Source organism: Oceanisphaera marina (assembly GCF_014643915.1).
GTDB classification, from domain to species: Bacteria; Pseudomonadota; Gammaproteobacteria; order Enterobacterales; family Aeromonadaceae; genus Oceanimonas; species Oceanimonas marina.
The window spans coordinates 1-113,247 of record NZ_BMKE01000007.1; the positions used below are offsets into that span (position 1 = coordinate 1).

Consider the following 113,247-nt stretch of genomic DNA (forward strand, 5'->3'; position numbering starts at 1 on the left):
TTCAATCTGAGCCATGATCAAACTCTTCAATTAAAGACTTGATGCTCAATGAATATCTGATGTACTGCTATTTCTAGTTGCACTTCACATGACATTGAAAAACAAAAACTATTTGTTCTCAACGACCTGCGAGTGCCCACACAGTTTGCTTGATACTAATTTTTAAAGAGCTACGCTCTACAGCTCAGGGCTGTTTAAAGAGCGGACCTTGTTCCAGGTCAGGGATGCGTATTCTACGCATTCCGCATTGTTCGTCAAGCGTTGATTCAAACTTTGTTTCGTTCGTTTCAAACCCTTGTGACCGTTGGCGTGTTGCCCCGTGTCAGTGGATGCGCATTATAGGGAGCGAGAGATTTAGCGCAAGGGCTTTTCTGATAAAAACACGCATTTGGTGACCGACTGCTTAAACACCCAGCAAACCCACAATTTACACACAGAGTTACCCACAAAAAACGCTTTGCGTCATGAGAATGTGGTCAAGGGAAGAACATGGAGTTGGGATCTTGCTGCGCAACAACATTGCAAAGCTGAAGCATTGTCTACAGTCGCGGCTCCGGGACATGATGTTAGGTCAACGTCAATATCCACATATTGCAGCAAAGCTATTGCTTTGCGTTAGTCACGCGTTTTAACCGCGACAGCTATAAAGAGATGTTTTTTTGAAATAAGTATGAGGGTGTGGCGCAAATGTTTTTTTGCAACCTATAGCGTACGGTTTAAAGCGAGGATGATCGGGGCACACTGAATTGCAGACAAGAAAAAGCCGGGCAAGCCCGGCTTTTGATTCTTACTCTTCAGAAGCTACTGCTTCTGTTGCTTCGATATCACGACCTACCAGCTCAATATAAGCCATAGGTGCGTTATCGCCAGCACGGAAACCACACTTCAGGATGCGGGTGTAACCACCCGGACGCTCCTGGTAGCGAGGTCCCAAATCGTTGAACAAAATGCCAACTACTTCGCTGTCGCGAGTACGGGCAAATGCCAAACGACGGTTAGCGACTGTGTCGACTTTTGCCAATGTGATCAAAGGCTCAACCACTCGACGCAGCTCTTTTGCCTTGGGCAGAGTCGTCTTAATAACTGCATGACGAACCAAGGAGCTAGCCATGTTGCGGAACATTGCCTGACGGTGGCTGCTGTTCCGGTTAAGTTGACGACCACTCTTACGATGGCGCATGACCTAATCCTTCCTAACTAAATCTGTAAAACCCGTGACCCGGCTTATTCATCAGCGATGCTGGCTGGCGGCCAGTTCTCAAGGCGCATGCCCAGAGACAAACCACGAGACGCCAACACGTCTTTAATCTCAGTAAGAGATTTCTTACCCAGGTTAGGAGTCTTCAACAACTCCACCTCGGTACGCTGTACCAGATCACCAATGTAGTGGATCGCTTCAGCCTTCAGACAGTTCGCAGAACGAACTGTCAGTTCCAGATCGTCGACAGGGCGCAGCAGAATAGGATCGAACTCAGGCTTGTCTTCTTTCTCTTCTGGTTCGCTAACGTCACGCAGGTCGACGAAGGCTTCCAACTGTTCAGCCATGATAGTGGCTGCACGGCGGATGGCTTCTTCGGGATCCAAAGTGCCGTTGGTTTCCATGTCGATAACCAGCTTATCCAAATCGGTACGCTGTTCAACACGGGCCGCCTCAACATTGTAGGCGATACGAACCACGGGGCTGTAAGCCGCATCCAGCAATAAACGACCAATAGGACGCTCATCGTCTTCAGTGTGAGCTCGGGCTGAGGCTGGAATATAGCCACGGCCGCGCTGCACTCTTAAACGCATGCTGATTTCGGCATCATTCCCTGTCAGATGACAGATAACGTGCTCTGGGTTAACAATCTCAACGTCATCACCATGGGTGATGTCGCCTGCTGTTACGGGACCTGCACCAGTTTTGGTCAGAGACAGGGTGACTTCGTCCTTGCCTTCCAGCTTCACAGCAATTTCTTTAAGATTAAGCAAGATTTCCAGGATATCTTCCTGAACACCTTCCTTGCTGCTGTACTCGTGCAAAACGCCGTCGACTTCGACTTCGGTAATAGCACAACCCGGCATGGAAGAAAGCAGAATACGACGTAGCGTATTACCCAATGTATGACCAAAGCCACGCTCCAGCGGCTCGAGAGTCACTTTGGCATGAGTCGGGCTGATCTGTTCGATATCAACCAGACGCGGCTTAAGAAAATCTGTTACAGAACCCTGCATTGTGTCCTCTCTATAGAAGCCAGCTTTACTTGGAGTAAAGCTCGACGATCAGCTGTTCGTTGATTTCGGCAGACAGGTCGCTACGCTCAGGCAGACGCTTGTAAACGCCTTGCATGTTGGTAGCGTCAACTTCTACCCAAGTCGGCTTTTCACGTTGACCGGAAACCTCAAGTGCGGCTTTGATCCGGGCTTGTTTCTTTGCCTTCTCGCGAATGCTGATAACATCCTCGGGAGAAACTTGGAAGGAAGGAATGTTCACAACCTTACCGTTTACCAGGATAGCCTTGTGGCTGATCAACTGGCGAGATTCGGCACGAGTAGAGCCAAAACCAATGCGGTAAACAACGTTGTCTAAACGACCTTCCAGCAGCTGCAACAGGTTTGCACCGGTATTGCCTTTCAAGCGAGCAGCTTCTTTATAGTAGTTGCGGAATTGCTTTTCCAGTACGCCATACATACGACGAACTTTCTGCTTTTCACGCAGCTGTACACCGTAATCGGACAGACGGGCTTTACGAGCGCCGTGCTGACCTGGTGCAGTATCAATTTTACATTTTGAATCTATCGCGCGGACGCCTGACTTCAAAAATAAGTCAGTTCCCTCACGACGGCTCAGTTTGAGCTTGGGACCCAGATATCTTGCCATGTTCTTTCTCCAACTATCCTACAAGAAGTGTTATACGCGACGCTTCTTGGGAGGACGACAACCGTTGTGCGGGATAGGAGTCACATCGGTGATGTTGGTGATGCGGAAACCCGCAGCATTCAACGCACGAATGGATGACTCACGGCCCGGACCCGGACCTTTCACCATTACTTCCAGGTTTTTAACACCGTATTCTTTCGCAACTTCACCAGCACGTTCTGCAGCTACCTGAGCGGCGAACGGAGTGGACTTGCGCGAACCACGGAAACCTGAACCACCAGCGGTTGCCCAAGAAAGAGCATTACCCTGACGATCAGTAATAGTTACTATGGTGTTGTTGAAAGATGCATGAACGTGGGCAATCCCATCGCTCACCTGCTTTTTAACGCGCTTACGCGTACTACGAGCCGGAGTTTTAGCCATGATCTACCTTCCCGTTATCTCTTGATCGGTTTACGAGGACCCTTGCGCGTACGCGCATTGGTCTTAGTGCGCTGACCACGGAGGGGTAGGCTGCGGCGATGACGCAGACCTCGGTAACAACCCAGGTCCATCAGACGCTTGATGTTCATGGAAATCTCGCGACGCAAATCACCTTCAACGGTGAATTTTGCCACTTGCTCACGCAGAGTTTCTACCTGAGCTTCATCCAATTCTTTAATCTTCACATTCTCAGCGATACCGGCTGCAGCACAAATGGCTTGAGAGCGGGTACGACCTACGCCATAAATCGCAGTTAAAGCAATAACTGCATGTTTATGGTCAGGAATGTTAATGCCAGCGATACGGGCCACTATGCACTCCTACAAATTAACAAATATAAAGCCATTACAAAGCCCGTCTAGGATACGTAATGACACAGACACCCAACAAAGGTGGCTGGCTACTTTAGCCAGCTCGCCTTTAATTTACAAGTTAAACCGTAACTTTTTTAGCCTTGACGCTGTTTATGTCTTGGCTCAGTGCAAAGAACGCGAACCACACCGTGGCGCTTAACGATTTTGCAGTTACGGCAAATTGCCTTAACGGAAGCACGAACTTTCATTGCTTAACTCCGTAAATAACCGAACCTTAACGGTTATAACCTTTCAGGTTCGCTTTTTTCAGGACATCGCCATACTGATGAGACATCATGTGGGTTTGCACCTGAGCCATGAAGTCCATGATGACGACCACAATAATCAACAGCGAGGTACCACCAAAATAGAACTGGACGTTCCAAGCTGTCATCAGAAACTGTGGCACCAAACAGATAAAGGTAATATACAGAGCACCGACCAGGGTCAGGCGAGTCATTACTTTATCGATATAGCGCGCTGTTTGCTCACCCGGGCGTATGCCTGGGATGAAAGCACCACTCTTCTTCAGGTTATCTGCTGTCTCGCGCGGGTTAAACACCAGGGCGGTATAGAAGAAACAGAAAAAGATAATGGCAGCAGCATACAACATCACATATAGCGGCTGACCAGGTTGCAGGGCAAGAGAAACCTCTTGCAGTGCATTGGCAAACCACCCTTCCCCCTGTCCGAACCAAGAGGCTACGGTACCAGGGAACAGAATAATGCTGGATGCAAAAATTGCCGGAATAACCCCCGCCATGTTCACTTTCAAGGGCAGGTGTGTACTTTGTGCCGCAAATACCTGGCGACCTTGTTGACGCTTGGCGTAGTTCACCACAATGCGGCGTTGCCCACGTTCAACAAATACCACGAAGTAAGTTACCGCAAACACAATCACGGCCAGCAGCAACAGCAACAATATGTGCAATTCCCCCTGACGCGCCTGCTCTGCCGTGGCACCAATGGCCGATGGCAGACCAGCAACAATACCCACGAAGATTATCAACGAGATACCATTGCCAATGCCTCGTTCGGTTACTTGCTCACCTAACCACATCAAAAACATGGTGCCGGTGACCAAACTCACTACCGCTGTAAAATAGAAACCGAGACCCACGTTTACCACGAGTCCTGGCATCATATTTGGCAAGCCGGTAGCAATGCCGATGGCCTGGATGGTGCCGAGAACGAGTGTGCCATACCGGGTATACTGACTGATCTTTCGACGGCCAGATTCACCTTCCTTCTTGAGCTCAGCCAAGGCGGGGTGAACCACAGTCAGCAACTGGATAATAATGGACGCAGAAATATACGGCATTATCCCCAGCGCCAGTATGGACGCTCGTTCCAGCGCACCACCACTGAACATGTTAAACATTTCAATGATGGTGCCCTGCTGTTGTTTGAACAACTCGGCAAGTACGGCGGCGTCAATTCCAGGAATAGGCACATAGGAGCCGGCGCGAAATACAACGATCGCGATAAGAACGAAAAGTAAACGACTCTTCAGTTCACCCAGCCCACCCTGTGCGCTTTTAGCATCTAATCCTGGTTTCTTGGCCATAGTACTTATTATTCCTCGATTTTACCGCCGGCAGCTTCGATGGCTGCGCGTGCACCTTTGGTGACGCCCAGACCAACCACAGTCACTTCACGGTCAATGGTGCCAGACAGAACAACTTTGGCAAACAGGATGTTCTTGGTAACCAAGCCAGCCTGCTTCAGAGTGTTCAAATCAACCACATTGCCTTCAACTTTAGCCAGCTCGCTCAAGCGGATTTCAGCTGTAACCATACCTTTGCGAGAAGTAAAACCAAACTTCGGCAAACGCTGTTTCAAAGGCATCTGACCGCCTTCAAAACCGTTACGAACCTTACCGCCAGAACGTGATTTCTGACCTTTGTGGCCGCGGCCACCGGTTTTACCCAGACCTGAACCGATACCACGACCAACGCGCTTGGCGCTAGGCTTGGAGCCGGCAGCTGGAGATAGAGTATTCAAACGCATGCGATTACTCCTCAACCTTTACCATGTAGTAAACCTGGTTGATCATACCGCGTACACAAGCTGTATCTTCCAGCTCGACGGTGTGACCAATGCGACGCAGACCCAGGCCACGCAACGTTGCCTTATGCTTAGGCAAACGGCCGATGGCGCTGCGAGTCTGTGTTACTTTTACAGTCTTGTTAGCCATTGGACATTACCCCAGTATTTGGTCAACGCGCAGACCACGCTTGGCAGCGACTTGCTCAGGTGACTTCATATGAGTCAGAGCGTCGATGGTAGCGCGAACTACGTTGTTTGGGTTGGTGGAACCGTACGTCTTGGCCAGTACGTTATGAACACCAGCAACTTCCAGTACGGCGCGCATTGCACCGCCGGCAATAATACCGGTACCGTCAGAAGCAGGCTTCATGAATACGTTGGAACCAGAGTGACGACCTTTTACCGGATGGAATAAGGTGCCGCTGTTCAGGCCAATAGTACGCATGTTACGACGAGCCTGTTCCATTGCCTTTTGAATGGCAGCAGGAACTTCACGGGCTTTACCGTAACCAAAACCAATACGACCGTTACCGTCGCCTACTACCGTCAGAGCGGTGAAGGAGAAAATACGACCACCTTTTACAACTTTTGAAACACGGTTAACTGCAATGAGCTTCTCTTGCAGATCGCCGGTTTGAGCTTCGATTTTTGCCATTTTCGACTCCACCTTTAGAACTGAAGACCAGCTTCACGTGCAGCTGTAGCCAAAGCGGCTACGCGACCGTGATATTGGAAACCGGAACGGTCAAAAGCGACAACTTTAACGCCTTTTTCAAGAGCGCGTTCAGCGATGGCTTTACCGACTGCTGTCGCGGCATCTGTGTTACCAGTGTATTTCACCAGTTCACGTACTGACTTTTCTACGGTTGACGCAGAAGCCAGAACGGCTGAACTACCTGGTGCAATAATCTGTGCATAGATGTGGCGTGGAGTACGGTGAACCACCAGGCGAGTCGCACCCAGTTCCAGCATCTTTGCGCGTGCTTTAGTAGCACGGCGGATACGAGCTGATTTTTTGAGCATAGTGTTACCTTACTTCTTCTTAGCCTCTTTACTGCGCACCTGTTCGCCGAAATAGCGAACACCTTTGCCTTTATAAGGCTCTGGCTTGCGGTACGCACGAATATTGGCAGCGACCTGACCGATCTGCTGTTTGTCCGCAGACTTGAGAACAATCTCGGTCTGGGTAGGACATTCAGCTGACACGCCTTCAGGAAGCGCATGCTCAACCGGGTGAGAGAAGCCCAGAGACAGTGCAATTGCATTGCCTTTAATCTGGGCACGATAGCCAACACCAACCAGCTGCAGCTTGCGCTCAAAGCCTTCGGTAACACCGACAACCATGTTATTGACCAGGGAACGGGCAGTACCGGCCTGGGCATTTGCGTTTGCTACGTTTTCACGTGGTGCAAACGTCAGCACGTTATCATTCTGGCTGATTTCAACGGCAGCGTTGATAGTACGGTTTAACGTACCCTTGCCACCCTTGATGGTAATTTCCTGACCGTTCAACGTCACTTCTACGCCGGCAGGAATTTCGATAGGTGCCTTAGCAATGCGAGACATATCTACTCCTTATGCAACGTAGCAGATGATCTCACCGCCCATACCGGCTTTACGCGCGGCACGGTCGGTCATCACACCTTGGGACGTGGAAATGATAGCTACACCCATGCCTGCCATTACTTTTGGCAGTTCGTCGCGCTTCTTATAGATGCGCAGACCTGGGCGGCTAACGCGTTGGATCAATTCAACCACAGCTTCGCCTTCGAAGTACTTTAAAGTAACTTCCAGCTCAGGCTTGGTGTCTCCAATCACGTTAAAGTCAGCAATATAGCCTTCTTCTTTAAGGACTTTGGCAATCGCCGTTTTGACCTTAGAAGAAGGCATGGTAACAGCCACTTTATTGGCTGCCTGACCGTTGCGGATGCGGGTCAGCATATCCGCTATCGGATCTTGCATGCTCATTGTGTATTACTCCCGTGTTCGCTTACCAAGAAGCCTTCTTCAGGCCTGGAATTTCACCCTTCATCATCAGTTCACGCACTTTAATGCGGCTCAGACCAAATTTACGCAGGAAACCATGCGGACGGCCTGTGATGTTACAGCGGTTACGCTGACGAGAGGGACTTGCGTCACGGGGCAATTGCTGCAGTTTCAGCACTGCATCCCAACGCTCTTCTTCAGAAGTATGAACGCTAGAGATGATTTCTTTCAGTGCCTGACGCTTGGCTGAGAATTTCTCAACAAGCTTTGCGCGCTTGACTTCGCGAGCTTTCATTGATTGTTTTGCCATAACCCTACACCTTACTTACGGAATGGGAAGTTAAAGGCTGCCAACAGAGCATGACCTTCTTCGTCAGACTGAGCAGAAGTTGTAATGGTAATATCCATACCACGTACGCGATCTACTTTGTCATAATCGATTTCCGGAAAGATGATTTGCTCTTTCACACCCATCGAGTAGTTACCACGGCCATCGAACGACTTAGCGTTCAGACCACGGAAGTCACGAATCCGAGGGATAGAAATAGAAATCAAACGCTCCAGAAACTCCCACATACGCTCGCCGCGCAGAGTCACTTTACAACCAATGGGGTAGCCTTCACGGATTTTGAAGCCAGCAACGGATTTACGAGCAAGTGTAATCAGTGGCTTTTGACCAGAAATGGCGGCCATATCGGCAGCAGCATTATCCAGGATCTTTTTATCAGCCAAAGCTTCACCAACACCCATGTTCAGGGTGATTTTCTCAATCCGAGGGACTTGCATGATAGACTTATACCCGAACTGACTCATCAGCTCTTTTACTACAGTTTCGTTGTAGTAACCATGCAGTTTCGCCATCGTATAAACTCCAATTACTTCACAAGTTCGCCGGTAGACTTGAAGAAGCGAACTTTTTTGTCGTCTTCAAACCGGAAACCAACGCGATCAGCTTTGCCAGTGGCAGAGTTGAACAACGCTACATTTGATACGTCGAGAGGCGCTTCCTGTTCAATAATACCGCCAGCCTGGCCCAGTTGTGGAACCGGCTTCTGGTGTTTCTTGTTCAGGTTAAGACCTGCGACTACTACTTTACCTGCTTCAACCAGGACTTTGGTGACTTTGCCACGCTTGCCCTTGTCTTTGCCGGTAAGAATGATGACTTCGTCATCGCGACGGATTTTAGCTGCCATCGTTTGACTCCTTACAGTACTTCAGGTGCCAGTGAAACAATCTTCATGAACTTTTCATTACGAAGTTCACGCGTCACAGGACCAAAAATACGAGTTCCGATCGGCTGTTGATTGCTATTTAAAATCACGGCCGCATTGCGGTCGAAACGGATGACAGAGCCGTCCGGACGACGAACGCCTTTCCGAGTGCGTACGACCACCGCGTTCATTACATCACCTTTTTTTACTTTACCGCGAGGAATTGCTTCCTTAACAGTAACTTTGATGATGTCGCCGATTCCGGCGTAGCGGCGGTGCGAGCCACCCAGGACCTTAATACACATTACGCTACGCGCACCGGAATTGTCGGCCACGTCCAGCATACTTTGCATTTGGATCATGTTAGTGCTCCGCTAAAGTGATTACTTTATTAAAACCCCTTTCGGGATATTGGCTGCCATTGAAGGCGCGGCATTATAGCACTGCCAAATCTTAAAAAGGAAGGATAAAAAACAAACGGCCCCAACATAGGGCCGTTTGACCAGGCAAATTATATCAGAGAACCTTAGGCTTTAACCGGGCGCTCGATAATTTTTACCAGAGTCCAAGACTTGGTCTTGGACAGCGGACGACATTCGCGAATAGTCACGACGTCACCGGTAGAACATTCATTGTTTTCGTCATGCACGTGCAGCTTAGTAGTGCGCTTCATGTACTTCCCGTAAATCGGGTGCTTCACGAAACGGCTGATAGCTACAACAATGGACTTGTCCATTTTGTCGCTTACTACACTGCCCTGCAGAGTACGAACGTTAGTATCGCTCATCTTACGCCCCTGCCTTTTGGTTCAAAACAGTTTTCACACGTGCGATATCGCGACGTACATTTTTAATGTTGTGAGTCTGTTCCAGTTGACCGGTGCTTGCTTGAATGCGCATGTTAAATTGCTCACGCAGCAGGCCCAGCAGTTCCTGGTTCAGTTCTTCAACACTCTTTTCACGCAGATCTTGTGCTTTCATCACATCACCGTCCGAGTTACGAAAGTGGTCCTAACTGGCAACTTAGCAGCCGCCAGTGCAAAGGCTTCACGAGCCAGAGCCTCAGGTACACCGTCCATCTCATACAGAACACGACCTGGCTGGATCTGGGCTACCCAATATTCCACGTTACCCTTACCTTTACCCATACGAACTTCCAGGGGCTTCTCGGTAATTGGCTTGTCTGGGAATATACGGATCCAGATTTTACCTTGACGCTTGACGTGACGAGTCATAGCACGACGAGCTGCTTCGATCTGACGAGCAGTGATACGTCCGCGCGTAGTCGCCTTCAAACCAAAGGTACCGAAAGAAATCAGGTTACCTGAGGTTGCCACGCCGCGGTTGCGGCCTTTGTGGACTTTACGGAATTTCGTACGTTTTGGTTGCAACATATCCGAGTCTCCTTACTTACCGCGGCCTTTGCGCTTTGGCTTGGATGGAGCCGGTTCTTGAGCTACGGCTTGCAGGCCGCCCAGAACTTCACCTTTAAATATCCAAACCTTCACGCCGATGATGCCGTAAGTGGTAGATGCTTCAGAAGTTGCATAGTCGATATCGGCGCGCAGGGTGTGCAAAGGCACACGACCTTCACGGTACCATTCGGTACGCGCGATTTCAGCGCCGCCTAGACGACCGCTAACTTCCACCTTAATGCCTTTGGAACCGATACGCATTGCGTTCTGTACCGCACGCTTCATAGCACGACGGAACATGACGCGGCGCTCGAGCTGGGAGGCGATAGAATCGGCTACCAGCTGACCATCCAGCTCAGGTTTACGCACTTCGGAAATATTGATCTGAGCAGGTACGCCAGCCAATTTGGCTACGTGCTTGCGCAGTTTTTCCACGTCTTCGCCTTTCTTGCCGATCACGACGCCTGGACGAGCAGTGTGAATAGTCACACGGATGCTCTTGGCAGGACGCTCGATCACGATACGAGAAAGAGAAGCGTTTTTCAGTTCCTCTTTGAGGTACTGACGTACTTGAAAATCGCTGTGCAAGTTATCAGCGAAGTCCTTGGTATTCGCAAACCAGGTCGAATTAAAAGGCTTGGTGATCCCTAAGCGAATACCATTCGGGTGTACTTTCTGGCCCATTGCTTATCTCCTAGCCTCTTAGCGGTCGGACACAACCACAGTAATGTGGCTGGTACGCTTCATGATACGGTCCGCGCGGCCTTTGGCTCGAGGACGAATACGCTTCATGGTTGGACCTTCGTCAACGAAGATCTTCGCCACTGTCAGCTCATCGATATCCGCACCTTCATTGTGCTCGGCATTAGCAATGGCAGATTCAAGTACTTTCTTAACCAGAACGGCAGCCTTTTTAGGGCTGAAAGCCAGGACATTCAGAGCCTTGTCTACGGATAGACCACGGACTTGATCGGCTACCAGGCGCGCCTTCTGGGCAGAAGTACGAGCAAAGCGGTGTTTAGCTATAGCTTCCATCTTTTACCCCTTAACGCTTCTTGGCCTTCTTATCAGCGACATGGCCGCGATAAGTACGAGTCGGTGCAAATTCGCCCAGCTTATGACCGATCATTTCCTCGGAAACGAATACAGGCACGTGCTGACGACCATTATGGACAGCGATGGTCAAACCGATCATGTTCGGAATGATCATTGAACGACGGGACCAAGTCTTAATTGGTTTCTTTTCCCCGCTTTCCACCGCTTTCTCTACCTTCTTCAGCAAGTGCAGGTCGATAAACGGACCTTTCTTGAGAGAACGTGGCATGGTGATACCTCTAAAAAACGATTACTTGTTACGATGACGTACCACGAACTGGTCGGTACGCTTATTTTTACGGGTCTTGGCACCCTTGGTAGGTTTACCCCAAGGAGTAACCGGGTGACGACCGCCAGAGCTGCGACCTTCACCACCACCGTGCGGGTGATCTACCGGGTTCATCGCCACACCGCGAACGGTAGGACGAATACCACGCCAGCGCGTTGCACCGGCTTTACCCAGTTGACGCAGCATGTGCTCGGCATTACCCACTTCACCCAGAGTTGCGCGGCATTCGGCCAGTACTTTACGTACTTCACCTGAACGCAGACGCAGGGTAACGTAGGTGCCTTCACGCGCCAGAATCTGGGCGGAAGTACCAGCAGAACGTGCAATCTGCGCGCCCTTGCCTGGCTTCATCTCGATGGCGTGCACTGTGCTACCAACTGGGATGTTGCGCATTGGCAAGCAGTTACCTGCTTTAATCGGGGCTGCATCACCAGACAGGATCTGATCGCCAGCATGAACACCTTTAGGTGCCAGGATGTAGCGACGCTCACCATCTGCAAACAACAGCAGGGCAATGTTAGCAGAACGGTTAGGATCATACTCTAAACGCTCAACTTTAGCCGGAATACCGTCTTTGTTGCGTTTGAAGTCAACCACACGATAGTGCTGCTTGTGACCACCGCCAATGTGACGAGTGGTAATACGGCCACCGTTGTTACGACCACCAGACTTGGATTTTTTCTCCAACAGGGCGGCGAACGGCTTGCCTTTGTACAGTTCCGGGTTGCTGATCTGAACTACATGACGGCGACCCGGAGAAGTAGGCTTACACTTAATAACTGCCATTTTAACTTACTCCTTTCTTACTCGGCGCCGCCGATGAAGTCGATGTCTTGACCTTCTTTCAGGGTCACGTAGGCTTTCTTCCAATCGGAACGACGGCCTGTGCGGTTACCGGTGCGCTTGGTTTTACCCTTCACCAGCAACGTGCGAACATCTTTAACTTCAACTTCGAACAGCTTCTCGACCGCAGCTTTTACTTCTGCCTTGGTAGCGTCCGTGGCGACCTTGAACACGATAGTGTTAGTTTGTTCGGCAACCATGGTGCTTTTTTCAGAGACATGCGGCGCCTTCAGAACTTTTAAAATACGCTCTTCACGGATCATGCCAGCATCTCCTCGATTTGCTTAACTGCGTCGGCAGTTACCAATACCTTGTCGAACGCGATCAAAGAAACCGGGTCGATACCAGCCACGTCACGCACGTCTACCTTGTACAGGTTACGGGCGGCGAGGAACAAGTTCTCGTCCACTTCAGCGGTGACGATCAGAACATCAGTCAGATCCCACTGCTTCAGTTTGGCCAGCAGTTCTTTAGTTTTGGGTGCTTCCACGCCAAACTTCTCAACCACGATCAAACGCTCTTGACGTACCAGCTCAGACAGAATGCTTCTGATAGCGCCACGGTACATCTTCTTATTGACTTTCTGGCTGTGATCTTGCGGCTTAGCTGCAAAAGTCACACCACCACCGCGCCAAATAGGAGAGCGGATGGTACCGGCACGGGCCCGGCCAGTGCCCTTTTGGCGCCACGGCTTCTTGCCGCCGCCAGACACTTCGGAACGGGTCTTCTGAGCACGAGTACCTTGACGAGCACCTGCTGCATAGGCTACTACAACCTGATGCACCAGAGCTTCGTTGAACTCACGCCCGAAGGTAGTTTCGGAAACTTCAAGAGCGGCTTGCGCGTCTTTCATTACCAATTCCATTACTATCTCCTCAGACGTTACGCTTTAACGGCAGGTTTAACGATGACGTTGCCATTAGTCGCACCAGGTACTGCACCTTTAATGAGCAGCAGGTTACGATCAACATCAACGCGAACCACTTCCAGGTTCTGCGTGGTTACACGCGCAGCACCCATGTGACCGGCCATTTTCTTGCCTTTGAACACTTTACCTGGGGATTGGTTTTGACCAATTGAACCCGGGGCGCGGTGTGACAAGGAGTTACCATGAGTCATGTCCTGGGTACGGAAGTTCCAACGCTTAACAGCGCCAGCGAAACCCTTACCTTTAGAAGTACCGGTAACGTCTACTTTCTTGACATCGTTGAAGATGTCTACTTTCAGCTCGGAACCGACTTCGATACCTTCGCCTTCACCTGAACCCAGGCGGAATTCCCACAGACCGCGGCCCGCTTCCACGCCAGCTTTAGCGAATATACCCGCTTGTGGCTTGGTGATACGAATCGCTTTCTTGACACCAGTTGTCACCTGAACGGCTTGGTAGCCATCCAATTCCAGAGTTTTCACCTGGGTAACACGGTTGGCATCTACTTCGATAACGGTGACTGGGATAGACACCCCGTCTTCGGTGAAGACACGGGTCATACCCAGCTTACGACCTATTAGACCGATTGCCATTGATAAAACCTCCGTTATTAGCCCAGGCTGATCTGGACGTCGACGCCAGCAGCCAGATCCAGACGCATCAGAGCGTCAACTGTTTTATCAGTTGGCTCAACGATGTCTACCAGACGCTTGTGAGTACGAATTTCATACTGATCACGTGCATCTTTATTCACGTGTGGAGATGTCAGTACGGTATAGCGCTCTTTGCGAGTAGGCAGTGGGATTGGACCACGAACCTGGGCGCCAGTGCGCTTGGCAGTTTCTACGATCTCCGCAGTAGACTGATCGATCAGACGGTGATCGAACGCCTTCAGGCGGATACGAATTCTTTGGTTCTGCATTACCAGAGCTCCAATTGGATAAAGAACATAAATAAGCACCGCCTGCTCTTTTATATAAAAGAGGGGGTCTTATTTAACAACGATGCCCACCATATCGGGGGCTTGTGTGGTCAGGAGCTACCTGACAGAGCCAAAAGGCTCACTTGGTTACGTACTAAATAAATAGTTATGTACTAAGCGAGCGCTATTATACTTATCTGAAGCCTGTGTGCAAGTCAGTCGTGTTATTTTTCACCAGTTTCTTTTGATGGAAGGAAAGTGAAGGGCAAAGAGTGAAGAGTAAAGGGAACGACATGAAAGGATAAGCCCAAAAGCAGAGCATTTTTGCTGCGAGAATCACGGCAGAGCATGGACTAGGGCCATAAAACCGCAAAGGGTGAACGGTGCGGAGGAAACCCCCAAGCCTTCAAATGCTACGCATTCGCTGTGGCTTGAATGTTGTCTAGTCCTCTTTACCCTTCACCCTTTTCTATTCACCTTACACTGCCTGCTGTTCTTTAACGTTCAGCGTACGGCGTTAAACGTAAGGCTGTTACTTCCGTAAGCTGGCTTTGTCTTTCAACACGATTTCCAGCGCCACTTCATCACAGGCGTGTTGGCGTGGGCACAAGTCACAGTCTTTCATCACTTTCTCTGGCAGCAGAGCCTTGCTGGTCATAGTGAACCCCTGCTTCATGAAGAATTCCGGTACCCGGGTTAACACTATGACTTTATCGATAGACAGCGCTTCGGCTTTTTGCAGTATCTTATCAACCAGCGCACTGCCCTGCCCCTGGTTTTGGAAGCCAGGCTCTACACCCAGCGAGCGTACTTCCGCCAGGCCGGTGTCATACACATATAAAGACGCACAACCGCTGATTTGCCCCTGCACTTCGGTAACGGCAAACTCCCCAACCGCTTTGACCAGATCTTTACGGTCACGAGGCAGATTTTCACCGATATTGGCCCAGTAGTTCACCATACGCTCGATGGCATCCAGATCGGTCAAACGCGCACTGCGTACATGAATACCCGAGCTATCACGCTGGGTAAGGCGACGCTCGGCACTGGTCAGGGCAAATTCCACCTGATCCGGTGCCACACCACCCAAAGCACAACGGCTGGCCAGGCTGGATTCCAGAGACAGCTTATCAAACACATCAGCTTCGATGAGCGGGCTGAACTGCTTGAAGTCTTCCATCGGCAGCTCTTCCATCGGCAACTTCTTCGCAATCGCGTGTACCACTATGGCGCCCACAATGTGGTGTGCTTCACGGAACGGAATGCCTTTGCTCACCAGATAATCGGCCATTTCGGTCGCGTTGGAATAGCCGCCCTGGGCTGCTTCCCGGGTTTTGTCTTCGTTCAGCTTGATGTCGTGTAACACCATTTCGGCCATTTCCAGGCAGTCATGCCAGGTATCGAGGGCATCGAACAGGCCTTCCTTGTCTTCCTGCATGTCTTTGTTATAGGCCAGTGGCAGGGCTTTCAAGGTCATCATCATGCCCGCATAGGCACCAAACACCCGACCGGTCTTGCCACGGATCAGCTCCAGTGCATCGGGATTTTTCTTTTGCGGCATCAAAGATGAGCCAGAAGTCACCCGGTCAGACAGCTCGAGGAAACCCGACTCGCCGGAGTTATAGAAGATCAAATCTTCGGCGAAGCGTGACAGGTGCATCATGGAATTGGTGGCACAGTTCATCAGCTCCAGCACATGGTCACGGTCTGAAACCGAATCCAGGCTGTTGCGGGTCGGCGACGAGAAGCCCAACGAGTGAGCCAGTTCGTGACGGTCAATCGGAAAGCCGGTGCCGGCCAGGGCACCACTGCCCAGCGGGCAGGTATCCATGCGTTTTTGTGCATCTTGCAAACGAGTAAAGTCCCGCTCCAGCATCTCGACGTATGCCAGACACCAATGAGCAAAGGTCACCGGCTGGGCACGCTGCAGGTGGGTATAACCGGGCAATACCGTGCCCTGTTGCTGACGGGCCACGGCCACCAGTTTCTTTTGCAGTTCATCCAGCTTTTGCAGCAAAGGCGGTACCTGCTGCTTGCACCACAACTTGAGATCGGTCGCTACCTGATCGTTACGGCTACGACCGGTATGCAGCTTTTTGCCCAGATCGCCCACCACACTGATCAGGTGCCCTTCTACCCAGGAATGAATATCTTCGGCATCGGACTGTAAAATCTGGCTCGGATCTTCCATCACTTTCAATTTAAGATCGTTCAGTGCCCGTTCAATTTGTTGCTGTTCGTCAGTCGTTAACACGCCGGCTTTGCACAAGGCATTAGACCAGGCGATGGAGCCGACAATGTCTTGCTCCGCCAAGCGGTAATCGAAACGAAGAGAATCGTTGAACTGCTGAAACTTGGCATCTGCCGCCTGACTGAAACGCCCACCCCAAAGTGCCATAACCGCTGTACTCCCTAACGACATTACTGAAATATTATGGTTTACCTGGCCTCGACCGGCCCGGCTCATTGTTATTCGATATTATACGGAAAACAAAGCTGGAAGCGGTAAGCTTTAAGCTATCAGTAGACAGTTAAGCGCAAAGTGTGAAGAGTGAAAGGGGTTAAACGCCTAACGATTCACGCCTTACACCTCACTTTTTCTACGTAACGCTTACGGCTTCAAGCTTTTAGCTTAAACAACACAGGGGGCATAAGCCCCCTGCAATTAAATGTTACCTAACGGGTCACACTTATTTTTTCAGGCTGTTCAGCGCCTTGATGCGGCTGGCCAACGAGTACAGACGGATAAAGCCTTCTGCATGGCTTTGGTCGTATACTTCATCTTCGCCAAAGGTCGCAAACTCTTCCGAGTACAGGCTGTTAGGCGAGGACTTCTGAATTGCCGTCACCTGGCCTTTGTACATCTTCAGTACCACTTCACCGGATACGTCTTCGGCAATGGCATCGGCAGAAGCCAGCAGCGCCTTGCATAACGGCGTAAACCAGCGACCGTCGTAAACCAGGTGCGAGAACTCGGCACCTACTTTTTCGCGCCAGGCGCGAGTAGGCTTGTCCAGCACCAGCTCTTCCACCGCACGCAGCGCCGCCATCATGACGGTGCCGCCCGGCGTTTCGTAGCAACCACGAGACTTCATGCCAACCAGACGGTTTTCTACGATATCTACGCGACCCACGCCGTGCTTGGCGGCGCGATCATTCAGCGTCACCAGAATCTGGTACGGGCTCATCTGCTCGCCGTCTACGGCAACAATGCGGCCTTTTTCGATAGTCAGCGACAGGGTTTCGGCCTGGTCAGGTGCCTGCTCGGGTGACACTGTCCAGGTCCAGGCCTGCTCTGACGGCTCGTTCCAGGTGCTTTCCAGTTCGCCACCTTCGGTGGAGATATGCCAGGCGTTGGCATCGCGAGAATAGATCTTGGTGGCACTGGCAGTGGTCTTGATGTTGCGCTCGGCCAGGTAGTTCAGCAAGTCTTCACGGCTGCGCATGTCCCAGATACGCCACGGGGCGATAATGGCCAGCTGTGGAGCCAGTGCCGCCACTGCGCCTTCGAAACGAACCTGGTCGTTACCCTTGCCGGTACAACCGTGGGCAATGGCTTCTGCGCCTTCGGCCAGTGCTGCTTCTGCCATGGCTTTGGCAATGATTGGCCGCGCCATGGACGTACCCAGCAGGTAAGTGCCTTCGTAAATGGCGCCGGTTTTCAGGGTCGGATACACATAGTCGTTAACGAACTCGTCTTTCAAGTCGGCAACGATGCACTTTACTGCACCCGAGGCGAGGGCTTTGGCTTCTATGCCTTCCAGCTCTTCGTCACCCTGGCCTACATCACCGACAAAGGCGATGATTTCACAGCCTTCGTAGTTTTCTTTCAACCATGGAATGATGGCAGACGTGTCCAGGCCACCGGAGTAGGCCAGCAGAATTTTTTTGAATTGGCTCATTAATGCATATCCCTGTTAATCAATGTCAGCAGCACGGCATTTTGCACATGCATGCGATTTTCAGCTTGGTCGAGAATAAAGGAGGCAGGACCGTCCATTACCTCTGAAGTTATTTCCAGTTCCCGATGGGCAGGCTGGCAATGCAACACCTGTTTGGCACCGGTTTTGTCGAGCATGGCCTGATTGATCTGATACGGCATGAAGACTTCGGCCACCTGTTCCAACGGTGTTTCATCACCCATAGAAACCCAAGTATCCGTGTATAGCACATCGATGTCGCTCACATCATCCAGGCTGTCGGTTACCTGTACCTTACCGCCGCTCATGGCCGCCAGAGCTTCGGCTTCTTTCAGTACCTGAGCATCCACGTTACGGCCACGAGGACAAACCGAAGTCACGGTGGCGCCAAGAATAGCACCCGCCAGCAACAAGGAATTGGTCACGTTATTACCGTCACCCACGTAAACCAGATGCACCTTGCTCAAATCATCATGATGTTCGGCAATGGTCATATAGTCCGCCAATGCCTGGCAGGGATGATACAGGTTACACAACGAGTTGATCACCGGAACCGTGGCATATTTTGTCATTTCGACCAGAGTTTGGTGATCAAATACCCGGGCCACTATGGCATGAGACCAGCGCGACAGATTGGCGGCAAAATCCTGTACCGCTTCCCGGCTGCCCATGGCGCCATTCTGGCTGTCGAGATACACCGCATGACCGCCCAGACGGTTAATACCGATATCCAGGGTCACACGGGTACGCAACGAGGGTTTTTCGAACAGCGTGATCACGCTCTTGCCTTTCAGCTCATCGGCATATTTGGCTGGATTGGCTTTCAAGTCTTTCGCCAATGCCAGAATCTGCTCTATTTGCTGCTTGCTGTAATCTTTCAGGCTCAATAAATGCTGCATATTCTCTCCTTAGTGTGAAATCCGGGTGCCAAACTCGGACTCACCAGCCAGCAGCGATAATAATTGTTCAGGGTTACGCCAGCTGCCCACGGCAACCGGTTTACCCAGTGTCTTGGTCGCCTTTAGCGCCGCCTTCACTTTAACAGCCATACCATCGGTAATTACACCTTGCTGCATCAGCTCAAGGGCGCGGACTTCGGTCAGCTCGTTAATCAGCTGACGATCGCCATCAAGAATGCCGCTCACATCCGACAGCATGACCAGGTCGGCATCCAGTACCTCGGCAATGGCGGTTCCCGCCTGATCGGCGTTGACGTTCATCAGCTGCCCATCAAAGGTGATGCCGATGGAGCTGACCACCGGCAAAAAACCACCGGCTAACAGGGTGCTGACCAGGGTGGCATCGCCACCTTCAATCTTGCCCACCGCACCCAGCTCGGGATCCAGCTGGCTGACGCGACATAAACCACCATCGCCCAGGCACAGTCCCACGGCACTGATATTGTGCGCAATCGCCTGTGCCAGCAACAATTTGTTGGCTGTACCCGCCAGGGCGCCGGTGATCACCCCGATATGCTCAACCGGCGTGACCCGCAGGCCGTCTTTTTTGGTCGAGGTCAGGCCCATGGCGTTCAGCTGGTTATCTACCAACACGCCACCGCCATGCACCAGTACCAAAGGGCGTCTTACCTGATCAACAAAAGTTTTCAGGGTGGTGAATAACGCCGCCAGGGCGTCATTACTTTCCAGCAGGGTTCCGCCCAGCTTAATCACCAGCGGTGTTTGTTGAGTCGTCATCCTGATTTACTCCTGCACCAGGCCCGCCAGTGGCGAGAATCCCTGATGAATATTGATACATTGAATAGCCTGGCTGGCCGCCCCTTTCAGCAGGTTGTCGATGGCCGACACCACGATTAACTGGTTGCCGTCCCGTGCCCAGTGCAGATCACAGAAGGGGGTGCCCGCTACATCATTGATTTGTGGCCACTGGCCGGTCAGGCGCACAATTTTCTGGCCGTCGTAGGCGGTGTGGTAAGCGGCGGCAATTTGCTCGTCGCTCACATCGTCATTCAGCTGTACATAAATGGTGGCCAGAATACCGCGGATAAAATTACCCAGATGCGGCTGAAACACCACCTGATTATCGAGATGATGACTGATTTCCGGCTGGTGGCGATGATTGAGCACACCATAAGGTTTGAAGCTGACTTCGCAGAAGCTGTTCGCCATGCTTGCCTTGCGGCCGGCACCACTGACGCCGGACACGGCGCTGATTATGGGCTTGCTGCCTTCGGCAATCAGCCCGGCGGCCTGCAACGGCTTGAGCGCACTTAATGAGGCCGTGGGGTAACAGCCCGGAACGGCAACCAGTTTGGCCGCTTTAATCGCCTCCTGATTCCATTCCGCCAACCCATAGGCTGCCTGGCTCAGCCAGTCGCCGTGCTGGTGGGTAAAGCCGTAAAAACGCTCGTAAAAGTCTGCACCAGGTACCCGAAAGGCACCGGACAAATCAAATACCGGCAAGCCTTTGGCAACAAAGCCCGGCGCCAGATCGTGGCTCACTTCATGAGCCGTGGCCAGCAGCACCAGATCGGCATCCACATGAATGCGGCTCAGCGCCTCGTCATCCAGGGGCAGCAAGGGCTGGTCGATAACGCCGCGCCAGCGGGGATGCAAACTGGTAAAAGGTTTATGAGCATCTTGACTACCCTCTGATACATAGAGGCCAGCTAAGGAAAGGTGTGGGTGGGCGTGGACTAAACCGGCCAGTTCGGCTCCGGTATAACCGCTGGCACCAATAATTGCAGCTTTTAACATGGGCGTATCCGTCAAGTTGAAGTTGGCTTAGGTCTAGATGCAGGCGTCAGCCTAGCGTGTTTCAAGGGCTTATGTCACCCTAAGGCAATGGCTTAGGCGAGCTGTCGTCGTCGCCGCAATAGAGAAAGGAAATACATGGCCATTTGCTACGCTAGTTACCCAGATAAGAATAGGCAGTCAGACTAGCAATAGTTAAATACTTATGCAACATTGATGAATATAAATTGATGGTTTTTTATGGAGATCCTATGACATCACTCAAACTGCTCGATATGTATCGCGACCTTATCGCCCTGCCCTCTATCAGCAGCACCGAAAGCAGCTGGGATCAAAGTAACGAGCAGGTCATTCGCCTGCTGGCTGACTGGTTCAGCCAACTCGGCTTTGCCGTTGAAGTAACAGAGCTGCCCAACCTGCCCGGTAAGTTCAACCTGGTGGCCACCAGGGGCGAAGGCGACGGCGGCCTGCTGCTGGCCGGTCATACCGATACGGTGCCTTATGATGAAGGTCGCTGGACCAAAGACCCCTTTAAGCTCACCGAAGAAGGCGACCGCCTCTACGGGTTGGGCGTCATCGACATGAAAGGCTTCTTTGCCTTTATTGTTGAAGCCCTGAAAGACATGGACTTGAGCAAACTCACCAAGCCGATTCGTATTCTGGCCACCGCCGATGAAGAAACCACCATGGCCGGGGCGCGCGCCATCGCCAGTGCCATGGCCATCAAACCCGATTATGCGGTGATTGGTGAGCCCACCGGTTTGGTGCCGGTGATGATGCACAAGGGGCATATGTCGGAAGCCATTCGCATTACCGGTAAAAGCGGTCACAGTTCCGATCCGGCCAATGGCGTTAATGCGCTGGAAATCATGCATAAAGTGATGGGTCGCTTGTTGGACTTACAGCGCCAGCTCAAGGAAAATTACGGCAATCATCATTTCAAGGTACCGCAGCCCACGCTGAACCTGGGTCACATCAACGGCGGCGACAGTCCTAATCGTATTTGTGCCTGCTGCGAGCTGAACTTCGATATGCGTCCCATCCCCGGCGTAGGCCCGGATGAATTAATGGGACTGCTACATCACGCGCTTGAGCCCATTAAAGAGCAATACCCCAATGCACTGGAATTGTTCCATCTGCACGAGCCCATTCCCCCCTACGGCACCGATCCCGAGGGTGAACTGGTGAAGGCAGCCGCCGAGATATCAGGCAATGCGGCCGAAGCCGTCAACTACTGTACCGAAGCGCCCTTTATCAACCAGCTGGGTTGCCAGACCATAGTACTGGGTCCTGGCCATATTGCTCAGGCTCACCAGCCGGATGAGTATCTGGACTTATCCTTTGTTAAGCCCACCATCGATATTATTCAACGCTTGGTCAGTCGCTTTTGTTTAGCCGAACAAAAGTAAAGCGTCCGGTGAAGAGAAGAGCAAACACTTGATTGTCATACCAAGATACCGGGCTGGCCCCGGTATTTTTTTGCCTGCACCGGCACAAGAAAACAGAGCCCAACTCGAGACTCGCCCACGTTCGACCTTATCCGTCACCAGGCGCTTTGCTTGCCACGCGCACCCGGTTTCACCCCTCATTATTGGCCCTTCGACCGCCATTTTTAGCGAACCAGCTCCCAAAAATACAGCCTCATCTTCAGCAGGATTGACCGCTATGGCGAAAGCTGGCTAGATAACGTTCAACGGAAACAAAAAATGATAACAACTAGATAATAGATGAGGCAGATATGGATAATCATGCGGCACTCAGGGCCAATGTGGGTCTGCTGGGGCAATTGCTGGGCGATACCATCAAGGATCACCATGGCATCAGCTTTCTCGACAAGATAGAAACCATTCGCCAGCTGGCCAAGTCGGCCCGCCAGGGTAATGACGACGATCAGCAGCAACTACTCGATACGCTCAAGCATTTGAGTGACGACGAGTTATTGCCCGTGGCCCGCGCCTTCAGCCAATTTCTTAACCTGGCCAACGTGGCCGAACAGTTTCATACCATTTCTCGACAGACCCAGCACGATAAAGGCGCCGGTCCGCTCAGTCAGGTATTCGAGCGCTTGAAGCACGCCGATATCAACGACGACAACATCAAGGCCGCCGTGGCCGAGCTGGATATAGAGCTGGTGCTTACCGCTCACCCCACGGAAGTGACCCGACGTACCTTTATTCACAAACATGTGCAGCTGAACGATTGTCTGGCGGCATTGGAGCTGGATTTGCCCGAGCCGGAAAAAGCGGCATTACTGGCCCGTATCGAGCAGCTCATTACTCAGGCCTGGCACAGCAATGAAATACGTTCCCAGCGCCCCACCCCGGTCGACGAAGCCCGTTGGGGATTTGCCGTTATCGAGAACAGCCTCTGGCCGGCGCTGCCCAACTTTATGCGCCAGCTCGATAATCAATTGCAATCCCAACTGGGTATACGCCTGCCGCTGGACGCCGCGCCAGTGCGCTTTGCTTCCTGGATGGGCGGCGACCGGGATGGTAACCCCTTCGTGACCGCCAAGGTCACCCGGGAAGTGCTTTTGCTAGGTCGCTGGATGGCCAGCTCGCTGTTTCTCAACGATATTCAGGAACTGGTGTCCGAACTGTCGATGTCGCAAGCCAATGATGAACTGTACCAGCAGACCGATCAAAGCGACGAACCCTACCGCGCCATATTGCGCCAGCTTCGCGAAGATCTGCGCGAAACTCTGCTGTATCTTAACGCCAAGGTCCAGGGCCAGAGCACAGATGCGCGAGACCTGATTAACACCACAGAACAACTGCGCCAGCCCCTGGAACTGTGCTACCGCTCGCTGCAAGACTGCGGCCTGGGCAAAATTGCCGATGGCCTGCTGCTGGACGTGATCCGCAAGGTCGCCTGCTTTGGCATTCACCTGCTCAAGCTGGATGTTCGCCAGGATGGCGAGCGCCACACTCAGGCGCTGGCCGAAATCAGCCGCTATTTAGGGCTGGGGGATTATGCCGACTGGAGCGAAGCCGACAAGCAGGCCTTCTTGCTCAACGAGCTGAATTCCCGTCGCCCCTTGTTACCGCGTCAGTGGCAGCCCAGTGCAGACACCCAGGAAGTGCTGGATACCTGCAAGGTCATTGCCGAGCATCCGCAAGACGCCTTCGGTATCTATATTATCTCCATGGCCGGCGCGCCCTCCGATGTGCTGGCCGTACAGCTGTTACTGAAAGAGTGCGGCGTCAATTTCCCTTTGCCGGTCGCGCCTTTGTTTGAAACCCTGGATGATCTCAATAACGGCGCCGAGGTGATAGAGCAACTCTATAAACTGCCTTGGTATCGTGGTTATCTGCAAGGTCGACAATACGTGATGATTGGCTATTCCGACTCGGCCAAAGACGCGGGCATGATGGCCGCAGGCTGGGCGCAATACAGCGCCATGGAAAAACTGGTCGCCGTTAGCGATAACGAGCAGATAAAGCTGACCCTGTTTCACGGCCGTGGCGGCAGCCTGGGCCGTGGGGGTGGTCCCGCTCGCCAGGCAATTCTGGCGCAGCCTCCCGGCTCCACACTGGGCGGGCTGCGGGTCACCGAACAGGGCGAGATGATCCGCTTTAAATTTGGTCTGCCCAAGGTAGCCATCGACAGCCTGGCCCTCTATGCCAGTGCGGTACTGGAAGCCAACCTGTTACCTCCACCTGAGCCAGAGCCTCAGTGGCGCGAGCTGATGGACACCATGGCCGAAGTGTCTTGTGCTCACTATCGTTCGCTGATCCGCGACGAGCCGGATTTTGTACCCTATTTTCGCGCCGCCACGCCGGAGCTGGAGCTGGGCAAGTTACCGCTGGGCTCTCGCCCGGCCAAGCGCAAGCCCAACGGCGGTGTAGAAAGCCTGCGCGCCATTCCCTGGATTTTTGCCTGGACGCAAAATCGCTTGATGCTGCCCGCCTGGCTGGGTGCGCACAAGGGGCTGGAAGTCGTGATTGCGGCGGGTCATGAAAATACCCTGATGGCGATGAACAAACGCTGGCCGTTCTTCCGTGCCCGGCTCGACATGCTGGAAATGGTGTTTCTCAAAGCCGACTCGAACCTGGCCGCCTACTACGACAGCCTGCTGGTGCCCACCGAGCTCAAGCCCTTGGGCAAGCGTTTGCGAGATGAGTTGCAGGCCAGCATGAAGCTGATTCTGCAGTTGAAAGAAGAAGCCGAGCTGTTATCCGATGAACCCTGGATCAAGGAGTCGATCAAGTTACGTAATCCGTACACAGATCCGCTCAACGTGTTGCAGGCCGAGCTGCTGAAACGCTCTCGCCAGCATGAAGGGGAGATTCACCCGGTATTGGACCAGGCGCTGATGGTGACCATAGCCGGCATCGCCGCCGGCATGCGAAATACCGGATAAATCAGCGGTAAGCTGTAAGAAAAAATACAGTGCAAAAGAGGCAACAGGATTGCCTCCGTCAACTCGCTTAACCCGCATCCATGCGGCGCTCGGCAAATGCCATCCCTGGCATTTGACGGTTGACTACAACAATTCCTGCAGCCTCTTCCAGCTGTGCGGAGTAGTCTGTAAATAATAAGAAAAAAGCCCCGGAGTCTATCGGCACTGGGGCTTTTTGCTGCATAATCACATCCGTATCCTTTATCCATTTCGGACTCTGTCATGACCCCCGCCATCCTGTTTCTGGAAAAACAAAACGCCTCTTTTACCCTGCATCAGTATGAATGTACTGCTCAGGACGACTTTGGTGCCCATGCGGCCGAGCAGTTGCAGGTGCCACTGGAGCAGGTGTTCAAGACGCTGCTGACCGAGGGCGAACAAGGGGCCGTGGTGGCGCTGGTGCCCTCTTCCGGCAAGGTGAATCTGAAGCGACTGGCCAAGGCCGCCGGGGTAAAGAAGCTCGATATGATGCCGCCGGCCAAGGCCGAGCGCCTCACCGGTTACAAGGTCGGGGGGATCAGTCCATTTGCGCAGAAGAAATGCCTGACCACCGTTGTAGACAATTCGGCACGCCTGCATGACCGTATTCTGGTGTCCGGTGGCAAGCGCGGTTTGTCACTGGGAGTCACCGCCGAGCTGCTGGCCAGCCTGCTTGGCGCCGTGATCGCCGATATTGCCGAATAAGCCCAAAAAGCGATACGCCTGGCGTTGTACGCCATACGTTAAAGGCAAATACCGTCTTGCTTTGACTTACAGCGTACGGCTGAACGCGGGAGTTTGCCGCTACCTTTCATCCCTCATCACCCGTATCTCTGACACATCACTTTATTGACCCATCCAATTATTTCTTGCGACCGTTTGGTTATAGACGCTACTATTCCGACTCGATAATACAAACGATTCTCACACGCATAGTCATAAGGATGCCCGAATGCCTTACCCTAAACTCGTGCTCGCCGCCACGGTAGGCGCCCTGCTGAGCGGTTGCGCCCAAACTCATACTCCTGCAGTTAGCCAGCAGCAAGTGGTCGAACATTATGCCGACATCGCCCATGCGGTATACGCCGACTCCTTGACGGCTGCCGAGCAACTGGATGTGGCCATCAAGCAACTGCTGGCCAGCCCAAGCGAGCGCACTCTGGAGCAGGCTCGTACCGCCTGGATTGCGGCGCGGGTGCCTTACCAGCAGTCTGAAACCTTCCGCTTCGCCAACCCGGTAGTAGACGATTGGGAAGGCCAGCTGAATGCCTGGCCACTGGATGAAGGCCTGATCGACTATGTAGCACCGGGTTATCAGCACGAATTGGGTAACCAGGGAGCCACCGCCAACATTATCGCCAATAAAGTACTGCAGGTCGGCGGCGAGCATCTGGATGTCACGCACATCACGCCCGAGTTATTGGCGGGCCTCAATGAAGTCGCCGGTTCAGAAGCCAACGTGGCCTCCGGTTATCACGCCATCGAGTTCCTGCTGTGGGGTCAGGATTTGAACGGTACCAACGCCGGTGCCGGTGAGCGTGCCTATACCGATTATGTACTGGGCGCGGATTGCACCAACGGCAACTGTGATCGTCGCCGTGATTATCTGCAGGCCGCCAGCGAATTGCTGATCAGCGATCTGGGCTGGATGAGCAGCCAGTGGCAGGCAGGCAATGCAGAGAACTATCGTGCCGAACTCACCGCGCTGCCCGCCGAAGAAGGCCTGCGCCGCATGCTGTTTGGCATGGGTTCCTTGTCTCTGGGCGAGCTGGCCGGCGAGCGTATGAAGGTGGCGCTGGTGGCCAACTCGGTAGAAGACGAGCACGATTGTTTTTCCGATAACACCCATAACGCCCATTACTACGACGAGAAAGGTATCGTTAACCTGATGTTTGGCGAATATCAGCGCATCGATGGCAGCACCATTCAGGGCCCGTCTTTGCTGCAACTGGTGGCTCAGCAAGACAGCAGCGCCGCCAAGAAGATTGACGCACAAATGCGCAGCAGCGAACAAGCGGTTTACCAGCTGGTGCAGTCGGCCGAAGTGAACAAGGTGCATTTCGACCAGTTAATCAGTGCCGATAACCCGGCCGGCAATCAGCTGGTACAAGATGCCATCGATGCCCTGGTTGAACAGACCCGCGCCATTGAGCTGGCGGCCAATACCATCGGCATCAATAACCTGAGCCCAGACACGGCCGACCACGAGTTTTAGGCGCATCTTGTAAAGGGTGAAGGGTAAAAAGTGAAGGGGACGAAAATCACACCCAGGCCACAGAAAATGCACCGTATCTAAAGACGGTGTACTTTCCTCTTCACTCATCTCTCTTCGCTCTTCACCGTTTTTTATTCTGGATTCAATATGTTGTTTCGACTTTCAGGCGCACTGCTGTGCGCCGCGCTGGCCCTGAATGCCCAGGCCAACCCCGCCAAACCAGGCGGTGACACCACCACCGACAAAACCGGCGGCAATGCCTTTTCTATGCCGGCGGTCAATTTAAGCTTTGACAAGCGCCTCGACTTTTCGGTCGGCAACAGCTTTTTTCGCAATCCCTGGGTCACGGCACCGGCGACCACAGATGCACGGGATGGCCTGGGTCCTCTGTTTAACACCAACGCCTGCCAGAGCTGCCATATCAAAGACGGTCGCGGCCATCCGCCCCATGACAACAGTGATAATGCGGTGTCCATGCTGGTACGGTTGTCTATTCCTGCCGATGGTAGCCCGGAACAGCAAGCCTGGCTAACAACACACGGCGTGATTAACGAGCCGACCTATGGCGGTCAGCTGCAAGACATGGCCATCCCCGGTGCCAGGCCCGAAGGCAAGGTCAACATCCGCTACCAGACCCATGTTGTTCGCCTGAACGATGGCACTCGGGTGGAGTTACGCGATCCTGTTCTTACCGTGAGCGATTGGGGCTATGGCAAGCCGCACCCAGAAACCATGTTCTCGTCACGCATAGCGCCGCCCATGATTGGCCTTGGTCTGCTGGAGGCCATTGATGAGACCGATCTGCTGGCCCGTGAACAGCCCGATGGCGATGGCATCAGTGGTCGCGCCAACCGGGTGTGGGATAACCAGGCACAGGCAACCGTGCTGGGACGCTTTGGCTGGAAAGCCGGCCAGCCCAGCCTGCGTCAGCAAAATGCCAGCGCCTTTGCCGGTGATATGGGCATTACCTCGTCGCTGTTTTTAGCCGATGACTGTAGCCCAGCCCAGGAATGCGATCGCTTTGCCAATGGCGGCAAACGGGAAGTCAGCGAAGACATTCTGGATGCGGTGACCTTCTACAGTCAGCACCTGGCGGTACCGGCCCGTCGTCAGCTGGATAACCCGGAGGTGCAGGCCGGTGAACAGCTGTTTCTCGCCCTGGGTTGCAGCGGCTGCCACACCCCCTCTTACACCACAGGCCAACACCACAGCCCCGCGCTCAGTCGGCAGCAAATTTATCCCTATACCGATTTGCTGCTGCACGACATGGGCGAAGGACTGGCGGATAACCGCCCCGAGTTTTTGGCCAGTGGCCGCGAATGGCGTACTCCTCCGCTATGGGGGTTGGGCTATGCCGCCGAAGTGGCCGGAGTTGAAGACAGCTTTTACCTGCATGATGGCCGTGCCCGCACCCTGCTGGAAGCCCTTCTCTGGCACGGTGGTGAAGCCGAACCGGCCAAGCGCAGTGTTATCGCCATGAGCAGCACCGAGCGCGCGCAACTTATCGCTTTTCTGGAGTCGTTATGAAGAAATCCCTGTTACTGCTGGCCACCCTGGGCACGCTGAGCGCTTGCCAGAGTCAGCCAGCCGCCGACGCCGCATTGCACACCCTGGCCAATGACCATCTGGTCTTTATGCGCCAGCAAGCCGATCTACTGGCCAACCAATTAACGCTGTTGCAGCAGGCAAGTAGCCACTACTGCCAGCAAACCGATCAGCAAACCAAGCCTTCACTTGACGTCGTTAAGCAAGAATGGCGCAACAGTTTTGCCGCCTGGAGTACTCATCAGGGACAAAGCGGCGGCCCGCTGGACGCTGAAGGTTTGAGCTTTGCCTTTCAATTCTGGCCAGACAAAAAAGACACGGTCGGCAAGCAGGTACAGCGTGAGCTGGCCGCCGTGGCCAAGGGAGGACAGGTGCCGGACCGAGGTGTGGTCACTACCTTGAGTGCGGTCGAGTATCTGCTGGAAAACGATTTGAGTACGCCACAGCGCTGCCTTCTGCTACCCGGCATCACGGCGCAACTGGCCAGCAATGGCAGCCAACTGCAAGCCGCCTGGCATGATGCCGACGGCTACCAGCAACAACTGGCACAAATGCAGCGACAAGGCGGGTCCACCGCCCTGCTGACCCAGATATTAGGCCAGCTGTCTCACCGCTATGATCGCATCGAAAAGAAATTCGAGCTGCCGCTGAATACCGTGCAGCATCCACGCCCGCTGTTTGCCGAAGCCTGGCGCAGCGAGCAGTCGTTGCACTTTTTACGCACCAGCCTCACCTCCCTTGAGCAGGAATACCGCCAGGGCGGTATGCGCACCTACCTGATGCAGGCTGGCACCGAACATCAGGCGACCGTCGAGGCGTTGGATAAAGCCTTTGCCGACACGCAAGCTCACCTGCCCGCCGGCGACAGCCTGGCTCACTGGCTGCAAGGAGATAACTATGCCGACTTGCTGCGCTTCAAACTGTCTTTCGATCAACTGGGCTATCAGCTGAAACAACGGCTGCCCAGTGATCTGGGCTTGAGCCTGGGCTTCAACTCAACGGACGGTGACTGATGGAACGGCGGCAATTTTTAAAGGTAGCCTCTCTACAAGTGCTAAGCGCCGCCGGCGTGCTGAGCAGCCTGGGCCTGGTCGGCTGCGCCCTGCCCAATACCGCCCCCGACCGTCAGTCTTATCTGATTGGCGGAGGGCGACGTGAGCAAGAACAGTATGTGGTGCAGTCACTGAATCTGGATGGCAGCTTGCGTTACGAGCTGCCCTTGCCGGCACGCGGACACGGCATGGCGGTGCATCCCGGGTTACCGCTGGCGGTGTGCCATGCGCGACGCCCCGGCCAGTTTTTATGTCTGTTCAATCATCACAGTGGTGAAACCCTTCAGGTACGTCAGGCCGATACGGGTCGCCATTATTACGGCCATGGCGTATTCAGTGCCGACGGACAGACCCTGTATACCACCGAAGGCGTGAGCGACAGCAGTCAGGGCATCATCGGCGTTTATACGCTTGATAACCATCGTCTGGAAAAAGTCGGCGAATATAGCAATTTTGGTATCGGCCCCCACGAAATTCGGCTAATGCCCAACGGTAATCTGGTGGTCGGCGTGGGCGGTGTGCATACCTATGGCCGCGAGCCCTTGAACCTGGACACCATGGCGCCCAGCCTCAGCTATCTGGATGCCAAAGATGGCCGCCTGTTAGCACAAGCCACGCTGGCAGATAAGCATCTGTCAATTCGCCACCTCGCAGTCACCGCCGACGGCGAAGTCTTTAGTGGCCAGCAATACCGAGGCGAGCCGGACGATTATCCGCCACTGATCGTGCGTCACAAGCCCGGCCAGGCACTGCAGCCATTAGGCGGTACACCGCTGGACTGGGCACGCTTCAATCACTACATTGCCAGCATCGCCGTCACCGACACCCTGATTGCCGCCACCTCGCCTCCGGGTAATTGCTATGGTCTGTGGCACAGACACAGCGGCGAGCTGATCCGCATCGCTCCCCTGCCCGATGCGTCCGGCGCCTCGGCCAAAAATGGCCAAATCTGGCTCGGTAGTGGCCAGGGCGGCATCAGTCAGCTCGACAACCGCGGTCGCGAACAACGCTTTTATTCAGCTTATCAATGGGATAATCACTGGGCCCTCATTGACGCCTAGCGATATAACGGCAAAACTAACAGCCGCAACACTGTGAAGCGTAAAGGGTGAAGAGTGAAGGGGAAAATCCACATTCAGATGCAATGCACTTTCTGTAGTCTTAATGTTATCTCGTTCTCTTCACCCTTTACGCTTCCCCCTTAACAACACCCTTTTCAACAGGAGTGATTACATGGGTATTTTAAGCTGGATTATCTTTGGACTGATCGCCGGTATTATCGCCAAGTGGCTGATGCCCGGCCGGGACGGCGGCGGCTTTATCATGACCATTTTGCTGGGTGTGGCCGGTGCCTTCGTAGGTGGCTGGATCGGCACTCGCCTGGGGTTTGGCGTGGTCACCGGCTTCAACCTCGGCAGCTTTTTCACCGCCATCATAGGCGCCCTTGTGCTGCTGTTCGTCTATCGCCTGTTGAAGAAGTGACATCTGCGCGAGCGTCTGGTGCCCCGCCCCGAGCTGCGCTAAGGTAAGAGCCTATTTTATTCTCAGGAGCATAGATGGCGTCTTTACCTCAGAGCATACCAACCCCCAAGGTAGGCGTGATTGCCATTGTTTGGCAGCAGCAGCAGGTGTTGCTGGTGAAGCGGAAATATCCGCCCCACGCGGGTCATTGGGGCTTTCCCGGTGGCAAACTGGAATGGGGCGAAACCATGAGCGAAGGGGCGGCACGCGAACTGCTCGAAGAAACAGGCATTCATGCCGAAATGCAGGCGCCCTTTGCCTGTTATGACGTGCTGGCCAATGACGAACAGGGCGAACTGGCCCATCATTACGTGATGGTCGCCGTCAGCGGGCATTATCAAGGTGGTCAGGCGCACGCCGCCGACGATGCCGAGGCCGTAGGCTGGTTTTCGCCCGAGGCACTGCCCTCGCCGCTGTGCCCGGATTTAAAAAACATTCTTGACGCCTCTCGATAACTGTCCATGCCTGGCGCACCATACAAAAAAGGCTCCCGGTCGGGAGCCTTTTTTATCAGTTCAAGGGGCATGAATATGGCTACTTGAAGCTGGCCAGCAGGTTCCATAAATCTGCCTGCATGGCACCTGCCGTAACTTCGCGGCCGGCACCGGGGCCCTGAATGACCAGCGGGTTCTGCCGGTAATGACAGGTTTCAATGGCATAAACGTTATCGCCCGGACGCAGGTGGGCAAAAGCATGATCCTGCGGTACCACTTCCAGCCCCACACTGGCTTCACCGCTTATCGCATCAAACCGTGCGATATGGCGTAACACCCCTTTGTTTTCCCGGGCCGCCGCCAGCGCATCTGCCAACGGTTGGTCGAGCTCCGGCAAACGGTCGAAAAAGGTGTCTTTATCCAGTTCACTCAGCACCCCGGGCACCAGGTTCTGTACTTTTACCTGAGCGGGGTCGAGATCAAAACCGGCCTCGCGCGCCAGTATTACCAGCTTGCGTTTCACATCCTGACCGTTGAGGTCCTGACGGGGATCCGGCTCGGTCAGCCCCTGCTGCCAAGCTTGCAATACCAGTTCGGAGAACGGCTGGCGACCATCGTAGTGCTGAAACAGCCAGCTGAGAGTACCGGAAAAAATACCGCTGATGGCCCGGATCTGTTCGCCCGAACGCTGCAACTGCTTGATGCTGCTTTGCACTGGCAAGCCGGCACCCACGGTGGCGCTGCTTAAAAACTGCACCCTGTGCTCGGCCAGGCTCTGCTTCAGACGCAGATAGAAATCCTGTTCAGCGGCACCGGCCAGTTTGTTGGCGGCCACAATATGAATATGCTGCTCCACCAGATCCGGATAATACTGCACCAGATTGTCGGAAGCGGTAAAGTCGAGCGCCACCAGCTGATCAAAACCATGCTCTTCCAGATTTTCCAGCCAGTTGGGCCAGACCATGGAATTCGGCTGAAAATCACTGAGTACCCGATCCACTTCAAGCCCCTGACTGGCCAGCATGCCACCTTTGGAGTCAAATACGCCATACAGGGTCAGCTGCACATTCAGTTGCTGCTCCAGCCGGGATTTTTGCTGCCGGTACAATTTCAGCCAGGCTTGGCCAATATTGCCGCGGCCAAACAAAATAAGGCCGATGCGCTTGGGCCGGCTGAACAGGCTCTGATGCAACCGCAACAGCAAAGGCTCAAGGGTGATTTTACGAACAATGGCGACCAGACTCAGGCCATTTCTGGCGGGCTGAATAAACTCCAGCGGTTGCTCGTTCAAGGCATGATAAAAGTGCAAACACTGCTCGGGCTGGGCAGTAACGCCCTTGCCAACCAATGCCACCAGCGAGAAACCTTCACGCTCTTGCAGCCCTTCAAAGCCCCCTGCCGGCTGATGATCTCGCAGCAAAGAAAAAGCCTGTTCGGCCTGCTCGCGGGTGTAGGCAATCTGCCACAGTTTGCGCTCGGGGCGTCGCTTGCAAGCCAGCGGCGCCAGTTCACGCCGGGTCAGCCAGTCGGTCAGGGCGTTCACCCTGTCCTGGTAGCGATCCGAAATAGTCATTTCTATCAGTACCGCATCGTCAACCGAGGTGACGATGCGTGCGCCCGGCTCACGTTGATGCTGGCGCAAAATCCGGGTGTGACCGTCATCGGGGTGATAACTGCTGCGCAAGATAAGCTGTTGCCGGCTGCTGGCCACCGGCCCCAAAGTACGGCTGTGCAGGATGGACGATCCCAGCCGGGCCAGCTCGGCGGCTTCGGATAAAGACAGGCGAGATAACAGCTGAGCTTCCTGAACGCGGCGCGGATCGGCACTGAATACCCCCGGCACATCGCTCCAGATGGTGGTGTGACTGCTCTCGGCCAGATCGGCCAACAAAGTGGCGCTAAAGTCAGAACCGTTACGGCCCAACAATCGCGTTCGGTTATCGGCATCGGCGGCAATAAAACCGGTGACCACCACCACCTGATCGGCATGCTCCGCCAGAATCTGTTGCAACTGCTGGCGCGAAAAGGCGTCATCTATCTGTACCGGCGATCCAGACACACGTAAAAACCGGCGCGCATCCAGGTTGGTGGCCGCCATGCCTTGATGATTTAACTGGCTGGCCAATAACCGTGCAGACCACACCTCACCAAACGACTGAATAAAATTGCGCTGATAATCGTCCAGTCGCTGGCTTTCCAGCACCGCGGCAATACGGTTGATGTCATCATCCAGCATGATCAGCAAGGGAGCGGCCTGCGCCTCTCCCAGGGTGGTGATAATCAACTGCTGTTGAAAACTGTAGAGCCCTTCCAGCGTGGTCGCCGCGGCACTGTCGCCACTGACAAACAGATTAAGCAGCTCAATCAGGCGATTGGTGGTTTTACCCGATGCCGACACCACTATCAGTGCATCGGCCTGCTTCTGGCTGTGGATAATATCGGCAACCCGGTGAAAACAGGCGGCATCGGCCAGGCTGCTGCCACCAAATTTATGGACCGGACGCCGTTGCGAGCCGGCATCAACTTGGTACTGAGTCATTACTTGCTTAATACCTTAAAAGCTTGGTCAAAATCGGCGATCAAGTCACGAACATCTTCGATGCCTACGGAAACGCGCAGCAATTGATCGTTGATGCCGGCAATAATACGATCGGCCTCGGGCATGGCGGCGTGAGTCATGGTCGCTGGATGGGCAATCAGGCTTTCTACCCCACCCAGCGACTCCGCCAGGCAGAACAGCTTGAGTTCGGCCAGAAAAGCGCGCATACCGGCTTCATCTGCATTGAGCTCGAAGCTGAGCATGGCACCAAAACCCGATTGCTGGCGCGCTGCCACCTCATGGCCCGGACTGTCTGGCAGGCTGGGGTGATACACCGCTTTTACCTCGGGGCGCCCTTGCAGATAGGCAAGCAAAGCTTCGGCATTTTCACAATGCTGACGCATACGCACACCCAAGGTGCGCAGGCCACGCAGGGTCTGGTAATTATCAAAGGCAGAGCCGGTCAACCCTAAGCAGTTGGCCCACCAACGCAGCTCTTCGGCCAGTTCGGCACTGGCGGCCACCACGGCACCGCCCAAGGCATCGGAATGGCCGTTGATATATTTGGTCGTCGAATGCACCACCAGATCGGCACCCAGAGTCAGCGGCTGTTGCAGCACAGGCGACAAGAAAGTGTTATCCACTACACTTAACGCCCCCACCTCTTTGGCCGCAGCACACAGCGCGGCAATATCCACCACCCGCAGCAACGGGTTGGACGGCGTTTCAATCCACAGCATTTTCGGCTTTTTCGCCATCGCCGCGGCCACGGCCGCCGCATCGGTCTGGTCGACGTATTCCACCTTGAAATGCCCTTTTTTGGCAAAGGCATTAAAAATGCGGTGGCTGCCACCGTAGCAGTCGTGGGGAGCGATCAGCAGATCATCGCTTTGCAGCTGAGAAGTCACGATTAAATTGATGGTGCCAATACCGTTAGAGGTCACGGCCGCACCGCCACCCTGTTCCAGTTTGGTCAGAGCATCAATCAGGGTCTGACGGGTCGGGTTGCCCGAGCGGGCATAGTCGAAACGGCGCTGTTCATTAAAGTCGGCAAACGAATAAGTACTGCTCAGATAAATAGGCGGTACCACAGCTCCATGCTGAGTATCGGTATCGATGCCGGTACGAACCGCATGTGTTTGAGTCTGATAATCTGGCATATCCTCTCCTTTGCCCACGGGCAGCCTGCTAGCTAATAATACGGTATTTCCATGCGCGCACAGTACCCCAGCCGGAACAGGCCGTCAAGCCTTCTGGACGTCTAAGCCTCTTTGCTGTTGGATTGCCAATATAAAGTCTAAGGGTTACAATCCTGCTCGGATTTTTAACCTTGATGCGGGTGGATAATGAAAACAGAATGGAACGGCGACTATATCAGCCCTTACGCCGAACACGGCAAGAAAAATGAACAAGTAAAAAAGATTACCGTGTCCATACCACTCAAGGTATTGAAGATACTAACCGATGAGCGCACTCGTCGGCAGGTAAACAACCTGCGCCACGCCACCAACAGCGAGCTGCTGTGCGAAGCCTTCCTGCATGCCTACACCGGTCAGCCTTTGCCGCAAGACGAAGACTTGCGCAAAGATGTGCCGGATCAGATACCGGCTCATGCCCGCAGCATTATGGCCGAGCTGGGTATTGAAATAGAAGACTTCGAAGTCGACGACCAAGAATAAAAGCCCCCGTGCCGACCCAATGCCGGCGCGGGTGGTGATATTTAATGCTGGTCGCCCGCGCCTGCCGGGTTAATCAGTATCTTGGGCCAGGGCAGGCCCGGGTCACCCATGGTCATGAAATTGGGATTAATCAGGGTGTCGCGACGGTTATAGCTTAGCGGCTCCAGATACAAATCCAGAATGCGCCCGCCCGCTTCTTCCACAATGCATTGCGTGGCACCCGTGTCCCATTCTCCGGTGGGGCCAATACGCATATAAATATCCGCTCCACCTTCTGCTACCAGACACGACTTCAGCGAACTCGAGCCCAGCGGCACCAGTTGATAGTCCAGATCCGTGGTCAGGCGAGCGCGTACCCAATCTACATTCTGCCGACGGCTAATGGTGATCCTGAGCTGGGTCAGCGGCTTGTCTGGGTCGTAATGGCTGGCTGAAATGGCTCTGGTTTCGCCGTTGACTTGCTTGAATGCGCCCTGACCGGACACCGCATAATACAGCAGATCATTCACCGGACCGTACACCACGCCCAGCACCGGCTTACCGTATTCAATCAAGGCTATCATGGTCGAAAAGTCGCCACTGCCGGCAATAAACTCTTGAGTGCCATCCAGGGGATCGACCAACCAGTAGCGAGGCCAGCTGCTGCGTTCGGCCAGCGAGACTTCACAACCCTCTTCCGACAGCACGGGAATATCGGCTATGGCTCGCAAAGCCAGTTTAAGGTAATCATGAGCCGCAAAATCGGCACTGGTAACCGGGCTATTGTCGTCTTTGTGTTCGGCTTGATATTGACCACTGTTATATAGCGATAGAATAAGGCCGCCAGATTCTCGGGCGGCCGCTATCACACCGGGCAACAAGGCAGAGATATCCATGCTTACTCCTTTTTATTGAGCCAGTCTTGCAGCAGAAACAAACCACAGATGCTGCGCGCTTCACTGAAGTCGGGCCGGGCCATCAACTGGTCTATTTGATCCAGTGGCCAGGGCACCACATCAAGTGGTTCCGGCTCATCCCCCTCTCTTTGTTCAGGATACAGATCTTGTGCCAATAAGATATCCATTCGGCTACCAAAATAGCCGGGTGCCAGGCTGACTTGTTTCAAAGGTGTGAGCTGTTTCGCCCCATAGCCTATTTCTTCCATCAGTTCCCTGTTACCCGCCTCCATGGCATTTTCTCCGGGATCTATCAGTCCTTTGGGAAAGCCCAGTTCATAACTGTGTGTGCCGGCGGAATACTCGCGGATCAACAATATTGTGTGGTCATCCAGCATGGGCACCAGCATAACGGCACCACGGCCACTGTTGCGCATGCGTTCGTAAACACGCTCTACGCCATTGCTGAACTTAAGATGTAGCGACTCCACCTTGAATAAGCGACTCTCTGCCACCAATTCTGTATGCAATATCTGAGGTTTTTGCTTGTTGTCCGCCATGCTCCACTTCCGTCTTTTGGCTAAGCTTACCCAGAGATTATCGTAACTGGCGATAAACGTCTGCCTACAAGTGCTTTGCAGCGACCAATTTAAGCCGCAATAATCGGCATCTGGTATGATTAACTTTTAAAATATTGATGAGAGCGAATGATATGAACGGATCCATTCCCAGCATCCGCCTCGACAAATGGCTGTGGGCCGCGCGCTTTTACAAGACACGCAGCCTGGCTCGCACCATGATTGATGGCGGCAAGGTGCATTATAATGGCCAGCGCAGCAAACCCAGCAAGCTGGTAGAAGCCGGAGCCCATATTCGCTTGCGTCAGGGTAATGATGAAAAGGAAGTCGTGGTACTGGCGCTGTCGGAACACAGAGGCAAGGCCGAGCAGGCCCAGACCTTGTACCAGGAGACGCCAGACAGCATTAAAAAGCGTGAACAGAATGCCGAGGCGCGAAAACTCAACAGCCAGTTTGCACCCAGCCCGCAACGCAAGCCGGATAAAAAAGAGCGCCGTTCTCTACTTAAAATCAAGCTGGGCCAGGAATAGGCACAAACTAAGCCGTACGTTAAACGCCTTACGCGGTACGCAACCCGTTCTTTACGTAAAGCGTACAGCGTGGGACGTACAACGTTAATACTAAGAGACAGGATTTTTATGACCCACATAGACACACTTCACCGTTATCTGTTCGACAACTATCAGGTAAGAGGCGAGCTAGTGCAGCTGCAGCAAAGCTATCAGCAAATACTGGCATCTCAGGCCTATCCTGCTCCGGTGCAACGGCTGCTGGGCGAACTGCTTACCGCCACCAGCCTGCTGACGGCCACCCTCAAATTTGAAGGCCACATCACAGTACAGCTGCAGGGTAATGGCCCCGTCTCGTTAGCCGTGATCAACGGCGATCACCAACAACAGATGCGCGGCGTGGCGCGCTGGGAAGGCGATATTCCAGACACCACCAAACTCTCGGACCTCGTCGGCGAAGGCTACCTCGCCATTACCATTACCCCGGATGACGGCGAACGCTATCAGGGTATTGTTGAACTGGGCGAGCATTCGTTGAGCGAAAGTCTGGAAAGCTACTTTGCCCAATCGGAACAGTTAACCACCCGCATCTGGCTGTTTACCGACATAGAGCAAAGCCAGCCTCGTTGTGCCGGTATGTTGCTGCAGGCGCTGCCCGATGGTCAAAACGGCGACTTTACCCATCTGGAAGCGCTGACCCACACCATTAAAGCCGACGAACTGCTGAATCTGGATGCTCATGAAGTACTTTACCGCCTCTATCATCAGGAAGCGGTGCGGGTGTTCGATCCGCAGCCGGTATGCTTCAAGTGCACCTGCTCTCGTGAGAAGTGCGAACAGGCGCTGCTGCAATTAGGCCAGCAAGAAGCCCAAGAGGTTGTAAAAGAAGAAGGTAAAATAGAAATGCACTGTGACTATTGTGGTCAGCACTATCACTTTAATGGCGCAGATATACAAAATCTCTTTAATGATGCACCGACAATACATTAACATTGCTTACAATATTAAGGGGGTTTTGTGCCCCTTTTTTGTTAATTTTCCATGCAATACTCTAAATTTTGACACCGATCCCCTAAATACTACTAAATTCCTGCTAATCTTCCGTCATAAATCATAGTGATAGCTATGCTTAACCAACCCCTCTGTACCAGGAGATAATATGACGTCCAAGGCGCAGCAATTAGGCCTTTCCGATTACGGCATTCACAATGCTAGCGAAATCCTTCATAACCCTTCTTACGAGCTGCTGTTTGCCGAAGAAACCCGAGCCGATTTGACCGGTTATGAAAAAGGGATCGAAACCCGCCTTGGCGCCGTTGCCGTGGACACCGGCATTTTTACCGGCCGCTCTCCAAAAGATAAATACATAGTGCGTGATGACATCACCCGCGACACCGTCTGGTGGGCAGATCAGGGTAAAAACGATAACAAGCCCATGAGCCAGCAAACCTGGACAGAGCTCAAGAGCCTGGTGACCGAGCAGCTATCCGGCAAACGTTTGTTTGTTATCGATACTTTCTGTGGTGCCAATCCCGACACTCGCCTGGCAGTGCGCTTTGTCACCGAAGTGGCCTGGCAGGCACACTTTGTAAAAAACATGTTCATTCGCCCCACCGACGCCGAGCTGACTGATTTTGTACCCGATTTTGTGGTCATGAACGGCGCCAAGTGCACCAACCCCAACTGGAAAGAGCAGGGTCTGAACAGCGAAAACTTCGTGGCCTTCAACCTGACCGAACGGGTACAGCTGATCGGCGGTACCTGGTATGGCGGCGAAATGAAAAAAGGCATGTTCTCCATGATGAACTACCTGTTGCCGTTAAAAGGCATTGCCTCCATGCACTGCTCTGCCAACGTGGGCAAAGAGGGTGATGTGGCGATTTTCTTTGGCCTGAGCGGCACCGGCAAGACTACTTTGTCCACCGATCCGGATCGCGCACTGATTGGTGATGACGAGCACGGCTGGGACGATGACGGCGTGTTCAACTTTGAAGGGGGCTGCTACGCCAAAACCATCAAGTTGAGCAAAGAGAACGAACCGGAGATCTACGCCGCCATTCGTCGCGATGCGCTGCTGGAAAACGTGACCGTACGGTCAGATGGCACCATCGACTTTGATGATGGATCCAAGACCGAGAACACTCGTGTCTCCTACCCCATCTACCACATCGACAACATCGTCAAACCGGTATCAAAAGCCGGTCATGCCAAGAAAGTCATTTTCTTGACCGCCGATGCCTTTGGCGTATTGCCACCGGTGAGCAAGCTGTCTCGCGAGCAGGCCCAGTACCACTTTTTATCGGGCTTTACCGCCAAGCTGGCCGGTACCGAGCGCGGTATTACCGAACCGACGCCCACCTTCTCCAGCTGTTTTGGCGCGGCCTTCCTGAGCCTGCACCCCACCCAGTATGCCGAAGTGCTGGCCAAGCGGATGGATGCCGTAGGCGCCGAAGCCTACCTGGTGAATACCGGCTGGAATGGCACCGGCAAGCGTATCTCCATCAAGGCGACCCGTGCCATTATCAACGCCATTCTCGACGGTTCGATTGAAGATGCCGAGTTTGTAGACTTGCCTTATTTCAATCTGGCGATTCCGACCGACTTGCATGGCGTGGAAGACACCGCCATTCTGGATCCTCGCAACACCTACGCCGACCCGGCAGAGTGGGACGGCAAGGCACAGGATCTGGCCAAACGCTTCGTGGACAATTTCGACAAGTTTACCGATACCGAGCAAGGTAAAGCCCTGGTGGCGGCCGGACCGCAGCTGTAAGCAGACGGTTTAGGACCACCTTAGCAAGGCCATAATAAAACAGCCCCTGTTCCGGGGCTGTTTTACATTAACTGATCTATATTCCACTGCTGCAACCAGCCACCAATCTGCCCTGCGGGTAACGGCTGAGAAATGCCATAGCCCTGCACATATTGGCAGCCAAGCTGCTGCAATCGAGTGCCCTGCTCGACCTGCTCGACCCCTTCTGCCGTCACCCCGATTTTTAATGCCGCCGCCAGCTGAATCACGCTTTCCACCATGCTGACGTCATGGGCATTCGACAACAAATTGCAGATAAAGCTGCGATCTATTTTCAGGGTATCTACCGGTAGCTGATTAAGATGGCTGAGCGACGAATAGCCGGTGCCAAAATTGTCCAATGACACGCATATTCCCAGGCTGCGACATCGTTCCAGCACGGCCACGGTAGAATTGATATCCGCCAGTACGGCACTTTCCTGAAACTCCAGCTCCAGTAAAGCGGGCGGTGCCTGGGGATACAGAGCCAGTAACCGATTCAGCTCCTTGCTGAAATCCGGATGCATCAGCTGACCACTACTGACGTTAAAACTGACCTTGAATGCCAGCCCTTGCTCACTCCATAGGGTCATTTGTTGCAACACTTGCTCAATCACCCACATGCCCAGCTCAAACTCCATTTTGCTGCCCAGAATAATGGGTAAAAAATCCCCCGGCGTTACTATGCCGTATTCAGGGTCCTTCCAGCGCAGCAATGCCTCCAGCCCCACCATCTGGCGGGTAAACAGATCGATAGTAGGCTGGTAGTACAACAAAAACTCTTTTTGGCGAAAGGCATTCATCACTCGCGCCAGCTGCTGCTGCCGGTTTTGTTCCTGCAGGTGCAGGGCGGCATCGAAAAATACATAGGTATTTTTTCCCTGCTTTTTAGCCTGGTACATGGCCTGATCGGCATAGCGCAGCAGTAACTCGGCATCCATACCGTCTTGCGGATACAGTGCCACGCCGATGCTGGCAGAAACGTAAACCTGCTGCCCTTCCAACTCAACCGGTTCGCTGACGATACTCTGTACCCTGTTAAGTATTTCATCGCATTCCAGACTGTTGTGCAGTCCGGTAAACAAGAGCGCAAACTCGTCCCCTCCCAGCCGCGACATGGCGTCGCAACTACGGGTGATCTTTCCCAGGCGGCGACTGACCTCGATTAACAATCGATCTCCGGCCGCATGGCCCAGGTTGTCGTTTACCGCCTTGAAACCATCCAGATCGAGATAGCACACTGCCAGGCGGCCATTGTTACGTTCTGCGGACGAAATCTCGCGCTCCAGCAGCTCACCAAACAGCATACGGTTGGGCACCCCCGTTAATACATCGTGACAAGCCTGATGCCTTAGCTGGGCTTCATGCTCTTTCAGGTAGGTAATATCGGAGAATATGGCAACATGATTAATCACCCTGCCTTCGTCATCTTTAACAACAGAGATTGCCAGCAGCACAGAATAAGCTTCGCCATTTTTGCGCCGACTCGACAGCTCGCCCTGCCAATATCCCTGGGTATTGAGCTCTTGATAGAGTGCGCTGTAAAAATCATCCTCCGTGCTGATATGTTCCAGTAAATCGGGATTGCGGCCCATCACCTCGGCAGATGTATAGCCGGTAATACGTGTAAAGGCCGGATTAATATGCGCGATGCAACGATTGGCATCCGTGATCATGATGGCGTCGTAACTCGACTCGAATACGCTGGCGGCCAGACGCTGCTGATTGGCTGCTTCTTTCTGTTCGCTGATATCGTGTCCCACACACAACATTTCGCCATTGGGCAGCATGATATTGGCCCACAGGGTCGTCAGCCGCTCTCCGGCCCGAGTCATCGGCCGCCATTCTGTAAACTCGGTGCTGTTAGAGTTGTTAAAGGTGGCGATAACGGCGGCCTGTTCGGCGGGATCGGGATAAAAAAGACTGATGGGATTCGGGTGCTGTTTTACCTCTTCAAAACTCCAGCCAAAAATTTGCTCGCACTCATGATTCCAGAGAATACAGCGTCCCTCGGCGTTAAAGGCATTAATCGGAATAGGAACATGATCGAATATGACCTTGAGTCGATTGAGCAACCGCTGCGATGACCCTTCTCGCTTGCGTTGCCGAGCCCTGTGATGGCCGTCATGAAAAAGCAGGGCGCCGTGTACCGCCATGGTGTCAAGCAATCGGCGCTGGGGTGGAAGCAGTGCCGGCGCCAGGGTTGGATACTGAAGCAGCAACAGCCCGGTGAGGCCACCACGGCTTATTGGCACTGCCAGATAGCGATTATCCGGGCAGGCAGCAGCACCGGTAATGGCAGAGTAAAATGCCTTCTGCTGCCAAATGGCTTGATAGTCGGCCAATGACCATCTGGGCAGCAGCGACCACTCTGTTCCTGTTGCCAGCGAAGGGGGCTGTTGATCATGAAAAAAAACATAGCAGGCAGCCTGGGCACCAACACAACTGGCCACTTGTTCACACAACTGATGCCAGTCACTACGGTTCTCGGCAATCATGTCTGCCATGAGATGCAATGAATCATCCTGATTATGTTGCAGTCGCATATCCATGCTCATAGTGGTTACCACTTTTATCCGTTAGCCAGGCAGGCCAGCCTTGTATACTGACTATGCCGTCTCGATTTGAGGGCGATAAATAATCATAGGACAGCTTTGGCGTTTGTGTCGGCGGAGGGAGCCAATGGATGCCAGCATTCTTTGGCCATATCGAAAAACCCCCTGGCCAGCACACTGGCCTGGGCATCGTTACGCATTACCAAAGCGCCAATTCGCGCCATGGCAGGCAATACCAGCGGCCGGGTTTCAACCTCGGGCAGTTCGGTAAACAACACACTTCCTGCAGGGATCAAGGCACAACCCAGGCCCGAGTGTACGGCGCGCATCAAACGATACACAGAATTGGACGCCAGTACCGGCTGCAACCTGATCCCTTGCTGGGCAAACATGGTGTCGAGATAACGACGAAAATACATGCCGGCCTTGGGCAGACACAAAGGCAGGCAGGCCAAATCTGCCGCCGTCGGCGCCGCCGGAATACGCGATTTCCAGCCAGGACCAAAGGCGATCACCACACCCTGCTCGGGCAGCGCCAAACTGTTCAGCCTGGTCAGCACGTCGGGTTCAAAAAAGCCTCCGCCAATGTCCAGGCTGTTATTGTCGAGCCCTTGCAGAATGTCATCGGCGGTCATGTCGTTGATTTCGAAACCCAGGCCCGGATAACGCTGATGCAAGCGAGACAGTATCGGACTCAAATCCATGCAACTAAGCGGCACCAGACCCAAGCGTACCGTTCCGGTGAGACTGCCCTTCATCGTCTCGACTTCCTGCTTGAGGTTGTCGTAATGGCTCAACAGTACCTGGGCCTGAGCCACTACTCGCATCCCTTCCGGAGTCAACCCCTCAAACTGTTTGCCGCGGCGGATCAGCAAGACCCCCAGTTCGGTTTCGAGTTGCTTGAGCCGCATCGACAGTGTGGGCTGGGTAACGTGGCAAGCCAGGGCCGCGCGCCCAAAATGCTGCTCTCGCGCCAGAGCGCAAAGATAATGCAGCTGTTTAATATCCATGAACACCTCGCCTTTCAATCAGCAAACAAGATTACTGAGCATGCTTTTAATAGATAGTATCTATTTAGATATCGATGTTTTCAATTAGATCCCTCAGGGTCGGCTGTCTACACTGACTTTATTCGTTTCATTACCGGGCAAGTCCTGTATGTCATCGTTATGCGAGCCAGAAACACTGCCGGGTTATCACTATGTCACCAGCGCGGCCGGAGAACGTCATGCCCTGGCCAACGAGGTGGCACTGGCCGTGGTGCTCAACGGTATCAGTCATGCGGTGATGATGGTCAGCCCCTGCCAGCTGGATGCCTTTATTACCGGTTTTTTAGTCAGCGAAGGCATCATTCAGCACCCGAGAGACATTCACGATCTGGAGTTTCATCAACGAGGCGACGCGCTGGAAGCCTGTGTGACCTTGAGTAATCAGGCTCATTATCGCTGGCGAGAACACAGCCGCACCCTGGCTGGCCGCACCGGCTGTGGCTTGTGCGGCATCGCCTCGCTTACCCAGGCGTTTCCTGAATTACCCCCCCTGCCCGATACGCCATTGCCCTCGTTAACCGCACTGGCCCGGCTATATCCGCAGCTGCCCCAATGGCAACCGCTGGCACAAACCTGTGGTGCCATGCATGCCGCTTTTTTTGCCGATGCCCAGGGTCAGATTCGCTACGCCTGTGAAGATGTAGGCCGGCACAACGCCCTCGACAAGCTGATTGGCACCCTGCTACAGCACAACATCCCCCCTCATTCTGGTCTGGTGCTGATCAGCAGTCGTTGCAGCATAGAGCTGGTACAAAAAATGGTTCGCGCCCGCTTGCCAACTCTGGTGACCCTGGGCGCGCCCACTCATTTTGCCACCCGTCAGGCTCGGCAATTGGGCCTGAATTTATTGCAGTTACCCCGCCGGCAAGCGCCCCGGGTTTATTCCACTTCATTAGCAGAGTCTGGTCATGACGAAAAAGATTAAACCCTATCAGGGTCCGGCCGGTGGCTGGGGCGCCCTGTCTTCCACCACCCGGTTCGTGTTTGGCAGCAAACAACCGGCGGCCAATATTCGCAACCTGTTACGAGCCAATCAGGTCAAGGGATTTGACTGCCCGGGCTGCGCCTGGGGTGATGAGCAGGGCAAACATTTTTCCTTTTGTGAAAACGGCGCCAAGGCCATCAGTTGGGAAGCCACCACCAAGCGAGTAACGCCGGCCTTTTTCCAGCAGCACTCCCTAAGCCAGTTGCAACGGCAAAGCGATTACTTTCTCGAATATCAGGGTCGAATCGAGCAGCCCATGTATCTGAATCGGGAAACCGATCATTACCAGCCCATCTCCTGGGACGATGCCTTTGCGCTGATCGGCCGCCATTTGCAGGCGCTGGACCATCCGGACCAACTTGAACTCTATACCTCGGGCCGCGCCAGCAACGAGGCCGCCTATCTCTATCAGCTGTTCGGCCGCTCCTTTGGTACCAATAATTTCCCCGATTGCTCCAACCTCTGTCACGAAGCCAGCGGCGTGGCACTGACCCAGGCCATTGGCGTGGGCAAAGGCACCGTCACGCTGCACGACTTTGAACAGGCCGATGCCATCTTCGTTTTTGGCCAGAATCCGGGCACCAACCACCCGCGCATGCTGCACAGCCTGCGCAACGCCGCCCGCAACGGGACTGCCATCGTCAGCTTTAACAACCTCAAAGAAAGAGGGCTGGAGCGCTTTGCCGATCCGCAAAGCCCGCTCGAGATGTTAACGCCCAAAGACTCGCGCATTTCCAGTCATTATTTTTGCCCACGACTGGGCGGCGACATGGCGGTGGTACGTGGCATGGTCAAGCAGTTACTGGCGTGGGACACAGCCGCCCTGGCCGAAGGTGGGGTCGGGCTCTTCGATCGCGACTTTATTGCCACACACACGCAAGGCCTGGAGGATTACCTGAACCAGGTACAGGCAACCTCCTGGACGCAGATCACCGAACAGTCCGGCTTGAGCCAGGAGCAGATCAGCCAGGCCGCACGGGTATATGCCGATGCCAGCAAGGTCATCGTTACCTGGGCCATGGGCATTACCCAGCACAAGCACTCGGTGGCCACCATTCGCGAAATCACCAATCTGCAGCTGCTATGCGGCCAACTGGGCAAACCGGGGGCGGGTTTGTGCCCGGTGCGCGGCCACAGCAATGTACAGGGCAACCGTACCGTGGGCATCAACGAACGACCCAGCGCCGCCTTTCTGGACCAGATGGAGCAACACTTCAAACACCCCATGCCCCGCCAACCCGGGCATAATGCAGTGGCCGCCATACAGGCCCTGCTGGACGGCAACGCCAAGGTGTTTATCGCCCTTGGCGGCAATATTGCCGCTGCGGCACCCGACACTCTGGCCACCGCACGCGCCCTGGCCAACTGCGAGCTGACAGTACAAATCAGTACCAAACTCAACCGCAGCCATATTATGGCGGGTAAACAGGCGCTGATTTTGCCCTGCCTGGGCCGTACCGAGCAGGATATGCAGGCCGGTGTAAGTCAGTTCATTACCGTGGAAGACTCGTTCAGCATGGTGCATGCCTCCGAAGGGGTGGGCAAACCCAACAGCCCACAGCAACGTTCGGAAACCGCCATCGTGGCCGGTATTGCCCACGCCACTCTTGGCTCGCAACCGGTAGACTGGCTGGCACTGTCGCAAGATTACAATCTGATCCGCGACCATATTGCCGCCACCTTGCCCGGCTTCGAGCGCTTTAACGAACGGCTGATGCAGCCCGGCGGCTTTTACCTGGGCAACAGCGCCGCCCGTTATCAATGGCAAACCCCTAACGGCAAAGCCAACTTTGGCGCAGCTCCCCTGCCCGAAAGCCTGATCCCGCAAGCCATTACCGCCAAGGCGCAAGGCTTGTTGTCCACCCTGCAAACCCTGCGCTCCCACGATCAGTACAACACCACCATCTACGGCATGGACGATCGCTATCGCGGCGTTTATGGCCAACGCATGGTGTTGTTTATGCACCCGGATGAAATCAAACGCCGGGGCCTGCAAGAAGGCGATTGGGTAGAGCTGAGTACCGTCTGGCTGGATGATGTAGAGCGCAAGGTGGGCGGTTTCAAGGTCGTGGCTTATGACATTCCGCCAGGAGATGTCGCAGCCTATTACCCGGAAACCAACCCGCTGGTGCCGCTGCACAGTGTAGGCGATGGCAGTGATACGCCTACCTCTAAGTCGATTCCGGTGTTGATCCGCAAACAGCAAGCGGCGCGTATTATTTAACCGCTGCAAGGTCGAATATTATGTGGCTTTGCTCTAGGCTGGTATCACTATCGCGTAAAACAGGAGTCAGCATGAAGCATGCTTTATTAACGACCGCCATGTTAGCAACGGCCATCAGCGGCTCTGCCCTGGCTAACGATGCGAAGATTGCAATTCATAAGGTGGATGAGCAAGGTACGACGGTCGAGCTGGGCACCATCAAGGTGACTGAAACCGACTATGGCCTCTTGTTTGGCCCAGAGTTATCTCAATTGGCACCAGGCATTCATGGCTTTCATATTCATCAGCATCCTGACTGCGGCCCTAAAACCGGCGAGGATGGCAAGGTTGTACCTGCAGGTGCCGCGGGTGGGCATTTTGATCCCGACAACACCGGTAAACATTCAGGTCCTTATGATGCCAAGGGGCATCTCGGCGACTTGCCGGTTCTCTATGTGGATGCAGACGGTCATGCCAACTATCCCGTTCTGGCGCCAAAATTGGAAAAACTCACGCAAATTCAGGGGCGCGCCATCATGATCCATGCCGGTGGCGATAACCACAGTGACAACCCCGCACCTTTGGGCGGCGGCGGCGCCCGCATGGCGTGTGGAGTAATTAAATAATATTGTTTTCATTGCCGTGAGAAGAAAAAAAGCCGGCCCGAGAGGGCCGGCAAAGTAGTGCCTGGAGACGAACTTCTATCATGCCAGTCCGTGTAACTCCTTCCAGTTGCCCGGATGAACCACATAACCGAACAGGGCATGGCCGCCATACACCAGTTCGGTACCTTCGGGAATCCACAGCATCTGGCCGGGACGAACCTCGTGTTTCTTGCCGTTGGCGGTCAGTTCGAAGCAGCCTTCGATCACGAATACCACTTCGTCATACAGCACGGTCCAGGCCACTTCGGCCCCTTCCCAGCGAGCAAAGCCCACCCCTATGCTCGGGGAGACTTCCGGGCTCAGCGCCCGGGCCACATAGGCGGCACCCGGCGGGCCGCCACGAAAGCTGAAATCCAGTTCCTTGCTGTCGATGACTCTTACTTCACTCATAACTCGCTCCGACTGTGCCACTTGGCCAGGGCAATACGACTTCTCACCCCCAGCCCCAGAAAGGGTTCGGGAGGGTTCAGGCTGGGCATGCCGGTCACTTGCTGGATGTCACGCAGCTGAGCGGATTCCGCGCCCACCGCCAGATCGGCCAGCAGGGAGCCGGAAATGGTGCCCCAGGCTGCCCCCACGCCGTTGTCACAGGCACTGGCGTAGACACCATCTTCCAGCTGCCCGAAGAAATTGGTGAAATTACGGGAGATGGCGTAGACCCCGCCCCAGGTATGGGTGAAGGGTACCTCGGCCAGATCCGGATAACGGGCCAGAAACGCCTGCCGATGATCCGCCTGAATACGCTGGCGCATGCCGTCATTGATGCTACCGCCATACCGGGGCACATGCTTGTAGCTGTTGCGGATCAGAATGCGGCGGTCGGCGGTCATGCGCAGCGTGGTACCCGCATGATCCGCCGGGGTCAGACCCCAGTTCAGCTGACCGCCGTAGCGCGCCAGCTCGGCGTCGGTCAGCGGCCGGGTCCAGCTGGCAAAGGTCATCACCGGCAACAGCCGATTTTTAAGGTAGCCGAACTCGCGGGTAAAGATGCTGGTGCCCAGCAGCAGTGTCGGCGCCTGGATCTCGCCTTCGTCGCCCAGCAGACGCCAGTTGCCACCCTCTTGTTGCAGGGAGCGGATCGGCGACTGCTCCAGCAGCTCGACATTGTCCGGCAGGTTTTCCGCCATGCCGCGCACCAGCGCCGCCGGCTGCATCAGATAGCCACCGGGGGTAAAGATGGCACGCCGATAATAGGAGGTGCCCAGCACCGCACTCAGCTCGCCGTGCTCCACCTTGCGGTAAGGCTCGCCCAGGTCTTTCATCAGATGTTCGAAGTGATCGAGAAAGGCCTCACCCCGCTCGCCTACCGCGCCCTGATACTTGCCGACCGCAGACCACTGACAGTCGATGCCATGGCGCTGCACCAGGCCGTCCAGCTGGGCGATGGCGGAGCGGTTCAGCCCCAGCAGTTTCTGCTTGTGGGCCGGATCCGGATGTTCCAGCGCAAACTTGTGCGGCAGGTCGATCACGAAGCCGGAATTACGACCGGAGGCGCCTTCGGCGGCCCGCTGGGCATCCACCAGCAGGATACGCGCCTGTGGATGATGCTCGGCCAGCCGGCGGGCGGCCGCCAGGCCGGCAAAGCCGGCGCCCAGCACCGCATAGTCGGCCTTCTGCACGCCCTTGAGCCGCTTCACCGGCGCGGCCGGTGGCAGGGCCTGATACCAGCCGCAGCTGTAGTCATCTTTGGGTAAGTTAATCATGTTCTGCTCCTCAGGCCGCCTGGCGGTTTGATGTCAGGCGCTCCAGCCACTGGCTGCGCAGTCCCTGTTGTGTGCTGCCCAGCAGGGCAAACCCGGCCAGGGCGCCGGCGGGGTTATAAAAACCCGCCGCCAGTTCCTGGTCACTGCCTTCTACCCGCCATTCGCCTTCGCCGCTGGCCGGCATCACCGACAACGGCAGCGCCGGTGTTTTGACTAGTACCGGTGCCGGCTTGAGCACCGCCGGGGTCAGGGTGCCGAGCAGGCTGTTGACCAGCGCCGGCATGGCCTGGTTGATGGGCGCAATATAGGGCGCCCACTGGCCTTCAACCTCGGCGCAGTCACCCAAGGCAAAAATATGGGGATCCGAGGTTTGATGACAAATATCGACACGGATGCCGCGACCGGTTACCAGCCCGGCCGCCTGAGCCAGACCGGTATTGGGCCGTAGCCCCACGGCGCTCAGCACCAGATCGGTATTCAGCACGCGACCGCTTTGCAGCTGCAGGCGATAGCCTTCGCCCTCGGTGTCGATTCGGGTGATGCTGTCCTGCAGGGCCCAGTCGGTGCCCAGCTCGGTCAGCGCCTGCTGCAACGCCTGTCCCAGCGGTTGCGGGATCAGTCGCTCCATCGGCCACTGGCCCAGGCCCACCACGGTCACCGCCACCCCCTGCGCCGCCAGATCGTTGGCAAACTCGCAGCCGATCAGGCCATCGCCCAAAATGGTGACGTGCCGCTTGCCCGTCAGTTGCTGGCGGAAACGGCGATAATCAGCCAGATCGTTGACGCTGAGCATGGTGCTCTGCTCGCCTTCCACCGGAATTACTATGGGTGAGGCGCCGGTAGCCAGCACCAGACGGCCATAGGGGTAAATGCCGATATTGGTATGCAGCTGCCTGTTGTCACGGTCGATACGCTCGACCCGGGTATGAGGATAAACCCGCACCCCGAGCCGTTGCTCCCACGCCAACGCCGGCTCGCTGACCAGGCTGTCGCCATCCTTGCCCAGCGCCAGGGCGTTGGACAGGGCGGGCTTGCTGTACAGGGCGCCGTCGTCGGCAGTAAACAGGGTAATGGGCAGGTTCGGTGACTGGGCACGCAACGCCGCCGCCAGCTGATAACCGCCGTGACCGGTACCGATAATGACCACCGGCTCGAGTGCCGCGTCGGTCAGCGGGGTGCTGAGTTCGGCCACCACCGCCAGCGGAGCCGGCTCTTCGTCGGTGATCTCGAGCATCTCGAAATCGGCCTTGCCGACCAGGCAGTCGGGGCAAAGCCAGTCATCCGGTACGTCTTCCCAAGCAGTGCCCGGGGCGATGCCGTCACTGGGCCAGCCTTTGGCCTCGTCGTAAATCAATCCGCAGATGATACATAACCACTTTTTCATCTTGTTTCTCCCCACTACCCTGTTTACTGCTAAATAGCGGTTGTTACACCGCACTCGATTGGACAGAGGTCAGGTTGCGATAAGCAAACCCTCCGCGTCAGGGACGACGCGGCGGAGCCCCCATGGATGGGTCTATGGCGTCTGCGTTCGTTGCTGACCTCTGGCGTGCGATGAAGCCCGCTATTTATTACTTAACCCTGACTCAGACGAATGCCGATATTACGGGTCTGAACATAGCTGTAGATGGCTTCCTGTCCCTTCTCGCGACCAAAGCCCGACAGACCTACGCCGCCAAATGGCGTTTCGATGCCACCGGCAAACCATTCGTTGATAAACACCTGACCACCGCGCAAGCGGTTGGCAATGCGCAGAGTCTGGCTCAGGCCTTCACCGAAGATTCCGGCCACCAGGCCAAAGTCGGTGCCGTTTGCCAGGGACACGGCGTCGTCTTCGCTGTCAAAGGGCATGATCACCAGCACGGGACCAAACACCTCTTCCCGGGCTATGGTCATCTCGGGGGTCGCCTCGATCACGGTCGGCGCCACAAAGTAGCCGGACAAGTCCGGTGCCACGCCGCCGGCAAGAATATTGGCGCCTTCGGCACGGGCCTGCTCGATCATGGCCAGCACCCGCTGTTGCTGATCCTGAGACACCACCGGCGTCAGATCCGGGTTGGCTTCGCCCCGCCCTATGGTCAAGCCTTCGGCCAACGCAACTACGGCGGCTTTCACTTCTTCATAACGGTCGCGCTGCACCAGCAATCGCGACATGGCCGAGCACACCTGACCGGCATTGAAGAAAATGCCGACCTTCACGCTGGCCAGCAGGGTATCCAGATTGGCATCCTTAAGCGCGATGGCGGCGGACTTGCCGCCCAACTCCATCACCGATGGCGTAGCTCGATCGGCTGCATCCTTGAGAATTCGCTGGCCGGTGGGCACCGAGCCGGTGAACACTATCTGATTGGTGTGCTGATGCTTGACCAGGTGGCTACCCACTTCTGAGCCCTTGCCGCACAACAGGTTGACCGCCCCTTTGGGGAAGCCGGCTTGCTCGATGGCCTTGATAAGCAGCGTCATGGCCAGCGGAGAAATTTCCGGCGACTTGATCACCACCGCATTGCCGGCCGCCAACGCCGGAGCCAGCGAACGGGCACAAATAGACACCGGAAAGTTCCAGGGCACGATTTGCACCGAGACGCCAAAGGGCACGTACTGGGTGAAATCCATGTAATCCTTGCCCAGCGGCACCGAGATGCCTTCAATCTTGTCGGCCATGCCGGCGTAGTATTCGAAATAACGGGCCGCTTCCAGAAACTCGTCCCGGGCATCGTTCAGGCTCTTGCCGTTTTCGCGACACGCCACCAAGGCGCCTTCGTCGGCGATGGCACGAATGGCATCGGCCGCCTTCAGCATCCAGCGGGTGCGCTGGGCAGGGCGTACGTCACTCAATTCTCCGCTGTCGGCACAGCGGCGGGCAGCGGTCATGGCCAGATCCGCATCCTCTATGCTCGCCTGGGCAATGGTGGAGTAAGGTTCACCAGTGCTCGGATTCATCACAGTGAGCTGGCGGGACGCATCTCGCCACTGGCCATCGATATAGTTGAGATAATGCTGCATTAATTAAGCCTCCAGCGCTGTTTTGGTTTGGGTAGCCAGCCACTTCTGGAAGAAGTGGGTCGGCAGGTCCATTTCTGGGGAGAAGACGCCGCCACCAAAACCGGGAGAGTGACGGCCTTTCTGCATACCTTCCACGGCACCGATATCTTCGCTGAATACCACCCGCCAGGACTCCAGAGTCGCGGTGCGGCAGGCCGCATATTCATCCTTCAGCGCCTCGTCACCCACATAGTAGAGACGCAGGTTTTCTATGGTTTTTTCCGCATGAATGGGGTCGATCATCATGGCGAAAGCATGATCTGCCTGAATACCCAGAAGCACGTTGGGGAACAGGGAAATATATTCCGCATGGCGGAGCTTGTCGCTCGGCCAGCTTGGAAACTTGGGTAAATGCGTACCGGCGGTATCCGACAGGTTGTAGGCGGTGCTACCCTGACCGGAAAAGCGATCTTCGAGCATGATGTTGTAATGGTCTTCCAGCTTGGAATAGGAGTTCAGACTGGGATGTACCCAAGGCAGATGGTAGGCTTCGCAGTAGTTTTCCACGGTCAGCTTCCAGTTGCTCGCCACTTCAATTTCCAGATGGCCGCCCATGTTGACCCGACGTAACAGGCCCAGGCCGTCTTCACCCAGAAAGCCCTTCCAGCGCTTTTCCAGCGGAGCGATATGCTCTTCGAAAGAGGCTGCATCGCCAGACAGGTTGACGAATACCATATCCATCCAGATGGCAGAGCGCAGCGCTTTGAGACCGTGTTTTTCGCACTTGAAGCGGTCGTCCTTATGTTTGGCGATGCCCCCTATATGCGGGGTGCCCTTGAGATTGCCGTTCAAATCATAAGTCCAGGAATGATAGGGACAGCGGATCATGCCCTGCACTTCGCCAGCTTCGTGTACCAGCTGCATGCCACGGTGGCTGCAGACGTTATGAAAAACCTGCACCTCACCTTCTTTGTTACGCATCATCAGCAGCGGTAGATCCATGAAGTTGACCGGCTGAACATAACCGTTCTTGACCAGGTCGGACGCAAAACCGATACAGGCCCAGGTTTTGCCGATCACCTGATCCCGCTCGAAGGCGAAGTATTCCTGGCTGGTATAGCAGGCGTTAGGCATACCACTGGCTTCGACGATTGGGTTTAATACGTTTTCAACCTGCTTAACGGGAATGATGGTCTGATTGACATTGCTCATTAGTGATTCTCCCACTGTGACGCAGTGCTCCCTGCGCTGATGTTAACAAAGGACACTTCAAGTGCCGATGGGGTGGATTCTGATTAACAACACTGCTACAAACAAACGACTTTTTAGCTGGGTATGGATGAGCTTTTGTCATCCATTCAGATACGCCTCATATGTAGCCAATCGCTTATATAAACAATCCTTTGGCTTTGTGCATGAGCTGTGTTCACTCATGAGTGAGAAAAAATCAGTTGAGTGTCTTACCTGCTATCTCTAATCTCTCGCCATTAACAACTCATTAACTATTTAGCGTGTTACGCAGAGGGAGAAGTTATGCGTGCTACATCAGGGATACTGAAAGGGCTGAATCCGACCGTGACCATAGCATCCAAGATACTGGTCATCGGTTTTGTACTGTTTTGCGCCATCATGGCCAATCAGGCGGGTCAGTACTTTGAAACCGTTTCCGGCATCTTGCTGCAGAATATGAAGTGGTTCTATTTGCTGGTGGTCAGCTTGGTTACCGGCCTGCTGCTGTACCTGATGGTCAGCCGTTTCGGCCATATTCGTCTTGGCAAGGACGATGAAAAGCCTGAGTTCAGTTACCTGTCATGGATTTCCATGTTGTTCTCGGGAAGCATGGGCATCGGCCTAGTGTTCTGGTCGGTCGCCGAGCCGATGTGGCACTATGCAGACAATCCTTTTTCCCAGGGGCTAAGTAACGAATCAGCGCGAACCTCCATGTGGCTGACTTTTTTTCACTGGGGTCTGCATCCCTGGTCCATCTTCCTGATTGTGGCTCTGGCCCTGGCCTATTTCTCCTATCGTAAAGGACTGCCGCTGACCCTGCGCTCCATTTTGTATCCGCTGATTGGCAATCGTATCTATGGCCCCATCGGCCATGCAGTGGACATTCTCACCGTGGCAATTACCGCCTTTGGTATCTCCCAGACTCTGGGCATGGGCGTCATTCAGATTAATACCGGCCTGAATCTGGTCTTCGGCACCAGCGTCAGTCTCGGCGTGCAATTGCTGATCATAATGGTGCTGTGTACCTGTGCGGTGGCCTCGGTGTTGTCCGGTGTTGGCAAAGGCATACGCCGACTGTCGGAATGGAACATGCTGTTGTCATTACTGATGGTACTGATCGTGCTCTACATAGGCCCGACCCGCTATATTCTGCATTCCTTTCTGGAGGGCATCGGGGACTACAGCAGTCAAGTCGTCGGCATGAGCTTTTGGAGTGATACCCAGCAGGATTCCGGCTGGCAGAACTGGTGGACCGCCTACTACTGGCCATGGTGGATGACCTGGGCGCCTTTCGTCGGCATGTTTGTGGCTCGTATTTCCAAGGGACGCACCATTCGCGAACTGATTGGCGGCGCGTTAATCGTGCCCACCCTGATCACCTTTTTGTGGATGGCGGTATTCGGCGGTTCGGCCTTGAAGATCGAGCAGGAAGCCCGCGTCGCCTACGAGCAACAGACGGTACAACTGGCCGAAGCAGGTGAACCGGCACAGGCTCCTTTTGCCGGTGGCCCTATTCTGGGAGCCACCAAGCAGGACACCACACTGGCATTGTTTACCCTGTTTGATGAGCTGGATGGAGGTGTTATGGGCAAGCTGCTGAGTGTCTTGGCCTGCCTGTTACTGGGCACTTACTTTATCACCTCGGCCGACTCCGGCACTCTGATCCTCTCCACCTTGGATTCACTGGGTAATCCGGAACCTCCCAGACCGATACGGGTACTGTGGGGCTTCATGATAGCCGCCATTGCCGGGGTACTGCTCTACGCCGGTGGCCTAAAAGCGATGCAAACGGCTTCCATTATCGCCGGCTTCCCCATTTCCATCTTTATTCTGGTGATGGGCATGACATTACTGCACAGCATTCGCCGGGAGCCCAAGCCTTGGGCCATGGTACCGGATAATGTACGACCAGAGCCGTCAAAGCTGGATGGTTCCGTCAGCCCCTTGGTCAAGGTCGAGGAAGGGGTCGAAAAAGTGACCGACGAAGCCTCCGACACCAAGCCGGCAACAGACTGGAATGCAGCTTCTCTTGTCGGCAAGTAGCAAGAGTCGAAGATAAAATTGCACCTGAATGCAAACCGGCATCTAATGATGCCGGTTTTTTATGGATAAAATTAGGATGTTACGGAATAAGTAACGAAACGAGGAGTTATCAAGCGCCTTGTTCGTGTAATCCCTTTTCGCCAACCTGACCCGGCAACTGTTCCAGCAACCATTTACGAAACAGCTTGACGCTACTTGGCACCACACCGCGACTCAAGGGTTCGAGCATGCAAAAACTGGCCGGTGTACGTAATACCATATCCACCGGCCGTACCAGCGCCCCCGTTTCCAGATATTCATCCACAAGAGAACCCCAGGCCAGGGCGACGCCCTGTCCGTTAATAGCCGCCTGCACCAGCATAGGGTAGTTATTGATATTGATGCGGTTGCGGGGCGTCACGGGCGGCAGACCCACTTGATCAAACCACTCCTGCCAGCTGAGCCAGTCTCGCTGAGATTCGTCAAGATACAACAGCGTCTTGCCAAATAGGGCTTCCGGCGAATCCCAGTCTTGACACCGTTCCAGGTAAGCCGGGCTGCAAACCGGAAACACCTCCTCTGGAAACAGGGTGGTCACTTTCATTTCGGCCGGAGGAAAACGACAATAAAAGAGTGCGATATCACAATCGAGCCTGCGATAGTCCGTAACCTGATCGGAGGCGAGAATACGTAGATCTATTTCCTCATGCTGCCGCTGAAATTCCGCCACCTTGGGCAACAGCCAGAGCGCCGCCATCGCATTAGTGGTCGCCACTGTGATCTGCTGCTCTCCCTGCCATTTCTTGATTTCGCCAGTCGCCTGAGCCACATCCAGCAAAGCCCGGTAAATAGTCTGATAATACTGCAGGCCTGTTGGGGTCAAAGAAATGTTGCGATTGGCCCGCACAAACAAATCCTTGCCGAGATACTCCTCCAACTGGCGGATCTGACGACTGATGGCACCCTGGGTGACACTAAGCTCATTGGCTGCTAGCGTGAAGCTGAGATGGCGGGCCGCCGCCTCGAACACAATAAGACTGTTCATCGGCGGCAGTGGCTTGATTTTCATGGTCGCTCCTGACGTTTTCCGGACGCTATGGCCCTGTTCCTTTTGCGGCGCACTCTATCATTATTACCCCGGGCAGCCAGCGTGATAAGAAGGTGAGTAAGCAGTAACATGATCGGGCGCACCTTCGACGAAAATATCGATACAATGCTCCCGCGGACGGCGGGAGCGAAAGGTGCTTCAGTCGGTGCTGGTGCGTTCAGGCAATACTGCCCAGCGCGTCTCAGTCATCCAGTAAAGCCGCTTCAAACGGGTAAGAGGTCAGATTTTCAACCCCGGTTTCGGTAATCAGCACCTGATCTTCCAGCTTCACGCCTTCCCGGCCACCCACCGCCCCCACATAGGCTTCCACGCACAACGTCATACCCGGCTCCAACACACCATCATAACCATGACCTTCGAGATCCTCAGGATAACGGATGCAAGGGTATTCATCACACAACCCAACTCCGTGCATCATGACTCCGTATCGCTGAGCTCGATACTGCTCGGGCAGCAGTAAGCCCGCTTCGGTCACCTCTCTGAAACTCATGCCCGGTTTCAATATGCCCATATTGTGCAGAATGTGATCATAAGCAACTCGATACAGCGTTTTCTGTTCCTCCGAGGGGGTTTGCTCGCCAATCAGCCAGGTACGTGAAATATCGGCACACATGCCATACGGTCCGATCAAATCGCTATCGAAGGCCAGCAGCTCACCTGCCTGCACGATTCTGGGACCACACTCCTGGAACCAGGGATTGGTCCGCGGACCGGAAGACAGAATTCGGCATTCGATCCATTCGCCACCACGGCGAATATTTTCCGCATGCAAGATAGACCAAATGTCGTTTTCGGTCACACCGGGCACCGAGGCCTGCTGCATCAGCTTCATGGCGATTTCGGTGGACGCGATGGAACAGCGCATGGCATTGATTTCATCTTCGTTTTTAACAGCCCGGGCCAGCTCCATGACCTCCTGACCATCGGAGATCTCGATGCCAAGACGTTGCAACTGAGTGAAGCCCGCCATTTCAATCTTGTCGACAGCCAACCTGCTATTACTGCCGGCGTGTTCCTGCAGTACCGATTGTATTTCGGCGGCAAAGTTAGCCGCATGCTCCTCAGTTCTATTGCCGGTCTCGAAATAGAAAAAAGCGGCCCCACCCCGCACTTCTTTTACCAATGGCAAATGTGCCGATAAATGCTCACAGTTATGGAAATCCCACAAAATCACATGCCCGGACGCCGACACAAAGCAGGCCCTGGCATGATTGTGCGTAATCCACAGCTGCATGTTGGTGGTATCGGTCGCGTAGCGAATATTCAGCGGATCGAACAACAGCACCCCGGCCAGATCCCGCTTTTGCAACTCGCCGACGATACGCTGCAACCGATACTCGCGCATGCGAGACAAGGTAGGCGGCGTCAGACCCAACGCGCCCCATTCTTCAAACGCAAGGCCGGTGGGGCCTATCTCGACACGATCGTTATCATTCAGGGAGCCGTCGGCCTTGAAATGTCCCCGGCGACGATCGGGATCTATTTTTCTGTTTGATGAGGCCATCGATAAAACGCGAGCACTGTCCATTGTTTACTCCTGCTTGTGATAACCGATAGCGATACTGGCATGCGGATGCACAGTTCGCCCTTCCTGTAAAAACAGGCATGTTAATAAAATGTCACAAACGGCAAAGAGGAAACAGCGAATAAAAATCAGGCTCGCATGAGCTGCGTGCATAGGAAGTGAGTGAAAACACGGCGCGTCACCTAGTATTCGAACTCCAACCACACCAAAGCCAGCCCTTGCGGCTGGCTAACCAGATAAATTATGAAATTACTGGTACCAATCCCAATCAGAAGGTCAACTCTTCAAACGCAGCAGACCATCGGCACGCTTCACCAGTAACGCCAGTTCCTGCTTCAGCAGCTGACTGAATTCTTCGGTCGCCCGGGAACGCGCCCTGTGGGCCGGATACAACAAGTGATAAGAAAACGACACCCAGGGCTCAAAGGGGCGAAACACCAGGTTGGCAGACGAAAAATGCAGCGCGGTGATCGGATCGATCAGCGCCACCCCGGACCCCGCATCCACAAAGGAACAGGCCACGTGCGACAACTGGGTATCGAACACTAGCTGTCGACTGACCCGTGCCTGTTCAAACACTTCATCCACCTTGTAACGCACGCTCTGCTCCGGCCCAAGAGAAATAAAGGGCTGATCCCGTAAATCCTCCGGCACTATCGTCTTCTTTTCTACCAGCGGATGATTCGCCGGCAGAGCACAGACCAGGGCCGCTTCTCCCAGCACCTCCACCGCCAGCGCCGGATCGGCCACATTGATGGCACCAATACCCACATCGAAATGCTGGGTCGCAATCCAGTCGGCCACCTGCTGGGAGCTACGCACCTGCAGCGTCAGGTTCACCCCCTGATGATGCTGGCTGAACTGCTGCATTACCCGGGGTAAAAAGCCCAGCGCAATGGCCGGCATAGCCGCCACCTTGAGGCTGCCACGCTGAAAATCGCGCAACTCTTCCGCCATAGTCGCCAGCCGGTCAATACCGACGAAAGATCGCTCAACCTCTTCAAACAGCAACAGGGCTTCGGGGGTTGGCGCCAGCCGCTTGTGATGGCGATCGAACAATTTAACTTTTACCGCCACCTCGAAGTCGTTGAGCAACCGGCTCACCGCCGGTTGCGAAATATAGAGCAGACCCGCCGCACCCGTAGTGGTGCCGGCAATCATTACCGCCCGAAAGGCTTCTACCTGTCGATAACTTAACTTGGCCATGAGCTCGCTCCCTGAATACAGTCACGGCAACAAGATAACATTATGTTATACAAAGGCCACTAAAAACGATTTGTTGTTATAATTTTGTAAATGCAAAATGAATATCAGGCAGCAACTGATGAGAAACATCGATTTCTGCAGGTGAACCGCACAAGGACAAGAATATGGAAACGGTATTCAAATACACACTGACATTGCTGATTACCACGGTAGCCGGTTTTCAGGCCGTACAGGTAATTTCGCGCTACGTGTTTGAAACGCCCATGATGGGGCTGGAAGAAATGGCGCTGATCCCCACCATGTGGCTCTACATACTGGGGGCGGTCAATGCCTCCCGCGAAGACACCCAGATCCGCGCCAATGTGCTGGAAGTCTTCCTCAAGACCGACCGAGCCCGGCACTGGCTGGCGGTGATCTCCGAAACCATCAGCCTTGCCATCTCCGGCTGGCTGACCTGGTGGGCCTGGGACTACTTCAAATATGCCAAGCGGGTCTGGAAAGAAAGCCCGACCCTCTACATTCCCACCATCATCTATGAAGCCGCGCTGTTTCTGGGGCTGGTAGTGATGACCCTTTATGGGGGTTGGCACCTGCTCAAACACCTGCGCACGCTGATGGCCGGCGGCGAGGCCCACCGAGTCGATACCATCCCCGAACCGGCCGAGGTGACCGAGTTCAAGCTGCTCACGGAAGAACAGAAAGGAGAGAAGTTCCATGGTTGAAATTGCGATTCTGGCCTTTGCCGTGCTGGTGATTCTGCTCACCATCGGCGTGCCGTTACCCTACTGCTTCGGCGCGGGTCTCATGGTGATGAGCCTGGTGGGAGACGCCACCATGAAAGGCACCATGCTGTGGGGCTTTAATCAGCTGTCCACTCCGGTGCTGCTGGCGGTGCCCCTGTTCGTATTTGCCGGTACCCTGATGAGTGTCAGCGGCATCGCCGGTAGTCTGCTCAAGTTCGTCAACCTCTTCGTCGGTCGCATTCGCGGTGGTCTAGGCGTGGTGGCGTCGGTCAGCTGCGCCATTATCGGCGCCATTTCCGGCAGCGGCCTCACCGGCATCGCCGCCATCGGCCCCCTGCTGATCCCGGAAATGGAACGCCAGGGCTACCCCCGCGCCTACGCCACCGCGCTGATTGCCAACTCGTCCATTCTGGGCCTGCTGATCCCGCCCAGCGTCACCATGATCGTCTACGGCTGGGTCACCGAAACCTCGATTCTGGCCAGCTTCCTCGCCACCCTGGGGCCGGGCCTGCTGATCATGTTCAACTTCGCCCTGGTCAATCTGGTGATGGCACGCAAGTTCCCGCTGGTACTGGATGATCCCAAGCCGTTCAACGAAGCCATTCGTGAAGGTGCCGCCCGCACCGTACACGCTCTGCCGGCGCTGCTGATGCCGGTCATCATACTGGGCGGCATCTACGGCGGCATCATGACCCCAACCGAGGCGGCGGCCATCGCCGTTATCTATGCCATTCCAGTGGGCTTCATGATCTACAAGGGGCTGACCTGGCGCAGCTTTATCGAGTCCGGCAAAGAGTCTGCCACCGCAGTAGGTGCCATCCTGATCATGGTGCTGTTCAGCCTGATGCTCAGCCAGATCTACGTGATGGAAGACATTCCCCAGGCGCTGGTGGATGCCATCTTCGACATCACCACCGACAAGGTGCTGCTGCTGATCATGGTCAACCTGTTCCTGTTCCTGATTGGCATGGTGGTCAACGACGTCACCGCCATCATACTGACGGCGCCTCTGTTGTTGCCGCTAATGTCGGCCCTGGGGGTCACCCCCATCCAGTTTGCCGCCATCATGGGCGTCAACACCGCCATGGGTGGCGTGACTCCGCCCTATGCCAGCATCCTCTACATGGGCGCACGCATCGGCAAGGTGCCGTTCACCCAATTGATCAAACCGGCCATGATACTGCTGCTGTTCGGCTACCTGCCGGTAGTGGTGCTGGTCTCGGTATGGCCGGATCTGTCTGAATATATTCCAGCCATGTTTGGCTACTGACCCTCAAGGAGAACACCATGAAGAAACGGATTGAATATACCACCCTGGCCAAGAGCCTGCTGTTATCGCTGGCCCTGACCGGCACCGCCGTCGAGGCCGCCACCCTCAAGATTTCCCATGTGCGGCCCCAGGGTACTTCCATCGACAAAGACGTGCGCCAGCTGTCCGACGAGTTGAAGGCCGCCACCGACGGTGATCTCAAGCTCAAGGTCTATCCGGCCAACGCCCTCGGCGACTATACGGTGGTACAGGAGCGGGTCAGCCTGGGCGCCATCGACATGGCAGTGCAACCGCCTTCCGCCGGTGCCGACAAACGCTTTCAGGTCATCTACATGCCCTACATGGTGAAGAACTGGACCGATGCCCAGGCCGCCTACACCTCAGGTTCACCACTGCGCAACACCATTGATGACCTGTATCAGGCACAGGACATCAAGGTGCTGGCCGCCTGGCCGGTGTACTTCGGCGGCATCGCCCTCAACCGGGACGTGGATCAGGTCGTCGACCCGAGCCACGACAAGGGCGTGAAACTGCGAGTACCGCCGATGAAGTCGTTCCAGCTGCTGGCCGACAACACCGGCTTTATCGGCTCGCCTCTGCCCTTCTCCGAAGCCTTTACCGCGGTGCAGACCGGGGTAGTAGACGGCGTCATGGGCTCGGGTGCCGAAGGCTACTACGCCTCCTTCCGCGACGTCACCAAGTCCTATGTGCCGCTTAACACCCACTTCGAAGTGTGGTTCCTGCAGATCAATGCCGAACGCTATGCGGATCTGGATGACGCCGAGCGCGCCGCCCTGGATCAGGCCGCCCAGGCCTTTGAACAGCGTCGCTGGGAATCCGCCCAGGCCGATCAGGCCGCCTACGAGCAGCGTCTGGCCGATGCCGGGGCCACCATCGTTGAGGTGACCGACGCCGACATCGACGCATATGCCGATGTGGCCCGTGAGCAAATCTGGCCCGAGATCATGAAAGATATCGGCAACGACTGGGCCGAGCAGGTTCTGGCGCAATTCAAGTAAATCCGCTTCAACTTCTTCAACTGCACTTTCTCGCAGCAAGACAGGAGTCAGGAGCCGATAAGCAGACCCTCTACGCCAGGGATGGCGTAGCGGAGCCCCCAGGGATGGGTTTATGGCGAGTCTGCATTCGGTCCTGACTGCTGTAACCAATTCGGGAAAGGTTATTTACTCCATTTTGCCAAAGGAGAACATGATGTCGGTTCGCAACCATGCCAGCCGCAACGAGACCGATGTGGCCATCATCGGCGGCGGTCTGGTGGGCATGTCCCTGGCCTACGGCCTGTTGCGCCAGGGCAAAAGGGTTACCGTCTTCGACGAAGGCGATCAGGCGCTGCGGGCCTCTCGCGGCAACTTCGGTCTGGTCTGGATACAGGGCAAGGGCGACACCTGCCCCGAGTATGCCCGGCTGTCCCGGCTGTCGGCCAGGCTCTGGCCGGAGCTTGCCGCCAACCTGCAACAGGATACCGGCATAGATATCGAGCTGCAGCAACGCGGCGGCCTCTATGTCTGCCTCGACCAGCAAAGCCTGCAGCAGCGGGCCGACATGCTGGCCAAGATGCAGCAGGACGCCGATGGCGACTACCCGTTCGAGGTGCTGAACGCCGAACAGGCGCGGGCAAAAGAACCGGCGCTGGGGCCCGATATCGCCGGTGCCACCTGGTCACCGATGGACGGCCACCTGAACCCGCTGCTGTTGTTCCGGGCCCTGCATCAGGCCTTTGAACTGCATGGTGGAAACCTGGTCAACGGCCAGCCGGTGCAGCAGATCCAGCCCCGGCAACAGGGCGGTTTCGACATCATACTGGATGGTCACCGCCTGCAGGCCGGCAAGGTAATACTGGCCGCCGGGCTCGGCAACAAGGCGCTGGCGCCGCAACTGGGCCTGTATGCGCCGGTTGAGCCCAACCGGGGGCAGGTGCTGATCACCGAGCGACTCAAGCCCTTTATCAGCTACCCCACCGGCCATGTGCGCCAGACCGGCGAAGGCACTGTGCAGCTGGGAGACTCCAAGGAAGACGTGGGCCTGGATACCGGCACCACCGCCGAGGAGCTCGGCAAGATTGCCGCCCGCGCCATCCGCATGTATCCGGTGCTGGAAAAAGTACGATTGATCCGCTCCTGGGGCGCCCTGCGGGTTATGACCCCGGACGGTTACCCCATCTATCAACAGTCGGCCCAATACCCCGGCGCCTTTGTGGTGACCTGCCACAGCGGCGTCACCCTGGGTGCCGTACATGCCGGCCCTCTGGTCGACTGGCTACTGGGCAAAGACACAAACATTTCCCTGGAGGCGTTCAGTGCAGACCGATTCCCCCTTTAACCGCCTGGCCACCGCCCCCGCCGGAACCGTCACCATAGAGATCGACGGCCAGCCCTTCACCGCCCGCGAGGGCGACTCGGTGGCAGCCGCGCTGCTGGCCGCCGGTGCCGTGCCGTCGCGCACCACGCCGGTGTCTGCCAGCCCTCGCGCCCCCTACTGCATGATGGGGGTCTGTTTCGAATGCCTGGTGGAAGTCGATGGCCAGGCCAACGTGCAGGGTTGCATGGTGCAGGTAACCGACGGCATGAAAATTCGCCGCCAGTCGGGTGCTCGAGAGCTGACAGAGGGAGATTTCCATGAAGCAATATGACCTGGTGATCGTCGGTGCCGGACCGGCGGGCATGGCGGCGGCCACCGCCGCCGCCGAGCAGGGCCTGACCATCGCCGTGCTGGACGAACAGGCCGCTCCCGGTGGCCAGATATACCGCGCCATCTCGGCGCCCGCGCCACAGGATGAAAAGATACTGGGGCCGGACTATTACCATGGCCGCCAACTGCTGGCGCCGTTCAACCAGGCCGGGGTGGACTACATACCGTCCGCCACCGTGTGGGAGATTACCCGCGAACGGGAGGTCCGGCTGTCGGCCCAGGGCCAGGCCCGCACCCTGCAGGCGGGTAAAATACTGCTGGCCACCGGCGCCCAGGAGCGCCCTGTGCCTTTTCCCGGCTGGCAGTTGCCCGGCGTGATGAGCTGTGGTGCCGCCCAGATCATGCTCAAGACCAGTGGTCTGATGCCACCGGCACCGCTGGTGCTGGCCGGCAGCGGCCCGCTGTTGCTGTTGATAGCGCTGCAACTGCACCGGGCCGGGGTAGAGATTGCCGCCGTGCTCGACACCACTCCCAAAGACAACTACCTCAAGGCCGGCCGTCATGTTGGTGGTGCCCTGCGCGGCTGGAGAATGCTGCTCAAGGGGCTCGACTACCTGGCCCGACTCAAAAGCTCAGGCGTCCCCTGCCTGAGCCGGGTGAGCGAACTGAAGGCCGAAGCCGGTGACCATGGCAAGCTGGCCCGGGTGCGCTTTACCCACAAGGGCAAAAAGCAGACGCTGAACGCCACCAGCCTGCTGGTGCACCAGGGCGTGGTGCCCAATGTGCAACTGAGCCGGGCCATCGGTATCGACCACCAGTGGGACGAACAACAGCTATGCTGGCGTCCGCACACCGATTCATGGGGTGAGACCAACATTCCGGGCATCTTTGTCGCAGGTGACGGTGCCGGCATCGGGGGTGCCGTGGCCGCCGAACAGGCCGGTCGGCTGGCCGTCTGGCAAATTTCTCATCAACTGGGCAGACAGAGCCCGAGTGATCGGGATCGGCTGGCTGCGCCGGTACGCCGGGCCCTGCACCCGATACTGGCGATCCGCCCCTTCCTCGATGTGCTCTACCAGCCCGCCGGAGAGTTTCTCACGCCGGCCGACGAAACGCTGGTGTGCCGCTGCGAAGAAGTCACCGCCGGTGACATTCGCCGCTTTGCCCGGCAGGGCTGCACCGGCCCCAACCAGACCAAGGCTTTCAGCCGAGTCGGCATGGGCCCCTGCCAGGGCCGCATGTGCGGCCTGACGGTGGCGCAGATTATCGCCGATACCCGCCAGACCACCCCGGCCGAAGTGGGCTATTACCGTATTCGCTCGCCCATCAAGCCGCTGACCCTGCAAGAGCTGGCCAGCCTGGGCGATAACGACTCGAAATAGGCGCAACTGAAGACTACCCAACACAACAACGGCCGTCGTATCCGATGCGACGGCTGCAACCTTTCAGGAGACAGCATGACCCTAGTACGCCATCACACCAGCGAGCGAATGAGCCGCACCGTCATTCACAACAACACCGTCTACCTCTGCGGCCAGGTGGCCGAAGATCGCAGCCAGGGCATCGCCGAGCAGACCCGTACCATGCTCGCCAAGGTCGACGCCCTGCTGGCCGAGGTCGGAAGCAGCAACCAGCACCTGCTGAGCGCCACCATCTATGTGAAAGACATGAGCCTGTTCGCAGAAATGAATCAGATATGGGATTCTTGGGTGCCCGCGGGTCACGCTCCGGCCCGCGCCTGTGTGGAAGCCGCCATGGCCAGCCCTGAACTGTTGGTGGAAATATCAGTGATCGCGGCCATTCCCCAAGCCTGACCCCAGTTTCTAGAAACACCAAAGCCAGCCCTTGCGGCTGGCTTTTTATGCTCTGCATTGGGCTTGTGGCCTTTGCTCCCAGCCTGACATTTGCTTCAAATGCGGCCTTTGTGGTGCTTACCGATGGGTAAACCGGTTTGCAACAGGTACCGAGGGTATCGGTCTGTTTGTCTCCAGAAGATGAAACTATAGTAACGCTTTGTTTGGGGTGAGTGGTTGCGAATCAAAGGCTAAATTTCTCTACTTAAGCAATCACTCACCCTTTATAGTGTAAATATAGAATAATCATTTCACAGGGAAGACACCTTGAGCAATCTACTGCAACTGGATAGAACCGACCGGCGTATTCTGGAGCTGATGCAACGCCATGGCCGCATCAGTAACCTGGAGCTGGCCGAGCGTATCGGCCTGTCACCCTCTCCCTGCTCACGTCGGGTCAAGGCATTGGAAGATGCCGGCCTGATTGCCGATCACGTGACCCTGCTCAACGCCAGCAAGCTCGGTTTAAGTCTGCAGGCCTATATTCATATCTCGCTCGACCGGCATACGCCCGAGCGATTCGAGTCATTCGATACCGCCATTCATGGCTTCTCTGAAGTATTGGAATGCGACTTGGTGACCGGCACCGAAGCCGATTATCAGCTAAAAGTAATAGTACGCGACATGGAGCACTACCAGCAGTTTCTGCTGGGCAAGCTGACCCGGCTGGACGGCGTGACTGGGGTACGTTCCAGCTTTGTGCTGCGCCGTATCAAACACGAAACCGCCCTGCCGCTGGATCACCTGGGGTGACGTTCCGGGAATAGGGAATAGGGAATAGGGAAACTGAAACATGATGAGCTGTGAGCAGCACGACTATATAGAGATAGCCTGCTTGTACCAATATGCCGTGACATTGACGCTAACCGCGGGTAAGACACTCAGCGGCATCGCCCTCGACACCGCGCGCAACGAGCAGCGACAAGAGTGCATCAAGATGTTGGCAGATGATGTGGAGCAGCTGATCCCCCTGGCAGCCATCAGCCGCATGACCGCGAATACCGGCAACCCGCATTTTCGGGTCGTTGAGTTTGACTGAATCAACCGGATAATCAGGGCCGCAGCCCTGATTATGTCACCAGGTGGCCACAATGACGCTTGATGGCTACACCATGTTTCTGGCAGAGCCCTGAGTACAAAAGCGACTGCTGTCGTAATACATCAAGCCATGTTGGCGTGCCACGGGCGCCAGACGCCGGGCAATCTGCTTACCCATGCGCTGACCATTACGGCTGGTGTAGCTGGCATCAAACTGCATGGCTGGCGGCGCCGACAACTCGGCAGGCAAGGCCTCGGCCAACGACGGAGATACCACCTTGCAAACCAGCTCGCTCAACACTCGGTTCACCACAGATCCCACGCCATAACCCTGCCACTCCGGCAATAAATACAAACTGTTCAGGGTCATTTCCAGCGCCGGCGCCGGCCGTTCTTGAGGAATGTCGGCGGCAAAGTTCAACACCCAGTTACCGATAATGTTGGCCTGTTCGCCGCTGTGATCAATCAGCGCCAGATTACAGCGGTACGCCAGACCATAGTCGTGAATACGCGGCGCGGCATCGACCGGAACGGGCCGGTTTTCGCCCCAGTACAAGGGTCTGGGGGCATAAGGGTCTTGATGGATATGCAAGGCCTGGTGGCGAAAACGCTCGAACAAGGGCTTATGCTCGGGGTGTTGCCAGTCCATCAGATTCAAAGAGAGTTGGTCCAGCCATTCGGGCTGCAACCAGAGATAATCGGAAAATTCGTCTTGCAGCTGGGTGTAATCCAGCAGGTGATTGAGGGTCCAGTGACCACGCTTCAGGTGGCAGACCTCGCGAATGAAAGTATGTTTGAGCTGTTTGAACAAGGGATAGATTTGGCCGGCTACCCGCCGACGTTCGGCATGAGCTGGCATCAGGTGAACCATCCTTTTTCGCTGTATTCACCGGTGCTGACGCACAATAACGGCCACGCCGCCAAACTTATTCTGCCCACTCGGGCGCAATGAACCCACTGCATACGCTTTGCTTCCTTTTTTCACACAAAGCGCCGCATTGTAAGGCGGCGGTTGGAGAAGTAAAGCCAGAAACTTGGGCAATAAAAAGCCGCACTCTCAGGTGCGGCTGATATCACAAATTTATTGTTGCGATAAATAAGGAGAGCGAGGACCATGCAAAATGCCATTAGGCATACCAGCGGTCAGCAGGCGTGCACTGGTGATACCAGAAATCTCATGACCCTTGTCGGTGATCGTATTGGCTATTTGCTCAATTGCAGCCTGCACCAGCATGGCAATCAGACCACCAGAGTTGGAGTTCTGTTCGGTACTGGAAGCGGTAGCTCTGCCTGACCAGAGTTTTGCCCCGGTTCTTATATCAACGAGTTCAGCATTCGCCGTCACTCGGGTATCGCTGCTGATCACTCTGTAGCTTGTGCCATATTCTTCAACGTCAATATAAAGAACAGCATCAGCACCAAAGATCCTATGAAATTTATCCAGAGGAACATTATGGATTTCCTCCGGGTTTGCTAAACCATTCTGGCGGAACGTCTCGTCCACAACGGCCACAGGCAACACATAATAACCAGACTCAGCCAGTGGATAGGTTATCTGAGACAACATACTATAACTGGCTTTCACATCCGGAGACTGGTTGGTCGGAGGCAAAACCAGAATGGATCTGGGCTTAGCCTCCCTAAAAGCTGTGTAATCATAAGGTTCGGGAGTCACACACCCGGTCAACACACCAACAAGAATTAACAGTAATGGATAAAAAATTCGCTTCATTTTATTTCTTCCCTGTTGTTCTGCTTAAGCAGGAAACTCATAAAGGTCTCCGACTCAGGAAACAACCGCTTTTCCATTTCAAACTGCTCCATCGCCTGCTGCTCTCTTCCACTATTGGCATAAAGAAGCCCCAGATGGGCATGCAAACCCGGTGCTACGATGCGATCACCGGCACGGGCTTTTTCAATACTCTCTTCAAGCACTGCTACCTGTTCACTCAAGCTACTATCATCCGTCTGATAATGCTGATAAACGGAGGACTGGTAACCGTCCCACTGATAGAGAGTTTTAGGGCCAGCACAGCCCGACAATACTGCTGTCATCACCGCCAATAATAAGACGCGCATATTCATTCCAAACTCCTTCCTTGAGTAAAATTACAGTGTTGGATCCCACTGCCCCCGATCAATACCTGCCACCAAGTTATTTACTGCCTCACGTACGGCGAGATCGAGAACTTTTCCGTTCAGAGTCGAGTCATAACCGGCGGTACCGCCAAACCCTATAACTTCACGGTTGGACAAGCTGTACTCTCCGGCTCCTTGAGAAGAGAAAACCACTTCTGAAGTCTGCACATTTACAATATTGAGATTCACCTTTGCGTAGGCAACCTGTGATTTGCCACGACCCAGAATCCCAAATAATTGATGGTCGCCAACGGTCTTCCGTCCAAACTCGGTGACATCACCGGTAACTACGTAATCAGCACCCTTCAGTTTCTGTGCTTGGCCCTTGATACCGGCTTCAGCTTGTATCTCTTTCATATTGGTGCGGTCCAGCACGCTAAAGCGGTTGCTTTGCTGTAAGTGGGTAATCAGTATGGTTGTTGCCTGATTACCCAAACGATCAACACCATCAGAAAAAATACCTCGCTGAAATGTCGAACGGTTCTCAAACTTACCAACAGAAATTGGTGCACGCACCCCGTTGTAATGGCTTTGATAAGTATCAACTTTCTCTACCGTAAGAGAGCGGGATGACTCAGTAGCACAGCCACTAATTAAAGAGGCCGAAAGTACAGCCATACCCAAAATCATTATTTTTTTCATGACAATATATACCTTAGGAAAAGACAGGAATTGTCGCGACATCATAACACCATAAAGCAACTCATATGAATACATACCAATATTCGATCTATTTAATTCCATGCCACATTTCAGTATTATCTTACGAATATAAAATTAAGAATTCATGCCATAGCCTGAATCTCATTCCCCAAAATCCAGTGACAAAAACAATCGTCGGTAACCGGTGGGCACCGGCGGTGAACGATGCCAGAGTCCCTGGCCGTCGTTATCTTGCCAGCCATCGCCTTTCATCAGCGCCACTTCACCGGGCACCAGCCGCTGCCACCGAGCCGGCTCTTCACCAGCAGAATGGAGCAATTGATTACGCTGCGCTCCATCCAGCCAGTGAGTACCGGGGCCGCTATAGGTGGTGACCAGTCGGCAAGGAACCCGGTCTACATGAAAGCGCGGGCACATGGCCGTTTGCAGGCTGGCCAATCGCAGGCCGATGCGATTCAAATCAAACAGACAGGCGAACATGTCGGCCAGTTGCTGCACATCCGCCGCCAACTCGTCTCGGCCAGGCAAGTTGGGTAACCGAGTCGACAACACCGCCGATACCTCTGCAGGAGCCAGCAGTTCGCGCATATTGATGACATGCTCGTGTTGGCTTAACGCGGCAGCGTAGTCCGCAGCGGCCACGGATAACGATCGCTGCCAGATGGCCAGCTGACAATCAGGCTCATAAATGCGAGGGAATACGCTGGGTGAATTATCCTGACGGCTGATCTCGGCCAGAGAAGGTTCGGTGATGATCATGAGCGGTGTGAATTCCTTGAGGTTGTGCTTTCTTGAAAATACATTGTTATGTTATAACAACAAATAATACTATGAATCAAGTTATCACACGGACCCTTTCATGCCACATCATGCTGCTTCTCCCCGCCTGCCGGTTACCGTGCTCTCCGGTTTTCTGGGTGCCGGAAAAACCACTGTGCTCAACCACATTCTCAACAATCGCCTGGGGTTGCGGGTGGCCGTCATCGTCAACGACATGAGCGAAGTAAATATCGACGCCGCCACCCTTGGGCAGCAGGTCGCCCTGCGCCGGGGCGAAGAAAAGCTGGTAGAGATGAGCAATGGCTGTATTTGCTGCACCCTGCGCGAAGACCTGTTGCTTGAAGTGCGACGCCTGGCCGATGCCGGCCGTTTCGATTATCTGTTGATTGAATCCACCGGTATCTCGGAGCCGCTACCGGTGGCCGAGACCTTCACCTTTGCCGATGAAGACGGCACCAGCCTGAGCGACCTGGCCCGGCTGGATACCATGGTGACGGTGGTGGATGCGGTGAATTTTCTGGCCGACTTCAATGCGGCTCGCGACCTGCAGGACACCGGCGAAAGCCTGGGGGAAGACGATGGTCGTAGCGTGACCGATCTGCTGATAGAACAGGTGGAATTCTGCGACCTGCTGCTGATCAGCAAAACCGATTTGGTCACTGCCGAACAACTGGCCGAACTGACCGCCATTCTGGCGCAGTTGAATCCAGAAGCCGATATCATCCCCATCAGCCAGGGTCGGGTGGATATAGAGCGCGTACTGGGTACCCACCGCTTCTGCTTTGAACGCGCCGCTCGCGCCCCGGGCTGGATGCACACCCTGCGCGGTGAACAGATTCCCGAAACGGCAGAGTATGGCATCAGCAGCTTTGTGTACCGGGCACGCACGCCCTTTCATCCCCAACGCTTTTACCACTGGCTGCAGCAACCCGAGCAGGCAGGCAAGTTATTGCGCTCCAAGGGTTTTTTCTGGCTGGCCAGCCGCCCGGATTTTGCCGGGCAGTGGAATCAGGCCGGCGGCATCGCCTATCACGGCGGAGCCGGCCTGTTCTGGCACGCCATTCCCGCAGCAGACTGGCCGGACGACGAAGAGAGCCGCGCCCATATCCTGGCCAGCTGGCAGGAGCCCTACGGCGACAAGCGCCAGGAACTGGTGTTTATCGGCCAGGGCCTGAATCAGGCCGAATTATGCCGCCAGCTGGATACCTGCTTGCTTAGCGAGCAGGAAATGGCCCAGGGTGAACATCACTGGCAGCAACTGCCCGATCCCTTCCCCGCCTGGGAATAGCATTATCGAATCCTGGTCAGGCTTTCTTCTTCGAACAGGCTAAGCCACAATGGTCAGCATGTGTGTGGCCATTGCATAGATTGACATTGATGAAAACCAACCTGATCACCCGAGCTGGCTGGCATATGCTGGACCAGGAGCTCAAACAGCTGTGGAAAGTGGAGCGCCCCGCCGTCACCCAGTCGGTGTCGGAAGCGGCGGCGCTGGGCGACCGCAGCGAAAACGCCGAATACATCTACGGCAAGAAGCGACTGCGTGAAATAGACCGCCGGGTGCGCTTTTTGATGAAGCGGCTGGAAGACCTGAAAATCGTCGATTACGATCCCCGCCAGGATGGCAAGGTATTCTTCGGTGCCTGGGTCGAGCTGGAAAACGACGACGGCGACATAGTGCGTTATCGGATCGTGGGCAGTGATGAAATGGATCCCAAAAACAATTACATCACCATCAATTCGCCCATGGCCCGCGCCCTGATCGGCAAGCAGGTCGACGACGAAGTGCAGGTACAAACGCCGTCCGGTATCAAAGAGTGGTATATCAACAAGATCCAGTACCAGCCCTTCGGGTAGCTGTAAGCCGTCAGCTATCAGCGGTCAGCAAAACCTTCCTGCTCCGCAGGACCGGCAGCTAAAGCGCCGGGCTACAAAGTTAGGTGTTTTGCCGTCTTCCTGAACTCGTTTCAGGATCTCGATTTTGTTCTATTTTTAGCTGACAGCTTTCTTTTAATCTATCCATCTATACAAGGTACGGCGGGTGATGCCCAGAATATCGGCGGCGCGGCGTTTGTTACCGCCGGTGGCGGCCAGCACCCGCTGAATATGCTGGCGCTGCACCGTTTCCAGGCTGGGCAGGCTCTCTGCATCATCAACGATACTCTCACCAGAAGTCCTGGCGGCATGATCTGCCAAGGGCGCTGCGTTAATCGGCAATGGCTGCTGACAAATGCGCTGGGGCAGATGGTGTACTTCAATCAGTGGGCTGTCACAAAAAGTGGCCGCTCGCTCTACCGCATTTTGCAGCTCCCGCACATTGCCCGGAAATGCATACCGCTGCAGCACGGCCAGGGCCTCGTCGCTAAAGCCCTTTACATTACGCTGCTGTCGGGCATTGAACCGGGTAAGGAAAAATCCGATCAGGCGCTGTATATCGTCGCCTCTTGCGCGCAGGGGCGGCACCTGCAAGGCAAAGGTTTCCAGCCGATAAAACAGGTCTTCGCGAAAACTGCCGTCACTCACGGCGTCGGTCAGGTTGCGATTGGTGGCGCCAATAACACGCACATCGAGTTGAATTTCATGATCGCTGCCCACGGGTCGCACCTTGCCATCTTGCAATACCCGCAACAGCTTGGCTTGCAGTGTCAGCGGCATTTCTCCCAGCTCGTCCAGCAACAGCGTACCGCCATCGGCTTGCTGAAACAGGCCGGCACGCTGGCTACGCGCTCCGGTAAAGGCGCCAGCTGCATGACCAAAAAATTCGCTTTCCATCAGCTCGCTGGGTATACCACCGCAGTTCACTACCATATAAGGGCCGTCTTTGCGGTTGCTTTGATCATGCAGGGCGCGAGCTACCAGCTCTTTACCTGTGCCACTTTCGCCTTGCACCAAAACAGGGCCATCGGCCGAGGCAATCTGGCGAATTTGATGAAACAACTGCTGCATGGCCGGGCTGTGGCCAATAATACCGTTGAACTGATCGATGGCCAGCAAGCTGCGATAATGCTGCACTTCACTGCGCAAACGACGATTTTCCAGCAAACGCCCCACCGTGAGCAGAAAATGATCCATTTCCAAGGGCTTGGTTAAAAAGTCGTCGGCACCGGCCTGTAACGCTTTTACCGCCTGCTGCACCGAGCCAAAGGCGGTGATAATTAACACCGCCGGCGGCATCTCGCTGGCGCCCAATGCCGGTAACAGGCTAAGGCCATCGGCACCGGGCAGCCGTAAATCGCTGATCAACAAATCCGGGGTGCCGGTTTGCAGCAACTGCAAGCCCTGCTCGGCATCGCCACAGGCCGTTACGCGATACCCTTCGGCTTCCAGCTCTTCTTGCAGCAGTTCGCGCAAACCGCTGTCATCTTCTACCAGCAAAATATGATCGTGGTGCGCCATGCCTATGCATCCTCACTTGCTATCGTCTTATGGGGGACTAATGACAGGGCCAGACAGGCTTCACAACCACCGCCTCGGTTACTTAAGGTGAAGAAACCACCCTGCTCTTCGGCAACGGCCTGCACTATGGCCAATCCCAGTCCGGTACCTTCTCCCGGTGACTTGGTGGTAAAAAAAGGTTCGGTCAGCGTGGCCAGCGAACAGCCTGCCGGCAAGCCCGGCCCGTCGTCGGTAATACGAATCACCAGCCAACGACTGTTGGCTGCCACCCAAACGCCAATGCCGCTCTCGGCCGCCTGCAAGGCATTGCGCAGCAGGTTCAGCAGCGCCAGTTCCAACCGCCCCGCGTCGGCTATGAAGGCAGGCAAGCCTGGCGGCAACTGCAATTCCAGCTGGCACCCCCTGGTTTCAAGTTCAGGGCTTATGGCGTCAATCACATCTTGTATCAATACGCTGGCAGTCAGCATTCTGGCCTGCGTCGCCGCCGGTCGGCAATAGTCGAGCAGTTGGCGCACGGTACGGGTAAGCCGACTTACCTGAGTACGAACCCCTTCCAGGTTACGCTGCTGTTGTTCATTCAGGGTGCCGGAACGCTCCAGGCGTCTGGCGCGGCCATCGATGACGCTGAGCGGTGCTCCCAGTTCGTGGGCTATGCCTCGCGCCATGCTGCCGATGGCCACCATTTTTTCGTTATCCTTGAGTTTTGCCACCAGCCGGGTTTCAGCCGCTCGGTGTGCATCCAACTCACGATGCGCCTGCTCTATGCTGTCCAGCATGTGATTCAGACCGCGCGCCAGGCTGGCCACTTCTTGCGGTCCGTTCAATGCCGCCCTGTGGTCCCAATCGCCACTGGCCACCCGATTCATGTGCGCCAGCAACTTGTCGACGTATCGCCCCACACCGCCATAATGGCCCAGCAGCACGCTGGCGAGGATCACCAAACTGAACAAACCCCACAGCAGCCAGGCAATCACGGTCAATTGTTGCAAGGCACGGCCAAAGTCACTGGCGCGGCGGGTAATCTGTACCAATCCCTGAATATGGCCAGCGGTATCGAACAGTGGCTGAAAATGGGAAAACAGATTGCGCCCCGCCACTCGGCTAAAGGCTTCCTGCCCCTCGCCTGTGGTACGAATGCGTTGCGGAATAACGGATCGGGTCAGATCGGTTTCGGTTACCCCGGCCGACGCTATGCGATTTCCATCTACGTCGAATACCGAGGCACCATAAACTTCGCCCAGCACGAACACCGACTCCAGCGCCAGCTCCACTGCCGCTATATCGCCGTTATTCAATGCGGTGCCCACCGGAATGCTGATCGCTCGCCCCACCAGCTCAAGGTCGTTTTTCAGCCGTTGTTCCTGAAACTGATTGGCTTGCTCCAAGCCAAAACGAATGCCCAGCGCCGTTAGCAACACCAGAGGTAGCACCACAAACAGCAACAGGGTGCGCTGCAAACCGCTGATACCGAGCCCACGCCGCCTCTTGGGTTGCTGCTCAACAGCAGATGTGTTGTTTTTGACCGAGTATTTTTTTCTCATGTGTAATATATACACACAATTATCGGCGAAAAAAATAGTCATTCAGCGTGAGTTATCGGCAATAAAAAATAAAAACTTTAAATATCAATATCTTGAGATACAAATAAAAACTGGCACGGTTCCTGTATTGATATAATCACTTTCAACAGAAGGAGTTTCATCTATGAATAAGCTCAAGACATTGACCGCCGCCATTACCTTTGCCACTTTCGGTATGGCAGCCAATGCCGCCATGGCACAAGCCCCCGCGGCCGCACCGGCACAACAGGGTGGTGCGCCTGCCCAGCAATTTGAGCAAGGTCAGCAAGCTGGACCTATTACAGATGGTGACCTTAAAAAGTTTGTGAAAGCCAATGAAGAAGTCGCCAAGGTTCGCGACGAGTTTACCCAGAAGCTGAATGAAGAAAATGATCAGCAGAAAGCCCAGCAGCTACAAATGCAAGCACAAGAGAAAATGCTGGAGGCGGTAAAAGACAACAATATGGATGCACTCACCTATAACGCCATTGCGGCGCGCATTCAAACCGACACCGAGCTGCAAGAGCGCCTGTCAGCGCTACAGTAACGCCCTCTATCCTGAATTAAGCCGGTTTAACCAAAGGGACCCTCGGGTCCCTTTTTGTCGTATGGACGCACCCTGCGGGCAGCGACCCTGAGGGCGCCCTTCTTTGCGGCTCACTTCTGTTTCATAATAGGCTCATATCGGCTCACATTTTCGCCTTAGCACATGCCTTTTCGTTATTGGCAGGGCGTAGATCGCCCTTCTGCCTGGAGCTTTATTGATGACTACTATTAACCATGCCCTGGCCACCGAACTGGCCGTTTCCCAACATCAGGTTGATGCCGCCGTACGGCTGCTGGATGAAGGCGCCACCGTGCCCTTTATTGCCCGCTATCGAAAAGAGGCCACTGGCGGCCTTGATGATACCCAGTTACGTAACCTCGACAGCCGACTGGGGTATTTGCGGGAGCTGGAAGACAGACGCGGCGTTATCCTCAACTCCATTACCGAACAGGGCAAACTGACCGACGCGCTGAAGAAAGAGCTGCTGGCGGCCGACACCAAAACCCGACTGGAAGATTTGTATTTGCCCTACAAACCCAAGCGGCGTACCAAGGGGCAAATTGCCATTGAGGCCGGCTTGCAACCACTGGCCGACACCCTGTTTGACAATCCTGAGCAGGATCCCCAGCAAACGGCGGCCCGCTTCATTAACGTCGAGGCCGGTGTAGCCGATGAAAAAGCCGCGCTCGATGGCGCCAAATATATTTTAATGGAGCGCTTCGCCGAGCAAGCCGATCTGCTGGAAGCGGTGCGCCAATACCTGCAACAGCAGGGTCAATTACAGGCGCGGGTAGTGGCAGGCCAGGAGCAAAGCGGCGCCAAGTTCAAAGACTATTTCGAACATCAGGAGCCGATAAGCCGCGTCCCCTCACACCGGCTGCTGGCCATGCTCCGCGGGCGCAACGAAGGGGTGCTGAGCTTGTCGCTCGCCGTGGACACGCAAGCCAGTGCCCACCCCTGCGAAGCCATTATCGCCCGCTTTGTTGGCTGGAAAGCGCAAGGTCGTGCCGCCGATACCTGGCTGGCCAGTGTGATCAGCTGGACCTGGCGCGTAAAATTGTCGCTGCAGATGGAAACCGAGCTGCTGGGCCAGGCACGGGAGCAAGCTGAAGTGGAAGCCATCAAGGTGTTTGCACTGAATATGCAAGACCTGCTGATGGCGGCGCCGGCCGGAGCCCGCGTTACCATGGGCCTGGATCCGGGTATTCGTACCGGCGTTAAGGTGGTGGTGGTAGATGGCACCGGCAAGCTGCTGGCCCAGGATACCGTTTACCCGTTTGAACCCTTCAAGAAGGTCGAACAGAGCCTGCGTACCCTGGATGACTTGTGCCGCCGCCATAAGGTGAGCCTGGTGAGCATAGGTAACGGTACCGCCTCGCGTGAAACCGAACGTCTGGTAGAGCAACTGATCAAGCAAAGCCCGGAACTGAAGCTGCAAAAAGTAGTGGTCAGCGAAGCCGGCGCCTCGGTTTATTCGGCCTCCGAATTGGCGGCCAACGAATTTCCGGATCTGGATGTATCGTTGCGTGGCGCCGTTTCCATTGCCCGTCGTCTGCAAGACCCGCTGGCCGAACTGGTGAAAATCGACCCCAAGAGCATAGGGGTGGGCCAATATCAGCACGATGTGTCACAAACCCAGCTGGCCCGTAATCTGGATGCGGTAGTGGAAGACTGTGTAAACGCCGTGGGCGTAGACGTCAACATGGCCTCGGCACCGCTGCTGACCCGAGTATCCGGCCTTACGCCGACTCTGGCGCAAAATATCGTCGCCTATCGTGACGAACTGGGGGTATTTACCGATCGTAAGCAACTGCTCAAGGTGCCGCGCCTGGGCCCCAAGGCGTTTGAGCAATGTGCCGGCTTTCTGCGTATTCGCGACGGCAAGAACCCGCTCGATGCCTCTTCGGTGCATCCGGAGGCCTATCCGGTGGTCAATCGCATTGCCGCAGATTTAAAGCAGCCGGTACAAGCCATTATCGGTAATAGCGAGCTGCTGCATAAACTGCAGCCACAACACTATACGGATGCGGATTTTGGCTTGCCGACGGTGCAAGACATCTTGAAGGAGCTGGACAAGCCGGGCCGGGATCCGCGACCCGAATTCAAGGCCGCCCGCTTTATGGAAGGGGTAGAAAAGCCCTCGGATCTGATCCCCGACATGGTGCTGGAAGGTGTGGTCACCAACGTCACCAATTTCGGTGCCTTCGTGGATATAGGCGTGCATCAGGACGGTCTGGTGCATATCTCGGCGCTCACCGATCGTTTCATCAAGGATCCGCGCGAAGTGGTGAAAGCCGGCGATATCGTCAAGGTCAAGGTGATGGAAGTGGACCTGCAGCGCAAGCGCATCGCCCTCACCATGAGACTGGAGCAAAGCGCCGCCGAGCATGGCAGTGGTCATCAGGCCGGTCAGCGACGGGAAGAACGCAAGCCAGCAGAACATAGCCATGCGGCCGGTAACGGCGGTAAGAGCCAGAACACCCCTCGCCCTGCCCGCAAGGAACAAAACGCCCCGCAAGGTGCCATGGGCGCGGCCCTGGCCGCCGCCTTGCAGAAGAAAAAGTAAGCTAGGCGTAATTGGCAGGCCCGGAGTATTGCGGGCCTGTCTGCATCAAGTGCTGTAACCAGGCCGGAGTTAACTCGGCCAAAGGGATCTCAGTTACATATACGATCTATTCAAAATAAAATATCAAAGATATAAAAATCACATAGGCATCAACGCAAAGCTTCAAAATTCGCCGCCGCTGCTTCCAGCACATTACGTGCCGATTTAGCGTCCTCAAATCCCAAGCCTTCCATGCCGCCATCCGGCCCTTTGTAATGCGCAAACCACAGGTCAATGATCTGGCTGACGGCGGGGAATTCTTCATCCAGCTGCGCCATGCTGTCGACATGCGCAAACGGGGAGTCTTTGGTCAGCACGGCAATCAGTTTGTCATCCTGCTCACCATCATCCAGCATCTTCAGCACGCCGATAACGCGTACATCAACCACTTCACCCCGTGGAACCGCCTGGCCCAACACAATCACATCGAGCGGATCCCCGTCTCCGCCCAACTCTTTCGGCAAGGCAGTACCCGGAATGGCACCGTAGTTACCCGGGTAGCCAAGGTAATTGACGACTCGTGGCTTGCCCTTCTTGTATTCCCAGTAGACCGCTTTCGGATCCTCCTTGCTGACTTCCCACTTGGCTGAGGTTCCGGTCGGTATTTCGACAATCGCCCGTACGGTGCCATCCTTGTTGAATGCCTTCAGGCTCATAAGATCTTCCGCCCCCACAACAGTAAAATTGTCCTTGGGTGTCATGGCGACGGTATGAGGTGTCGTTTCTGCGAAGGCCAGGCCGCCCAGAGCATCGGCAGAGGCCGTGTTCGACAAAATAGCCAGGCAGCTGGCTGCGGTCAGCGTGAGAATTTTTTGCATGACTTTTCACTTCCTTGAATGATGAGTGAACCAGTATGCGAATGAACAATGACGGCCGGATGACAGGCGGCGAGCACTCGATAGCAGCCATCTCATCCTTGATAAAAAATTACGCATTCACACGAGCATTCCAATGCGCCTTTTTAAAAGCTGTCCAACGCTGCAAACCTGATTCTTGGCAAGTGTCTGTGACGCGACTACATTCTGTGTAAAATGCAGTTTTCCCTCTTACTCAAGGATCCCGCATGACCGTCAACATAGTCCCCTTCACACCCGAATATCAGCCGTTTATTCGCGCCATTCGCGAGTCGGTATTCATACAGGAGCAAGCCGTGCCCGTTGAGCTGGAGTTTGACGGGCTGGATGAGAACGCCATGCAGGTGTTGGTGGCAGTAGACGGCCAATACGTGGGCACCGGTCGTATGCTGGATGATGGTCATATTGGACGCATCGCGATTTTAAAGGAGTTTAGAGGCTTGGGGCTGGGCGCCAAGGTGGTGCAGGCCTTGGTCGATGAGGCGGCACGCCTGGGTTATCCGCGGGTGTATCTGGGCGCACAGACCCATGCCGTCGACTTCTACGCCAAGCTGGGCTTTACGCCTTACGGCGAGGAGTTCATGGACGCGGGAATCCCGCATCTGGCCATGGAATGCAAAGTGAAGGGTGATGCGTAAAGAGGCAACTTGCAAAGAGAGCCGTCACACTCAAACCCATTCCTCTCCAGACCAAACAGACATCGCAAAAAAGTATTAATTTTGTGCATCAGATCCGGCGGTGCCGGATTTAGCAGCTAAAGCAGCTACTACATTCGTGCTGTATGCTGCTGTTCGTAGGTTTCGTTAGGTTTTGGCCTTAAATTATTAAAGATCAAAAGTAATATTGCATGCCTACGCCATACAGATTGTCGGTGCCGTCCATATCATTGAGTAACCATTCTGCATAGATCTTGGCTTGCGGCATCAGATAATATTCACCGGCTACAATATATTCGCTCACCCATTTTTCATGCCATGGCTCACCCACGCTCAAACGATTATAACCAATGCCCAGCGCCAATTTTTTCATCGAGTAAGACAGTACCGACTCCCAGTAGTTTAGCTGACGTATATTCCAGGCCTGCTGATAGCGGGTTTGTCCACGCGTAACACCAAAATAGATTCCATAAGGACTGGTGTAGTTAATGCCTGCCGCCATAGATCGAATATCGCTGTTCACATCTGCTTCCAGCTTGTTTTCATAAGCGAGCACCACACCTATGCCATTATTGGCGGTGTATCCGGCAGAGATAGCATATTGCGCTTTGGTATCGCGGTTATCATCTTGCTTGTTATTATCATTAACGGCGTAAGCCATTCTGATATCGATATTATTCTCGTAATAACCGATCTTGAGCTGATCATCCAGGGTGATGTCCTGGTACATATAACCGTGGCCACCAAAAATATTAAACACATCTGTGATGTCGGTTATCTGGGTAAAAGGACTGTCGCTGCGCCCTACCGTGACATCCAGTACTTCATTAATACGCACTCCCAGCCAGGCCTGATCCGCATAGAGCTGATCGCCCCGAACCGAGTCGGACAGTATATCCCAGCCCATTTCACCAATGAGTGTAACGGTGTCGTTTAATCGATGGGCTCCGGCCAGGCTTAAAGAAAACTGATCCGTGCCCCCGACTGCCTGAGCCTTGCCAGGCTCCTGCCACTGGTAGCCCAGGGCGCCCAGCTGATATTTAAACTTGCCATGTACGGCCAGCACGCTTTGCTGATCGGCCGAGCTAAAGGTTAAAGCCATTGCCGGAGCCGTAAACAGCAGCGAGAGTAAAATGACGATTTTCATAAGTAACTTCTTATACGTTCATACAAAAAAGGGCGCTGGTTACAGCGCCCTTTCAACTCATCATCAATTATCTATTAACAGATATTAACGATTGAAGTTTTTGGTATAAGAATGCTGGTGACCGTTGATGTTCTTGTCAACAGTTACGCTGCCATTCTGGCCACGTTGCACTTGCTTGTTAATGGTGTAGGTTTCGCCATTGGCTTTAGTGATGGTTTTGGTGAAAGACACGCCACCGTCAGGGCCGGCGGTAACATCTTTGCTTACTTCAACATTGGCATAGCCGTTGTTGTAGCTGTGATTATAAGAGTGGTTACCACCAAAACCTGCGTTAGCAGAAGCGGCAAGAACCAGAGCGGCTGCAGAAATAACCCATTTTGATTTATTCATCATTATTTTCCTTTTTAGTTTTTTATCGGTGCTCTTCTGATATTAAAAATATTCGTTATCAGCTAGAGGTTCGAGTCTTAACGGCAAAAGCCAGCTTGCCCGAACGAGATGAAGCTTACTCCTCGAAATAATTGGATACAATCACCATTAATATTGTGTACAAAGTGTAATTTTAACCAGAACCTGCGACACGGCAGCCTTTAACTAGTCATCAATAGAGCTTTATTTGAATCTTGCAGCACAAGAAACCTGACCAAACAGACAAGAAAAGATGATTATCCTGAGACGGAAACTGTCATTCAGATAAAATTTATAATGAATTTAACTTTTTTAACCATAAAAAAACCTGGTAACAGACTAAAAATAATACCAAAACCAGCTGTACTTGGCCGTATAGATAAAAATACCAGTATTTATAACTACCCCATCAACAAGATCCACGTGAAGACACCATCAGCGTTTTATACTGCTATCTTTTTAACTGCATAATTTCATGTCGAATTGTCTCGTCATTTACCTTACCAAACGCCAGCCAAATCACTGGCTTCATACCGGCTGCTGCTCGGACCTCGACTGTGCGATAATGTCGCTTTGATTTAGAGAACTCACCATGCGCCTTGATAAATACCTGTGTAACAGCACCGATCTCTGCCAGCGTCGGGCCAGAGCGGCGATTGCTGCAGGTGAAGTACGGGTAAGTGGAACGATTATTACCGATTCTGCAACACAGGTGCATGAGCACAATGGCATCAGCTGGTTAGATAGGCCGCTGCGGCTCCGCCCGTCACGCTACATCATGCTGCACAAGCCAAAGGGCAGTTTATGTTCCCATCAAGATGGGGCTTATCCCTCGTTATTTAACTGGCTTGAAATAGACAAGGCTGAAAACCTGCACCTGGTGGGCCGTTTAGATGCCGATACTTCGGGTTTGGTGCTATTTACCGATGATGGTCGCTGGTCCTATCAGATCACTCGGCCAGAACACCATTGCAGAAAGATCTACCGTGTGGGATTAAGAAATGAATTGGCCAGTGACGTTGCCCGGCAATTCGCTAACGGCATTATGTTGCAAGGCGAAGCCTCTCCTACCCAGCCGGCCGATGTGGTGCAGATCGATACCAAAGAAGTACTGTTAACGCTGACCGAAGGGCGGTTTCATCAAGTAAAGCGTATGTTTGCCGCGGTAGGTAATAAAGTGGTTAGCCTGCATCGCGAACACATTGGCCACCTCAGCCTGGATGTCGGCCCGGGCCAGTGGCGACATTTAACCACGGATGAAGTCACCGGCTTCTATTTCAACCCTGCGGCAACGGATTAATACGTCGCCCTGAGCAAAAGAGTCTTCTATGCTGTTCCCCGTTATTATGGCCGGCGGTCATGGCTCCCGTTTATGGCCACTGTCACGCCAACATCATCCCAAGCAGTTTTTGCCGCTGCTCACACCGCATCTTTCCATGCTGCAAGCCACGCTCACTCGGTTGGAAGGCTTAACGGCGCAACCCCCGCTGTTAATCTGCAATGAACAGCATCGATTTCTCGCCGCCGAGCAGGTACGCCAGTTAGCGGGGCAACAGGTGCAGATCATGCTGGAGCCGGTGGCACGCAATACGGCTCCCGCCCTCGCGTTGGCCGCCTTGTATGCCTGCGAACAGGTTGCGGCCTCGCAGCGCGAAGAGGTTATCTTGCTGGCCTTGCCTGCCGACCATGCCATATCGGAGGTCGCGGCATTTCAGAGCGCGGTCACTGCCGCCTTGCCATTGGCAGACGCAGGCCACCTGGTTACCTTTGGCATACCACCGACGAGTGCCGAAACCGGCTATGGATATTTGCGCCGTGGCCCAGCCATCTCGGGCAGTAAGGGGTTCAAGGTAGAGCAGTTTGTAGAAAAGCCCGATCAGCAAAACGCCAATGCCTACCTTGCAGCCGGCAATTATGACTGGAACAGCGGCATATTCATGTTCAAGGCACAGCGTTATCTGGCCGAGTTGGCGCGCTTTCAGCCTCAGGTATTGGCAGCCTGCCAAACGGCATTGGCGCACAGCGAGCGCGATCTGGATTTTATCCGCGTGAATAACGACGCCTTTGCGCAAAGCCCCGATATTTCAGTTGATTATGGCGTGATGGAACACACCGCCCACGCGGCCATGGTGCCATTGGCAGCAGGCTGGAGCGATGTGGGCTCCTGGTCGGCACTGGCACAGCAACTTACCCGAGATACGCAGGGCAACACGCTGCGCGGTGATGTATTAACAGAACAGGTGAATAACAGCCTGATTATGGCCGAGCACCGCCTGGTGGCGGCATTAGGCGTAAAAGACATGGTCATTATAGAAACCAAGGATGCGGTCTTGGTGGCGCATAAAGATCATGAACAGGACGTAAAGCAGCTGGTCGCACAGTTGCATGAGGCAGACCGGCAAGAGCATATCAGCCATCGCGAATGCTACCGCCCCTGGGGCAAGTTTGATGCCATTGATAGCGGAAAACGCTATCAGGTCAAGCGTATTACCGTTAACCCCGGCGGGCGCTTGTCACTGCAAATGCATCACCACAGAGCCGAACACTGGGTAGTGGTCAGTGGTACGGCCCGCGTCACTCAGGGTGATCAGGTGCGCCTGCTGACGGAAAACCAGTCGGTTTATATTCCCGTTGGCCAGGTGCATGCGCTGGAAAACCCCGGCAAGCTGCCGTTGGAGTTGATAGAAGTGCAGTCTGGCGCCTATTTGGGTGAAGACGACATAGTCCGCTTTGAAGACCACTACGGCCGAACAGAACGCGGGACGCTTTAAGCTGTCCGCCATACGCCAAGAACAAATAGCGTCGGGCTTTGACTTATCGCTTACGGCTTAAGAGATAACACCCAAACCCACGCATTGCCCGAGGTAGAATGTGCACCAGATCCGGCGATGACGGATTGCAGGGCTCAAAAAAATCCCTACATCCGTGCAATATGTGAACCGGCGCCGCTGATTAGCTTTTACCATTAAGATCCCTTTCAGATCTGATCACTATTTCTCCGTGGATTCCGTGTTCTTCCGTGGCAAAAATAGGTTTTTTATCTTTTAAATTCGGCTAAATAAAGAAGGCAAACAATGAAAAAAGTACTGGTGATTGGCTATGTCTGGCCCGAGCCCAATTCGTCTGCCGCCGGCAGTCATATGTTGTCGATTTTGCGCCTGTACAAGCAACAAGGCTGGCAGGTGGAGTTCGCCACGCCCGCCCAGCCCACCGAGCATATGGTTGATCTGGCCGCCGAGGGTATCTCCAGCCAGAGCATCATGCTTAATTGCGACAGCTTCGATGCCTATGTCGCCGAATACGGGCCGGATATCGTCATGTTCGATCGTTTCATGATGGAAGAACAGTTTGGCTGGCGAGTCGAGAAGAACTGCCCCAATGCGCTGAGAGTGCTGGATACCGAAGATCTGCAGTGCCTGCGACATGCTCGCCATCAGGCCCATAAAGCCAACCGCGAGATGACCACGGCCGATTTGTTCAGCGATATTGCCAAGCGGGAAATCGCCGCTGTTTTACGCTGTGATCTGTCGCTGATTATCTCCGACTTTGAAATGCAGTTGCTGCAGGATACCTTCAAGGTGGATGCGCGCTTGCTGCATCATTTGCCATTCATGGTCAATCTGGCTGCCCTGCCCGGCAAAACGGCCGACTATGACAAGCGCCAGCACTTTATGACGATCGGTAACTTTCGCCATGCTCCCAACTGGGATGCGGTGCTGTATCTGCAGCAAATCTGGCCACTGATCCGCAAACAGCTGCCCGGGGCCGAGCTGCATATTTACGGCTCTTACCCGCCCCCCAAGGCCACCGCCTTGCATAATCCCAAAACCGGCTTCCTGATCAAGGGCTGGGCAGATGATGCCTTTGCCGTAATGGAGCAGGCACGGGTTTGCCTGGCTCCCTTGCGTTTTGGCGCCGGCATCAAGGGTAAACTGCTGGATGCCATGATGATGCAAACCCCCAGTGTGACTACCGCCATTGGCAGCGAAGGCATGCACGGCTCTCTCCCCTGGCCCGGCACCATAGCAGCAGATGCCGAACAGTTTGCCGCCGCTGCCGTGGCCTTGTATCAGGACGAACCTCGTTGGTTAACGGCCCAGCAGCAAGCGACCCAATTGCTGCACACACGCTACGACGCGGCAACACTGGGCCCACAACTGATTACCCGGCTTGCCGCGCTTGGCGAACATCTGGATGAACATCGATTACACAACTTTACCGGCAGTATGCTGCGTCATCACAGCATGATGAGCACCAAATACATGTCGCAATGGATCGCCGCCAAAAATGCACGCGAGTAAGATGCCCTGGCATGCGACAGCGGTTATTCGGCGGCGGTCAGTCGGCTATCAGGCATGATACCGACCCTTGTTCTTTGGCCACGCCTCTGGTGACCAGCAACTGTTCAAACTCTGCCAGCGGCATGGGCCGACCAAATAGATAGCCCTGAAAGTGCTCACATCCCAGCTGCAACAGCGTGGCGTGCTGTTGTTCTGTTTCCACGCCTTCGGCAATCACTTCCAGCTGCAGGCTGCCCGCCAGTGCGCAAATGGCCCTGATAATGGCCGCGCTACCGTCATTTTCTGGCAGCTCGCGAACAAAGGATTGATCGATTTTCAGCTGATCCAGCGGCAGTTTCTGCAAGTAGGCCAGTGACGAATAACCGGTACCAAAATCATCAATCGAAAAGCGAATTCCCTGCTCTCTTAGCTCACGCATGCACGCGATGGCGGCCGACATATCATCGAGCAGCATGGTTTCGGTCAACTCCAGTTTCAGAAAACGCGGGTCGGCACCCGACTCCGACAAAAACTGCAGCAATGTCTCTATAAAATCCGGCTGATACAGCAACCGGGCACTAAGATTAACCGCCAGGCAGAGCGAAGCCGTAGCCGGCGCACCTTGCCACACAGCCAGTTGCGCACTGGCCTGGCGTAACATTTGCAAATCAATCTGCTCAATCAGCTCCGCTTGTTCGGCCACTTCAATAAAGTACCCTGGCGCAAGCAAACCTCGCTCTGGGTGCTGCCAGCGAGCCAGCACTTCTGCTCCCGTCAACTGGCCAGCAGCGTTCAGTTGCGGCTGTAAATACGGGATAAACTCCACACCCTGCAGGCCGCGTCGAATATCTTCTTCCAGCTGCAACCGGGTGCTCACCGCCTCCTGCATGGTGGGATCAAAGAAGCGTATGCTCTGCCTGCCCGACGCCTTGGCCTGATGCATGGCAATCTCTGCATGCTGTATCTGTTCATCGGCTGGGGAAGCCGTATTTTTAAACAAGCTAATGCCAATGCTGGCGCCACAATACAGCTCAAGCTCTGCTATCTGGTAGGGTTTGGCCAATAGCTCCTTCATTCGCATGGCATATTGCTCGGCCCGGGCGGCGGCATTCTGGTGAGTCATGCTGAGGTTTTCAATCAAAATCACAAATTCGTCGGCGCCCAAACGCGCCATGGTATTGCTGGAGTACAAGGCGTCACCCAGGCGAGTCGCAACCTGGCACAGCACCTGATCACCCGTCTGATGACCATGCAGATCGTTGATGCTTTTAAAACTGTCCAAATCAAGAAATAGCAAGGCGGCATAACGTCCGCTACGGGCAGACAAATCCATGGCGTGTTGCAGCCTGTCAAGCAACAAACTGCGGTTGGGCAGGCCGGTTAATGCATCAAAAAAAGCCAGGTCACGAATGCGTGCCTCGGCAGCCTTGCGCTCGGTAATATCTTCCATGGATGAAACATAGTGGGTGATATGACCCTTGGGATTACGCACCACGCTGATCGATAACCACTCGGGGTAGATTTCGCCATTTTTGCGCCGGTTCCAGATTTCTCCCTGCCAGCGACCCTGCGCCAGCAGCTGTTGCTGTATCTCGTCATAGAAAGCATCAGCATGGCGCCCGGATCTGAGCAAACGAGTGTGTTCACCCACGACTTCGTCGGCATCGTAACCGGTGATGGCGCTGAAAGTTTGGTTAACTCTTAAAATACAGCTGTTTTCATCAGCAACCAGCAGCCCCTGGCGGACTTCAAAGGCGGTGGCGGCGATGCGCAACTCCCGCTCGTCACGGCTGCGCCGTTTAATATCCTCAAGCATCCAGCCAAGGCAAACGGTGGTCAGCGGCATCACCAACAGCATGGGCACGCCAGCTTGCAAGGCTATTGCAGTACTGCTGGCTGTTGGCAGCAGCATAAAATGCACTAATAATGCCGCATGTACTAACACACCGAAACAAAACAGTGCCAGCAAGCCGTTACCCACCTTGCCGCGCTGATAAAAATAGCGGTAACTCAGCCCAAATAACACAGACAGAACAATCACCACCAGTCCCCCGCCCATGCCGGCGCCCCCCAGCCAGATGCGATAACCACCGCCAAGCACTGCCGCAATGGCAGCCACCAAGGGGCCGCCAACAAACGCGGCTATGCTCAGTACTACACTGCGGGCATCAAACACCCAGCCATTTTCGAGTTCGATGGCGATCATCATGCCAATGATGCAAGTCATACCGAATAAAGAACCGGTAATCAGCTTGCCGGTATGGTCATTGCGATTCCAGCAACGGACATTCAGTGTCATCAGCCAGCATAGCGCCAATAACAAGGCGGAGTGTTCCACAAAATGGATAATCAAAAGCAAGCGTCCCCGAGTCCTGAACAATACGGTATACAACAATAGGTAACAAAACAGATAATGGCCGAGCATGAAAACATACTTGTCGCTGGTTTGGCTTGCTCTGGGTCAAGTTCAATTTAACATTTTCTTGTCACTCGATTATTCGCCTGACCGGCATGGGTAGCCGCACGAAAAAAGACCTTAATGAATCTGCAAATATCCTGTAGCACAGTATTAAATTTTGCGGCTGCCTTTATGGCAGTCGTGACTCCCGCCCTCGGCCTGGCCAATGCGGTTGCCGCCCCCGCATTTGTAACATAAAAAATTGATTACTCAGCAATTAACCTGCCATAAAAGTGCATTACCATCTGTCACTGCATACCGAAAGCTACAGCAGATTGCTGACCAAAACAAAACGAAACCCGGCTGATAATGGAATTGCTTTATTACATTTATTAGCGGTTCATCATGTTATCGACACTCTGTTTACTTACCAAAGCAAATAGCCTTGAAGGTAACTTAAATTTCACTACACTAACATTTCGCCAACACGTTTGGCCCTGTGGTTGATGCAAACCTATTGGTAACAAATATAAGGAAATATGCTATGTCTCTTTGGTTGAAACGGGCCTTGCTTGCCGCCTCCTTCGCTGTCGCGCTACCTGTAACTGCCGCGAATTACACGATTGGCACCGGTAGCCAAAGCGGCACCTATTACCCACTGGGGGGCATGCTGGCCCAGACCTGGAGCCAAAACATCGACAACTTTAATATGCGCGCCGAAGTCACCGCCGCCTCGGTAGAAAACATTATCAAGGTAGCCTCGGGTCAGCAGTTGGTCGGTATCGCCATGGGTGACTCTGTACTGGCCGCCGCCAAAGGCGAAGCCCCTTTCAAACAGCCCATGGATATCTCGGTATTGTTCGCGCTCTACCCCAACGTAGTACAGTTTATGGTGCCCGCCGATTCCGACATACAGTCGGTCAGTGATTTGAAAGGTAAAAAAGTATCCGTTGGTGCGCCCGGCTCCGGCACCCGGGTGGGGTCGACCAATATCATGAAAGCGCTGGGCATCAACGAAGGAGACTTCAAGGCACAGAGCCTGAACTACACCGCCACCACGGAAGCCTTGTCGAACGGGCAAATTGACGCGGGTGTCATTATCGGCAGTGCCGGCGTGGGTGCCATTACCGAACTGGCTCTCACTCGCAATATTCGCATCCTCTCGTTCAGTGAAGATGAACTAAACAAAATCAATGCCGCCCTGCCAGCCTACTCCGGCATGGACATTCCCGCCGACACCTATAACAAGGTGCCCGCCTTTACCGCGCCTGTGGTGTGGAACGTACTGGTGGTCAAGAAAGATCTGGATCCCGCCCTGGCGAGCCAGATGATTGATACGGCGTTTGCCGACATGCCCAAGATTCAAAAGGTGATCTCCGATGCCAAAAACACCACGGTAGAAAACATGGATCGCTTGCAAGGCGTGCCACTGCACGAAAGTGCCCAGACTTATCTGGATAAGAACGCAGGCAACTAAGCACGATGCAACAGCCTTCCCTCAACCACGAACCCGCCCGTTTGGGCGGGTTCGACTATCTTATCGGCGCCATTGCGCTGGCCCTGACGCTTTTCCAGATCTGGCATGGCCTGGCGGCCGAACTCTCGGCGCCGGTTTTTCTGCCAACGCACCTGAGTTGGGTGCTGGTGCTGGTCTTTCTGGTCAATCCCACCTTTTCTCGTACCGCGCCCTCCTCTTTGTATCAGGCTGGACGGCTGCTGGACTTTGCCTTTGCCGCTATCAGTGCCTGGATTGGCTACCGGCTCGCTCATTTTGATTACGACGATTTAAGCTTCCTGTTTGATGGGCTGGGCACAGTCGATCTTTATGCCGGTGTGGCACTGATAGTGCTACTGCTGGAAGCGACCCGTCGTACCGTCGGTTGGGTGATGAGTGGCATTGCCATTCTGTTTTTAGCCTATGCCATGCTGGGCAATGCTTTGCCCGATGACTTCGCCAGCAAAGGATTTGATTTACAGGAAATTATTAGATTCCATATTTTTTCTACCAATGGCGTGTTTGGTGCGCCACTGGCGATCTCTGCCGGGGTGGTGTTTGTGTTCGTGTTGTTTGGCGCCTTGCTGCAAGTAACGGGCGCCGGCCAGTTTTTTATCGACTGCGCCTTTGCCATTGCCGGCCGCTATCGCGGTGGCCCCGCGAAAGCCTCGGTACTGGCCTCGGCGGCACTGGGATCCATTTCTGGCTCTGCCATTGCCAATACGGTGACCACGGGGGCGCTCACCATTCCCATGATGAAAAAGCTGGGCTACAAGCCAGAGCAAGCCGCCGGTATTGAAGCGGCGGCCTCTACCGGTGGGCAGATTATGCCTCCCGTGATGGGCGCCGGTGCCTTCGTCATGGCTCAGTTTACCGGCCTGCCCTATGCCGAAATACTGCTGGTCTCTATCGCGCCCGCCATTCTCTACTTCTTCTGTACCCTGCTCTATGTGCATTTAATGGCCTGCAAACTGGGCCTGAAAGGCATGGATAATGTGCAAAAAGTCGCTGTGGTGGTCAAACAAGGCTGGCACTACCTGTTGCCGCTGGTGATGATCACCGTACTGCTGCTGATGAGCTACTCGCCGGTGCTGGTTGGCCTGGCGGGCTGTTTGGCGATTGTAGTGGCCGCCTTTAGCCGCCGCAAAACCTGGGTGCCGTTTTCAGCCATACTGGCCGGGTTGCGTGACGGCGCGCTGATGATACTGCCGATCAGTGCCGCCTGTGCCACCGCCGGTATTGTAGTGGGTGTGGTGGGGCAAACCGGTATTGGTCTGCAGTTTACCCAGGCGCTGCTAGCGCTATCCGGTGGCTACCTGTGGGGGGCGTTCATTCTGATTGCTCTGGCCGCCGTGGTGCTCGGCATGGGCCTGCCGGTGACGGCCGCCTATATAGTGCTGTCGGTGATGGCCGTGCCCGCGCTCAACGAATTCGGTTTGCCGGTGCTCACCGCACACCTGATCGTGTTCTGGCTGTCGCAAACCTCGAACGTGACTCCCCCTATCGCCCTGGCCGCCTTTGCCGGAGCGGGCATTGCCGGTGCTTCCCCCATGAAGTCGGCGGTGCAGGCATTCAAGCTCGCTTTCGGCTTTTTCATTATTCCGCTGATGATGGCGTATTCCGGACTGTTGTGGCAGGAAGACGACACTGCGTTTCGGTTTGTGGTGGCGATACTGGCCACGCTGGGGCTGATCATCGCCTTTGCCTGCGGTGTGGAGGGCCGATTATTCAACCGCCTGGCCCTGCTGCCTCGAGGACTGCTGCTGATCATCGCCGCCCTGATGCTGGTCGAAGACCCTGTGGTCAGGCTCAGTGCCTTGGGCGCTCTGGGTTTGATCGCCCTGTGGGACGGGAAAAAAGACAACTCGCTGGTAAACAGCCAGAGCTGAATAAGCAACACCTCAAGCATACCGGGCTCAGTGCCCGGTATTTTTTTGCCTGCGGTATGATGCAATCAGCAGCGCACTGCTGGATTAACGGGAAAATTGCGCATAAATCGGGTTGTGATCCGACACTGTAGGAGTGTTGATGGCGATGGCCGAGCGCAGCGTTAAATCCCGGTAGAAGATAAAGTCCAGGGGCTGACGGCGATAGGTTTTGATGTATTTTGCGTCTTCCATCACGGCTTTTTTCAGACCCATGGCACGGCAAAATTGCGCCAGATACAGGCGGCGAGAACGGCTCCACACATTAAAGTCCCCCGCCACAATCAAGGGCCCCCGATGCTGAAGCAACACCTGGCGCAATATCGCAATCTCCTGGTTAAACTGGCCGTGACGCACAAAGTTGATGGCGTGAATATTGGCCACCAACAAGGTGTCACCGCCCTGTAGCGGATGATGGGTAATCACCTGACTTTTGTGGGTGGCAAACCTCAGCTCCCGTCCCTGACTCAATACGGTGGTGATATCATCGAAGGCACACTGGCCGGCGGTGAGTACACCAAATAAATGGGAGGGGGTTTGAATATTGGGCGATACCGCATAGGACCAGCCGTCCAGCTGCAATCGCTGGCTGAGCGCAAGCTTGGCTTCTTGCAGCAACAACAGCCGGGTGGGAAATTGCGCCAGCAGCTGAGTCAGACACAGCTGAAATTCCGGGCTCAGCGTCAACTTCTGGGTGTTCCAGCACATGATGCCCAGCTCGTCGTCATCCAGGTGCTGATGCTGATGGACCAACTGATGAGGCGCCACTCGAGGACGAAGCATAAAGTATCCTGCCAGACAATGAAGTTGAGATTATCTTAGCAGAAGCACCCACAAACTTTCTTACTGCTTTTGGCTATAAAAACACCCTTTACTGCCGCTTTTTCATTCTATTTTAATTGTTAGTGCTCTTTGTGTATAATTGGTGCGTTCATACATTGAACAAAGTGAATTGATGAAATCTTCTGACCCCCGAACGACCGACAAGCGTCTCGTGGCCAGCCTCAGTGGCGGCTTCCTCCTCCTCTTCGTACTACTCGCCCTGTTCGACCTTCAACAAATGACCCAATGGATCAACCTCAGTTTTGCCTGGGTGCTCGATATATTTGGTCCTTTGTGGCAGGTTTGGATGCTGGCGAACCTGGTGATCGCTCTGGTACTGGGCTTTACCCGCTACGGTGATATCCGCCTGGGGGGACATGTCAGCCCCGAGAGTTCCACCTTTCGCTGGCTGGCCGTCATTATGTGTACCCTGCTGGCCGGGGGTGGCGTTTTTTGGTCCGCCGCCGAACCCATGTACCACTATTTGAGTACGCCTCCGGTATTTGAAGAAGCGCCTGCGGGTATCTCTGCCATTTCTGCCGGCCTGGCGCAAAGCTTCATGCACTGGGGCTTTATGGCCTGGGCTGCATTGGGAACCTTATCGGCCTTGGTGGTAGTGCACGCGCACTACGACAGAGGCATGGCCATGCGCCCACGTACCCTGCTGTATCCTATTTTAGGTAAAAAAATAGAAAACCATTGGTTGGGTACCGTGGCCGACGCAGTGTCGATTATTGCCGTTGCGGCCGGCACCATAGGCCCGATTGGCTTCTTGGCCACCCAGCTGGGCTTCAGCTTTGAAGCGCTGCTGGGCTGGGAAAACAACTACATGCTGCAGTTAGCCATTCTGGGCGGCCTGGTATTGATATACACAGTCTCGGCGTCTACCGGCATTAACAAAGGCATTCAGTGGTTATCCAGCGCTAACGTGGTATTGGCTCTGGTCTTGCTGGTTATTATATTGCTGTTCGGCCCGGGCGGATTCATTATTGACTCTTTCCTCAATGCCATGGGCCTTTACCTGCAAGACTTCATGCCCATGGCGCTCACTCGTCACAATGACGAATGGATGGGTTGGTGGACCTTGTTCTTCTGGGGCTGGTTTATTGGCTATGGCCCCATGATGGCGCTGTTTATTGCCCGTATTTCTCGTGGACGTACGCTGCGTGAGCTGGTGGTTGCGGTAGCCATTATGGCTCCCCTGGTTACCAACTTCTGGTTTGCCGCCCTGGGCGGCGCCGGCATCTTCTATGAAGAAAGCATGGCGGGGGTGATCTCCGAGCCGCTGGCCGCCGGTGGTTTGCCAGCCGCCCTGTTGGGTGTGACACAGCAACTGCCGTTTGCCGAGTTTATGGTACCGGCCTTTCTGGTGCTGACCGTGGTCTTTGTGGCCACCACGGGTGACTCCATGGCCTACGCCATTGCCATGGCCATTAGTGGTGACCGTACCCCGCGTACCCGCGACCGTATTTTCTGGGCCCTGACCATGGGCCTGGTGGCTGCCGTCTTGCTGCGCATGGGAGAAGGCGGTATCAGCGCCCTGCAATCCTTTATCGTGATCACGGCCGCACCTGTATCTTTGCTGTTGTTGCCCGTGTTGTGGACTGGCCCCAAAGTCGCTCACATCATGGCCTATGAGCAAGGGATTGTGCCGCACAAAGAACGTCATGAAGAGCGAGAAGATCCCGCGAGTGACGCCAAGCTACCATAAGCAGTGCAAGCGACTGCTTAACACGGCTATCTAGCACATAACATTAACGCCGAGGCCTAATCGCTTCGGCGTTTTTTTATCGGTTAGCCTCTCGAATCGGCCGTATTCATCGCCATGATCAGCAGGCAGAGGCAAACCGGGGTGGCTTTCACAACCCACTCTGTTTTATCTTGTCTGCTGCTATGACTTATTTACCTTCTTTTCAATACAACCGGAGTACACGCATGTCTTGGACTTTAGTACAGCTGCATGAATTACTTTCTCATTGTGAAGGCTGGCAGTGCACCCTGGAAAATGACTCTTTACTGCTGACCAATCCCGATGGACTGGAAGCCTACCTGGCCGTGGCCGGCGAGCAGATTATTGTGGAGACCCTGTTGTTTCCCGCTACCCAGGTCGCCGATACCGCGGGCTTGAACGACACCATATTGCGTACCCATCAGTTGTTTCCGCTGACCACGGTCGGCATCAGCCATATTGACGACACCGATTACTACATCGCCTTTGGCTCTTTGGCGTCGGGCTCTAAAAAGGAAAGCGTGATCATCGAAATAGACACCCTGTTCCGCAACACCGAAGCCTTTCTCGATTTATATCAGGATTACCTGCAAGGAGTAGAAGTATGAGTGTATGGAAAAAGCTGGTCACCGCCATCAAGGGTGGCGCCAATGAAGCCGCCGAATCCGTTGCCGACAGCCAGGCGCTGCGTATTCTGGAACAGGAAATTCGCGAAGCGAAGCAGGAGCTGCGTCGTTCCGATGACGCCCTGACCAGCATTATGGCCAAACGTAAACTGGCCCAGCAAAAGGTGACCGCCATCGCCGACAGCGTGGCCGAATACGAGGCCCACGCCCGTGCCGCCATGAGCAAAGACAACAAGGATCTGGCGCTGGAATGCGCCCAGCGCGTGGCCGAGCTGAAAAACGAGCAAGACGGCGAGCAAAGCTATGTTGACCAGTTCACCGGCTCGGAACAAAGCCTGAAAAACAACATCAGTGCCGCCAAGAGCCGTTTGCGCCAGCTGGAGCAACAACTGGATGTGGTCAAGGCCACCGACAGCGTGCAAAAAGCGCAAGCCGCCGTGTCCTCTCGCCACAGCGGCGCCAACACCAAGATGAAAACCGCGGTCGAATCGCTGGATCGCATCAAGCAGAAACAAACCCAGCGTCAGGCCGAACTGGACGTGGCCGCAGAGCGTGCCGCCAGCGAAAGCGGCGATGCCCTGGAGCAGAAGCTGAAATCTGCCGGCATTACCGGCAGCCAGTCTGCGGGTGCCGAAGATGAACTGGCCCGTATATTGGGTAAATAACATGTTCGACTGGCTGAAGAAGAAAATACAGCCGCCATCGGTGCAACCCGAGCCCGCTCCGGAAATACTGGGGCTGCGCCTGGGCGGCGGCTTTGAGCTGGATACGCTCAAACTGTCGCTGCTCGAGGGTCAGGTCACCTTTGAAGGCGCGGCCAGCACCCAGCTCATTCAGGCAGTGGGCCGCATCATACTGGATGAAAGCCACCAGTTGCTGCGCTTCTACACCGACGATGACGGCTTTGTGCAGGTGCTGCTGGACGGCGGCACCACAGACGACTGCGTGGCCGAGGTCAAACTCTGGTATTTTTACCAGACGCGCCCCATAGACGGCGACGCCGCCTGGAAAGCCCTGCTTGACCATGAGCTGGTGCAGCCCGAGTGGGATCTGGACGGACAAGATTTTACCAAGGTATGGGACAATACCCGTCCGGTGGCCATGACCGAAACCACCTGGCTTAAAGACGGCAGCCGCAGCGACACCGATCAGTTTGTGATGATTTACGAACGACCACTCGCAGACCATCAAGACGAAGTGGAAGTACTGATGGTGGCGGCAGAAGAAAAAATACTGCACCAACGCGCCGAACACAGCCTGGTACTCGCTACCGGTATCGATTTGGGTCCGACCGATTTCAGATTCGTGAGCTGAGGCTTATCGGACAAGAGATACTCGAGCGAGCTCTGTCGACAGAGTTCAGGCAATGCCGATGCAACCTGAAGCAGCAATAGGGATTGCCGTATTCGACCGTCAAATGCCAGAGAAGGCATTTGCCGAGCACCCCACGGATGGGCTTGAAGCGTGTCGAAGGAGGCAACCCTGTTGATGCTTTACCTGGCAGGCTCTGCCAACATTGACGACGGTTCATTTTCAGAACGAAATAAAAGGATATTCATGGAAGCCTTAATCACCTCTCTCTCGGGCCTTGGGCCCTTTCTACTCTATTTCTCACTGTCCATTCTGATGCTGCTGCTGTTCAAGTGGGTCTATGTATTGGTCACCCCCTACGACGAATGGAAGCTGATCAAAGAGGAACAGAATCTGGCGGCGGCCATCGCCCTGGTGGGTGCCTTTGTCGGCTTTTCGCTGGCGGTAGCCAGTGCCGCGGCCAACTCGGTTTCGCTGCTGGATTTTGCGGTGTGGGGGTTGATCGCCCTGATAGCACAGCTGCTGGCTTTCGTACTGGTACGACTGGTATTTTTGCCAAAAATTACCGCTCGCATCAACGACGGCCAGGTATCGGCCGGTGCCGTGGTGGGTGGATTATCCGTTGCCGTGGGGCTGCTCAACGCCGCCTGCATGACCTACTAGGGAGGCACAATGAAACGCTCAAAACGTCAGTTGCTGTCCAGCATGAGCAGCCGCATTGGCAAACCGGTCAGCGCAGCCATTGCCGGCTCTGTGTTGCTCAGTGCCTGTGGCCAGAACGACACCGAAGTGCAGGTTTACCAGTCTCCGGATGACTGCAGCAACAGCAACCCCGAGCTGGCCGAGCAATGCCGAGCCGCCTACCAGCAGGCACTGGCCGAGTCGGCAGAGACGGCGCCCAAATACGATAGCCGCAATGACTGCGAAGCCGACTTTGGCGGTGGCAGCTGCACCCCCTACCAGTATCAGGGCAACAGCTGGTTTATGCCGGCCATGGCCGGCTTCATGTTTGGCCGCATGCTCAACGGTAATCGCTACGCGCATACCCCGGTGTACAGCTCCCGCAATCCCTATTCGCCCTACTACGGCCAATGGACGACCGCCAATGGCCAGCGGCTGGGCAAGGCCAGCTATGGCAAACGCATGTCGGTGGGCAAAGATGCACTGGCGCCCAAACCCAAGGTGACCCGTACCATTTCGCGCGGCGGCTTTGGCTCTGCGGCTCAGGCCAAGAGCAGCTGGAGAAGCAACAAGAGCAGCAGTCGTTCCCGCTCCCGCGGCTGGGGTGGCTAATGCTGAGGGTGAGCCATAAAGAGCGCCCGCACTGGCGTACTCAGGCCGAACAATTGGGGTTCGGCTTTCATACCATGTATGGCGAACCCTACTGGGATGAAACGGCTTACTATCAGTTTACCCTGGCGCAGATTGAACAGGATATAGAAGCACCCACCGCCGAGCTGCACCAGATGTGCCTCGACATAGTGGACAGGGTGGTGCGCGACGAGCAGCTGCTTGAACGCTGTGCCATTCCCCCCGCACAATGGCAGGGCATTGCCGATACCTGGCAGCGGCGAGATCCGAGTCTTTATTCCCGGCTCGATCTGGCCTACAACGGCCAGGGACCGGCCAAGTTGTATGAAAACAACGCCGACACCCCCACCAGCCTGTTTGAAACCGCCTTCTGGCAATGGTTGTGGCTGGAGGACAACGTGGATCATGGCTGGCTGCGCCGCGATGCGGATCAGTTCAACCTGCTGCAAGAACGGCTGGTGGCCCGCTTTGCCGAGCTGGCGGCGCGTAATCCCGGCCAGCGACTGCATTTTTCCTGCTGCAAAGACACCGAAGAAGACAGAGGCACGGTGCAGTATCTGGAAGACTGTGCCCGCGAAGCCGGGCTCAGCACAGCGTTCGTACATATCGAAGACATAGGTCTGGGTGAAGGCGGTTGGCTGACCGATAACCATAACCGCACCATCGACTGGATGTTCAAGCTCTATCCCTGGGAGTTCATGTTTCAGGAAGCCTATGGCGAGCATATATCCAGCAGCCAGGTTAACTGGCTGGAGCCACAGTGGAAGTCGGTGCTGTCCAACAAGGCGCTATTGCCCTTGCTGTGGCAGCGCTTTCCCAATCACCCCAATTTGTTGCCCGCCTATTTTGGCAACGATCCCAAACGCAGCCTACTGCAGGACTATGTAAAAAAACCGCTGTTCTCCCGCGAAGGTGCCAATATCAGCGTGATGCGCCAGGGCAAGCTGCTGGCGGAGATCGATGGCCCTTACGGTGAAGAAGGCTTTATTGTGCAGGCCTATCATCCCCTGCCTAAATTTGGTGAAAACCATACTCTGATTGGCAGCTGGCTGGTAGACGATCAACCCGCCGGTATTGCCGTGCGCGAAGACACCAGCCTGATCACTCAGGATTTATCCCGCTATTTGCCCCACATCATACTGGATTAGCCCCTTTGCTTATTGCTCCTCAGCTGTCCGTTATCGCCCGACTATAGTTAACAGTGGGTGTATGACAGCCAAGGAGCAATCCCATGAAGACGAATCCCGTAGTCTGGTTTGAAATTTATGTCGCCGACATGGCACGGGCGCGTAAATTCTACGAAACGGTGCTGGACGTAAAGCTGGAACCTGCAGAAAAAATGGAAGGAGATTGGCCGGAAATGTGGATGTTTCCGGGGGAAGATAATGCCAGTGGTGCCTGCGGAGCACTGGTGCAGATGAATGGCATGTCACCCGGCAGTGGCGGTACTCTGGTGTATTTTCGGTGTAACGACTGCGCCGAACAGGCCCATCGGGTGGTCGCCAGTGGCGGACAGCTGGTTCGCGACAAGTTCGCCATCGGCCCCTATGGATTTATCGCCCTGGCCGAGGATAGCGAAGGTAATATGATCGGCCTGCACTCCATGAGCTAACTGGCGGGCAGCACACAAAAAAGGCCAAAGCAGCTGGATGAACTACTTTGGCAAAAGGGAGAAACATGAAAAGTGACAGGGCCTGTTGACCCTAGTGATTCAGTACCAGCAGGGCGTCGGGTACCGCTTTGAAGTCCAGCGCCATGGTCACGCTGATGGCGGTAATGGTAATAATGGACAGCACAAACACCCGGCGTGCCCAGCCTTGCTCTTCTGCGCCACGGCGATAGCCGTTAAAGGCCATCACCAGCCACCACAAACTGGTGGCGCACGACACCGCCATAAAGGTCAGGCCGGTATAACCACTCAAAGGCAACAAGGTGGTCACCAGGCAAAATACCGCGATATAAAGCACGATCTGGCGCTTGGCCTTGGCAATACTCTCGGCCACCGGCAACACCGGAATGTTGGCCGCCGCATAATCGTCGTAACGAAAAATTGCGATAGCATAAGAGTGAGGCATCTGCCACAGGCTGAACATCACCAGCAAAATGGCGGCGCCTATATCAAACTGGCCGGTCACGGCACAGTAACCCACTACCGGCGGCACGGCGCCCGACAAGCTGCCAATCAAGGTGCCGTACACGGATTTGCGCTTCATCCACAGGCTGTACAGCCCCACATAAACCGCATAACCGAATGCGGCGAAGCCGACGGCCACCTCATTGGTACGCACCACCAGCAGGGCAAAGCCCAGTACGCCCAGCACCAAACCATAAATCAAGGCGGCACGGCCGGATAACTCACCGGTCACGGTCACCCGATTGCGGGTACGGCGCATATGCACGTCTATATCGCGGTCGATACAGTTATTGATGGCGCAGCCAGAGGCTACTACCAGCGACAATCCCAGCACGGTGGCCCACATCAGCGACCAGTCGATATCGCCACGGGCAGCCATAAAAAAGCCCCCCGCCACCGAGATTAGGTTACCCATGATGATGCCCGGCTTGGTTACCTTGAGATAAGGCCGAATCATAAAAAGCCCCTTGGGATTTAACTATCCCGTTGTATTGTTCACTCGCTGTTATCAATTCAAGTAAAAGCGTGTTCTATTTTAACGCTGTGTATTAGAGGAAACAGAACCACCTCCCACGACACGCCATAAACCCATCCCTGGGAGCTCGGAAATGACATCCCTGTCATTTCACGGTCGTGGGAGGCGACCTCTGTTACCTCTTTGTCAGCATCGAGTCGCCTGTAAGCCGCAACTCGATAGCCTGGAGCCGGATAAAGGGATCTTCGCCACCGACCATCACATGACAAGGATGTCATGTGCCGAGCGCCACATGGATGTGCTTGCAGCGTGTCGGTGGAGTAGACCCTTTGTGCGGCTTTATACTGATAAAATTAGAACAGTGGCTTTCTCAGGTTGGCTCTAGCGTATCCAACGGATAACCAGAGATCAGCAAATGTCTGTTCAATAAGTAGAGGCCGCCAGGCGGCCTCTGTTGGTTTTACATCATCATCTCGTTGGCGCTGATGATGATCCACACCGACAAGCCCACCACCATGATGATAATCAAGGCGGAGAACAAAAATGCCACCGTGTTGGCACGGCTGTTGGGCTTGAAGCTCAAGTGCAGAAAGTACTTGAGGTGCACAACAATCTGCACTATTGCCAACCCCACGACCGTGGCCAGGGTTTGTCCCTGAGTCAGCTGGCCGGTCATCACCGCCCAGAATGGGATGGCGGTTAACAAAACCGACAGCACAAACCCCTTCAGGTAAGACGATACACTGCCGTGATCGGCGCTTGCTTCATGATGACTGCTCATGCCATTGCTCCCATCAAATAGACCACGGTGAATACGCAGATCCACACCACATCCAGAAAGTGCCAGAACATGCTCAGGCAACCCAGGCGGTTCAAGGTACGTGGCGTAGTGCCTTTCGCGATCAACTCGATCATCAGCACCAGCATCCACACCAGACCCGCCGTCACGTGCAAGCCGTGCATGCCGACCAGGGTAAAGAAGGCACTTAAAAAGGCGCTGCGACTTGGGCCCGCGTCTTCGGCGATCAGATGCTGAAATTCATACACCTCCATACCGATAAAGGTGGCGCCCAGGGCGAAGGTCACCAGCAACCACAACAGCGTGAAGCCGCGTTTATGGTGATGACCGGCCAGCATGGCAAAACCGTAGGTAATACTACTCACCAGCAACACGCCGGTTTCGACCAGCACAAAGTTCAGATCAAACAACTCTTTGCCAGACGGGCCACCATTGGTGTTCATGTACAACACCGCATAAGTGGCAAATACCGAGGCAAACAACAAACAGTCGGTCATCAGGTAGAGCCAGAAACCAAACAGCGTATTACCGCCGGTATCGTGATGCTCTTCCTCATGCCCATGCTGTTGCGCTGGATTCATCTTGATAGATACGGCTTCCATCAGGCCCCCTTTATCTGGTTACGCAAATGAGCCAGCTCGATACGCTTAACTTCGTCGGGCTGTACGTAATAGTCGGTGTCGTTGTCATAGGCTCGGCACAGGAAGACCACGAAGCTGGCTACCAGCCCGGCGATCACCATCCACCAGATATGCCAGATGGCACCAAAACCGGCAGCCGTGACTGCGGCGGCAATCAATACCCCGGTGCAGGTATTTTTCGGCATGTGAATCGGCTGATACTGATCCTGTGCCTTGTTGGCGGTGCCTTTTTCTTTCATGTCGGTAAAGGCGTCTATGTCTTCCACCACCGGCAGCTGGGCAAAGTTATAAAACTGCGGTGGCGAAGAAGTCGCCCATTCCAGGGTATGACCATTCCAGGGATCTCCGGTCAGATCGCGGTTTTGCTCGCGGAATGCTTTGTACAGCTGATAGAACTGCACCACTATGCCCACCAGAATAAACACCGCACCCACGGCGGCCAGATACAGCCAGAAGTTCCAGGCGGGATTGTCGGTATGGTTCAAACGACGGGTCATGCCCAAAAAGCCCAACACGTACAGCGGCATAAAGGCCACGTAGAAACCAATCTGCCAGCACCAGAAGGAAATTTTGCCCAGCTTTTCATCCAGGTGGAAACCCATGGCTTTCGGGAACCAGAAGGCAAAACCGGCCAGATAACCGAACACGGCACCACCAATAATGGTGTTATGGAAGTGGGCAATCAAAAACAGACTGTTGTGCAGCACAAAGTCGGCACCGGGCAAGGCCAGCAAGACGCCGGTCATACCACCTATGGTAAAGGTGGTCATAAAGCCCAGCGTCCACAGTACCGGTACCGTCATGCGCAGGCGGCCACGATAGATGGTGAACAACCAGTTGAACAGCTTAACCCCGGTCGGCACCGCGATAATCATGGTCATCACGCCAAAAAAGGCGTTCACGTTGGCGCTGGAACCCATGGTAAAGAAGTGGTGCAGCCAGACGATGAAGCCCAGAATCGAGATGGCACCGCTGGCATACACCATGGAGGTATAACCAAACAACCGCTTGGAGGTAAAGGTAGAGATCACTTCCGAGAAAATACCGAACGCCGGCAGCACCAGAATGTACACCTCGGGATGGCCCCAGGCCCAGAACAGGTTGATATACATCATGGCATTACCACCACCTTCATTGGTGAAGAAGTGGAAATCCAGATAACGATCCAGGGTCAGCATGCCCAGTACGGCGGTCAGAATGGGGAATGATGCTACAATCAGAATGTTGGCCCAGGTACAGGTCCAGGTGAAAATCGGCATTTGCATCAGCTTCATGCCGGGGGTGCGCATCTTGAACACGGTGACCAGGAAGTTAACCCCGGTGAGCAGGGTACCGATACCGGAAATCTGCAAGGCCCAGAGGTAATAGTCCACCCCCACGCCCGGACTGAAGTCCATTTCGGACAGCGGCGGATACGCCACCCAGCCGGTCTTGGCGAACTCGCCCAGGCCCAGTGAAATGTTCACCAGTACCGCGCCCGACACCGCCAGCCAGAAGCTGAGGTTGTTCAGAAACGGAAAGGCCACATCACGGGCACCAATCTGCAACGGCACCACTATGTTCATCAAGCCGATCATGAATGGCATCGCCATAAAGATGATCATGATGACCCCGTGGGCGGTAAAGATCTGGTCGTAGTGCTCGGGCGGCAGGTAACCGTCGGCACCATTGGTCGACAGCGCCAACTGGGTTCGCATCATAATGGCGTCGGCAAAGCCGCGCACCAGCATCACGAATGCCAGCACAATGTACATAATACCCAAACGCTTATGGTCCACCGAGGTGATCCAGTCGCGCCACAATACGGTCCACTTCTTGTAACGGGTGATTAAAAAGGCAATCACCATGGCGGCCACGGCCACCACGCCCAGGGTTATCATGATAATGGGTTCATGATACGGCACGGCGTCTAGTGTGAGTTTTCCTAGCAAGGACATTATTTTTCAGTCTCCATGGTCATCTTGTCGCTCATGGCATGCAGGTCGTGCGCATCATGTGCAGCTTGTTCGCTGCCCTGATGGCCGTGCATGAATTGATTCAAGATGTGGTGGAACATGTCTGAACTAACCTGGCCAAAATACTGCACCGGATTATTTTCACTCTGTTTGGCCAACTGCTGGTAGGTAGCCGGGCTCAGGGTGTCAGGGGCTTGCTTGAGCTTGTTTACCCAGGCATCAAAACCGGCCTCATCGGGCGTGGCAATGGCATTAAACTCCATGCCGGTAAAGCCTTCACCGCTGTAGTTGGCAGAAAAGCCCTTGTAGCTGCCCGGCTCGTTGGCAATCAGGTGCAGCTGGGTTTCCATACCGGCCATTGAATAAATCTGGCCGCCCAGTTGCGGAATGAAAAACGAGTTCATGGTGGTGTCTGAAGTGATCTTGAATTCCACCGGTACATCGGTCGGGAATGCCAGCTCGTTGACCGAGGCCACACCCTGTTCCGGATAGATAAACAACCACTTCCAGTTCAGCGACACCACTTCAATGGTGATGTGGTCTTTCTCGTGCACCAGCGGCTTGTACGGATCCAGCTCATGGGTGGAACGCCAGGTGATAACACCCAGAATCACTATGATAATGATGGGAATAATCCACACCACCAGCTCTATTTTGGTGGAATGCGACCACTTGGGGGCATAGATTTCATGAGTGCGGCCTTCGCGATATTTCCACGCGAAAAACAGCGTCATCACGATCACAGGTATCACCACAATCAACATCAGCAAGGTGGCAACGATAATCAGGTATTTTTCATCGGCGCCTACTTGTCCCTTGGGATCAAGAATGCCGCCCTGGCAACCGGCCAGCATCAAGGATGCCAGCCCCGCCACAAGCCCTTTTTTCAGGCTGCGAGTAAACAGGTTTCGTATAAACAAGGAACCCTTCCCCTATTCCTTAAGGAATTACCTTGCCGCCAGGCGGCAAGACCATGAGGAGTATCTGGCGTTGCTGTCAGATGACAGAAATATGCAAAAGAGAATGCCTGACAACACAGATACCAAACAATGGGAGCCAACCGCGCGCAGAATATTAAGTGACAGCGCCTAATGACGTGTCAGCGATACCATCCTTGATATGCGTGGTTTAGATCCCGGAAAGGGCAACGGGGGGAGCGCGGCAACCGTGGGCGGTGCGCAGTACACAGTAGTTCTGTGCGGGAGTGGAAAAAACCGGTTTTTTCTGGAGCAAACGCGGCCAATGCAGGGTTTGCAGCAGCAAGTGCAACAGCAGTAACAACCACCGCAGCAACAAGGGCACAAACACAAGCAAGCTGGTAAAGATAAGGGATTTTATTATTTCTACTGGTTGCAAATCGGACAGTTGCGCCTGGTATTCCAGCACGTCACCGGACAATCCCGTCCAGGACAACAGCCATTCGCTCACCAGTTCCAGCATCATCACCACACCCAGCACGCCAACGCCGTCCACACTGGCCCGTGACAACGACGCCAGGTCGTGCCATCTATCAGCAAGCGTAAAATATGACATTGGGTTCAACAGCTTGGGTCCTGTCGGATAACATGATGATGAGAAATAAACCGGCCCTGAATTGGACCCGATTATTTTAGTTATTGTTCACAAATCGTATTAATTGCGGCCAATAGGCTACCAAACTTTGATCTGGCACACAACCTAGAGCGCCATTCTGGGTTAGCAGTCAATAAGAAAAATCGTCTACAGCACCACCTTGAGCGCCAGCGCCAGCAGCACCACGCCACTGAGCCTGTCGAGCCAGGCAGACTTGGCCTTAAGCCACGCCAATACGGGCCCGCGCGACAACAGCAGTGCCACCAACACATACCAGATCGCATCAATCCCTCCGGCGGTCAGCATCATGATGCCACTTTGCTGCCAGTCGGTATTGGCATGCACAAACTGGCTGAACAGGGCGACAAAAAAAATGGCCAGCTGCGGATTTAAAAACGCCACCATAAAACCTTCAAAGGCGCCCTGGCGGCCAGCCACACCCTGATGTTCAACCGACGCTGGCTGCAGGTCTGGCTTTGCCAGCAAGGCTTTCACACCCAGCCAGGCGAGAAAAGCCGCGCCGCCATAGCGAATAACATCGAACAATAACGGGTTATTGGCGATAATCAGCGCCAGGCCCAAGGCCGTCAGCAAGGCATACAGGCCCACACCCACACCATGGCCCAGCGCCGTCAGCACACCATGATATTGCCCTCCCCTCATGGTGTTACGCATCACCACCGCCAGGCTGGGGCCCGGGCTAATGGCGCCCACCACACAAATAGTGACCAGCGCCAGCCAGCTGGAAAATTCCATATTAAACCTCGTTGTTTAACTCATTGCCGCGCGAGCACCTGGATGGCACTTACTTTAAGACAAAACCTTCCTGATCCCAAGACAGCACAACACACTTTTAACTCGTGATTGGTGGTTGCGTTTACGCGGGAATCCCCCCTAAACTAGCTATTTTTGCACTAATAATACCTAAAAACACCGCAACAAAGCCGGAGCAATACCACTATGCGCTACTCATGGATCCTGTTCGACGCCGACGAAACCTTGTTCCACTTCGATGCTTTTGCCGGATTAACGCGCATGTTCGCCACCTTTGGCGTGGAATTTACTGCCACTGATTATCAACAGTATCAAGCTCTGAGTGCACCACTGTGGGTGGACTACCAGAACGGCGTGATTAACGCCGCGCAATTACAGCATCAGCGTTTCCAGCATTGGGCCGAGCGGCTGGCGGTTTCTACTCAACGGTTAAACAGTGACTTTCTCGCCGCCATGGCAGAGGTTTGCCCGCCCCTGCCCGGTGCACTGGAGTTGATCGCCGCACTCACGGGCAAAGCCAAACTTGGCATTATTACCAACGGCTTTACGGCCATGCAGCACACCCGACTGGCGCGTGCCGGTTGGCAGCAATCCTTTGATACCCTGATCATTTCCGAACAGGTCGGCGTAGCCAAACCGGACGCCGCCATTTTTGAACATGCCTTCGAACAAATGGGCCACCCACCCAAAGAGCACATTCTGATGGTGGGCGATAACCCGCATTCCGATATTCTCGGCGGCCTGAACGCCGGTATTGATACCTGCTGGTTAAACAGCGCCGGTCGTGCTGCGCCCGCGGGCATCAGTCCCCACTTTGAGGTCAGCTCCCTCGGCCAACTGCAGCGGCTGTTGCTAGAGCCAGTTGAACTTTCGCGATGATTTTTACCGTCTCAGCAGATTGCTGGCATCATGCAGACGTATACCGTGCAGGTACTCGATATGAACGAGGTTGATGCGCCTTATTCGTTTAATGCGGCATGCAGCATGTCAATGAAGGCACGGGTTTTAGCGGGCATTAAACGTCGTCCGGGAAACACCGCCCAGGCAATGTGCTCGGGCGCACTCCAGGCCGATAGCACTGGGCGCAAGTGGCCCGCCTGCACGCTGGTGAGTGCAAATTGATGCGGAATTTCAACGATACCTGCCCCTGTGCAGGCCAGGCGCATTAACAGCTCTGGCGAATTGGCAGTTACACGCCCCAATGGCACGCCTTGCCATTGCTTGGCGCCGTTACGTAAATGCCACGTGGCAGGCTCGCCGGTGCGAGTGAGCAAACGCACGGCCTGGTGTTGCTGCAAGTCATCCGGCTGCTGCGGCTCGCCCTGTCGTAATAAATACTCGGGCGCGGCATACAAACCACTGGAAAATACCGTGAGGCGGCGAGCAGTCAGCAGGACATCATCGGGTAAATCGCCCATGCGTACGGCCAAATCGAAACCTTCGCCCAGCAAGTCTACCCGCCGGGCAGAAAGATCCAGCTCTAAAGATACCTCGGGATGCAGAGCAATAAACGCCGCCAGCATATCGACTAAAAACAAGTTGGCGAAGTCACTGGGAATAGACACCCGCAACCGCCCGCTCGGCTGTACTTTACGCTGTTCACTCAGCGCCCAGGCCGCCTGCACTTCCACCGTCACTTGCTGGGCATGATCCAGTAATTGCTCGCCAAACTCGGTTAACGTCATACGCCGGGTCGTTCGCACAAACAGCCGCTCACCCAGTTGTTCTTCTAATACGGTTATACGCCTGGATACCGTCGACTTGGGACGGCCCAGCCGATTGGCTGCTTGAGTAAAGCTGTGCAACTGCGCCACTTGCGCGAAGATCAGCAAGTCATCCGCCGATAATTGTTCTGGTGATGGAACAATGTTACTCATTTACCCCACCTAATCATTGATTGGTCGATGATATAGAGTAATCACATCTTATCCAGGAGGCCATTCAAAATGAAAATATTACAAGTTAATGCCAGTGCTCGCGCCACAGACGCCAACTCGACTCGCGTTGCCAATCGCATTGTAGAGCGGTTGCTGGAAAACAATCCCGATGCCACAGTGCAGGTGCTTGATTTGGCGACTAATCCTGCACCAGCACTGGATAATGATGCCATTACCGCCTTGTTTACTCCTTCCGAGCAGCGTACCGAACAGCAAGCTGCCCGGGCCGCGCAAAGCACGACGCTGGTGCAGGCATTACAAGACGCTGATGTCCTGGTGCTGGGTGTGCCCATGTATAACTTTGGTATCTCTGCCCAGCTGAAAAACTGGATTGATAATGTCGTGCTGAACGGCGTGACGTTTCGCTATACCGACCAAGGGCCACAAGGTTTGCTGAAAGACAAGCAAGCGTATATTGGTTTTGCACGTGGCGGCATTTATCGCGGCACCGAGGCTGACAGCCAAACGCCTTATTTAAAAACGCTGTTAAAATTTATTGGTATTACCGACCAATACTTTATTTATGCCGAAGGGTTAAACATGGGGGAGCAAGCCGCGCAAACCGGTTTTACCCAGGCCGAACACGACCTGGCGCAGGCCTTAAACGCATAAACTTCAGGAGCCTTATCATGTCAACTCTGCAGCCATCGGACGTTATTTCGCACTCACGCTCCATTGAGCAAATCATTGCCGGACGCGCCACCTCTGATGGCGCAGGGGTGACATTAACTCGCTACCTGGAAGCCTCATTGCAGCAACGCCTCGACCCTTTTTTAATGCTGGATGCCTTTGGCAGCGATGATCCCGACCACTACAGTGCGGGGTTTCCGGATCATCCGCATCGCGGCTTTGAAACCATTACCTACATGTTACAGGGGAGAATGCTGCACCGTGATAACGCTGGCAATGAAGGCCTGCTGGAATCCGGCGGTGTGCAATGGATGAACGCCGGTCGTGGCGTGATTCATTCGGAAATGCCGCAACAGGTTGCTGGTCGCATGGCCGGATTTCAACTGTGGTTGAACCTGCCGCGTCATGAAAAAATGAGCGCGCCCTGGTATCGGGATCTTGCCGCCGCCACCCTGCCATGCGTCACCACCGACACTGGCGCGCACATTAGTGTGATTGCCGGTAGCAGCCATGGCGTGCAAGGTGCGGTGCAACGCCCGATTACCGAGCCTGTGTATCTGGATGTGCAATTGCCGGCAGGCAGCCGTTTGGTACAACAAATACCTGCGGCACATAATGCCTTCATCCAGTTGTATCAGGGTGACATTAGGGTCGCAAAGCAAACGATGTCGGCGCCTGGCATGGCGATATTAACCACAGAAAACGACTGCGATGGAGTCGATATCCAGGCGGTGCAAGACAGCCGATTGTTGTTGATTGCCGGTCGGCCACTGCATGAGCCGATTGAGCAATATGGCCCCTTTGTGATGAACACGAAAGAAGAGATCTACCAGGCGGTACAGGATTTTCGCCATGGCCGACTGGTTTGACAACCGAGCACTCCATCCTGCTCGGCTCATAAAAAAGGGCAGCCCGTGGGCTGCCTTTTTATCATCACTTACTGCAGCTTAAGTGCTGCTGCTTACTTACGGTTACCGCGGTAAGCTGGTGAAGAGTTCAACACCATGTGACGGTTAACGTCTTTGTACAGCAAGTAACGGAAGCGAGTTGGGCCTGCGGCGTAGCAGGATTGTGGGCAGAAGGCGCGCAACCACATGTAATCGCCGGCTTCAACTTCAACCCAGTCCTGGTTCAGGTGATAAACTGCTTTACCTTCCAGTACATACAGGCCGTGTTCCATTACGTGAGTTTCGTCGAACGGAATCACGCCGCCAGACTGGAAAGTCACAATGTTCACGTGCATGTCGTGACGCAGATCGGTCGGGTCGGTAAAACGAGTGGTTGCCCATACGTCACCGGTGTCCGGCATGGAAGTCGGGGCGATGTCGTTTTCGTTAGTAACGAAAGCTTCTGGTACGTCGATACCATCTACAAATTCGTACGCCTTGCGCAACCAATGGAAGCGTACTGGGGCATCGCTGTTGTTGCGCAGGCTCCAGTTAGCACCGGCTGGCAGGTAAGCGTAGCCACCCAGGTCCATCTGGTGCTCTTTGCCTTCCAGAGTCAGAGTCATTTCACCTTCAACGATGAACAGCACGCCTTCGGCGCCCTTGTCCAGCTCAGGCTTGTCACTACCACCGTTAGGAGACACTTCCATGATGTAATGAGAAAACGTCTCGGAGAAACCGCTCATTGGACGGGCGATAACCCACAGACGAGTCTCGTCCCAGAATGGCAGGAAGCTGGTAACGATGTCGCTCATTACACCCTTGGGGATAACGGCGTATGCTTCGGTAAACACAGCGCGATCGTGGATCAGCTGAGTCTGAGGCGGCAAACCGCCCTTGGGAGCATAATAGGTATTACGGGCCATGATTTCTGTCCTTTAATACGAGAGGGCCGGGCACTTGCCGGCAAAAGCCACGCTCTTGAGCATGACTGTATAAATGATGAACACTCGCTATTGTAGAGCAATTGTGTTTGATTTATAAATTAAATAATTTAATGGCGACCAGTGGGTTTTCCACTAGTTGAATGAGGCGTGAATTGTGAAGAGGACGATATAAGGGCCAAACACTCAGATCGCAGATAACATCACCTCTGCAGAAGTGATGTGCTCTCGTCCTCTTTACCTTTTACACTTTACCCTTAGCAGCACTTCGAGGCCTTCATGAATTTAAACGTTACGCTGGACCCGGTATTGCTGCGCAGCTTTATTGCGGTGGCCGATACCGGCAGCTTCACTCGCGCCGCCGACAGCACGCACCTTACCCAGTCGACCGTTAGCCAGCAAGTGCGCAAACTGGAAGCCCAATTTGGCTGTGAGCTATTACATCGTAAAGGTCGCTACATAACGCCGACCCTTGAGGGCGAACGCGTGCTTAGCTATGCGCGGCGCATCTTGCAGATGATGAACGAAGCCGTGGCGCAGACCAGCGTCAGTGCCGAGCAGCAAAAAATTCGCTTAGGGGTGCCGGAAGACTTTGCCACCCACGCCATCATGCCCACCCTGTCTGCCTTTTCCAACGAGTATCCGGGTATTCGGCTGGAAGTCAAAAGCGGCCTGTGCAGCGATATCTGGCGAGAGTTTCAACGGGGCGACATGGACCTGGCGCTGGTCAAGCAACGCCAGGGCAGCGTATCCGGATTAGCCAGCTGGCCCGAACCCCTGTGCTGGATTGACAGCCTGCACAGTGATAATTTGCAGAGCCATCCGGTACCGCTGGTCACCTTTCCAATCGGCGGCCTGTATCGCAGCGAAATGGCGCACACCTTCGATCGACTGGGCCGCAGCTGGCGACTGGCCTATGTCAGCACCAGCTTGTCGGGCGTGTGCTGTGCGGTAGAAGCCGGCTTTGGCATCTCCTTGCTGCCACGGCGTCTGGTCACTGCCGAGCACCGCATCTTAACCGAACAAGACGGCCTGCCCCCGGTACCGGATTTAGAGCTGACCCTGCACGCCCAAGACAAATTATCGGCGCACAGCAAAATGCTCGCCGAACAGCTGATCAGCGCCTGCAATAAGATTTGCCGACAGTAAAAAGTCGAGCTTGAGATACAGCACACCCATGATCACGCAAACCGCTTAATCACTGCTCTGGCTGCCGAGGCTACCGGGCTAAGCAGTGGTATTGAAAACTGAGGCTGCAAGCGCAGGGCGGCGGACGATAACGGGCCGCCCCCCATGATCACCGCCTGAGCGCCATCGGCAATGGATTTTCGAATGGCGACAGCCAGTGCGCGATCAAGCTGCTCTATATGGGTTAGCAGTGCTTGCGCATCGCCTTGGGTCACGCGAGTACCACAGAACAACTCGCCATAACCCAAATGTTGCGCCCTTTCTACAAACGAAGCCAACAGCCGAGTATCTGGCGTGATGGTGACGATGCCAAAACGGCGCCCAGCATTAAGCTCACAGCCTGCAGCTTCAACGAACACCGACTCGCCGATGCCCACTACCGGAATCGACACCCGCTTGCGTAATTCAGCCAACCCCGGATCACTGAAGGCCGCCACCATAATGGCGTCTGCCTGTGCTTGCTTCGCTTGTCGCCCCAGGGCCAATACACCCTGCTCTGCCAACTGCATATCCGCCGCTGTGGCCAGCAAAGGTGGCGCCTGGGTATTGGTGTAACCAAGCACACGCACGCCAGCCCCCAGCACCTGTTGCGCCTGCTCCACCATGAGTGCGGTGGCATCAATATTGCCGTTAGGGTTGATCAAGACCAGCTGTTTAATAATGCGTTCCTCCGCATGCGCTTTAAAAG

General features: G+C 54.7%; 118 protein-coding genes. 48 read left to right on the forward strand and 70 right to left on the reverse strand.

Annotated features, from left to right (window positions below; translation table 11 throughout):
• Positions 1-787 precede the first annotated feature (787 nt).
• The 33 genes from rplQ to argC form a co-directional block, all read right to left on the reverse strand.
• On the reverse strand, positions 788-1,180 hold the full coding sequence (rplQ, locus tag IEW52_RS05680; RefSeq protein ID WP_188629107.1) for a 50S ribosomal protein L17: 393 nt from the start codon (positions 1,178-1,180) through the stop codon (positions 788-790).
• Positions 1,181-1,224: 44 nt separating this feature from the next.
• Positions 1,225-2,214: a DNA-directed RNA polymerase subunit alpha gene (locus IEW52_RS05685; protein ID WP_188629108.1), complete on the reverse strand. Its 990-nt coding sequence runs from the start codon at positions 2,212-2,214 to the stop codon at positions 1,225-1,227.
• A 25-nt stretch (positions 2,215-2,239) separates the two neighbouring features.
• The gene (rpsD, locus tag IEW52_RS05690) at positions 2,240-2,860 is read right to left on the reverse strand and encodes a 30S ribosomal protein S4 (protein WP_188629109.1); all 621 of its coding nucleotides are present in this window, start codon (positions 2,858-2,860) and stop codon (positions 2,240-2,242) included.
• 30 nt (positions 2,861-2,890) lie between these two features.
• The gene (rpsK, locus tag IEW52_RS05695; RefSeq protein WP_188629110.1) at positions 2,891-3,283 is read right to left on the reverse strand and encodes a 30S ribosomal protein S11; all 393 of its coding nucleotides are present in this window, start codon (positions 3,281-3,283) and stop codon (positions 2,891-2,893) included.
• Between the two features lie 14 nt (positions 3,284-3,297).
• Positions 3,298-3,654, reverse strand: coding sequence for a 30S ribosomal protein S13 (rpsM, locus tag IEW52_RS05700; RefSeq protein WP_188629111.1), 357 nt, complete (start codon positions 3,652-3,654; stop codon positions 3,298-3,300).
• Positions 3,655-3,791: 137 nt separating this feature from the next.
• The gene (rpmJ, locus tag IEW52_RS05705) at positions 3,792-3,905 is read right to left on the reverse strand and encodes a 50S ribosomal protein L36 (protein ID WP_086964549.1); all 114 of its coding nucleotides are present in this window, start codon (positions 3,903-3,905) and stop codon (positions 3,792-3,794) included.
• 26 nt (positions 3,906-3,931) lie between these two features.
• Positions 3,932-5,263: a preprotein translocase subunit SecY gene (gene secY, locus IEW52_RS05710; protein ID WP_188629112.1), complete on the reverse strand. Its 1,332-nt coding sequence runs from the start codon at positions 5,261-5,263 to the stop codon at positions 3,932-3,934.
• An 8-nt stretch (positions 5,264-5,271) separates the two neighbouring features.
• On the reverse strand, positions 5,272-5,706 hold the full coding sequence (gene rplO / locus IEW52_RS05715) for a 50S ribosomal protein L15 (RefSeq protein ID WP_188629113.1): 435 nt from the start codon (positions 5,704-5,706) through the stop codon (positions 5,272-5,274).
• Positions 5,707-5,710: 4 nt separating this feature from the next.
• Entirely contained in the window at positions 5,711-5,893 is a 183-nt protein-coding gene (gene rpmD / locus IEW52_RS05720; RefSeq protein WP_188629114.1) for a 50S ribosomal protein L30, read from the reverse strand.
• Between the two features lie 6 nt (positions 5,894-5,899).
• Positions 5,900-6,400 carry a 30S ribosomal protein S5 gene (gene rpsE, locus IEW52_RS05725; RefSeq protein WP_188629115.1) on the reverse strand — a complete coding sequence of 167 codons (501 nt, stop codon included), beginning with the start codon at positions 6,398-6,400 and terminating at the stop codon, positions 5,900-5,902.
• Between the two features lie 14 nt (positions 6,401-6,414).
• Entirely contained in the window at positions 6,415-6,768 is a 354-nt protein-coding gene (gene rplR / locus IEW52_RS05730) for a 50S ribosomal protein L18 (RefSeq protein ID WP_188629116.1), read from the reverse strand.
• Positions 6,769-6,777: 9 nt separating this feature from the next.
• Positions 6,778-7,311 (reverse strand): 50S ribosomal protein L6, encoded by a 534-nt coding sequence (rplF, locus tag IEW52_RS05735; RefSeq protein ID WP_188629117.1) that lies wholly within the window; start codon positions 7,309-7,311, stop codon positions 6,778-6,780.
• 9 nt (positions 7,312-7,320) lie between these two features.
• Positions 7,321-7,713, reverse strand: a complete 393-nt coding sequence (gene rpsH / locus IEW52_RS05740) for a 30S ribosomal protein S8 (RefSeq protein WP_188629118.1) — start codon at positions 7,711-7,713, stop codon at positions 7,321-7,323.
• A 22-nt stretch (positions 7,714-7,735) separates the two neighbouring features.
• A complete protein-coding gene (rpsN, locus tag IEW52_RS05745) occupies positions 7,736-8,041 on the reverse strand; it encodes a 30S ribosomal protein S14 (RefSeq protein ID WP_188629119.1) in 306 nt (101 codons plus the stop codon).
• Positions 8,042-8,052: 11 nt separating this feature from the next.
• Positions 8,053-8,592 carry a 50S ribosomal protein L5 gene (gene rplE, locus IEW52_RS05750; protein ID WP_188629120.1) on the reverse strand — a complete coding sequence of 180 codons (540 nt, stop codon included), beginning with the start codon at positions 8,590-8,592 and terminating at the stop codon, positions 8,053-8,055.
• Positions 8,593-8,606: 14 nt separating this feature from the next.
• Positions 8,607-8,924, reverse strand: a complete 318-nt coding sequence (gene rplX / locus IEW52_RS05755; RefSeq protein ID WP_188629121.1) for a 50S ribosomal protein L24 — start codon at positions 8,922-8,924, stop codon at positions 8,607-8,609.
• Positions 8,925-8,935: 11 nt separating this feature from the next.
• Positions 8,936-9,304 carry a 50S ribosomal protein L14 gene (gene rplN, locus IEW52_RS05760; RefSeq protein WP_087036464.1) on the reverse strand — a complete coding sequence of 123 codons (369 nt, stop codon included), beginning with the start codon at positions 9,302-9,304 and terminating at the stop codon, positions 8,936-8,938.
• Positions 9,305-9,468: 164 nt separating this feature from the next.
• The gene (gene rpsQ, locus IEW52_RS05765; RefSeq protein ID WP_188629122.1) at positions 9,469-9,729 is read right to left on the reverse strand and encodes a 30S ribosomal protein S17; all 261 of its coding nucleotides are present in this window, start codon (positions 9,727-9,729) and stop codon (positions 9,469-9,471) included.
• Position 9,730: 1 nt separating this feature from the next.
• Positions 9,731-9,922: a 50S ribosomal protein L29 gene (gene rpmC, locus IEW52_RS05770; RefSeq protein WP_104487239.1), complete on the reverse strand. Its 192-nt coding sequence runs from the start codon at positions 9,920-9,922 to the stop codon at positions 9,731-9,733.
• On the reverse strand, positions 9,922-10,335 hold the full coding sequence (gene rplP, locus IEW52_RS05775; protein ID WP_188629123.1) for a 50S ribosomal protein L16: 414 nt from the start codon (positions 10,333-10,335) through the stop codon (positions 9,922-9,924). The genes rpmC and rplP overlap by 1 nt, the downstream gene beginning before the upstream one ends.
• 12 nt (positions 10,336-10,347) lie before the next feature.
• Positions 10,348-11,040 carry a 30S ribosomal protein S3 gene (gene rpsC, locus IEW52_RS05780; RefSeq protein ID WP_188629124.1) on the reverse strand — a complete coding sequence of 231 codons (693 nt, stop codon included), beginning with the start codon at positions 11,038-11,040 and terminating at the stop codon, positions 10,348-10,350.
• 18 nt (positions 11,041-11,058) lie between these two features.
• A complete protein-coding gene (gene rplV / locus IEW52_RS05785; RefSeq protein ID WP_086964533.1) occupies positions 11,059-11,391 on the reverse strand; it encodes a 50S ribosomal protein L22 in 333 nt (110 codons plus the stop codon).
• 10 nt (positions 11,392-11,401) lie between these two features.
• Entirely contained in the window at positions 11,402-11,680 is a 279-nt protein-coding gene (rpsS, locus tag IEW52_RS05790) for a 30S ribosomal protein S19 (protein WP_086964532.1), read from the reverse strand.
• 21 nt (positions 11,681-11,701) lie between these two features.
• Complete coding sequence (rplB, locus tag IEW52_RS05795) at positions 11,702-12,526, reverse strand: 50S ribosomal protein L2 (RefSeq protein WP_188629125.1); 825 nt, start codon at positions 12,524-12,526, stop codon at positions 11,702-11,704.
• A gap of 17 nt (positions 12,527-12,543) precedes the next feature.
• Positions 12,544-12,846: a 50S ribosomal protein L23 gene (gene rplW / locus IEW52_RS05800; RefSeq protein WP_188629126.1), complete on the reverse strand. Its 303-nt coding sequence runs from the start codon at positions 12,844-12,846 to the stop codon at positions 12,544-12,546.
• Positions 12,843-13,448 carry a 50S ribosomal protein L4 gene (rplD, locus tag IEW52_RS05805; protein WP_188629127.1) on the reverse strand — a complete coding sequence of 202 codons (606 nt, stop codon included), beginning with the start codon at positions 13,446-13,448 and terminating at the stop codon, positions 12,843-12,845. The genes rplW and rplD overlap by 4 nt, the downstream gene beginning before the upstream one ends.
• Positions 13,449-13,465: 17 nt before the next feature.
• Entirely contained in the window at positions 13,466-14,104 is a 639-nt protein-coding gene (gene rplC, locus IEW52_RS05810; protein WP_188629128.1) for a 50S ribosomal protein L3, read from the reverse strand.
• 17 nt (positions 14,105-14,121) lie between these two features.
• Positions 14,122-14,433 carry a 30S ribosomal protein S10 gene (gene rpsJ / locus IEW52_RS05815; RefSeq protein WP_104487277.1) on the reverse strand — a complete coding sequence of 104 codons (312 nt, stop codon included), beginning with the start codon at positions 14,431-14,433 and terminating at the stop codon, positions 14,122-14,124.
• 532 nt (positions 14,434-14,965) lie between these two features.
• Positions 14,966-16,831, reverse strand: a complete 1,866-nt coding sequence (argH, locus tag IEW52_RS05820) for an argininosuccinate lyase (RefSeq protein ID WP_188629129.1) — start codon at positions 16,829-16,831, stop codon at positions 14,966-14,968.
• Positions 16,832-17,123: 292 nt separating this feature from the next.
• Entirely contained in the window at positions 17,124-18,335 is a 1,212-nt protein-coding gene (locus IEW52_RS05825) for an argininosuccinate synthase (RefSeq protein WP_188629130.1), read from the reverse strand.
• Positions 18,335-19,252, reverse strand: coding sequence for an ornithine carbamoyltransferase (locus tag IEW52_RS05830; RefSeq protein WP_188629131.1), 918 nt, complete (start codon positions 19,250-19,252; stop codon positions 18,335-18,337). Before IEW52_RS05830 ends, IEW52_RS05825 begins: the two co-directional genes overlap by 1 nt.
• Before the next feature lie 9 nt (positions 19,253-19,261).
• A complete protein-coding gene (gene argB / locus IEW52_RS05835; protein WP_188629132.1) occupies positions 19,262-20,050 on the reverse strand; it encodes an acetylglutamate kinase in 789 nt (262 codons plus the stop codon).
• A gap of 6 nt (positions 20,051-20,056) precedes the next feature.
• Complete coding sequence (gene argC, locus IEW52_RS05840) at positions 20,057-21,070, reverse strand: N-acetyl-gamma-glutamyl-phosphate reductase (RefSeq protein WP_188629133.1); 1,014 nt, start codon at positions 21,068-21,070, stop codon at positions 20,057-20,059.
• Between the two features lie 248 nt (positions 21,071-21,318).
• On the opposite strand from argC, the gene argE reads away from it, so the two are divergent.
• Together argE and ppc are read left to right on the forward strand one after the other, a co-directional pair.
• Positions 21,319-22,476 (forward strand): acetylornithine deacetylase, encoded by a 1,158-nt coding sequence (gene argE / locus IEW52_RS05845; protein WP_188629134.1) that lies wholly within the window; start codon positions 21,319-21,321, stop codon positions 22,474-22,476.
• A 329-nt stretch (positions 22,477-22,805) separates the two neighbouring features.
• Positions 22,806-25,430, forward strand: a complete 2,625-nt coding sequence (ppc, locus tag IEW52_RS05850; RefSeq protein WP_188629135.1) for a phosphoenolpyruvate carboxylase — start codon at positions 22,806-22,808, stop codon at positions 25,428-25,430.
• 67 nt (positions 25,431-25,497) lie between these two features.
• Here ppc and IEW52_RS05855 read toward each other — a convergent pair whose 3' ends face one another.
• Positions 25,498-25,653, reverse strand: a complete 156-nt coding sequence (locus tag IEW52_RS05855; protein ID WP_188629136.1) for a hypothetical protein — start codon at positions 25,651-25,653, stop codon at positions 25,498-25,500.
• Positions 25,654-25,691: 38 nt separating this feature from the next.
• Between IEW52_RS05855 and ybaK the strand changes: the two genes are divergently transcribed.
• The 7 genes from ybaK to IEW52_RS05890 all read left to right on the forward strand — a co-directional run bounded on the left by ybaK (position 25,692) and on the right by IEW52_RS05890 (position 32,236).
• Positions 25,692-26,153: a Cys-tRNA(Pro) deacylase gene (gene ybaK, locus IEW52_RS05860; protein WP_188629137.1), complete on the forward strand. Its 462-nt coding sequence runs from the start codon at positions 25,692-25,694 to the stop codon at positions 26,151-26,153.
• 247 nt (positions 26,154-26,400) lie between these two features.
• Entirely contained in the window at positions 26,401-27,663 is a 1,263-nt protein-coding gene (locus IEW52_RS05865; RefSeq protein WP_188629138.1) for an imelysin family protein, read from the forward strand.
• Positions 27,664-27,810: 147 nt separating this feature from the next.
• The gene (locus tag IEW52_RS05870; protein ID WP_188629139.1) at positions 27,811-29,190 is read left to right on the forward strand and encodes a di-heme oxidoreductase family protein; all 1,380 of its coding nucleotides are present in this window, start codon (positions 27,811-27,813) and stop codon (positions 29,188-29,190) included.
• Complete coding sequence (locus tag IEW52_RS05875) at positions 29,187-30,221, forward strand: imelysin family protein (RefSeq protein WP_188629140.1); 1,035 nt, start codon at positions 29,187-29,189, stop codon at positions 30,219-30,221. Before IEW52_RS05870 ends, IEW52_RS05875 begins: the two co-directional genes overlap by 4 nt.
• Entirely contained in the window at positions 30,221-31,321 is a 1,101-nt protein-coding gene (locus IEW52_RS05880) for a DUF1513 domain-containing protein (protein ID WP_188629141.1), read from the forward strand. Before IEW52_RS05875 ends, IEW52_RS05880 begins: the two co-directional genes overlap by 1 nt.
• A 172-nt stretch (positions 31,322-31,493) precedes the next feature.
• Positions 31,494-31,742, forward strand: a complete 249-nt coding sequence (locus IEW52_RS05885; protein WP_188629142.1) for a GlsB/YeaQ/YmgE family stress response membrane protein — start codon at positions 31,494-31,496, stop codon at positions 31,740-31,742.
• Positions 31,743-31,816: 74 nt separating this feature from the next.
• Positions 31,817-32,236 carry an NUDIX hydrolase gene (locus tag IEW52_RS05890; RefSeq protein ID WP_229667809.1) on the forward strand — a complete coding sequence of 140 codons (420 nt, stop codon included), beginning with the start codon at positions 31,817-31,819 and terminating at the stop codon, positions 32,234-32,236.
• A 79-nt stretch (positions 32,237-32,315) separates the two neighbouring features.
• Here IEW52_RS05890 and metL read toward each other — a convergent pair whose 3' ends face one another.
• Both metL and metB read right to left on the reverse strand, forming a co-directional pair.
• The gene (gene metL, locus IEW52_RS05895) at positions 32,316-34,754 is read right to left on the reverse strand and encodes a bifunctional aspartate kinase/homoserine dehydrogenase II (RefSeq protein WP_188629143.1); all 2,439 of its coding nucleotides are present in this window, start codon (positions 34,752-34,754) and stop codon (positions 32,316-32,318) included.
• Positions 34,754-35,914 (reverse strand): cystathionine gamma-synthase, encoded by a 1,161-nt coding sequence (gene metB, locus IEW52_RS05900; protein WP_188629144.1) that lies wholly within the window; start codon positions 35,912-35,914, stop codon positions 34,754-34,756. Before metB ends, metL begins: the two co-directional genes overlap by 1 nt.
• A 186-nt stretch (positions 35,915-36,100) precedes the next feature.
• Between metB and metJ the strand changes: the two genes are divergently transcribed.
• A complete protein-coding gene (metJ, locus tag IEW52_RS05905) occupies positions 36,101-36,433 on the forward strand; it encodes a met regulon transcriptional regulator MetJ (protein WP_188629145.1) in 333 nt (110 codons plus the stop codon).
• 41 nt (positions 36,434-36,474) lie between these two features.
• On the opposite strand, the gene cysQ is transcribed toward metJ, so the two are convergent.
• Both cysQ and nudE read right to left on the reverse strand, forming a co-directional pair.
• Positions 36,475-37,308 carry a 3'(2'),5'-bisphosphate nucleotidase CysQ gene (gene cysQ, locus IEW52_RS05910; protein ID WP_188629146.1) on the reverse strand — a complete coding sequence of 278 codons (834 nt, stop codon included), beginning with the start codon at positions 37,306-37,308 and terminating at the stop codon, positions 36,475-36,477.
• Between the two features lie 2 nt (positions 37,309-37,310).
• Positions 37,311-37,868 (reverse strand): ADP compounds hydrolase NudE, encoded by a 558-nt coding sequence (gene nudE / locus IEW52_RS05915; protein WP_188629147.1) that lies wholly within the window; start codon positions 37,866-37,868, stop codon positions 37,311-37,313.
• 152 nt (positions 37,869-38,020) lie between these two features.
• On the opposite strand from nudE, the gene hslR reads away from it, so the two are divergent.
• The 3 genes from hslR to pckA all read left to right on the forward strand — a co-directional run bounded on the left by hslR (position 38,021) and on the right by pckA (position 41,168).
• The gene (gene hslR / locus IEW52_RS05920) at positions 38,021-38,416 is read left to right on the forward strand and encodes a ribosome-associated heat shock protein Hsp15 (RefSeq protein WP_188629148.1); all 396 of its coding nucleotides are present in this window, start codon (positions 38,021-38,023) and stop codon (positions 38,414-38,416) included.
• A 108-nt stretch (positions 38,417-38,524) separates the two neighbouring features.
• Positions 38,525-39,385: an Hsp33 family molecular chaperone HslO gene (hslO, locus tag IEW52_RS05925; protein ID WP_188629149.1), complete on the forward strand. Its 861-nt coding sequence runs from the start codon at positions 38,525-38,527 to the stop codon at positions 39,383-39,385.
• Between the two features lie 169 nt (positions 39,386-39,554).
• Entirely contained in the window at positions 39,555-41,168 is a 1,614-nt protein-coding gene (pckA, locus tag IEW52_RS05930) for a phosphoenolpyruvate carboxykinase (ATP) (RefSeq protein WP_188629150.1), read from the forward strand.
• 62 nt (positions 41,169-41,230) lie between these two features.
• On the opposite strand, the gene IEW52_RS05935 is transcribed toward pckA, so the two are convergent.
• Together IEW52_RS05935 and IEW52_RS05940 are read right to left on the reverse strand one after the other, a co-directional pair.
• Positions 41,231-43,744 (reverse strand): sensor domain-containing protein, encoded by a 2,514-nt coding sequence (locus tag IEW52_RS05935; protein WP_229667810.1) that lies wholly within the window; start codon positions 43,742-43,744, stop codon positions 41,231-41,233.
• Between the two features lie 83 nt (positions 43,745-43,827).
• On the reverse strand, positions 43,828-44,751 hold the full coding sequence (locus tag IEW52_RS05940; RefSeq protein ID WP_188629151.1) for a LysR family transcriptional regulator: 924 nt from the start codon (positions 44,749-44,751) through the stop codon (positions 43,828-43,830).
• A 148-nt stretch (positions 44,752-44,899) separates the two neighbouring features.
• Between IEW52_RS05940 and fdhD the strand changes: the two genes are divergently transcribed.
• The 3 genes from fdhD to sodC all read left to right on the forward strand — a co-directional run bounded on the left by fdhD (position 44,900) and on the right by sodC (position 48,604).
• Positions 44,900-45,715 (forward strand): formate dehydrogenase accessory sulfurtransferase FdhD, encoded by an 816-nt coding sequence (fdhD, locus tag IEW52_RS05945; RefSeq protein WP_188629152.1) that lies wholly within the window; start codon positions 44,900-44,902, stop codon positions 45,713-45,715.
• Positions 45,699-47,999, forward strand: a complete 2,301-nt coding sequence (locus IEW52_RS05950) for an FdhF/YdeP family oxidoreductase (protein WP_188629153.1) — start codon at positions 45,699-45,701, stop codon at positions 47,997-47,999. The genes fdhD and IEW52_RS05950 overlap by 17 nt, the downstream gene beginning before the upstream one ends.
• 71 nt (positions 48,000-48,070) lie before the next feature.
• Entirely contained in the window at positions 48,071-48,604 is a 534-nt protein-coding gene (gene sodC / locus IEW52_RS05955; protein WP_188629154.1) for a superoxide dismutase family protein, read from the forward strand.
• Positions 48,605-48,682: 78 nt separating this feature from the next.
• On the opposite strand, the gene IEW52_RS05960 is transcribed toward sodC, so the two are convergent.
• The 5 genes from IEW52_RS05960 to IEW52_RS05980 all read right to left on the reverse strand — a co-directional run bounded on the left by IEW52_RS05960 (position 48,683) and on the right by IEW52_RS05980 (position 54,540).
• Entirely contained in the window at positions 48,683-49,033 is a 351-nt protein-coding gene (locus IEW52_RS05960; protein WP_188629155.1) for a EutQ-related cupin domain-containing protein, read from the reverse strand.
• Positions 49,030-50,346 (reverse strand): NAD(P)/FAD-dependent oxidoreductase, encoded by a 1,317-nt coding sequence (locus IEW52_RS05965; protein ID WP_188629156.1) that lies wholly within the window; start codon positions 50,344-50,346, stop codon positions 49,030-49,032. The genes IEW52_RS05960 and IEW52_RS05965 overlap by 4 nt, the downstream gene beginning before the upstream one ends.
• Before the next feature lie 10 nt (positions 50,347-50,356).
• The gene (locus IEW52_RS05970) at positions 50,357-51,730 is read right to left on the reverse strand and encodes an FAD-dependent oxidoreductase (RefSeq protein WP_188629157.1); all 1,374 of its coding nucleotides are present in this window, start codon (positions 51,728-51,730) and stop codon (positions 50,357-50,359) included.
• A gap of 191 nt (positions 51,731-51,921) precedes the next feature.
• Entirely contained in the window at positions 51,922-53,349 is a 1,428-nt protein-coding gene (locus tag IEW52_RS05975) for an aldehyde dehydrogenase family protein (RefSeq protein WP_188629158.1), read from the reverse strand.
• Positions 53,350-53,352: 3 nt separating this feature from the next.
• Positions 53,353-54,540, reverse strand: a complete 1,188-nt coding sequence (locus IEW52_RS05980) for an aromatic ring-hydroxylating oxygenase subunit alpha (protein ID WP_188629159.1) — start codon at positions 54,538-54,540, stop codon at positions 53,353-53,355.
• A gap of 321 nt (positions 54,541-54,861) precedes the next feature.
• On the opposite strand from IEW52_RS05980, the gene IEW52_RS05985 reads away from it, so the two are divergent.
• Complete coding sequence (locus IEW52_RS05985; RefSeq protein WP_188629160.1) at positions 54,862-56,601, forward strand: BCCT family transporter; 1,740 nt, start codon at positions 54,862-54,864, stop codon at positions 56,599-56,601.
• Positions 56,602-56,710: 109 nt separating this feature from the next.
• Here IEW52_RS05985 and IEW52_RS05990 read toward each other — a convergent pair whose 3' ends face one another.
• The 3 genes from IEW52_RS05990 to IEW52_RS06000 form a co-directional block, all read right to left on the reverse strand.
• Positions 56,711-57,649, reverse strand: a complete 939-nt coding sequence (locus tag IEW52_RS05990; RefSeq protein WP_188629161.1) for a LysR substrate-binding domain-containing protein — start codon at positions 57,647-57,649, stop codon at positions 56,711-56,713.
• Between the two features lie 220 nt (positions 57,650-57,869).
• Positions 57,870-59,216 carry a dimethylsulfonioproprionate lyase DddP gene (gene dddP, locus IEW52_RS05995; RefSeq protein ID WP_229667811.1) on the reverse strand — a complete coding sequence of 449 codons (1,347 nt, stop codon included), beginning with the start codon at positions 59,214-59,216 and terminating at the stop codon, positions 57,870-57,872.
• Positions 59,217-59,489: 273 nt separating this feature from the next.
• Complete coding sequence (locus tag IEW52_RS06000) at positions 59,490-60,419, reverse strand: LysR substrate-binding domain-containing protein (protein WP_188629162.1); 930 nt, start codon at positions 60,417-60,419, stop codon at positions 59,490-59,492.
• 164 nt (positions 60,420-60,583) lie between these two features.
• On the opposite strand from IEW52_RS06000, the gene IEW52_RS06005 reads away from it, so the two are divergent.
• From IEW52_RS06005 to IEW52_RS06045, 9 genes are all read left to right on the forward strand, one after another.
• Positions 60,584-61,141: a TRAP transporter small permease gene (locus IEW52_RS06005; RefSeq protein WP_188629163.1), complete on the forward strand. Its 558-nt coding sequence runs from the start codon at positions 60,584-60,586 to the stop codon at positions 61,139-61,141.
• Positions 61,134-62,432, forward strand: coding sequence for a TRAP transporter large permease (locus tag IEW52_RS06010; RefSeq protein ID WP_188629164.1), 1,299 nt, complete (start codon positions 61,134-61,136; stop codon positions 62,430-62,432). Before IEW52_RS06005 ends, IEW52_RS06010 begins: the two co-directional genes overlap by 8 nt.
• A 17-nt stretch (positions 62,433-62,449) precedes the next feature.
• On the forward strand, positions 62,450-63,451 hold the full coding sequence (dctP, locus tag IEW52_RS06015) for a TRAP transporter substrate-binding protein DctP (protein ID WP_188629165.1): 1,002 nt from the start codon (positions 62,450-62,452) through the stop codon (positions 63,449-63,451).
• 190 nt (positions 63,452-63,641) lie between these two features.
• Complete coding sequence (locus IEW52_RS06020; RefSeq protein ID WP_229667812.1) at positions 63,642-64,772, forward strand: NAD(P)/FAD-dependent oxidoreductase; 1,131 nt, start codon at positions 63,642-63,644, stop codon at positions 64,770-64,772.
• Positions 64,750-65,082 (forward strand): (2Fe-2S)-binding protein, encoded by a 333-nt coding sequence (locus tag IEW52_RS06025; protein WP_229667813.1) that lies wholly within the window; start codon positions 64,750-64,752, stop codon positions 65,080-65,082. Before IEW52_RS06020 ends, IEW52_RS06025 begins: the two co-directional genes overlap by 23 nt.
• A complete protein-coding gene (locus IEW52_RS06030; protein WP_188629167.1) occupies positions 65,069-66,463 on the forward strand; it encodes an FAD/NAD(P)-dependent oxidoreductase in 1,395 nt (464 codons plus the stop codon). The genes IEW52_RS06025 and IEW52_RS06030 overlap by 14 nt, the downstream gene beginning before the upstream one ends.
• A 75-nt stretch (positions 66,464-66,538) precedes the next feature.
• Positions 66,539-66,895 carry a RidA family protein gene (locus tag IEW52_RS06035; protein WP_188629168.1) on the forward strand — a complete coding sequence of 119 codons (357 nt, stop codon included), beginning with the start codon at positions 66,539-66,541 and terminating at the stop codon, positions 66,893-66,895.
• 306 nt (positions 66,896-67,201) lie between these two features.
• Positions 67,202-67,687: an Lrp/AsnC family transcriptional regulator gene (locus tag IEW52_RS06040; RefSeq protein ID WP_188629169.1), complete on the forward strand. Its 486-nt coding sequence runs from the start codon at positions 67,202-67,204 to the stop codon at positions 67,685-67,687.
• 40 nt (positions 67,688-67,727) lie between these two features.
• Entirely contained in the window at positions 67,728-67,973 is a 246-nt protein-coding gene (locus IEW52_RS06045) for a Rho-binding antiterminator (RefSeq protein ID WP_188629170.1), read from the forward strand.
• Between the two features lie 66 nt (positions 67,974-68,039).
• Here the strand turns inward: IEW52_RS06045 and IEW52_RS06050 are convergent, their stop codons facing one another.
• The 5 genes from IEW52_RS06050 to IEW52_RS06070 all read right to left on the reverse strand — a co-directional run bounded on the left by IEW52_RS06050 (position 68,040) and on the right by IEW52_RS06070 (position 71,533).
• The gene (locus tag IEW52_RS06050) at positions 68,040-68,831 is read right to left on the reverse strand and encodes a hypothetical protein (protein WP_188629171.1); all 792 of its coding nucleotides are present in this window, start codon (positions 68,829-68,831) and stop codon (positions 68,040-68,042) included.
• Positions 68,832-69,053: 222 nt separating this feature from the next.
• The gene (locus IEW52_RS06055) at positions 69,054-69,704 is read right to left on the reverse strand and encodes a DUF799 domain-containing protein (RefSeq protein WP_188629172.1); all 651 of its coding nucleotides are present in this window, start codon (positions 69,702-69,704) and stop codon (positions 69,054-69,056) included.
• Positions 69,701-70,057 (reverse strand): DUF4810 domain-containing protein, encoded by a 357-nt coding sequence (locus IEW52_RS06060; RefSeq protein WP_188629173.1) that lies wholly within the window; start codon positions 70,055-70,057, stop codon positions 69,701-69,703. Before IEW52_RS06060 ends, IEW52_RS06055 begins: the two co-directional genes overlap by 4 nt.
• Positions 70,058-70,081: 24 nt before the next feature.
• Positions 70,082-70,855: a CsgG/HfaB family protein gene (locus IEW52_RS06065; RefSeq protein ID WP_229667814.1), complete on the reverse strand. Its 774-nt coding sequence runs from the start codon at positions 70,853-70,855 to the stop codon at positions 70,082-70,084.
• Positions 70,856-70,915: 60 nt separating this feature from the next.
• Positions 70,916-71,533, reverse strand: a complete 618-nt coding sequence (locus IEW52_RS06070; protein WP_188629174.1) for a DUF1826 domain-containing protein — start codon at positions 71,531-71,533, stop codon at positions 70,916-70,918.
• A gap of 100 nt (positions 71,534-71,633) precedes the next feature.
• Between IEW52_RS06070 and zigA the strand changes: the two genes are divergently transcribed.
• Entirely contained in the window at positions 71,634-72,842 is a 1,209-nt protein-coding gene (gene zigA / locus IEW52_RS06075; protein WP_188629175.1) for a zinc metallochaperone GTPase ZigA, read from the forward strand.
• Positions 72,843-72,931: 89 nt separating this feature from the next.
• On the forward strand, positions 72,932-73,411 hold the full coding sequence (gene greB, locus IEW52_RS06080) for a transcription elongation factor GreB (protein ID WP_188629176.1): 480 nt from the start codon (positions 72,932-72,934) through the stop codon (positions 73,409-73,411).
• A gap of 153 nt (positions 73,412-73,564) precedes the next feature.
• On the opposite strand, the gene IEW52_RS06085 is transcribed toward greB, so the two are convergent.
• Both IEW52_RS06085 and IEW52_RS06090 read right to left on the reverse strand, forming a co-directional pair.
• Positions 73,565-74,950 (reverse strand): sigma-54-dependent transcriptional regulator, encoded by a 1,386-nt coding sequence (locus IEW52_RS06085; RefSeq protein ID WP_188629177.1) that lies wholly within the window; start codon positions 74,948-74,950, stop codon positions 73,565-73,567.
• 2 nt (positions 74,951-74,952) lie between these two features.
• A complete protein-coding gene (locus tag IEW52_RS06090; RefSeq protein WP_188629178.1) occupies positions 74,953-76,491 on the reverse strand; it encodes a sensor histidine kinase in 1,539 nt (512 codons plus the stop codon).
• Between the two features lie 163 nt (positions 76,492-76,654).
• Between IEW52_RS06090 and IEW52_RS06095 the strand changes: the two genes are divergently transcribed.
• Both IEW52_RS06095 and IEW52_RS06100 read left to right on the forward strand, forming a co-directional pair.
• Entirely contained in the window at positions 76,655-77,056 is a 402-nt protein-coding gene (locus IEW52_RS06095; RefSeq protein WP_188629179.1) for a DUF4168 domain-containing protein, read from the forward strand.
• Between the two features lie 217 nt (positions 77,057-77,273).
• Positions 77,274-79,622 (forward strand): Tex family protein, encoded by a 2,349-nt coding sequence (locus IEW52_RS06100; RefSeq protein WP_188629180.1) that lies wholly within the window; start codon positions 77,274-77,276, stop codon positions 79,620-79,622.
• 149 nt (positions 79,623-79,771) lie between these two features.
• Here the strand turns inward: IEW52_RS06100 and IEW52_RS06105 are convergent, their stop codons facing one another.
• Entirely contained in the window at positions 79,772-80,479 is a 708-nt protein-coding gene (locus IEW52_RS06105) for an inorganic diphosphatase (RefSeq protein ID WP_188629181.1), read from the reverse strand.
• A 245-nt stretch (positions 80,480-80,724) separates the two neighbouring features.
• Here IEW52_RS06105 and IEW52_RS06110 point away from each other — a divergent pair, with 245 nt between their 5' ends.
• Positions 80,725-81,153, forward strand: coding sequence for a GNAT family N-acetyltransferase (locus IEW52_RS06110; protein WP_188629182.1), 429 nt, complete (start codon positions 80,725-80,727; stop codon positions 81,151-81,153).
• 193 nt (positions 81,154-81,346) lie between these two features.
• Here IEW52_RS06110 and IEW52_RS06115 read toward each other — a convergent pair whose 3' ends face one another.
• Positions 81,347-82,318 (reverse strand): porin, encoded by a 972-nt coding sequence (locus tag IEW52_RS06115; protein WP_188629183.1) that lies wholly within the window; start codon positions 82,316-82,318, stop codon positions 81,347-81,349.
• 84 nt (positions 82,319-82,402) lie between these two features.
• Entirely contained in the window at positions 82,403-82,711 is a 309-nt protein-coding gene (locus IEW52_RS06120; protein ID WP_229667815.1) for a hypothetical protein, read from the reverse strand.
• Positions 82,712-83,318: 607 nt separating this feature from the next.
• Between IEW52_RS06120 and IEW52_RS06125 the strand changes: the two genes are divergently transcribed.
• The 3 genes from IEW52_RS06125 (at position 83,319) to IEW52_RS06135 (ending at position 87,027) form a co-directional block, all read left to right on the forward strand.
• Complete coding sequence (locus tag IEW52_RS06125) at positions 83,319-84,026, forward strand: pseudouridine synthase (RefSeq protein WP_188629184.1); 708 nt, start codon at positions 83,319-83,321, stop codon at positions 84,024-84,026.
• A 28-nt stretch (positions 84,027-84,054) separates the two neighbouring features.
• Positions 84,055-85,497: a mannose-1-phosphate guanylyltransferase/mannose-6-phosphate isomerase gene (locus IEW52_RS06130; RefSeq protein WP_188629185.1), complete on the forward strand. Its 1,443-nt coding sequence runs from the start codon at positions 84,055-84,057 to the stop codon at positions 85,495-85,497.
• Positions 85,498-85,800: 303 nt separating this feature from the next.
• A complete protein-coding gene (locus tag IEW52_RS06135; RefSeq protein WP_188629186.1) occupies positions 85,801-87,027 on the forward strand; it encodes a glycosyltransferase in 1,227 nt (408 codons plus the stop codon).
• A 37-nt stretch (positions 87,028-87,064) separates the two neighbouring features.
• On the opposite strand, the gene IEW52_RS15910 is transcribed toward IEW52_RS06135, so the two are convergent.
• Complete coding sequence (locus tag IEW52_RS15910) at positions 87,065-89,365, reverse strand: putative bifunctional diguanylate cyclase/phosphodiesterase (RefSeq protein WP_308424522.1); 2,301 nt, start codon at positions 89,363-89,365, stop codon at positions 87,065-87,067.
• Between the two features lie 583 nt (positions 89,366-89,948).
• On the opposite strand from IEW52_RS15910, the gene IEW52_RS06145 reads away from it, so the two are divergent.
• Both IEW52_RS06145 and IEW52_RS06150 read left to right on the forward strand, forming a co-directional pair.
• Positions 89,949-90,881, forward strand: coding sequence for a TAXI family TRAP transporter solute-binding subunit (locus tag IEW52_RS06145; protein WP_188629188.1), 933 nt, complete (start codon positions 89,949-89,951; stop codon positions 90,879-90,881).
• Between the two features lie 5 nt (positions 90,882-90,886).
• Positions 90,887-92,788: a TRAP transporter permease gene (locus tag IEW52_RS06150; RefSeq protein ID WP_188629189.1), complete on the forward strand. Its 1,902-nt coding sequence runs from the start codon at positions 90,887-90,889 to the stop codon at positions 92,786-92,788.
• An 84-nt stretch (positions 92,789-92,872) separates the two neighbouring features.
• Here the strand turns inward: IEW52_RS06150 and IEW52_RS06155 are convergent, their stop codons facing one another.
• Positions 92,873-93,607 carry an endonuclease/exonuclease/phosphatase family protein gene (locus IEW52_RS06155; RefSeq protein WP_188629190.1) on the reverse strand — a complete coding sequence of 245 codons (735 nt, stop codon included), beginning with the start codon at positions 93,605-93,607 and terminating at the stop codon, positions 92,873-92,875.
• 172 nt (positions 93,608-93,779) lie between these two features.
• On the opposite strand from IEW52_RS06155, the gene IEW52_RS06160 reads away from it, so the two are divergent.
• The 8 genes from IEW52_RS06160 (at position 93,780) to IEW52_RS06195 (ending at position 100,235) form a co-directional block, all read left to right on the forward strand.
• Complete coding sequence (locus IEW52_RS06160) at positions 93,780-95,357, forward strand: BCCT family transporter (protein ID WP_188629191.1); 1,578 nt, start codon at positions 93,780-93,782, stop codon at positions 95,355-95,357.
• Between the two features lie 224 nt (positions 95,358-95,581).
• Positions 95,582-95,983: a DUF2170 family protein gene (locus IEW52_RS06165; RefSeq protein ID WP_188629192.1), complete on the forward strand. Its 402-nt coding sequence runs from the start codon at positions 95,582-95,584 to the stop codon at positions 95,981-95,983.
• Positions 95,980-96,666, forward strand: coding sequence for a PspA/IM30 family protein (locus tag IEW52_RS06170; RefSeq protein ID WP_188629193.1), 687 nt, complete (start codon positions 95,980-95,982; stop codon positions 96,664-96,666). Before IEW52_RS06165 ends, IEW52_RS06170 begins: the two co-directional genes overlap by 4 nt.
• Complete coding sequence (locus IEW52_RS06175; RefSeq protein WP_229667816.1) at positions 96,638-97,315, forward strand: YjfK family protein; 678 nt, start codon at positions 96,638-96,640, stop codon at positions 97,313-97,315. Before IEW52_RS06170 ends, IEW52_RS06175 begins: the two co-directional genes overlap by 29 nt.
• Positions 97,316-97,558: 243 nt before the next feature.
• Positions 97,559-97,975 (forward strand): DUF350 domain-containing protein, encoded by a 417-nt coding sequence (locus IEW52_RS06180; RefSeq protein ID WP_188629194.1) that lies wholly within the window; start codon positions 97,559-97,561, stop codon positions 97,973-97,975.
• 9 nt (positions 97,976-97,984) lie between these two features.
• Entirely contained in the window at positions 97,985-98,605 is a 621-nt protein-coding gene (locus IEW52_RS06185; RefSeq protein WP_188629195.1) for a DUF1190 domain-containing protein, read from the forward strand.
• The gene (locus tag IEW52_RS06190; RefSeq protein ID WP_188629196.1) at positions 98,605-99,771 is read left to right on the forward strand and encodes a glutathionylspermidine synthase family protein; all 1,167 of its coding nucleotides are present in this window, start codon (positions 98,605-98,607) and stop codon (positions 99,769-99,771) included. The genes IEW52_RS06185 and IEW52_RS06190 overlap by 1 nt, the downstream gene beginning before the upstream one ends.
• An 83-nt stretch (positions 99,772-99,854) precedes the next feature.
• On the forward strand, positions 99,855-100,235 hold the full coding sequence (locus IEW52_RS06195) for a VOC family protein (RefSeq protein WP_188629197.1): 381 nt from the start codon (positions 99,855-99,857) through the stop codon (positions 100,233-100,235).
• A 91-nt stretch (positions 100,236-100,326) separates the two neighbouring features.
• On the opposite strand, the gene cyoE is transcribed toward IEW52_RS06195, so the two are convergent.
• The 7 genes from cyoE to IEW52_RS06230 all read right to left on the reverse strand — a co-directional run bounded on the left by cyoE (position 100,327) and on the right by IEW52_RS06230 (position 106,955).
• On the reverse strand, positions 100,327-101,214 hold the full coding sequence (cyoE, locus tag IEW52_RS06200; protein ID WP_188629198.1) for a heme o synthase: 888 nt from the start codon (positions 101,212-101,214) through the stop codon (positions 100,327-100,329).
• 478 nt (positions 101,215-101,692) lie between these two features.
• On the reverse strand, positions 101,693-102,013 hold the full coding sequence (cyoD, locus tag IEW52_RS06205) for a cytochrome o ubiquinol oxidase subunit IV (protein WP_188629199.1): 321 nt from the start codon (positions 102,011-102,013) through the stop codon (positions 101,693-101,695).
• Complete coding sequence (gene cyoC / locus IEW52_RS06210) at positions 102,010-102,633, reverse strand: cytochrome o ubiquinol oxidase subunit III (RefSeq protein WP_188629200.1); 624 nt, start codon at positions 102,631-102,633, stop codon at positions 102,010-102,012. Before cyoC ends, cyoD begins: the two co-directional genes overlap by 4 nt.
• On the reverse strand, positions 102,633-104,603 hold the full coding sequence (cyoB, locus tag IEW52_RS06215) for a cytochrome o ubiquinol oxidase subunit I (protein ID WP_373286218.1): 1,971 nt from the start codon (positions 104,601-104,603) through the stop codon (positions 102,633-102,635). The genes cyoC and cyoB overlap by 1 nt, the downstream gene beginning before the upstream one ends.
• A gap of 5 nt (positions 104,604-104,608) precedes the next feature.
• Positions 104,609-105,547: a ubiquinol oxidase subunit II gene (gene cyoA, locus IEW52_RS06220; RefSeq protein WP_229667817.1), complete on the reverse strand. Its 939-nt coding sequence runs from the start codon at positions 105,545-105,547 to the stop codon at positions 104,609-104,611.
• Positions 105,548-105,755: 208 nt separating this feature from the next.
• Positions 105,756-106,160, reverse strand: coding sequence for a hypothetical protein (locus tag IEW52_RS06225; RefSeq protein ID WP_188629202.1), 405 nt, complete (start codon positions 106,158-106,160; stop codon positions 105,756-105,758).
• A 186-nt stretch (positions 106,161-106,346) separates the two neighbouring features.
• The gene (locus IEW52_RS06230) at positions 106,347-106,955 is read right to left on the reverse strand and encodes a LysE family translocator (protein WP_188629203.1); all 609 of its coding nucleotides are present in this window, start codon (positions 106,953-106,955) and stop codon (positions 106,347-106,349) included.
• 204 nt (positions 106,956-107,159) lie between these two features.
• Here IEW52_RS06230 and yjjG point away from each other — a divergent pair, with 204 nt between their 5' ends.
• Positions 107,160-107,852 (forward strand): pyrimidine 5'-nucleotidase, encoded by a 693-nt coding sequence (gene yjjG, locus IEW52_RS06235; protein WP_188629204.1) that lies wholly within the window; start codon positions 107,160-107,162, stop codon positions 107,850-107,852.
• 80 nt (positions 107,853-107,932) lie between these two features.
• Here the strand turns inward: yjjG and IEW52_RS06240 are convergent, their stop codons facing one another.
• Complete coding sequence (locus IEW52_RS06240; RefSeq protein ID WP_188629205.1) at positions 107,933-108,850, reverse strand: LysR family transcriptional regulator; 918 nt, start codon at positions 108,848-108,850, stop codon at positions 107,933-107,935.
• Positions 108,851-108,919: 69 nt separating this feature from the next.
• Between IEW52_RS06240 and IEW52_RS06245 the strand changes: the two genes are divergently transcribed.
• The gene (locus IEW52_RS06245; protein WP_188629206.1) at positions 108,920-109,522 is read left to right on the forward strand and encodes an FMN-dependent NADH-azoreductase; all 603 of its coding nucleotides are present in this window, start codon (positions 108,920-108,922) and stop codon (positions 109,520-109,522) included.
• Between the two features lie 17 nt (positions 109,523-109,539).
• On the forward strand, positions 109,540-110,409 hold the full coding sequence (locus tag IEW52_RS06250; protein WP_188629207.1) for a pirin family protein: 870 nt from the start codon (positions 109,540-109,542) through the stop codon (positions 110,407-110,409).
• Between the two features lie 92 nt (positions 110,410-110,501).
• On the opposite strand, the gene IEW52_RS06255 is transcribed toward IEW52_RS06250, so the two are convergent.
• Positions 110,502-111,353, reverse strand: coding sequence for a bifunctional allantoicase/(S)-ureidoglycine aminohydrolase (locus IEW52_RS06255; protein WP_188629208.1), 852 nt, complete (start codon positions 111,351-111,353; stop codon positions 110,502-110,504).
• A gap of 297 nt (positions 111,354-111,650) precedes the next feature.
• Here IEW52_RS06255 and IEW52_RS06260 point away from each other — a divergent pair, with 297 nt between their 5' ends.
• A complete protein-coding gene (locus IEW52_RS06260; RefSeq protein ID WP_188629209.1) occupies positions 111,651-112,520 on the forward strand; it encodes a LysR family transcriptional regulator in 870 nt (289 codons plus the stop codon).
• 32 nt (positions 112,521-112,552) lie between these two features.
• Here IEW52_RS06260 and IEW52_RS06265 read toward each other — a convergent pair whose 3' ends face one another.
• Complete coding sequence (locus IEW52_RS06265) at positions 112,553-113,203, reverse strand: aspartate/glutamate racemase family protein (RefSeq protein WP_229667818.1); 651 nt, start codon at positions 113,201-113,203, stop codon at positions 112,553-112,555.
• Positions 113,204-113,247 lie beyond the last annotated feature (44 nt).

Bases quoted from the DNA above. Each gene is read 5' to 3' on its own strand.
- pckA (WP_188629150.1), top strand. From the start codon at position 39,555: ATGACGTCCAAGGCGCAGCAATTAGGCCTTTCCGATTACGGCATTCAC.
- IEW52_RS06035 (WP_188629168.1), top strand. From the start codon at position 66,539: ATGACCCTAGTACGCCATCACACCAGCGAGCGAATGAGCCGCACCGTC.
- IEW52_RS05935 (WP_229667810.1), bottom strand. From the start codon at position 43,744: ATGAGCATGGATATGCGACTGCAACATAATCAGGATGATTCATTGCAT.
- metJ (WP_188629145.1), top strand. From the start codon at position 36,101: ATGAAAACAGAATGGAACGGCGACTATATCAGCCCTTACGCCGAACAC.
- IEW52_RS06145 (WP_188629188.1), top strand. From the start codon at position 89,949: ATGTCTCTTTGGTTGAAACGGGCCTTGCTTGCCGCCTCCTTCGCTGTC.
- argH (WP_188629129.1), bottom strand. From the start codon at position 16,831: ATGGCACTTTGGGGTGGGCGTTTCAGTCAGGCGGCAGATGCCAAGTTT.
- IEW52_RS05865 (WP_188629138.1), top strand. From the start codon at position 26,401: ATGCCTTACCCTAAACTCGTGCTCGCCGCCACGGTAGGCGCCCTGCTG.
- IEW52_RS06165 (WP_188629192.1), top strand. From the start codon at position 95,582: ATGTCTTGGACTTTAGTACAGCTGCATGAATTACTTTCTCATTGTGAA.
- rplO (WP_188629113.1), bottom strand. From the start codon at position 5,706: ATGCGTTTGAATACTCTATCTCCAGCTGCCGGCTCCAAGCCTAGCGCC.
- IEW52_RS06195 (WP_188629197.1), top strand. From the start codon at position 99,855: ATGAAGACGAATCCCGTAGTCTGGTTTGAAATTTATGTCGCCGACATG.
- IEW52_RS06085 (WP_188629177.1), bottom strand. From the start codon at position 74,950: ATGGCGCACCACGATCATATTTTGCTGGTAGAAGATGACAGCGGTTTG.
- hslR (WP_188629148.1), top strand. From the start codon at position 38,021: ATGAACGGATCCATTCCCAGCATCCGCCTCGACAAATGGCTGTGGGCC.
- IEW52_RS05965 (WP_188629156.1), bottom strand. From the start codon at position 50,346: ATGATTAACTTACCCAAAGATGACTACAGCTGCGGCTGGTATCAGGCC.
- cyoE (WP_188629198.1), bottom strand. From the start codon at position 101,214: ATGATTCGGCCTTATCTCAAGGTAACCAAGCCGGGCATCATCATGGGT.
- IEW52_RS06185 (WP_188629195.1), top strand. From the start codon at position 97,985: ATGAAACGCTCAAAACGTCAGTTGCTGTCCAGCATGAGCAGCCGCATT.
- rplV (WP_086964533.1), bottom strand. From the start codon at position 11,391: ATGGAAGCTATAGCTAAACACCGCTTTGCTCGTACTTCTGCCCAGAAG.
- IEW52_RS06050 (WP_188629171.1), bottom strand. From the start codon at position 68,831: ATGCCAGCTCATGCCGAACGTCGGCGGGTAGCCGGCCAAATCTATCCC.
- IEW52_RS06110 (WP_188629182.1), top strand. From the start codon at position 80,725: ATGACCGTCAACATAGTCCCCTTCACACCCGAATATCAGCCGTTTATT.
- cysQ (WP_188629146.1), bottom strand. From the start codon at position 37,308: ATGGATATCTCTGCCTTGTTGCCCGGTGTGATAGCGGCCGCCCGAGAA.
- rplD (WP_188629127.1), bottom strand. From the start codon at position 13,448: ATGGAATTGGTAATGAAAGACGCGCAAGCCGCTCTTGAAGTTTCCGAA.
- IEW52_RS05990 (WP_188629161.1), bottom strand. From the start codon at position 57,649: ATGAAAATCAAGCCACTGCCGCCGATGAACAGTCTTATTGTGTTCGAG.
- IEW52_RS06160 (WP_188629191.1), top strand. From the start codon at position 93,780: ATGAAATCTTCTGACCCCCGAACGACCGACAAGCGTCTCGTGGCCAGC.
- IEW52_RS06010 (WP_188629164.1), top strand. From the start codon at position 61,134: ATGGTTGAAATTGCGATTCTGGCCTTTGCCGTGCTGGTGATTCTGCTC.
- IEW52_RS06065 (WP_229667814.1), bottom strand. From the start codon at position 70,855: ATGGAATTAAATAGATCGAATATTGGTATGTATTCATATGAGTTGCTT.
- IEW52_RS05875 (WP_188629140.1), top strand. From the start codon at position 29,187: ATGAAGAAATCCCTGTTACTGCTGGCCACCCTGGGCACGCTGAGCGCT.
- rplX (WP_188629121.1), bottom strand. From the start codon at position 8,924: ATGGCAGCTAAAATCCGTCGCGATGACGAAGTCATCATTCTTACCGGC.
- rplW (WP_188629126.1), bottom strand. From the start codon at position 12,846: ATGATCCGTGAAGAGCGTATTTTAAAAGTTCTGAAGGCGCCGCATGTC.
- IEW52_RS05855 (WP_188629136.1), bottom strand. From the start codon at position 25,653: ATGCAGCAAAAAGCCCCAGTGCCGATAGACTCCGGGGCTTTTTTCTTA.
- ppc (WP_188629135.1), top strand. From the start codon at position 22,806: ATGGATAATCATGCGGCACTCAGGGCCAATGTGGGTCTGCTGGGGCAA.
- IEW52_RS06020 (WP_229667812.1), top strand. From the start codon at position 63,642: ATGATGTCGGTTCGCAACCATGCCAGCCGCAACGAGACCGATGTGGCC.
- argE (WP_188629134.1), top strand. From the start codon at position 21,319: ATGACATCACTCAAACTGCTCGATATGTATCGCGACCTTATCGCCCTG.
- IEW52_RS06095 (WP_188629179.1), top strand. From the start codon at position 76,655: ATGAATAAGCTCAAGACATTGACCGCCGCCATTACCTTTGCCACTTTC.
- IEW52_RS06135 (WP_188629186.1), top strand. From the start codon at position 85,801: ATGAAAAAAGTACTGGTGATTGGCTATGTCTGGCCCGAGCCCAATTCG.
- rplB (WP_188629125.1), bottom strand. From the start codon at position 12,526: ATGGCAGTTATTAAGTGTAAGCCTACTTCTCCGGGTCGCCGTCATGTA.
- IEW52_RS05940 (WP_188629151.1), bottom strand. From the start codon at position 44,751: ATGGATATTAAACAGCTGCATTATCTTTGCGCTCTGGCGCGAGAGCAG.
- IEW52_RS06115 (WP_188629183.1), bottom strand. From the start codon at position 82,318: ATGAAAATCGTCATTTTACTCTCGCTGCTGTTTACGGCTCCGGCAATG.
- IEW52_RS05885 (WP_188629142.1), top strand. From the start codon at position 31,494: ATGGGTATTTTAAGCTGGATTATCTTTGGACTGATCGCCGGTATTATC.
- rpsH (WP_188629118.1), bottom strand. From the start codon at position 7,713: ATGAGCATGCAAGATCCGATAGCGGATATGCTGACCCGCATCCGCAAC.
- IEW52_RS06130 (WP_188629185.1), top strand. From the start codon at position 84,055: ATGCTGTTCCCCGTTATTATGGCCGGCGGTCATGGCTCCCGTTTATGG.
- IEW52_RS06045 (WP_188629170.1), top strand. From the start codon at position 67,728: ATGATGAGCTGTGAGCAGCACGACTATATAGAGATAGCCTGCTTGTAC.
- IEW52_RS06230 (WP_188629203.1), bottom strand. From the start codon at position 106,955: ATGGAATTTTCCAGCTGGCTGGCGCTGGTCACTATTTGTGTGGTGGGC.
- rpmJ (WP_086964549.1), bottom strand. From the start codon at position 3,905: ATGAAAGTTCGTGCTTCCGTTAAGGCAATTTGCCGTAACTGCAAAATC.
- rplQ (WP_188629107.1), bottom strand. From the start codon at position 1,180: ATGCGCCATCGTAAGAGTGGTCGTCAACTTAACCGGAACAGCAGCCAC.
- rpsQ (WP_188629122.1), bottom strand. From the start codon at position 9,729: ATGAGCGATACTAACGTTCGTACTCTGCAGGGCAGTGTAGTAAGCGAC.
- IEW52_RS05985 (WP_188629160.1), top strand. From the start codon at position 54,862: ATGCGTGCTACATCAGGGATACTGAAAGGGCTGAATCCGACCGTGACC.
- IEW52_RS06240 (WP_188629205.1), bottom strand. From the start codon at position 108,850: ATGAGTAACATTGTTCCATCACCAGAACAATTATCGGCGGATGACTTG.
- rpsD (WP_188629109.1), bottom strand. From the start codon at position 2,860: ATGGCAAGATATCTGGGTCCCAAGCTCAAACTGAGCCGTCGTGAGGGA.
- IEW52_RS05890 (WP_229667809.1), top strand. From the start codon at position 31,817: ATGGCGTCTTTACCTCAGAGCATACCAACCCCCAAGGTAGGCGTGATT.
- IEW52_RS06225 (WP_188629202.1), bottom strand. From the start codon at position 106,160: ATGTCATATTTTACGCTTGCTGATAGATGGCACGACCTGGCGTCGTTG.
- metB (WP_188629144.1), bottom strand. From the start codon at position 35,914: ATGCCAGATTATCAGACTCAAACACATGCGGTTCGTACCGGCATCGAT.
- IEW52_RS06260 (WP_188629209.1), top strand. From the start codon at position 111,651: ATGAATTTAAACGTTACGCTGGACCCGGTATTGCTGCGCAGCTTTATT.
- IEW52_RS06150 (WP_188629189.1), top strand. From the start codon at position 90,887: ATGCAACAGCCTTCCCTCAACCACGAACCCGCCCGTTTGGGCGGGTTC.
- zigA (WP_188629175.1), top strand. From the start codon at position 71,634: ATGCCACATCATGCTGCTTCTCCCCGCCTGCCGGTTACCGTGCTCTCC.
- IEW52_RS06090 (WP_188629178.1), bottom strand. From the start codon at position 76,491: ATGAGAAAAAAATACTCGGTCAAAAACAACACATCTGCTGTTGAGCAG.
- rplC (WP_188629128.1), bottom strand. From the start codon at position 14,104: ATGGCAATCGGTCTAATAGGTCGTAAGCTGGGTATGACCCGTGTCTTC.
- IEW52_RS05825 (WP_188629130.1), bottom strand. From the start codon at position 18,335: ATGAGCCAATTCAAAAAAATTCTGCTGGCCTACTCCGGTGGCCTGGAC.
- IEW52_RS06100 (WP_188629180.1), top strand. From the start codon at position 77,274: ATGACTACTATTAACCATGCCCTGGCCACCGAACTGGCCGTTTCCCAA.
- IEW52_RS05880 (WP_188629141.1), top strand. From the start codon at position 30,221: ATGGAACGGCGGCAATTTTTAAAGGTAGCCTCTCTACAAGTGCTAAGC.
- IEW52_RS06175 (WP_229667816.1), top strand. From the start codon at position 96,638: ATGAACTGGCCCGTATATTGGGTAAATAACATGTTCGACTGGCTGAAG.
- IEW52_RS06245 (WP_188629206.1), top strand. From the start codon at position 108,920: ATGAAAATATTACAAGTTAATGCCAGTGCTCGCGCCACAGACGCCAAC.
- dctP (WP_188629165.1), top strand. From the start codon at position 62,450: ATGAAGAAACGGATTGAATATACCACCCTGGCCAAGAGCCTGCTGTTA.
- rplP (WP_188629123.1), bottom strand. From the start codon at position 10,335: ATGTTGCAACCAAAACGTACGAAATTCCGTAAAGTCCACAAAGGCCGC.
- IEW52_RS06030 (WP_188629167.1), top strand. From the start codon at position 65,069: ATGAAGCAATATGACCTGGTGATCGTCGGTGCCGGACCGGCGGGCATG.
- nudE (WP_188629147.1), bottom strand. From the start codon at position 37,868: ATGGCGGACAACAAGCAAAAACCTCAGATATTGCATACAGAATTGGTG.
- argC (WP_188629133.1), bottom strand. From the start codon at position 21,070: ATGTTAAAAGCTGCAATTATTGGTGCCAGCGGTTATACCGGAGCCGAA.
- fdhD (WP_188629152.1), top strand. From the start codon at position 44,900: ATGTCATCGTTATGCGAGCCAGAAACACTGCCGGGTTATCACTATGTC.
- rpsS (WP_086964532.1), bottom strand. From the start codon at position 11,680: ATGCCACGTTCTCTCAAGAAAGGTCCGTTTATCGACCTGCACTTGCTG.
- rpsE (WP_188629115.1), bottom strand. From the start codon at position 6,400: ATGGCAAAAATCGAAGCTCAAACCGGCGATCTGCAAGAGAAGCTCATT.
- rpsK (WP_188629110.1), bottom strand. From the start codon at position 3,283: ATGGCTAAAACTCCGGCTCGTAGTACGCGTAAGCGCGTTAAAAAGCAG.
- IEW52_RS05980 (WP_188629159.1), bottom strand. From the start codon at position 54,540: ATGAGCAATGTCAATCAGACCATCATTCCCGTTAAGCAGGTTGAAAAC.
- rplF (WP_188629117.1), bottom strand. From the start codon at position 7,311: ATGTCTCGCATTGCTAAGGCACCTATCGAAATTCCTGCCGGCGTAGAA.
- argB (WP_188629132.1), bottom strand. From the start codon at position 20,050: ATGACGACTCAACAAACACCGCTGGTGATTAAGCTGGGCGGAACCCTG.
- IEW52_RS06125 (WP_188629184.1), top strand. From the start codon at position 83,319: ATGCGCCTTGATAAATACCTGTGTAACAGCACCGATCTCTGCCAGCGT.
- rplE (WP_188629120.1), bottom strand. From the start codon at position 8,592: ATGGCGAAACTGCATGGTTACTACAACGAAACTGTAGTAAAAGAGCTG.
- sodC (WP_188629154.1), top strand. From the start codon at position 48,071: ATGAAGCATGCTTTATTAACGACCGCCATGTTAGCAACGGCCATCAGC.
- metL (WP_188629143.1), bottom strand. From the start codon at position 34,754: ATGACTCAGTACCAAGTTGATGCCGGCTCGCAACGGCGTCCGGTCCAT.
- IEW52_RS05975 (WP_188629158.1), bottom strand. From the start codon at position 53,349: ATGCAGCATTATCTCAACTATATCGATGGCCAGTGGCGAGATGCGTCC.
- IEW52_RS06055 (WP_188629172.1), bottom strand. From the start codon at position 69,704: ATGAAGCGAATTTTTTATCCATTACTGTTAATTCTTGTTGGTGTGTTG.
- IEW52_RS06255 (WP_188629208.1), bottom strand. From the start codon at position 111,353: ATGGCCCGTAATACCTATTATGCTCCCAAGGGCGGTTTGCCGCCTCAG.
- IEW52_RS05950 (WP_188629153.1), top strand. From the start codon at position 45,699: ATGACGAAAAAGATTAAACCCTATCAGGGTCCGGCCGGTGGCTGGGGC.
- IEW52_RS06170 (WP_188629193.1), top strand. From the start codon at position 95,980: ATGAGTGTATGGAAAAAGCTGGTCACCGCCATCAAGGGTGGCGCCAAT.
- rpmD (WP_188629114.1), bottom strand. From the start codon at position 5,893: ATGGCTAACAAGACTGTAAAAGTAACACAGACTCGCAGCGCCATCGGC.
- IEW52_RS05970 (WP_188629157.1), bottom strand. From the start codon at position 51,730: ATGAAAAAGTGGTTATGTATCATCTGCGGATTGATTTACGACGAGGCC.
- rpsJ (WP_104487277.1), bottom strand. From the start codon at position 14,433: ATGCAGAACCAAAGAATTCGTATCCGCCTGAAGGCGTTCGATCACCGT.
- rpsN (WP_188629119.1), bottom strand. From the start codon at position 8,041: ATGGCAAAACAATCAATGAAAGCTCGCGAAGTCAAGCGCGCAAAGCTT.
- rplR (WP_188629116.1), bottom strand. From the start codon at position 6,768: ATGCTCAAAAAATCAGCTCGTATCCGCCGTGCTACTAAAGCACGCGCA.
- IEW52_RS05830 (WP_188629131.1), bottom strand. From the start codon at position 19,252: ATGCAGCATTTATTGAGCCTGAAAGATTACAGCAAGCAGCAAATAGAG.
- IEW52_RS05960 (WP_188629155.1), bottom strand. From the start codon at position 49,033: ATGAGTGAAGTAAGAGTCATCGACAGCAAGGAACTGGATTTCAGCTTT.
- secY (WP_188629112.1), bottom strand. From the start codon at position 5,263: ATGGCCAAGAAACCAGGATTAGATGCTAAAAGCGCACAGGGTGGGCTG.
- ybaK (WP_188629137.1), top strand. From the start codon at position 25,692: ATGACCCCCGCCATCCTGTTTCTGGAAAAACAAAACGCCTCTTTTACC.
- rpmC (WP_104487239.1), bottom strand. From the start codon at position 9,922: ATGAAAGCACAAGATCTGCGTGAAAAGAGTGTTGAAGAACTGAACCAG.
- IEW52_RS06060 (WP_188629173.1), bottom strand. From the start codon at position 70,057: ATGAATATGCGCGTCTTATTATTGGCGGTGATGACAGCAGTATTGTCG.
- cyoD (WP_188629199.1), bottom strand. From the start codon at position 102,013: ATGAGCAGTCATCATGAAGCAAGCGCCGATCACGGCAGTGTATCGTCT.
- IEW52_RS06005 (WP_188629163.1), top strand. From the start codon at position 60,584: ATGGAAACGGTATTCAAATACACACTGACATTGCTGATTACCACGGTA.
- IEW52_RS06070 (WP_188629174.1), bottom strand. From the start codon at position 71,533: ATGATCATCACCGAACCTTCTCTGGCCGAGATCAGCCGTCAGGATAAT.
- dddP (WP_229667811.1), bottom strand. From the start codon at position 59,216: ATGGACAGTGCTCGCGTTTTATCGATGGCCTCATCAAACAGAAAAATA.
- IEW52_RS06000 (WP_188629162.1), bottom strand. From the start codon at position 60,419: ATGGCCAAGTTAAGTTATCGACAGGTAGAAGCCTTTCGGGCGGTAATG.
- yjjG (WP_188629204.1), top strand. From the start codon at position 107,160: ATGCGCTACTCATGGATCCTGTTCGACGCCGACGAAACCTTGTTCCAC.
- IEW52_RS06120 (WP_229667815.1), bottom strand. From the start codon at position 82,711: ATGATGAATAAATCAAAATGGGTTATTTCTGCAGCCGCTCTGGTTCTT.
- IEW52_RS06180 (WP_188629194.1), top strand. From the start codon at position 97,559: ATGGAAGCCTTAATCACCTCTCTCTCGGGCCTTGGGCCCTTTCTACTC.
- IEW52_RS06190 (WP_188629196.1), top strand. From the start codon at position 98,605: ATGCTGAGGGTGAGCCATAAAGAGCGCCCGCACTGGCGTACTCAGGCC.
- cyoC (WP_188629200.1), bottom strand. From the start codon at position 102,633: ATGGAAGCCGTATCTATCAAGATGAATCCAGCGCAACAGCATGGGCAT.
- IEW52_RS05870 (WP_188629139.1), top strand. From the start codon at position 27,811: ATGTTGTTTCGACTTTCAGGCGCACTGCTGTGCGCCGCGCTGGCCCTG.
- greB (WP_188629176.1), top strand. From the start codon at position 72,932: ATGAAAACCAACCTGATCACCCGAGCTGGCTGGCATATGCTGGACCAG.
- IEW52_RS06250 (WP_188629207.1), top strand. From the start codon at position 109,540: ATGTCAACTCTGCAGCCATCGGACGTTATTTCGCACTCACGCTCCATT.
- IEW52_RS05685 (WP_188629108.1), bottom strand. From the start codon at position 2,214: ATGCAGGGTTCTGTAACAGATTTTCTTAAGCCGCGTCTGGTTGATATC.
- hslO (WP_188629149.1), top strand. From the start codon at position 38,525: ATGACCCACATAGACACACTTCACCGTTATCTGTTCGACAACTATCAG.
- rplN (WP_087036464.1), bottom strand. From the start codon at position 9,304: ATGATCCAAATGCAAAGTATGCTGGACGTGGCCGACAATTCCGGTGCG.
- rpsC (WP_188629124.1), bottom strand. From the start codon at position 11,040: ATGGGCCAGAAAGTACACCCGAATGGTATTCGCTTAGGGATCACCAAG.
- IEW52_RS06105 (WP_188629181.1), bottom strand. From the start codon at position 80,479: ATGCAAAAAATTCTCACGCTGACCGCAGCCAGCTGCCTGGCTATTTTG.
- IEW52_RS06155 (WP_188629190.1), bottom strand. From the start codon at position 93,607: ATGCTTCGTCCTCGAGTGGCGCCTCATCAGTTGGTCCATCAGCATCAG.